This window comes from Streptomyces sp. NPDC008137, from assembly GCF_042957035.1.
GTDB lineage: Bacteria > Actinomycetota > Actinomycetes > Streptomycetales > Streptomycetaceae > Streptomyces.
Genome location: NZ_JBIBHN010000004.1, coordinates 1 through 114,360 on the forward strand (window position 1 = coordinate 1; position 114,360 = coordinate 114,360).

Annotated in this window: 97 protein-coding genes and 1 pseudogene (1 of these 98 only partly in view); 46 read left to right on the top strand and 52 right to left on the bottom strand. The window is 71.4% G+C overall.

Annotation, left to right across the window (positions count from 1 at the left end):
- Positions 1-565: 565 nt before the first annotated feature.
- Positions 566-1,249 (bottom strand): chaplin family protein, encoded by a 684-nt coding sequence (locus ACFZBT_RS08185; protein WP_391099910.1) that lies wholly within the window; start codon positions 1,247-1,249, stop codon positions 566-568.
- A gap of 274 nt (positions 1,250-1,523) precedes the next feature.
- Between ACFZBT_RS08185 and ACFZBT_RS08190 the strand changes: the two genes are divergently transcribed.
- From ACFZBT_RS08190 to ACFZBT_RS08200, 3 genes are all read left to right on the top strand, one after another.
- Positions 1,524-3,098 (top strand): alpha/beta fold hydrolase, encoded by a 1,575-nt coding sequence (locus tag ACFZBT_RS08190; protein ID WP_391099913.1) that lies wholly within the window; start codon positions 1,524-1,526, stop codon positions 3,096-3,098.
- A 77-nt stretch (positions 3,099-3,175) separates the two neighbouring features.
- Positions 3,176-4,270: a chemotaxis protein gene (locus tag ACFZBT_RS08195; protein WP_391099915.1), complete on the top strand. Its 1,095-nt coding sequence runs from the start codon at positions 3,176-3,178 to the stop codon at positions 4,268-4,270.
- Between the two features lie 271 nt (positions 4,271-4,541).
- On the top strand, positions 4,542-5,951 hold the full coding sequence (locus ACFZBT_RS08200) for a SpoIIE family protein phosphatase (RefSeq protein WP_391099918.1): 1,410 nt from the start codon (positions 4,542-4,544) through the stop codon (positions 5,949-5,951).
- A 5-nt stretch (positions 5,952-5,956) separates the two neighbouring features.
- Here ACFZBT_RS08200 and ACFZBT_RS08205 read toward each other — a convergent pair whose 3' ends face one another.
- A complete protein-coding gene (locus ACFZBT_RS08205) occupies positions 5,957-7,450 on the bottom strand; it encodes a hypothetical protein (RefSeq protein WP_391099921.1) in 1,494 nt (497 codons plus the stop codon).
- Between the two features lie 234 nt (positions 7,451-7,684).
- Between ACFZBT_RS08205 and ACFZBT_RS08210 the strand changes: the two genes are divergently transcribed.
- Positions 7,685-8,824, top strand: a complete 1,140-nt coding sequence (locus ACFZBT_RS08210) for a phosphotransferase (RefSeq protein ID WP_391099924.1) — start codon at positions 7,685-7,687, stop codon at positions 8,822-8,824.
- Positions 8,825-8,904: 80 nt separating this feature from the next.
- Here ACFZBT_RS08210 and ACFZBT_RS08215 read toward each other — a convergent pair whose 3' ends face one another.
- From ACFZBT_RS08215 to ACFZBT_RS08250, 8 genes are all read right to left on the bottom strand, one after another.
- The gene (locus ACFZBT_RS08215) at positions 8,905-9,402 is read right to left on the bottom strand and encodes a hypothetical protein (protein WP_261683344.1); all 498 of its coding nucleotides are present in this window, start codon (positions 9,400-9,402) and stop codon (positions 8,905-8,907) included.
- A 71-nt stretch (positions 9,403-9,473) separates the two neighbouring features.
- Complete coding sequence (locus ACFZBT_RS08220) at positions 9,474-10,073, bottom strand: ABATE domain-containing protein (protein ID WP_391099927.1); 600 nt, start codon at positions 10,071-10,073, stop codon at positions 9,474-9,476.
- A gap of 40 nt (positions 10,074-10,113) precedes the next feature.
- Positions 10,114-11,007, bottom strand: coding sequence for a universal stress protein (locus ACFZBT_RS08225; protein WP_391099929.1), 894 nt, complete (start codon positions 11,005-11,007; stop codon positions 10,114-10,116).
- Positions 11,008-11,169: 162 nt separating this feature from the next.
- The gene (locus ACFZBT_RS08230) at positions 11,170-11,412 is read right to left on the bottom strand and encodes a DUF397 domain-containing protein (protein WP_215123856.1); all 243 of its coding nucleotides are present in this window, start codon (positions 11,410-11,412) and stop codon (positions 11,170-11,172) included.
- 106 nt (positions 11,413-11,518) lie between these two features.
- The gene (locus tag ACFZBT_RS08235; RefSeq protein ID WP_391099932.1) at positions 11,519-12,685 is read right to left on the bottom strand and encodes a thiolase domain-containing protein; all 1,167 of its coding nucleotides are present in this window, start codon (positions 12,683-12,685) and stop codon (positions 11,519-11,521) included.
- Entirely contained in the window at positions 12,682-13,746 is a 1,065-nt protein-coding gene (locus ACFZBT_RS08240) for a thiolase domain-containing protein (protein ID WP_391099934.1), read from the bottom strand. The genes ACFZBT_RS08235 and ACFZBT_RS08240 overlap by 4 nt, the downstream gene beginning before the upstream one ends.
- Positions 13,743-14,684, bottom strand: a complete 942-nt coding sequence (locus tag ACFZBT_RS08245) for an OB-fold domain-containing protein (protein ID WP_391099936.1) — start codon at positions 14,682-14,684, stop codon at positions 13,743-13,745. The genes ACFZBT_RS08240 and ACFZBT_RS08245 overlap by 4 nt, the downstream gene beginning before the upstream one ends.
- An 18-nt stretch (positions 14,685-14,702) precedes the next feature.
- Entirely contained in the window at positions 14,703-15,503 is an 801-nt protein-coding gene (locus ACFZBT_RS08250; protein ID WP_391099939.1) for a crotonase/enoyl-CoA hydratase family protein, read from the bottom strand.
- A 176-nt stretch (positions 15,504-15,679) separates the two neighbouring features.
- Here ACFZBT_RS08250 and ACFZBT_RS08255 point away from each other — a divergent pair, with 176 nt between their 5' ends.
- Both ACFZBT_RS08255 and ACFZBT_RS08260 read left to right on the top strand, forming a co-directional pair.
- Complete coding sequence (locus ACFZBT_RS08255; protein WP_391099941.1) at positions 15,680-17,299, top strand: AMP-binding protein; 1,620 nt, start codon at positions 15,680-15,682, stop codon at positions 17,297-17,299.
- Between the two features lie 115 nt (positions 17,300-17,414).
- Positions 17,415-19,265 (top strand): sulfatase, encoded by a 1,851-nt coding sequence (locus ACFZBT_RS08260; protein ID WP_391099943.1) that lies wholly within the window; start codon positions 17,415-17,417, stop codon positions 19,263-19,265.
- A gap of 141 nt (positions 19,266-19,406) precedes the next feature.
- Here ACFZBT_RS08260 and ACFZBT_RS08265 read toward each other — a convergent pair whose 3' ends face one another.
- The gene (locus tag ACFZBT_RS08265) at positions 19,407-20,930 is read right to left on the bottom strand and encodes a fatty acyl-CoA synthetase (RefSeq protein WP_391099946.1); all 1,524 of its coding nucleotides are present in this window, start codon (positions 20,928-20,930) and stop codon (positions 19,407-19,409) included.
- A 155-nt stretch (positions 20,931-21,085) separates the two neighbouring features.
- On the opposite strand from ACFZBT_RS08265, the gene ACFZBT_RS08270 reads away from it, so the two are divergent.
- Positions 21,086-23,512, top strand: a complete 2,427-nt coding sequence (locus ACFZBT_RS08270; RefSeq protein ID WP_391099948.1) for a penicillin acylase family protein — start codon at positions 21,086-21,088, stop codon at positions 23,510-23,512.
- 70 nt (positions 23,513-23,582) lie between these two features.
- Here ACFZBT_RS08270 and ACFZBT_RS08275 read toward each other — a convergent pair whose 3' ends face one another.
- Positions 23,583-25,133 carry an AMP-binding protein gene (locus ACFZBT_RS08275; RefSeq protein WP_391099950.1) on the bottom strand — a complete coding sequence of 517 codons (1,551 nt, stop codon included), beginning with the start codon at positions 25,131-25,133 and terminating at the stop codon, positions 23,583-23,585.
- The gene (locus ACFZBT_RS08280; protein WP_391099953.1) at positions 25,130-26,242 is read right to left on the bottom strand and encodes a nitronate monooxygenase; all 1,113 of its coding nucleotides are present in this window, start codon (positions 26,240-26,242) and stop codon (positions 25,130-25,132) included. The genes ACFZBT_RS08275 and ACFZBT_RS08280 overlap by 4 nt, the downstream gene beginning before the upstream one ends.
- A 160-nt stretch (positions 26,243-26,402) precedes the next feature.
- On the opposite strand from ACFZBT_RS08280, the gene ACFZBT_RS08285 reads away from it, so the two are divergent.
- Positions 26,403-28,184: a serine hydrolase gene (locus tag ACFZBT_RS08285; RefSeq protein WP_391099955.1), complete on the top strand. Its 1,782-nt coding sequence runs from the start codon at positions 26,403-26,405 to the stop codon at positions 28,182-28,184.
- 4 nt (positions 28,185-28,188) lie between these two features.
- Here the strand turns inward: ACFZBT_RS08285 and ACFZBT_RS08290 are convergent, their stop codons facing one another.
- Positions 28,189-29,766, bottom strand: coding sequence for an FAD-dependent oxidoreductase (locus ACFZBT_RS08290; protein WP_391099957.1), 1,578 nt, complete (start codon positions 29,764-29,766; stop codon positions 28,189-28,191).
- Positions 29,767-29,920: 154 nt separating this feature from the next.
- Here ACFZBT_RS08290 and ACFZBT_RS08295 point away from each other — a divergent pair, with 154 nt between their 5' ends.
- Positions 29,921-30,466, top strand: a complete 546-nt coding sequence (locus tag ACFZBT_RS08295; RefSeq protein ID WP_391099959.1) for a GNAT family N-acetyltransferase — start codon at positions 29,921-29,923, stop codon at positions 30,464-30,466.
- Positions 30,467-30,610: 144 nt separating this feature from the next.
- Here the strand turns inward: ACFZBT_RS08295 and ACFZBT_RS08300 are convergent, their stop codons facing one another.
- Positions 30,611-32,839, bottom strand: a complete 2,229-nt coding sequence (locus ACFZBT_RS08300) for a tetratricopeptide repeat protein (RefSeq protein ID WP_391099961.1) — start codon at positions 32,837-32,839, stop codon at positions 30,611-30,613.
- A gap of 66 nt (positions 32,840-32,905) precedes the next feature.
- The gene (locus ACFZBT_RS08305; RefSeq protein WP_391099964.1) at positions 32,906-33,766 is read right to left on the bottom strand and encodes an oxygenase MpaB family protein; all 861 of its coding nucleotides are present in this window, start codon (positions 33,764-33,766) and stop codon (positions 32,906-32,908) included.
- A 205-nt stretch (positions 33,767-33,971) separates the two neighbouring features.
- On the opposite strand from ACFZBT_RS08305, the gene ACFZBT_RS08310 reads away from it, so the two are divergent.
- The 3 genes from ACFZBT_RS08310 (at position 33,972) to ACFZBT_RS08320 (ending at position 37,747) form a co-directional block, all read left to right on the top strand.
- Positions 33,972-35,489 (top strand): ABC transporter substrate-binding protein, encoded by a 1,518-nt coding sequence (locus tag ACFZBT_RS08310; protein WP_391099967.1) that lies wholly within the window; start codon positions 33,972-33,974, stop codon positions 35,487-35,489.
- Positions 35,490-35,494: 5 nt separating this feature from the next.
- Positions 35,495-37,258, top strand: coding sequence for an ABC transporter permease subunit (locus ACFZBT_RS08315; protein WP_391099969.1), 1,764 nt, complete (start codon positions 35,495-35,497; stop codon positions 37,256-37,258).
- 306 nt (positions 37,259-37,564) lie between these two features.
- A complete protein-coding gene (locus ACFZBT_RS08320) occupies positions 37,565-37,747 on the top strand; it encodes a hypothetical protein (RefSeq protein WP_391099972.1) in 183 nt (60 codons plus the stop codon).
- Between the two features lie 936 nt (positions 37,748-38,683).
- On the opposite strand, the gene ACFZBT_RS08325 is transcribed toward ACFZBT_RS08320, so the two are convergent.
- The gene (locus ACFZBT_RS08325) at positions 38,684-39,736 is read right to left on the bottom strand and encodes an acetate/propionate family kinase (RefSeq protein WP_391099975.1); all 1,053 of its coding nucleotides are present in this window, start codon (positions 39,734-39,736) and stop codon (positions 38,684-38,686) included.
- A 545-nt stretch (positions 39,737-40,281) separates the two neighbouring features.
- On the opposite strand from ACFZBT_RS08325, the gene ACFZBT_RS08330 reads away from it, so the two are divergent.
- A complete protein-coding gene (locus ACFZBT_RS08330) occupies positions 40,282-40,818 on the top strand; it encodes a phosphate-starvation-inducible PsiE family protein (protein ID WP_391099978.1) in 537 nt (178 codons plus the stop codon).
- Here ACFZBT_RS08330 and ACFZBT_RS08335 read toward each other — a convergent pair.
- Both ACFZBT_RS08335 and ACFZBT_RS08340 read right to left on the bottom strand, forming a co-directional pair.
- Complete coding sequence (locus ACFZBT_RS08335; protein WP_391099981.1) at positions 40,792-42,966, bottom strand: FUSC family protein; 2,175 nt, start codon at positions 42,964-42,966, stop codon at positions 40,792-40,794. The genes ACFZBT_RS08330 and ACFZBT_RS08335 overlap by 27 nt on opposite strands.
- A 123-nt stretch (positions 42,967-43,089) precedes the next feature.
- Positions 43,090-44,193 (bottom strand): hypothetical protein, encoded by a 1,104-nt coding sequence (locus tag ACFZBT_RS08340; protein WP_391099984.1) that lies wholly within the window; start codon positions 44,191-44,193, stop codon positions 43,090-43,092.
- A gap of 629 nt (positions 44,194-44,822) precedes the next feature.
- Here ACFZBT_RS08340 and ACFZBT_RS08345 point away from each other — a divergent pair.
- Positions 44,823-45,272: a DUF1931 family protein gene (locus ACFZBT_RS08345; RefSeq protein WP_388166067.1), complete on the top strand. Its 450-nt coding sequence runs from the start codon at positions 44,823-44,825 to the stop codon at positions 45,270-45,272.
- A gap of 149 nt (positions 45,273-45,421) precedes the next feature.
- Positions 45,422-46,615: a SpoIIE family protein phosphatase gene (locus ACFZBT_RS08350; RefSeq protein ID WP_391099986.1), complete on the top strand. Its 1,194-nt coding sequence runs from the start codon at positions 45,422-45,424 to the stop codon at positions 46,613-46,615.
- Positions 46,616-46,687: 72 nt separating this feature from the next.
- Here the strand turns inward: ACFZBT_RS08350 and ACFZBT_RS08355 are convergent, their stop codons facing one another.
- From ACFZBT_RS08355 to ACFZBT_RS08405, 11 genes are all read right to left on the bottom strand, one after another.
- Complete coding sequence (locus ACFZBT_RS08355) at positions 46,688-47,080, bottom strand: DUF2267 domain-containing protein (protein WP_358314782.1); 393 nt, start codon at positions 47,078-47,080, stop codon at positions 46,688-46,690.
- Positions 47,081-47,499: 419 nt separating this feature from the next.
- Positions 47,500-47,997, bottom strand: coding sequence for an Hsp20 family protein (locus ACFZBT_RS08360; RefSeq protein WP_391099989.1), 498 nt, complete (start codon positions 47,995-47,997; stop codon positions 47,500-47,502).
- Between the two features lie 46 nt (positions 47,998-48,043).
- Positions 48,044-49,825 carry an FAD-dependent oxidoreductase gene (locus tag ACFZBT_RS08365; RefSeq protein ID WP_391099992.1) on the bottom strand — a complete coding sequence of 594 codons (1,782 nt, stop codon included), beginning with the start codon at positions 49,823-49,825 and terminating at the stop codon, positions 48,044-48,046.
- A complete protein-coding gene (locus ACFZBT_RS08370; RefSeq protein ID WP_030896296.1) occupies positions 49,825-50,088 on the bottom strand; it encodes a UBP-type zinc finger domain-containing protein in 264 nt (87 codons plus the stop codon). The genes ACFZBT_RS08365 and ACFZBT_RS08370 overlap by 1 nt, the downstream gene beginning before the upstream one ends.
- Before the next feature lie 6 nt (positions 50,089-50,094).
- Complete coding sequence (gene trxA, locus ACFZBT_RS08375) at positions 50,095-50,553, bottom strand: thioredoxin (protein WP_388165598.1); 459 nt, start codon at positions 50,551-50,553, stop codon at positions 50,095-50,097.
- Positions 50,550-53,189 (bottom strand): ATP-dependent chaperone ClpB, encoded by a 2,640-nt coding sequence (clpB, locus tag ACFZBT_RS08380; protein ID WP_391099995.1) that lies wholly within the window; start codon positions 53,187-53,189, stop codon positions 50,550-50,552. The genes trxA and clpB overlap by 4 nt, the downstream gene beginning before the upstream one ends.
- On the bottom strand, positions 53,180-53,587 hold the full coding sequence (locus tag ACFZBT_RS08385) for a chaperone modulator CbpM (protein ID WP_358315589.1): 408 nt from the start codon (positions 53,585-53,587) through the stop codon (positions 53,180-53,182). Before ACFZBT_RS08385 ends, clpB begins: the two co-directional genes overlap by 10 nt.
- On the bottom strand, positions 53,587-54,534 hold the full coding sequence (locus ACFZBT_RS08390; protein WP_388165593.1) for a DnaJ C-terminal domain-containing protein: 948 nt from the start codon (positions 54,532-54,534) through the stop codon (positions 53,587-53,589). The genes ACFZBT_RS08385 and ACFZBT_RS08390 overlap by 1 nt, the downstream gene beginning before the upstream one ends.
- 6 nt (positions 54,535-54,540) lie before the next feature.
- Positions 54,541-55,158, bottom strand: a complete 618-nt coding sequence (gene grpE, locus ACFZBT_RS08395) for a nucleotide exchange factor GrpE (RefSeq protein WP_391099998.1) — start codon at positions 55,156-55,158, stop codon at positions 54,541-54,543.
- Positions 55,159-55,167: 9 nt separating this feature from the next.
- Positions 55,168-57,078, bottom strand: coding sequence for a molecular chaperone DnaK (dnaK, locus tag ACFZBT_RS08400; protein WP_391100000.1), 1,911 nt, complete (start codon positions 57,076-57,078; stop codon positions 55,168-55,170).
- Between the two features lie 51 nt (positions 57,079-57,129).
- Complete coding sequence (locus ACFZBT_RS08405) at positions 57,130-57,618, bottom strand: general stress protein (RefSeq protein WP_388795695.1); 489 nt, start codon at positions 57,616-57,618, stop codon at positions 57,130-57,132.
- Between the two features lie 223 nt (positions 57,619-57,841).
- On the opposite strand from ACFZBT_RS08405, the gene ACFZBT_RS08410 reads away from it, so the two are divergent.
- The gene (locus ACFZBT_RS08410; protein ID WP_391100003.1) at positions 57,842-59,614 is read left to right on the top strand and encodes a helix-turn-helix domain-containing protein; all 1,773 of its coding nucleotides are present in this window, start codon (positions 57,842-57,844) and stop codon (positions 59,612-59,614) included.
- 56 nt (positions 59,615-59,670) lie between these two features.
- Here ACFZBT_RS08410 and ACFZBT_RS08415 read toward each other — a convergent pair whose 3' ends face one another.
- Together ACFZBT_RS08415 and ACFZBT_RS08420 are read right to left on the bottom strand one after the other, a co-directional pair.
- Complete coding sequence (locus tag ACFZBT_RS08415) at positions 59,671-60,849, bottom strand: acyl-CoA dehydrogenase family protein (protein ID WP_391100005.1); 1,179 nt, start codon at positions 60,847-60,849, stop codon at positions 59,671-59,673.
- Positions 60,850-60,926: 77 nt separating this feature from the next.
- Entirely contained in the window at positions 60,927-61,301 is a 375-nt protein-coding gene (locus ACFZBT_RS08420) for a ferredoxin (protein ID WP_391100008.1), read from the bottom strand.
- Between the two features lie 103 nt (positions 61,302-61,404).
- Here ACFZBT_RS08420 and ACFZBT_RS08425 point away from each other — a divergent pair, with 103 nt between their 5' ends.
- The 8 genes and pseudogenes from ACFZBT_RS08425 to ACFZBT_RS08460 form a co-directional block, all read left to right on the top strand.
- Positions 61,405-61,770, top strand: a complete 366-nt coding sequence (locus tag ACFZBT_RS08425; protein ID WP_391100010.1) for a DUF6479 family protein — start codon at positions 61,405-61,407, stop codon at positions 61,768-61,770.
- Between the two features lie 219 nt (positions 61,771-61,989).
- On the top strand, positions 61,990-62,496 hold the full coding sequence (locus tag ACFZBT_RS08430; protein ID WP_184595762.1) for a SigE family RNA polymerase sigma factor: 507 nt from the start codon (positions 61,990-61,992) through the stop codon (positions 62,494-62,496).
- Positions 62,497-62,507: 11 nt separating this feature from the next.
- On the top strand, positions 62,508-63,029 hold the full coding sequence (locus tag ACFZBT_RS08435; protein ID WP_391100014.1) for a cellulase: 522 nt from the start codon (positions 62,508-62,510) through the stop codon (positions 63,027-63,029).
- Between the two features lie 137 nt (positions 63,030-63,166).
- Positions 63,167-64,447, top strand: a complete 1,281-nt coding sequence (locus tag ACFZBT_RS08440; protein ID WP_391100017.1) for a glycosyltransferase — start codon at positions 63,167-63,169, stop codon at positions 64,445-64,447.
- Entirely contained in the window at positions 64,444-65,706 is a 1,263-nt protein-coding gene (locus ACFZBT_RS08445; RefSeq protein ID WP_391100019.1) for a glycosyltransferase family 39 protein, read from the top strand. Before ACFZBT_RS08440 ends, ACFZBT_RS08445 begins: the two co-directional genes overlap by 4 nt.
- Positions 65,707-65,826: 120 nt before the next feature.
- On the top strand, positions 65,827-67,500 hold the full coding sequence (locus tag ACFZBT_RS08450; protein WP_391100021.1) for a purine-cytosine permease family protein: 1,674 nt from the start codon (positions 65,827-65,829) through the stop codon (positions 67,498-67,500).
- A 149-nt stretch (positions 67,501-67,649) separates the two neighbouring features.
- Entirely contained in the window at positions 67,650-68,105 is a 456-nt protein-coding gene (locus ACFZBT_RS08455; RefSeq protein WP_391100024.1) for a hypothetical protein, read from the top strand.
- A 269-nt stretch (positions 68,106-68,374) separates the two neighbouring features.
- Positions 68,375-68,623, top strand: a pseudogene (locus ACFZBT_RS08460) (cation:proton antiporter); the annotation flags it as partial.
- Between the two features lie 149 nt (positions 68,624-68,772).
- Here the strand turns inward: ACFZBT_RS08460 and ACFZBT_RS08465 are convergent.
- Positions 68,773-69,354: a hypothetical protein gene (locus ACFZBT_RS08465; protein WP_391100026.1), complete on the bottom strand. Its 582-nt coding sequence runs from the start codon at positions 69,352-69,354 to the stop codon at positions 68,773-68,775.
- Positions 69,355-69,430: 76 nt separating this feature from the next.
- The gene (locus tag ACFZBT_RS08470; RefSeq protein ID WP_391100028.1) at positions 69,431-70,531 is read right to left on the bottom strand and encodes a DNA glycosylase AlkZ-like family protein; all 1,101 of its coding nucleotides are present in this window, start codon (positions 70,529-70,531) and stop codon (positions 69,431-69,433) included.
- 310 nt (positions 70,532-70,841) lie between these two features.
- Between ACFZBT_RS08470 and ACFZBT_RS08475 the strand changes: the two genes are divergently transcribed.
- The 5 genes from ACFZBT_RS08475 (at position 70,842) to ACFZBT_RS08495 (ending at position 76,040) form a co-directional block, all read left to right on the top strand.
- Positions 70,842-72,044, top strand: coding sequence for an acyl-CoA dehydrogenase family protein (locus ACFZBT_RS08475; protein WP_391100030.1), 1,203 nt, complete (start codon positions 70,842-70,844; stop codon positions 72,042-72,044).
- A 268-nt stretch (positions 72,045-72,312) separates the two neighbouring features.
- Entirely contained in the window at positions 72,313-73,329 is a 1,017-nt protein-coding gene (locus tag ACFZBT_RS08480) for an ABC transporter substrate-binding protein (protein WP_391100033.1), read from the top strand.
- Positions 73,330-73,334: 5 nt separating this feature from the next.
- Positions 73,335-74,171, top strand: a complete 837-nt coding sequence (locus ACFZBT_RS08485) for an ATP-binding cassette domain-containing protein (protein WP_391100036.1) — start codon at positions 73,335-73,337, stop codon at positions 74,169-74,171.
- Positions 74,168-75,079 (top strand): ABC transporter permease subunit, encoded by a 912-nt coding sequence (locus tag ACFZBT_RS08490; RefSeq protein WP_391100038.1) that lies wholly within the window; start codon positions 74,168-74,170, stop codon positions 75,077-75,079. Before ACFZBT_RS08485 ends, ACFZBT_RS08490 begins: the two co-directional genes overlap by 4 nt.
- Positions 75,080-75,140: 61 nt before the next feature.
- Entirely contained in the window at positions 75,141-76,040 is a 900-nt protein-coding gene (locus tag ACFZBT_RS08495; protein WP_391100040.1) for a TauD/TfdA family dioxygenase, read from the top strand.
- Positions 76,041-76,192: 152 nt separating this feature from the next.
- On the opposite strand, the gene ACFZBT_RS08500 is transcribed toward ACFZBT_RS08495, so the two are convergent.
- Complete coding sequence (locus tag ACFZBT_RS08500) at positions 76,193-77,038, bottom strand: NAD(P)H-binding protein (RefSeq protein ID WP_391100042.1); 846 nt, start codon at positions 77,036-77,038, stop codon at positions 76,193-76,195.
- A 126-nt stretch (positions 77,039-77,164) separates the two neighbouring features.
- Between ACFZBT_RS08500 and ACFZBT_RS08505 the strand changes: the two genes are divergently transcribed.
- Entirely contained in the window at positions 77,165-77,560 is a 396-nt protein-coding gene (locus ACFZBT_RS08505; RefSeq protein ID WP_391100045.1) for a winged helix-turn-helix transcriptional regulator, read from the top strand.
- 30 nt (positions 77,561-77,590) lie between these two features.
- Here ACFZBT_RS08505 and ACFZBT_RS08510 read toward each other — a convergent pair whose 3' ends face one another.
- A complete protein-coding gene (locus ACFZBT_RS08510; RefSeq protein ID WP_391100048.1) occupies positions 77,591-79,306 on the bottom strand; it encodes a dihydroxy-acid dehydratase in 1,716 nt (571 codons plus the stop codon).
- A 183-nt stretch (positions 79,307-79,489) separates the two neighbouring features.
- Between ACFZBT_RS08510 and ACFZBT_RS08515 the strand changes: the two genes are divergently transcribed.
- The gene (locus tag ACFZBT_RS08515) at positions 79,490-80,008 is read left to right on the top strand and encodes a hypothetical protein (RefSeq protein ID WP_391100051.1); all 519 of its coding nucleotides are present in this window, start codon (positions 79,490-79,492) and stop codon (positions 80,006-80,008) included.
- A gap of 170 nt (positions 80,009-80,178) precedes the next feature.
- On the opposite strand, the gene ACFZBT_RS08520 is transcribed toward ACFZBT_RS08515, so the two are convergent.
- Positions 80,179-80,520, bottom strand: coding sequence for a helix-turn-helix domain-containing protein (locus ACFZBT_RS08520; RefSeq protein WP_391100054.1), 342 nt, complete (start codon positions 80,518-80,520; stop codon positions 80,179-80,181).
- 38 nt (positions 80,521-80,558) lie between these two features.
- Between ACFZBT_RS08520 and ACFZBT_RS08525 the strand changes: the two genes are divergently transcribed.
- Positions 80,559-80,705, top strand: coding sequence for a hypothetical protein (locus tag ACFZBT_RS08525; protein ID WP_391100056.1), 147 nt, complete (start codon positions 80,559-80,561; stop codon positions 80,703-80,705).
- A gap of 43 nt (positions 80,706-80,748) precedes the next feature.
- Here ACFZBT_RS08525 and ACFZBT_RS08530 read toward each other — a convergent pair whose 3' ends face one another.
- The gene (locus ACFZBT_RS08530; RefSeq protein ID WP_391100058.1) at positions 80,749-81,312 is read right to left on the bottom strand and encodes a snapalysin family zinc-dependent metalloprotease; all 564 of its coding nucleotides are present in this window, start codon (positions 81,310-81,312) and stop codon (positions 80,749-80,751) included.
- Between the two features lie 350 nt (positions 81,313-81,662).
- Here ACFZBT_RS08530 and rph point away from each other — a divergent pair, with 350 nt between their 5' ends.
- On the top strand, positions 81,663-84,260 hold the full coding sequence (gene rph, locus ACFZBT_RS08535) for a rifamycin-inactivating phosphotransferase (protein ID WP_391100712.1): 2,598 nt from the start codon (positions 81,663-81,665) through the stop codon (positions 84,258-84,260).
- A gap of 170 nt (positions 84,261-84,430) precedes the next feature.
- Positions 84,431-87,280, top strand: coding sequence for a hypothetical protein (locus tag ACFZBT_RS08540; RefSeq protein ID WP_391100061.1), 2,850 nt, complete (start codon positions 84,431-84,433; stop codon positions 87,278-87,280).
- A 30-nt stretch (positions 87,281-87,310) separates the two neighbouring features.
- Here the strand turns inward: ACFZBT_RS08540 and ACFZBT_RS08545 are convergent, their stop codons facing one another.
- On the bottom strand, positions 87,311-90,529 hold the full coding sequence (locus ACFZBT_RS08545) for a glycoside hydrolase N-terminal domain-containing protein (RefSeq protein ID WP_391100063.1): 3,219 nt from the start codon (positions 90,527-90,529) through the stop codon (positions 87,311-87,313).
- 142 nt (positions 90,530-90,671) lie between these two features.
- Between ACFZBT_RS08545 and ACFZBT_RS08550 the strand changes: the two genes are divergently transcribed.
- On the top strand, positions 90,672-90,794 hold the full coding sequence (locus ACFZBT_RS08550) for a hypothetical protein (protein WP_391100066.1): 123 nt from the start codon (positions 90,672-90,674) through the stop codon (positions 90,792-90,794).
- Positions 90,795-90,989: 195 nt separating this feature from the next.
- Here the strand turns inward: ACFZBT_RS08550 and gdhA are convergent, their stop codons facing one another.
- The 8 genes from gdhA to ACFZBT_RS08590 form a co-directional block, all read right to left on the bottom strand.
- Positions 90,990-92,336: an NADP-specific glutamate dehydrogenase gene (gdhA, locus tag ACFZBT_RS08555; RefSeq protein ID WP_391100068.1), complete on the bottom strand. Its 1,347-nt coding sequence runs from the start codon at positions 92,334-92,336 to the stop codon at positions 90,990-90,992.
- A gap of 174 nt (positions 92,337-92,510) precedes the next feature.
- A complete protein-coding gene (locus ACFZBT_RS08560) occupies positions 92,511-93,098 on the bottom strand; it encodes a TetR family transcriptional regulator (protein WP_391100071.1) in 588 nt (195 codons plus the stop codon).
- A gap of 35 nt (positions 93,099-93,133) precedes the next feature.
- A complete protein-coding gene (locus ACFZBT_RS08565; protein WP_391100074.1) occupies positions 93,134-94,300 on the bottom strand; it encodes an aminotransferase class I/II-fold pyridoxal phosphate-dependent enzyme in 1,167 nt (388 codons plus the stop codon).
- Positions 94,301-94,323: 23 nt separating this feature from the next.
- Positions 94,324-95,121 carry an SDR family NAD(P)-dependent oxidoreductase gene (locus tag ACFZBT_RS08570; RefSeq protein WP_391100077.1) on the bottom strand — a complete coding sequence of 266 codons (798 nt, stop codon included), beginning with the start codon at positions 95,119-95,121 and terminating at the stop codon, positions 94,324-94,326.
- Between the two features lie 86 nt (positions 95,122-95,207).
- Complete coding sequence (locus ACFZBT_RS08575; protein ID WP_391100080.1) at positions 95,208-96,212, bottom strand: biotin-dependent carboxyltransferase family protein; 1,005 nt, start codon at positions 96,210-96,212, stop codon at positions 95,208-95,210.
- Entirely contained in the window at positions 96,209-96,943 is a 735-nt protein-coding gene (locus ACFZBT_RS08580; protein WP_391100083.1) for a carboxyltransferase domain-containing protein, read from the bottom strand. Before ACFZBT_RS08580 ends, ACFZBT_RS08575 begins: the two co-directional genes overlap by 4 nt.
- Before the next feature lie 20 nt (positions 96,944-96,963).
- Complete coding sequence (locus ACFZBT_RS08585) at positions 96,964-97,770, bottom strand: 5-oxoprolinase subunit PxpA (protein WP_391100085.1); 807 nt, start codon at positions 97,768-97,770, stop codon at positions 96,964-96,966.
- 31 nt (positions 97,771-97,801) lie between these two features.
- The gene (locus tag ACFZBT_RS08590) at positions 97,802-99,178 is read right to left on the bottom strand and encodes an MFS transporter (RefSeq protein ID WP_391100088.1); all 1,377 of its coding nucleotides are present in this window, start codon (positions 99,176-99,178) and stop codon (positions 97,802-97,804) included.
- A 528-nt stretch (positions 99,179-99,706) separates the two neighbouring features.
- On the opposite strand from ACFZBT_RS08590, the gene ACFZBT_RS08595 reads away from it, so the two are divergent.
- The 6 genes from ACFZBT_RS08595 (at position 99,707) to ACFZBT_RS08620 (ending at position 104,249) form a co-directional block, all read left to right on the top strand.
- Entirely contained in the window at positions 99,707-100,345 is a 639-nt protein-coding gene (locus ACFZBT_RS08595) for an RraA family protein (protein WP_391100091.1), read from the top strand.
- Positions 100,342-101,409 carry an NAD(P)-dependent oxidoreductase gene (locus ACFZBT_RS08600; RefSeq protein ID WP_391100093.1) on the top strand — a complete coding sequence of 356 codons (1,068 nt, stop codon included), beginning with the start codon at positions 100,342-100,344 and terminating at the stop codon, positions 101,407-101,409. Before ACFZBT_RS08595 ends, ACFZBT_RS08600 begins: the two co-directional genes overlap by 4 nt.
- Before the next feature lie 24 nt (positions 101,410-101,433).
- Positions 101,434-101,886: a hypothetical protein gene (locus ACFZBT_RS08605; RefSeq protein WP_391100095.1), complete on the top strand. Its 453-nt coding sequence runs from the start codon at positions 101,434-101,436 to the stop codon at positions 101,884-101,886.
- Between the two features lie 318 nt (positions 101,887-102,204).
- Positions 102,205-103,197: a dihydroxyacetone kinase subunit DhaK gene (dhaK, locus tag ACFZBT_RS08610; RefSeq protein ID WP_391100098.1), complete on the top strand. Its 993-nt coding sequence runs from the start codon at positions 102,205-102,207 to the stop codon at positions 103,195-103,197.
- A gap of 49 nt (positions 103,198-103,246) precedes the next feature.
- The gene (gene dhaL, locus ACFZBT_RS08615) at positions 103,247-103,846 is read left to right on the top strand and encodes a dihydroxyacetone kinase subunit DhaL (RefSeq protein ID WP_391100100.1); all 600 of its coding nucleotides are present in this window, start codon (positions 103,247-103,249) and stop codon (positions 103,844-103,846) included.
- A complete protein-coding gene (locus ACFZBT_RS08620) occupies positions 103,839-104,249 on the top strand; it encodes a PTS-dependent dihydroxyacetone kinase phosphotransferase subunit DhaM (RefSeq protein ID WP_382488318.1) in 411 nt (136 codons plus the stop codon). Before dhaL ends, ACFZBT_RS08620 begins: the two co-directional genes overlap by 8 nt.
- A gap of 68 nt (positions 104,250-104,317) precedes the next feature.
- On the opposite strand, the gene ACFZBT_RS08625 is transcribed toward ACFZBT_RS08620, so the two are convergent.
- Positions 104,318-105,046 (bottom strand): glycoside hydrolase family 75 protein, encoded by a 729-nt coding sequence (locus tag ACFZBT_RS08625; protein ID WP_391100104.1) that lies wholly within the window; start codon positions 105,044-105,046, stop codon positions 104,318-104,320.
- A 413-nt stretch (positions 105,047-105,459) separates the two neighbouring features.
- On the opposite strand from ACFZBT_RS08625, the gene ACFZBT_RS08630 reads away from it, so the two are divergent.
- On the top strand, positions 105,460-106,458 hold the full coding sequence (locus ACFZBT_RS08630) for a fibronectin type III domain-containing protein (protein WP_391100107.1): 999 nt from the start codon (positions 105,460-105,462) through the stop codon (positions 106,456-106,458).
- A 174-nt stretch (positions 106,459-106,632) separates the two neighbouring features.
- Entirely contained in the window at positions 106,633-107,187 is a 555-nt protein-coding gene (locus tag ACFZBT_RS08635; RefSeq protein WP_391100110.1) for a hypothetical protein, read from the top strand.
- 66 nt (positions 107,188-107,253) lie between these two features.
- Here the strand turns inward: ACFZBT_RS08635 and ACFZBT_RS08640 are convergent, their stop codons facing one another.
- The 3 genes from ACFZBT_RS08640 to ACFZBT_RS08650 form a co-directional block, all read right to left on the bottom strand.
- The gene (locus tag ACFZBT_RS08640; protein WP_391100112.1) at positions 107,254-107,814 is read right to left on the bottom strand and encodes a helix-turn-helix transcriptional regulator; all 561 of its coding nucleotides are present in this window, start codon (positions 107,812-107,814) and stop codon (positions 107,254-107,256) included.
- Positions 107,815-107,845: 31 nt separating this feature from the next.
- Positions 107,846-109,861 (bottom strand): FAD-dependent oxidoreductase, encoded by a 2,016-nt coding sequence (locus ACFZBT_RS08645; RefSeq protein WP_391100115.1) that lies wholly within the window; start codon positions 109,859-109,861, stop codon positions 107,846-107,848.
- 108 nt (positions 109,862-109,969) lie between these two features.
- Complete coding sequence (locus ACFZBT_RS08650) at positions 109,970-110,341, bottom strand: hypothetical protein (RefSeq protein ID WP_391100117.1); 372 nt, start codon at positions 110,339-110,341, stop codon at positions 109,970-109,972.
- A gap of 240 nt (positions 110,342-110,581) precedes the next feature.
- Here ACFZBT_RS08650 and ACFZBT_RS08655 point away from each other — a divergent pair, with 240 nt between their 5' ends.
- A complete protein-coding gene (locus ACFZBT_RS08655) occupies positions 110,582-112,678 on the top strand; it encodes a SpoIIE family protein phosphatase (protein WP_391100119.1) in 2,097 nt (698 codons plus the stop codon).
- Here ACFZBT_RS08655 and ACFZBT_RS08660 read toward each other — a convergent pair.
- Positions 112,668-113,471 (bottom strand): putative protein N(5)-glutamine methyltransferase, encoded by an 804-nt coding sequence (locus ACFZBT_RS08660; protein ID WP_391100122.1) that lies wholly within the window; start codon positions 113,469-113,471, stop codon positions 112,668-112,670. The two genes, ACFZBT_RS08655 and ACFZBT_RS08660, sit on opposite strands and share 11 nt — an antisense overlap.
- Before the next feature lie 275 nt (positions 113,472-113,746).
- Between ACFZBT_RS08660 and ACFZBT_RS08665 the strand changes: the two genes are divergently transcribed.
- Positions 113,747-114,184, top strand: a complete 438-nt coding sequence (locus ACFZBT_RS08665) for a MarR family transcriptional regulator (protein ID WP_391100125.1) — start codon at positions 113,747-113,749, stop codon at positions 114,182-114,184.
- A gap of 88 nt (positions 114,185-114,272) precedes the next feature.
- Positions 114,273-114,360, top strand: partial view of a molybdopterin-dependent oxidoreductase gene (locus tag ACFZBT_RS08670; protein ID WP_391100128.1) — the 5' portion only. 518 nt of this gene lie beyond the right edge of the window; 88 of the gene's 606 nt are visible here — the first part of the coding sequence; it begins with the start codon at positions 114,273-114,275; its stop codon lies off the right edge, out of view.

The window sequence follows — 114,360 nt, forward strand, 5'->3', positions numbered from 1 at the left end:
CTGGCACGCACTCTCGCCGCACCGGGCGAACCCCCAAGTACATCCAGTACGAGGGGCTCCACCCGGCACACCGAGAGCACGCACCAGACGCCGCGAGGCCCGCCCTCCGGGCGGACGACGGGACTTTGCGGACACGACCTAAGGCGCCAACACGGCCGACCACCCTCCGCCCCCAGGGGCGGCATCGGCTACGGGGCCCGCGGGAACGCGGTGTGCGCGCCGTCGCCGTCGGGGAAACACAGCGCGCCACACCCTCCGGGCCAGGGAGCAGTGTCGCGTGCCGCCGCCCACGCTGCGCGGCGGACACCACAACCTCCGGGCCCCGAAAACCACGTCGCATCCCGCCGTCCGTAGAACCGCGAGGACTCGCGGCGTCCCGGCCGCGAGCCACCACCCGGCAGCGCAGCCTGGGTGCCCGGCTCCCGGGCCCGAGGGACTCGGTGTCGCCTGCCACCGATCGGCGGGGCCGCGAGGGCGCCGCCGCTTCCGGGCCCGGGTCGTGGCCGAGGCTGCCGCGCAGCTCGGCCACCGCCTGCGGTATCGCGTACCGACGGGATCCGCTGCCTCAGCGCCGCTGCGAGGCTTCCGCCGCCGGGCGGAACCTCCGGCGCAGTACCACTCCCCCGAGCACCAGCGCCGCGCTCGCCGCGACGGCCGGCAGGGTGTGGTCCGAGCCCGTGTGGGCGAGGGCCCCCGCGGCCTGCGGCACGGAGTGCGCGGCGGGGGCGGGGTCGGGGGCCGGGTGCGCCCGGGGCGGGACGGACGGCTTCGGGGCCGCCGGCTTCGGTGGGTAGTGAGGGCGGACCGGCCGGTCCCCGGGGGTGTTCGAGGACTCGTTGCCGGTCGCCGCGTTGCCGATGCCGACCACGTTCACGCTGTTGCCGGTGACATTGACCGGGACGTCGACCGGCAGCTGTACGCCGTTGCCGGAGACCACGCCCGGTGAATCCTTTCCGCTGCCCTCGGCGACCGCACCGCCGGGCTTGCCCGGCCGGCCCGCCCGTCCGTCGCCCTTGTTCGCGCAGCTGTTGCCCGCGGCGGGGTTCAGGGCCCCCACCACGTTCACCGTGTTCCCGCACACGTTCACCGGGACATGCACCGGCAACTGAATGGTGTTACCGGAGACCACCCCGGGCGAACCGGCCGCCGATCCGTCCGCCGCGGAGTCCGCGTACGCGGGGACGGCCATGGCCATCGCGCCCGAGGCGGCGGCGACGGCGATCACACCGTTTCGGGTAACCCGTTTCATAGGTTCCCTGCCTTCCAGACATCGTCGCGGGCACTCACCCGCACGGGATAGAACGCGGGGCGCACGATCCGAGTTATGGCTTATCGGCCTTTCACTCCATCGAGCGGCCCGGTTGTCGAACTAGCGGTAAAGCCCTTCGTATGCGGCACCGGGCAGCGCACCACACCGCACGTCGAGCGGCCCCACCCGCCCGGAGGCGCCCCTTACGGGGCCCGCTTATGGTGGGCGAGGGCGCCGGTTCCCGGTCCGCTGTGGGGCGCCCCTGGAGGCATCTATGCTGGCCAAGCTGTCCACGCACCTCTCGATCCGGCGCTGCGCGGTCTCCGGCGTGGCCGGGCTGGCCCTGCTGGGCGCGGGCCTGCCGGCGGCCGCCGACGACCCGCCGCCCGGCCTGACGCGCTTCTACGACCAGAAGATCAAGTGGTCGCCCTGCGAGGGCATGGACATGCCCAAGGACCTGCAGTGCGGCAAGGTCACCGTCCCGCTCGACTACGCCAGGCCCGGGAACGGCACTCTCGATCTAGCCCTGGCCCGCTACCGGGCCACCGGCAAGTCCCGGGGCTCGGTACTGCTGAACTTCGGCGGCCCGGGCGTCCCGGGCGTGACCCAACTCGCCCTCGGCGGGAAACACTTCATGGGTCTGACGAACGGCTACGACGTCGTCGGCTTCGACCCTCGCGGCGTCGGCCGCTCCGCACCGGTGAGCTGCGGAAACGCCTCCACCGGCACACTGGAGGAGACGGACGGGAACACCGGGGCCGCCGATCCGCAGGCGGTGCTCGAGAAGCTGCGCGAGGCGGCGGCCGAGTGCGCCGAGCACTCGGGTCCCGTCCTGCGCAACATGGGCACGGTGAACGCCGCCCGCGACCTGGACGTCATGCGCGACGCGCTCGGCGACGACAAGCTCAACTACCTGGGCTTCTCGTACGGCAGCCGGCTCGGGGCGGTGTACGCGGCCCGGTTCCCCGAGAAGGTCGGCAGGGTGGCGCTGGACGGCGTGGACACGCTGACCGAGCCGTTGTCCGAGCAGGGCATGGCGAGCGCCCGGGGGCTGCAGACCGCGCTGGAGAACTTCCTGACCTGGTGCACGGAGGACATCGCCTGCCCGTTCGGGCAGGATCCGCGAAAGGCCAGGGAACACGTCGTACAGGTGGTCAAGTCGCTCGACGAGGACCCGGTGCCGACGGACTTCGGCGAGGCGTTCTCCGGGCAGGACTTCGCGGGCGCGCTCGGGCAGGGCCTCTACAGCAGAGAGCTGTGGCCCTTGCTGCAGCGGGCGGTCGCCCAGCTGCTCGAGGAGGGCGACACGCGCGGCCTTGAGGCCTTCGCGTCCGGGGGTGTCACGCTCCCACCGCTGCGGGGCGAGCACCGCGGACTCGTCGACCCGGATGACGTACCCCTGGACAACCTGCCGGCGGCGCTGATGGCGGTCAACTGCGCGGACGATCCCGACCGCCCCGCCGCCGCGCAGGTCACCAAGGACCTCGGCCGGCTGCGCGCCCGGTACGAGCAGGCGTCACCCGTCTTCGGCCGGTACCGGCTCGCCCAGGTGCTGCTGTGCTACGGCCGCCCCAAGGGCACCGACTTCATCCGCGACGAGGTCAAGGACGTCGACACGCCGAGGATGCTGCTCGTCGGAACCCGGGGCGACCCCGCCACGCCGTACCGCTGGACGGTGGAGACGGCCGAGCGGCTCGGCTCGTCGGCCGTGGTGCTCGACAACCGGAGCGAGGGCCACACCGGCTACGGATCCTCCAAGTGCGTGCAGGGCAAGGTCGACGCCTTCCTGCTGTACGGCACTCTCCCGCCGGACGGCAGCTCCTGCGGCTCCGAGCACGACACCGAGTGAGTCGCCGCCCACTCACTCGAACCGGCGAACCGCTTGCCCCAAATGCCCCCATCGTGAATCGGCTCTATCGTGCTGTCATGGAGCACGTTCTGAGTCCCGCGACCCTTGCCGAGCTGCGGCGCCCGCGCCCTTACCCCGCGGTCTCCGTGCTGACGCCGACCCACCGGCGCGAGCCCTACAACGCCCAGGACCAGGTCCGGCTGCGCAATGTCGTGGCCGAGGCCAAGAGGCAACTGGAGGCCGATCCCGCCGTCACCCGGGAACGCCGGGCCGAGGTCGCCCGGCACCTCGACCGGGCCCTGTCCGAGGTCGATCTCACGCACGCCGAGGACGGCCTGGCGATCTTCGCGGCCCCCGGCGAGCACCAGGTGTGGTCCCTCGCCCGGTCCGTACCCGAGCGCGTGGTGCTCTCGGACACCTTCCTCACCCGGAACCTGGTCTCCGCCCAGACGGCCGGGCGGCCGTTCTGGGCGCTGTCGCTCGCCGCGGACCGCGTCACGCTGTGGAACGGCGGTGCCGACCGGGTCGTGGAGGCGCGTGTCGGCGGCTTCCCCCTGACCAGACGGGTGGAGAACTTCGACCCGGAACGGGTGCAGCGGATCGGCGACACGCCGAGCGCCTTCCGGGAGGAGCGCACCCGCCAGTTCCTGCGCGAGGCCGACATCGCGATGAGCGCCGTCCTGCGCGACCATCCGCGACGGCTGTACGTCACCGGCGAGCCGGCCGCCCTCTCGCTGATCGACGAGGCCGGCACCACCGCCAGGAGCGCGGTGCACGTTCCGCACGGCGGCCTCGCCCACGGGACCCCCGATGCCGTGTGGCAGGCCATGCGGCCGGTGATAGAGGCGGAGGCCCGCCGGAGCACGGACGCCGTGAGCCGCGCCCTCGAAACGGCCCGCGGACGGAGGGAGTTCGCCGCCGGAGTCGACGAGCTGTGGCAGAGCGCCCGGGACGGCCGCGTCCGGCTGCTGGCCGTCGAGGAGAACTACCGCGTGACGGTCCGCGACGCCGGGGACCACCTGATCCTCACCGAGAGCGGCGACCTCGACTCCCGCGAGGACATCGTGGACGAGATCGTCGAGCAGTGCCTGGAGACGGGCGCCGACGTCCGCTTCGTGCCGGACGGCGCACTCGGTGAGGCGGACGGCATCGCGGGAGTCCTGCGGTACTGAAAGCCTCGAACAGGTGGCCTTCGAACATGTGCAGTACTCGGCGCAAGCGTTACCCACGAGTCGTCAAATACCCTGTGTAATCTACGACTTGGGCATCCTGGCAGCACGCCTCACGCCTACCTCGGAGTAACTCCGTGAGACTGTGGCATATGCCAGAAGCACCACCGTATCGTGTGTTGCCAAACCCCTTACAGGGCGTCGCGGGCTGTGCGACAGTCGTAACGGTCCCTCCGTCAGCCTTGGTCGTACCGTCCCCGCATCGGAGTGCGTCATGCCGTCCCACCTCTCCGCGGACCGCCCAGCCGCCCAGCCTCCCGGACGCGGTTCGGTCGACGCGCTCATATCGCAGACGCGGCGGCTCAAGGGCGACATGGACGCGGTGCGGCGCGACGCCGAGGGGGACGGATCGGACCACCCGCGGGGTCGCTGGCAGCGCGCCCTGTACGACCTGGCCCTGCACCAGCTCAACGACCTCGACGAGCATCTCGCCCAGCTGCGGGACGGCCCGCCGCCCGCGGCGGCCCCCCTGGAACCGGCCGCGCCCCCGCCGGGCTCGCTGCTCAGCCGGGTCGGCAGCGCCGAGTGGAACCTGCTGACGGACGAGGCCAGTTGGTCCGGGGAGCTCTACCAGATCCTGGGCCGCGACCCCGAGGCTCCACCGCTCACCCTCGACGAGATGCCGTCCCTGGTCCTGGACGAGGACCGGCCGAAGCTGACGTCGATGGTCACGAACTGCCTCGTCGACGCCCGGCCCATCGACGGCGAGTTCCGCATCGCACGCCGGGACGGCGACGTCCGCACCGTACACATGATGGGCGAACCGGTGCTCGACACTGACGGCAGCACCGCCTCGATGTGGGCGGTGCTGCGGGACGTCAGCGAACTGCGCCGCAGCCAGCGGGTGGTCAGCGAGACCCGTGACTCGCTCCACCACCTGGGGCATGCCGCGCGGACCGAACACCGGCTCGCGGTCGAGTTGCAGGAGGCCGTGCTCCCGCCGTGGCGCGGCTCCCTGCGGCTCCCGCACCGGGGCACCGAGCCCCTGGACCTCGCGGCCCACCACCTGCCGGCGTCCACGAACACACTGATCGGCGGCGACTGGTACGACGCGCTCGAACTGACCGACGGCGAAACCCTCCTCAGCGTCGGCGACCTCACCGGACACGGAGTCGGTGTCACCTCGAACATGACCATGCTGCTCGGCGCCGTACGAGGCATGGCGATGGCCGGCTCCCCACCGGGACAGCTGATGGCCTGGCTGAACCAGTTACTCGACGCCACCGTGCAGCCCGCCCTCGGCAGCGCCGTCTGCTGCCGCTACCGGCCGGGGACCCGCACCCTGGTGTGGGCGCAGGCCGGACACCCCGCCCCGCTGCTGTTCCGCGACGGGACGGGGCGCGCACTGGACACACCGGACGGCGTCCTGCTCGGCGCCACCTCGGGCGCCGTCTACGGACAGGCCGAAGAGACCCTCGAAGTGGGCGACCTGCTGCTCCTGCACACCGACGGGCTGGTACCCGGGCACACCGGAGCGGCGGCGGTGAACCTCCTCCTCGGCCTGGCCCCGCGCATGACAGGGAACCGCACCGCGGAGGACTGCGTACGGACAGTCCTCCAGGAGTTCGGCGAGAGCGCGCGCGAGGACAACGCCTGTGTGCTCGTCGCCAAGGTCACGGCATAGGGAACTCAGGCCCGCGCGCTGTCGCCGCCCCTGCCCTTCGTCTTCGGCAGGGCGAGCTTGATCTCCTCCCGCAGCTCCTGGATCCTCGGGTAGCCGGCGTACTCGGCGGTGAGCCGGTACATCTCACGCAGCCGGTCCCAGGTGCGGTGGGATGAGTTGGATCCCATCGACACCAGGGCCAACCGCGCGTACCGGTCCGCCTGTTCGGGGTCGTCCGCGATGAAGCAGGCCGACGCCATCGACAGATAGTCGAAGATCTTCGACCGCTGCCGGCCGTCGACCCGCAGGGCCAGCGCCTTCTCCGCGTAGTGCTGGGCATGCGCGGACGCACCCGGCTCGAACTCGGCGAGCGTGCGGTAGGCCAGGGCCTGCATGCCGTAGAGGTCCTCCTCCTTGAAGGTCTGCATCCAGTCCGGGGGCGGTACGTCGGCCTTGTCGGAGACGAACAGGTCCTCCGCCTGCCCGAGCGTGCGGCGCATCGCCTGGCCCTTGCCCATGGCGGCCTGCGCCCAGGCCTCGACGGTGCAGAGCATCGCCCGGGTGCGGGGCAGCACGTCGTCGCCCGAGCCGGACGTGGCGAGTCTCATCAGGTCCAGGGCCTCGTCCGGCTTGCCCAGATGGACCATCTGACGGGCCGCACGGGAGAGCGCCTCGCCCGCGCGGGGCCGGTCCCCGCCCTCCCGGGCCGCGTGCGCGGCGATGACGAAGTACTTCTGGGCCGTGGGTTCCAGGCCGACGTCGTGCGACATCCAGCCCGCGAGGACGGCCAGGTTGGCGGCGACGCCCCACAGGCGCCGCTGGAGATGGGGTGGGTGACGGTAGGCGAGCATGCCGCCCACCTCGTTGAGCTGGCCCACCACGGCCTTGCGCTGGAGCCCGCCGCCGCGGGCCGCGTCCCAGGCGCGGAACACCTCGACCGAGCGCTCCAGTTCCTCGATCTCCTGCGACCCGATGGGGGCGGCCTCGTAACGGTCGAACCCGGCGGGGTCGGCGTGCAGGGGACGGTCGAGGTCGGGAGCGTCGACAGCCAGGGCAGGGTCGGTGTGCAGCCAGTCGTACATGGCGCTGCTGAGTGCGGATCCCGCGGCGAGCGCGGCGCCCGCGCCCACCAAGCCGCGTCGGTTGAGCATGAGGTCCATTCCCGTGAATTCGGTGAGGACCGCGGCAGTCCGCTCGGGCGCCCACGGCACACCGTCGGGAGGCTCCGCGCTCCCGCCGCCCTGCCGTTTCCCCGCACGCCCGTGCCGGACCAGACCGAGGTCCTCGATGGTCACGACACGGCCGAGACGCTCGGTGAACAGAACCGCCAGCACCCTCGGCACCGGATCGCGCGGGATCTCTCCCGTGTCGATCCAACGCCGCACCCGGGAGGTGTCGGTCGAGAGCTGGGGGTGGCCCATGGCCGCCGCCTGCCGGTTGACCAGCCTCGCGAGTTCGCCCTTCGACCAGCCGGCCAGGCCGAACAGGTCCGAGAGACGGGTGTTGGGTTGTCCGCTCACATCAAGCCCCCAGGTACTCGGCTGAGTTGACAGTAGCCCGGGGAGACTTGCCGGGCGACTATTCGCCAGGGTTCGCCAGGGTTCGCCAGATGGTGTGCCACCGGGCATCCGGTGTCAGGTAGGAACGCGCCACCCCGACCCGGTCGCCGCAGGGACATTCCCCAGGATGCTCCCGGGGGTCCGGGCCGGGTGGTGCGCTGTCGTCGCAGGCACACGAAGGGATCTGTCTCGCCCATGTACGCAGCATCGTCCTCCGTGTCCGCACCGCCCCGGTCGCTGCACCCGCGTCCCACGGACAGCGGCCCCTACCTCGCCCCCGCGCGGCCGGCGGCCCCCGTGCTCGGTGCGGGCAGGGCGCGGCGCGGCGCGGTTCTCGGAACCCAACCGCTCAGCGGAAGACTCGACTTGTCCGGCCCTCAGGGCGCGCAGCTGCGCACCGCCATCGCGTCGGTGCACCGTATCTGCCCGGAGTTCGCCCCGGTGCAGGTGTTGCGCCGTAGCGGCCGGTCCGTGCTCCTGGTCGGTACGACCGGTCGGAACACGGCCGTCGCCAAGTGTTTACTGGACCACTCCCCCGCCTGGTCCGAGCGGATCCACCACGAGATAGCGGCGTACCGCTCGTTCGTCCGGCACCGCCCTCCCGTGCGGGTGCCGAGACTGATCGCTGCGGACCCGGAGAACTGCACCCTGGTCATCGAGCGGATGCCCGGACGGGTGGCGGCGCTCCATCGGCATCCGTCCGAGGCGCCGCCGCGGGCGGACATCAGAGCCGCGCTGGGCGCGATCTGCCGGCTGAACGCCTGGCGGCCGCCGGCTGGGACGTTCGACGCTCCGCTCGACTACGCGGCGCGGATCTCGAGGTACCACGAGCTGGGCCTGCTCACCGACCGGGACCTGGGCGATCTGCAGAAGCTGCTGCACGGCATCGCGCAGGCGGCCGGGCGGCAGGGAATGGGCCAGTTCTGCCACGGCGACGCGCTGCTGTCGAACATCCTCCTGTCACCAGCCGGTCCAGTGCTGGTGGACTGGGAGCACGCGGGCTGGTACCTGCCGGGCTACGACCTGGCGACGCTCTGGTCGGTGCTCGGGGACGCACCGGTGGCCCGTCGCCAGATCAGCCAGATCGCCCAGTCGGCGGGCCCGGCGTCCAGGGACGCCTTCCTGGTGAACCTGATGCTGGTGCTGACCCGTGAGATCCGTACGTACGAGACGGCCGTGCAGCGTTCGATGCACGACGCGGCCCCGGCGGCACCGGGCCCGGCCCATCCTGGTGCTGCGCCGTCCGGCGAGGAGCAGCGGCTGCTGCTGCGGCGGCTGCACGACGACTGCCAGCTGGCCCGGCGGGCCGTGCGCGCGGCGGTCGGTACTCGCTGACGGGGACGAAAGGGCCGCTGTGCGCCTGGGGAGGCGCACACAGCGGCCCTTTCGTGTGTGGCTGGCGTACCGCCGCCGGTTCAGCCCTGCTGGAACAGCTCGGCCGGCAGGGGTTTGAGAAGGGCGTAGAGGTCGTCCGTGATGGGACGGTCCCAGGCGGCGATGGTCACCAGGACGTTGTCGCTGCGGTCGAACTGCACGCAGGAGATCCGGCCCTCGGAGAGCTTGACGCGGCGCACGATCAGGAGGTTGTCGCCCTGCATCACCGGCACGTCCTCGGTGCTGACGACGGTGACCTCCTCGTCGTTCTCCAGCGCCAGCAGCAGCTGGGCCACCTCGAAGGGGACCTGCCCCTCGGGGACGTCGCGCGCCGGGGAGCCCTCCGGCAGATTGCCGATGATCATCGCGGGGCCGCGGCCGCCGAACAGGTCGTAGCGCAGGAAGACACCCTGGCAGGTGCCGTCGGGAGCGGGCAGCAGTCCGGCGCCGAGGTTGCCGGGCCAGTCGCCCGGGTCCATGGCCAGTACGTCGAAGTCAGGCCCGGCGGGAGTGGCGCTGCGGCGGCGGAGGAACGACATGTCGCCCATGGTACGTGTCCCGGCCTGCGAAGTGGCGGGCGGGCGGCGGCCCGGTCGGACCGCCACCGGGCTCAAGTCGTCGCCCGGTGCCGTTGGTGGTGGCGGGCGACCCGGGCGCGGTTGCCGCAGGAGGGTTTGCACCACTCCTGGCGCGGGTGCTCCTTGAGGAAGTACCGCACGCAGCGCGGTGCGTGGCAGGCTCGCAGCCGGTCGCGGTCGGGGCTCGCGAGGAACGCGATCACGGCCTGCGCGAGGGTTGCCGTCAGGTCGTCGGCGCCGTGTACGGGCCGCTGATGGACGAGGGGTGCGGCCTCCCGGGGCCAGCGCAGGACCGGCACGGTGGGGGTGCGGGCGGCCGCCTCGTTGAGGCGCCGCACGGCCTCGGCCTCGGGCAGGAGACGGGGCGCGTCCGCAGGGCTGGGTTCGCCGGGGCGCACGGCGCGGGCGAAGAGCGCGCGGGCGGCGGCGCGCAGGTCTCGGACCTCGGCGAGCCGCGCCGTGTCGGCGGTGAACCCCTCGGTGTCCGGCAGGACCTCGGGGTGCGCCCGGACCCAGACGGTCAGGCCCGCCGGGTCGGCCAGGTCGTCGGCCACGCCGCCGTCGCCGTCGTGCCGGACGGTGAGGGCCAGGTCCAGGGCGAGCCGGGCGTCCCTGCTGATCGGTTCCCGCATGGGGCTAATGATAGGCCCGTCTCCATCCATTACAGCGAGGTCAGTCCTGTGGCGGCGCCGGCGGGACCACCGCGACGGGGCTCGCGGCGTGCAGCAGGACGGCGTGGGTGACCGAGCCCATCATGCGGGCGGGTGCCAGCAGGTGCCGGCGGTGCCGGCCCACCACGACGAGGTCCGCGTCCCGGGAGGCCGCCACTAGGTGTCCGGCCGCGTCCCCCGCCGCGGCGAGCGGCTCGGCCGGGACGTCGGGGTGCCGTTCGTGGTACGGGGCGAGGAAGCCCTCGGCGAGGACTCGGGCCTCGTCCTCGATGACGTCCTGGTCGACCACCGGCGGGGGCATCTCCCCGGGCATCATCCAGGGCTGCGCGGGCCACGGGTAGGCGGCGACCGCCTGGAGCCGCGCACCGCGCCGGGCGGCCTCGGCGAAGGCGAACTCGAGCGTGGCCTCGTCGGGGCCGTCCACCTTCAGGCCGACGACGACCCGCCGGCCGGGGCCGTCGTCCCGGACATCGCCTCCGGTCCGGGGCACCACGACGACGGGGCACTCGGCGTCACGCGCGGCTGCCATGCCGTTGGAGCCGAGCACCAGGCCGGCGAACCCGCCGCGGCCCCGGGAGCCCAGCACCAGCAGCTGAGCGGAGGCTCCCAGTTCGGGCAGGACGGCGCCGACCGCGCCCTCCGGTGCGAGGTACTCCGTGTCCGGCTGGTCGGCGCGCCCTTCCAGGCGGGTGCGGACCCGGTCGAGGACGGGATCCTCCTGTGGGTCCGCGGGCCCGGCGGCGAGGACCTCGGGCTGTGCCCAGTGGGCGTACTGGCGTACATGGACCACGCGCAGGGGCGCCGAACGCCGGCGGGCGGCGTCGACGGCCCACTCCAGGGCACGCAGGCTGCCGTCCGAACCGTCTACCGCCGCGATGACCGGCAGGGTGCTCACGGATCTCTCACCTCCGGGATACGACCGTCCCTTCCGGGCGCCAGCCTGGCTCAGGTACCGGCCCCGGGAGGATGTCTCGGGTCGCGTGTCCGGAAACGCGGGCGCGACACCCCCGGATCGGCCCTCGGATCACGGCCGCCCGGACGGGTCACCCGGCCCGCGTCACGTGAGGTCGAACTCCCCTTCCCGCGCTCCCGACACGAACGCGCCCCACTCGTCGGGCGTGAAGATCAGGGAAGGGCTTTCCGGGCGGCCACTGTTCCGCATGGCGATGAAGCCCTCCACGAAGGCGATCTGGACATCCCCCACGCCACGGCTGCTGGACTGCCAGTCGGCGTTGGTGAGGTCCAGCTCCGGCTTGTCCCAGCCCATGAGCGGGCGCTGCTGGGTGGTGGTCTCGGCCACGTCCGTGCTCCTCCCGATTCGTCGTCCGCGGCCAGCCTAGCGATCGTGTCCCATGGCCAACAGGGCACGTGAGGGGGACCTTTCAGGAGTGGTTCCGGGAGTCGTTTCAGGACTCGGGGGGCCGTGCTCCCACGAGCCACATCGAGAAGAACTGCGATCCGCCGCCGTAGGCGTGTCCGAGGACCCTGCGGGCGCCGTCCACCTGGTGTTCCCCGGCCTGTCCGCGCACCTGGAGGGCCGCCTCCGCGAAGCGGATCATGCCCGAGGCTCCGATGGGGTTGGTGGACAGGACGCCGCCCGACATGTTGACGGGCAGGTCACCGTCCAGTTCGGTCACGCCCGCCTCGGTGAGCTTCCAGCCCTCGCCCTCGTCGGCGAAGCCGAGGTTCTCCAGCCACATCGGCTCGTACCAGGAGAACGGCACGTAGATCTCGGCGCCGTCGATCTCCCGGCGGGGGTCGGTGATGCCGGCCTGCCGGTAGACGTCGGCGGCGCAGTCCTGGCCGGCCTGCGGGGAGACGAAGTCCTTGCCCGCGAAGAGGGTGGGTTCGCTGCGCATCGCGCCGCCGAGCATCCAGGCGGGCGGGCGCGGTGCCCGGGCGGCTCCTGCCCGGTCGGTGAGGATCATGGCGCAGGCGCCGTCGGAGGAGGGGCAGGTCTCCGAGTAGCGGACCGGGTCCCACAGCATGGGCGAGGCGGTCACCTTCTCCAGCGTGATGTCGTGTTCGTGCAGGTGGGCGTAGGGGTTCTTGAGCGCGTTGCGCCGGTCCTTGTAGGCGACGAGGGCGCCGATCGTCTCTGGTGCGCCGCTGCGTCGCATGTACGCGCGGATGTGCGGGGCGAAGAAGCCGCCGGCCCCGGCCAGCAGGGGCTGCTGGAAGGGGATGGGCAGGGACAGACCCCACATGGCGTTCGACTCGGACTGTTTTTCGAAGGCGAGGGTGAGGACGGTGCCGTGGACGCGGGCCGCGACGAGGTTCGCGGCGACGAGCGCGGTGGAGCCGCCGACCGACCCGGCGGTGTGGACGCGGAGCATGGGCTTTCCGACGGCTCCGAGCGAGTCGGCGAGGTAGAGCTCCGGCATCATGACGCCCTCGAAGAAGTCGGGCGCCTTGCCGATCACGACAGCGTCGATGTCGGCCCAGGTCAGCTCGGCGTCGTCGAGCGCCCGTAGCGCCGCCTCCCGGACCAGCCCGGCGATCGACAGGTCCCGGCGTGCCGCGACGTGCTTGGTCTGGCCGACGCCGACGACGGCCACGGGCTCCTTGCTCATCGGGGCTCCCCTTCGAGTACGGCGACCAGGTTCTGCTGCAGGCAGGGGCCGGAGGTGGCGTGGGCGAGGGCGCGGTCGGACTCGCCGCGGTGGATGCGGGCGGCGGCCTCTCCGAGGCGGATGAGGCCGGCGGCCATGATCGGGTTGGCGGCGAGGGCTCCGCCGGAGGGGTTGACGTGGACGTCGTCGTCGAGCCGAAGGGCCTTGCGCAGGACGATCTCCTGGGCGGTGAAGGGCGCGTGCAGCTCGGCGGTGTCGACAGGCCGTTCGAAGGCGCCGGCCCGCTCGGCGGCCAGGCGGGTGGAGGGTGAGTCGGTCAGGTCGCGCACGCCGAGGCCGTGGGCCTCGATGCGGTGGTCGACGCCCCGGATCCAGGCGGGGCGTGCGCAGAGTTCACGGGCCCTGTCTCCGGCCGCGAGGATCACGGCGGCGGCGCCATCGCCGATGGGCGGGCAGTCGCCGGTGCGCAGGGGCCGCACCAGGTACTCCCCCTGCGCCACAGACCCCTTGAGCTGCGCGTGGGGGTTGGCGGAGGCCGCCTCCCGGTTGCGGGCGGCGACGGCCGCGAAGGCGGGCTCGTCGGTGTCGCCGGCGTCGATGAGGGCCTGCGCCTGGAGAGCGGCGAGCGCCACGGAGTCGGGCCACAGGGGCGCCACGTAGTACGGGTCGAGCTGGCGGGTCAGCACGTCGCGGACCGGGCCGGGCGAGGACTTGCCGTACGAGTAGACCAGGGCGGTGTCGGCGTCGCCCGTGAGGAGCTTGGTCCAGGCCTCGTACAGGGCCCATGCGCCGTCCATCTCGACATGGGACTCGGAGATCGGCGGCCAGGCGCCGACGCCGTCGAGGGCGAGGGTGAAGGAGAAGGCGCGGCCGGCGAGGTAGTCGCTGGAGCCGGAGCAGGTGAAGTCGATGTCGGCGGTCTTCAGGCCGGTCCGGTCGAGGACCTCGTGCAGCACCGGCATGAGCATCTCCACCTCGGAGAGCTCCTCGCTGGTACGCCGGTGGGCGGTCTGGGCGAAGGCGACGACAGCGATCTCGCGGTCCCGCGGTGCGCTCGTCACAGCAGCTCCTTGTAGGTGTCGTAGTCCGCGTCCGGCTCACCCGTGGGCCGGTAGTGGTCGGGATAGCGGGCGCCGTCCGTCCACACGGGCTCGACCCGCAGCCCCATGCGGACCTCGTCGTAGGGGATGCCGCCGATGCGGCCGTGCAGCGCGAGGCCTGCGCCGTCGAGGGCGATGTGGGCGTAGACGTACGGCACCTCGATGTCCAGGTTCTTCGCCTTGATGTTGACGATGCAGAACGTGGTCACCGTGCCGCGCGGCCCGACCTCGACCTGCTCGTCCGTGGCGACCCCGCAGGTGGGGCACGCGCCCCTCGGCGGGACGTAGACCTTCCGGCAGGAGGGGCAGCGCTCTCCGACGGTGCGCCGGCCGCCGAGGGCGTCGATGTAGGCGGTCTGGGCGCGGCCGGGCGAGTAGGTGTAGTCGAGGCGGGCGGCGGCGACGATGCCGGTGACGGGGGCCTCGAACTCGCCGGTGGCGCCGGTGAGTCGGGGCGGCTCGCCGTCGTACGGCTCGAAGCAGGCGATGTCCGTGATGGCTCCGGTGCGTTCCTCGGCCCAGCGGACGCGGACGCGCATGCCGGTGTGCACGGCGTCGGGCCCCGGGGCGTCGAGTGCGTGCAGCAGGGCGGTGTCGGCGCCGTCGAGGCGGATCAGGGCCCAGGCGAAGGGGGTGGTGAGGGGCTGGCCACGGCGTGGTTCGTGGTTCCAGGCCCAGGTGGTGACCGTGCCGGCGGGGGTGACCTCGACGAGGTCGCGGATCTCCTCGGCCGTGACGGGGTCGTACTCCACCGGCGGGACGAGAACGCGGCCGTCGCTCGCCCGTACGCCCAGCACGACGCGTTCGCGCAGGCCGGTCAGGAAGGCGCTCTGTACGGGGCCGAGGGAGCGGGTGAAGGGGAACTCGACGACGAGGGGGGCTTTGAGGACTTCGGGCATGCCACAGGGCTCCTTCGGTCAGGCGCGCTTGTAGACGGGCGGTCGTTTCTCCGCGAAGGCGCGGGCGCCCTCCTTGGCGTCGGCGGTGTCGAAGACCGGCCAGCCCCGGGTGAGTTCGGCGGCGAGGCCGTGGGACTCGGTCATCTCCGCGGTCTCGTAGACGGAGGCCTTGACGGCCTCGACGGCCAGCGGGCCGCAGGAGTTGATCTGTTCGGCGATCTCCAGTGCACGCTCGAGCGCGGTGCCGTCGGGGACGACGTGGCCGACCAGGCCGATGGCGGCGGCCTCGCGTGCGCTGTAGGGGCGGCCGGTGAGGAGCATCTCCAGGGCGTGGGTGCGCGGGATCTGGCGTTGCAGCCGGACCGTGGAGCCGCCGATGGGGAACAGGCCGCGCTTCACCTCGAACAGACCGAAGGTGGCCGATTCTCCGGCGACGCGGATGTCGGTGCCCTGGAGCATCTCGGTGCCGCCCGCCACGCAGTGGCCCTCGACGGCGGCTATCACCGGCTTGCGGGGGCGGTGATGGCGCAGCATCGCCTTCCAGTGCAGGTCGGGGTCGGCCTTGAGCCGGTCGCGGTACTCCTCGCCGGCCATGCCGTTCCCGGCGAGCGCCTTGAGGTCCATGCCCGTACAGAACGAGCCGCCCGCGCCGGTGAACACGATCGAGCGGACCGAGTCGTCCGCGTCGGCCTCCAGCCAGCCGTCGTGGAGGCCGACGAGCATCGGCAGCGAGAGCGCGTTCCTGACCTCCGGCCTGTTGAGCGTGAGCACCAGTGTGGCGCCTTCGCGCCGCACGGTGAGGTGTTCCGTCCCACCCATGGCCAACTCCCCTCTCGAAGAACGAGAACAGGTTGCAGTAGGGCGTGAGGCACTTCAAGGGTTTTCTGACAGGTAGTCAGTTTTCTTCTGCGCGGACCCTTCACAGTTGGACCGCCCTTTGCTCTGATGACCGGCGAACCGTCCGATGCCAGGCACGTCCCGGGTCAGGAGGAGCGGTGGAGTACAACCTTGCCGACCTGTTCGAGTCGGTCGTCGACGTCGTCCCCGGCCGTGAGGCGCTGGTGTACGCCGACCATCCCGGTACGGGCGCGGAACGGCGTCTGACGTACGCGGAGCTGGACGCGGCGGCCAACCGCGTCGGCCACCATCTGCTCGACAGCGGGATACGGCCCGGTGAGCACCTCGGCCTCCACCTCTACAACGGGGTGGAGTATCTGCAGACGGTGCTGGGCTGCCTGAAGGCGCGGATCGTGCCGGTCAACGTCAACTACCGTTATGTGCAAGAGGAGTTGGCGTACCTCTACCGGGACGCGGATCTGGTGGCGCTGGTCTTCGACGCGGAGTTCACGGACCGGGTGGCGGCGGCACGGCCGCGGGCGGAGAAGCTGCGGCATCTGGTCCGGGTGGGTGCACCGGCGCAGGGGGCCGCCGAGGTGCCGTGCACGCAGTTCGCGGATGCCGAGGCCGCGGGGTCGCCGGCGCGCGGCTTCCCGGCGCGTTCGGCCGACGACCAGTTCATCATCTACACCGGCGGTACGACCGGAATGCCCAAGGGTGTGATGTGGCGGCAGGAGGATCTGTTCTTCGCGGGGCTCGGCGGGGGTGCCCCGACCGGTGAACCGGTGAAGAAGCCGGAGGAGCTGGCCGAACGGGTAGCGGCTGGCGGGTCCGGGATCACCTTCTTCCCCACAGCTCCGCTGATGCACGGCACCTCCACCCTCACGGCGTTCATCGGCTTCAACTTCGGGCAGCGGGTCGTGATCCACCGCAAGTTCGTGCCCGAGGAGGTGCTGCGGGCCGTGGAGAAGGAGAGGGTCAGCAGCATCTCGCTGGTGGGCGACGCGATGCTGCGGCCGCTGGTCGACGCGCTGGCCGGTCCGCTGAAGCACATCGACCGCTCGTCGCTGTTCAGCGTGTCGTCGTCCGGCGCGATCATGTCGGACACGGTGCGCCGGCAGTTCCAGGAGCTGGTGCCGAACGCCATGCTGCTGAACAACTTCGGCTCGTCGGAGTCCGGTTTCAACGGCACGGCGACCGAGGACTCGGGGCCCGAGCGTGGCTTCCGGATCCGTGTCCACGCCCGTACGCAGGTGGTGGACCCGGCCACGTACGAACCCGTGGCGCCCGGCGAGGTGGGCCGGATCGCCCAGTGCGGACATGTGCCGCTCGGCTACTACAACGACCCCGCCAAGACCGCCGGGACCTTCTTCGAGCGGGGCGGCGAGCGGTGGGTGCTGCTGGGCGACATGGCCACGGTCGACGAGGAGGGCGTGGTCACCGTCCTGGGGCGCGGCTCGCAGTGCATCAACACCGGCGGCGAGAAGGTGTACCCGGAGGAGGTCGAGCAGGCCCTCAAGTCTCACCCGGACATCTACGACGCGCTGGTGGCCGGGGTGCCGGACCCCCAGTGGGGCCACCATGTGGCGGCTGTGGTGCAGCTGCGCGAGGGGGCGGTACGGCCGTCACTGGAGGACGTCCGGCTCCATTGCCGGGACCGGCTCGCCGGCTACAAGATCCCGCGTCAGCTGGTGATCACGGAGTCGGTGCGGCGGTCGCCGAGCGGGAAGGCGGACTACCGGTGGGCGCGGGAGGTGGCGGTGGCGGCGGACGGGTGATTCTCCGGCCTGTCGTTTGAACCTAAGGTGACGTGCGGACGTACTGGTGGTGGCAGGCTCGGTTCACCGGGCTCTGTTTGCCATGCCTAGCAAGACCGCACGGAAGGACCTCCGGGTGTCGCTCTTCACTCGCTCCCGTCAGCAATCGGACCCGGCCGGGGGCGGGGCGGAACCGGATGACGACACCGGCGGTGACGCGGTCGCGGAGGAACCGGTCGGCGACGGCACCGACACAGCAGGGGACGCCCCGAAGGAGACCCCGGACGTCGACGTCGCACATGAGGCCACGCCCGAAGAGACACCGGACGCGACGAAGCCCGGCTGGTTCGGCTGGCGGCGGCGTTACCCCCGTACGGCACGCGGCGTCAGCGTGGGAACGACCGTCCTGGCCGGGGCCCTCGTACTGTTCGCGCTCCTCGTGCCCAACCAGATCGAGAAGATCGAGTTCGAATCGTTCGTCCGCATTCCCGCCGAGGGCGTGCTGCTCGCGGGCCTGCTGCTCACGCTGCCGCCGCGGGCCCGGCGGATCACGGCGGTCGTCTCAGGTGCGTTCCTCGGGCTGATCACCATCCTGAAATTCGTCGACATGGGCTTCTACCAGATCCTGGCCCGGCCCTTCGATCTGGTCCTTGACTGGATACTGATCGAGAACGGCACGGACTTCCTGAGGGAGACGTTCGGCCGTACCGGCCAGGTGCTGGCCGTGGTCGGCGTGATCGTCCTGTTCATCGCGGTGCTGGTCCTCACGACGCTCGCCGTGGTGCGGCTGACGAACCTGATGACCGGCCACCGTTCCGTCGCCGCCCGTACGACACTGATCCTCGGCACGGCCTGGATCACCGCCATGACGCTGGGCGTGCAGATCGGCAGCGTGCCGTTCGCCACCAAGGGCAACGCCGAGTTCATCGGCAACCGGGTGGACCAGGTGCAGGCGGGCCTGAAGGACGCGCGGGTCTTCCGGAAGCAGGCCGCCGTGGACGCCTTCGCCAAGACGCCGCCCGACCAGTTGCTCACGGGGCTGCGCGGCAAGGACGTACTGTTCACCTTCATCGAGAGCTACGGCCGTGTGGCGATCGACGACCCCGCGATGGCCCAGCAGACCGGCGCCGTGCTCAAGGAGGGCACGGGCAAGCTGAAGGCGGCCGGTTTCGAGTCGCGCAGCGGGTGGCTGCAGTCGCCGGTGACGGGCGCGGGAAGCTGGCTCGCCCACTCGACGTTCCTGTCCGGGCTGTGGATCAAGAACCAGCAGCGGTACCGCAACCTGACCACCAGTGACCGTATGACGCTCACCAACTACTTCGGCAAGACGAAGGCCTGGCGGACCGTCGGTGTCGTGCCCGGGGTGCGCCGGGCCTGGCCGGAGGGGAAGTACTTCGGCCTGGACCACATCTACGACTCCGAGCACCTCGGCTACCACGGCCCGTACTTCAGCTGGACGCCCGTGCCCGACCAGTTCAGCATGGAGGCCTTCCAGCGTCTGGAGCACGGCAAGAAGGACCGCGAGCCGATCATGGCGGAGATCATCCTCGCCTCCAGCCACAACCCGTGGTCGCCCATCGCGAAGATGATCGACTGGGAGGACCTCGGCGACGGGTCGGTGTTCCACCAGATCAAGAAGGAGGGCACCAACCCCACGGAAGTCTGGAAGGACCCTGAGAAGGTGCGCACCGAGTACCGCAAGGCCATCGAGTACTCGATCCGCAGCCTCACCGAGTGGCTGGAGCGCTACGGCGACGAGGACACGGTCCTCGTCTTCCTCGGCGACCACCAGCCGGTGCCGACCGTCACCGCCGGGGACACCGGCAAGGACGTGCCGATCACCATCGTCGCCAAGGACGAGAAGGTCCTGGACCGGGTCGCCGACTGGGGCTGGACCGACGGCCTCAAGCCCGCCGAGAACGCTCCCCGGTGGGGCATGGACAAGTTCCGCGACCGCTTCATGACGGCGTACGGCCCGCAGGGCTGAGGAACGCATGCCGAGCCCGTCCGGAAGCGCCGGAGACGGGCCCGGGCGGCGTCGTCCCAGCGTCCGTACAGAGCGGACGGCAGATCGGGGAGGCCTCGCGGGCTGCGGCGACGGTCGCCTCGGGAGGCACCCCTCGTGCCGCTACCCGGACGCTGCCGCCCCCGTCCCGCCTCCCAGGTCCTTCCTGAGCTCCCGCTTGAGGATCTTCCCGCTGGCGTTGCGCGGGAGTTCGTCCACGAAGAACACTCTCTTCGGCGCTTTGAAGTGCGGAAGATTCTCGCGGACGTGGTCGATCAGTTCCGCCTCCGTCACCTCGCCGCGCGGGACGACGACGGCCGTGACGGCCTCGATCCAGCGGTCGTCGGGGAGGCCGACGACCGCGGCCTCGGCGACCCCGGGGTGGGTGTACAGGGTGTCCTCGACCTGGCGTGAAGCGACCAGGACGCCGCCGGAGTTGATGACGTCCTTCACCCGGTCGACGATCGTGAAGTAGCCGTGCGCGTCGCGGACCGCGAGGTCGCCGGAGCGGAACCAGCCGTCGCGGAAGGCCTCGGCGGTCTCCTCGGGCTTGTCCCAGTAGCCCTCGCACAGTTGCGGGGAGCGGTAGACGATCTCGCCGGGGGTGCCGTCGGGTACGTCCTCGCCGTCCTCGTCGACCACGCGCGCGTCGACGAACAGCACGGTCCGGCCGCAGGAGTCCATGCGGCCCTTGTGCTCCTCGGGAGCGAGGACGGTGGCGAGGGGGCCGATCTCGCTCTGGCCGAAGCAGTTGTAGAAGGCCAGCTTCGGGAGGCGTTCCTTCAGCCGTTCCAGTACGGGGACCGGCATGATGGACGCACCGTAGTAGGCCTTGCGCAGGCCGCTCAGGTCGCGGGTGGCGAAGTCGGGGCGGTTGGCCAGGGCGATCCAGACGGTGGGCGGGGCGAACAGGCTGTCCACGCGGCCCGCTTCGACCAGGTCGAGGAGCCGGTCGCCGTCGGGTGCGTCGAGAACGAGGTTCGTCGCGCCGACCGCGAGGTAGGGCAGCAGGAAGACGTGCATCTGCGCCGAGTGGTACAGGGGCAGCGCGTGCGCGGGGCGGTCCCCCGCGCTGAGGTCGAGGGCCGAGATGGCGCTCAGGTATTCGTGCACCAGGGCCCGGTGCGTCATCATCGCGCCCTTGGGCAGTGCGGTCGTCCCGGAGGTGTACAGCAGTTGCACGAGGTCCTCGGGGCGCGGCTCGGGGCCGTCGTACAGGGGCGCCGCGGGCACACGCGCGAGCAGCGAGTCGCCGGCGTCGCGCAGGGGCAGTGTCCGTACGCCGTCGGGGAGCCGGCCGGCGAGGTCCGGGTCGGCGAGGACCAGGGAGCTGCCGGACTGGCCGACGATGTAGGCGAGGTCGTCGCCGGTGAGGTTCTGGTTGACGGGTACGTGCACCAGGCCGGCCCGGGCGCAGGCCAGGAAGGCGATCAGGTAGGCGTCGGAGTTGTGGCCGTAGGCGCCGACCCGGTCCCCGGGGGACAGGCCCTGGTCGAGGAGGACGCTCGCCGCGCGGGAGACCGCGGTGTCGAGTTCGTCGTAGGTCCAGGTGCGTTCGCCGTACTCCACCGCGATGCGCGCCGGTGTGCGCCGGGCGCTGCGCCGTAGGACTCCGTCGACCGTGCTGCCGTGTCCGGGCGTCGTCATGACAAGTGATCCTCGGTCGGCCGCCCGGGGAGGTCAAGGACCGGCCGGCTCAACCCCGCAGCCGCCAGAGGCGTCCGGTGTGATGGTACTGACGTATGAACACGGAACATTTGTACGCTCAAGTCTCCTTACCCTCAACGATGTTGGAGGGCACCATGCGCAACCGCCTGAGACGCCTCGTCCTCGGGGCCACGGCCCTGTTCACGGCCGCGTCCGCGTTACCCGCGGCCGCCGCCCCGAGCCAGGGGCGTGCGGAGCAGCATCCTTCCCGCGACGGCCTGTCCGCCGTCATCCGCTACACCGAGTACGGCATTCCGCACATCCTCGCGAAGAACTACGCGGACCTGGGCTTCGGCACGGGCTGGGCGCAGGCCGCCGACGAGGTCTGCACGCTCGCCGACGGCTTCGTGACCCTGCGGGGCGAGCGCTCCCGGTACTTCGGCGCCGGCACGGCCGCCGACGGCGCCCTCTCCGGGGCCAGGACGAACCTCGCCAGTGATGTGTACTTCCGCGGGATCCGGGAGAGCCGCACCGTGGAGAAGGCGCTCGCCCAGCCCGCTCCCGCGGGCCCGAGCCGCGAGACACGGGGCATGATGCGGGGCTGGGCGGCCGGGTACAACGCGTGGCTGAAGAAGAACAAGACCACGGATCCCGCCTGTGCGGGCGCCTCCTGGGTGCGTCCGGTCACCGAGCTCGACGTGGCCGCCCGCGGTCTCGCCATCGCCTCGATCGCGGGCGAGGGGCGCTTCGTCGACACGATCACCACCGCGCGGCCGCCGACCGGGCCCACCACCGCCCGAAGCGGCACCTCCGCTCCCCGGGCGAGCGCCAAGTCGGTGGCGAAGGCGGCGGACGACTTGTGGGGCGACCCCGGCATGGGCTCCAACGCGGTCGCCTTCCGCGGCGACACGACGGCGAACGGCCGCGGTCTGCTACTGGGCAATCCGCACTACCCCTGGGCGGGCGGGCGCCGGTTCTGGCAGTCGCAGCAGACGATCCCCGGCGAGCTGAACGTCTCCGGCGGCTCCCTGCTCGGCACCCCGGCGATCTCCATCGGGTTCAACGCACATGTGGCGTGGAGCCACACCGTCTCGACCGGCATTCCGGCCAACTTCCACCGGCTGACGCTGGATCCGGCCGATCCCACGACGTACCTCGTGGACGGCGAGCCGGAGCGGATGAGGAAGCGGACCGTGACGGTCGCGGTGAAGGACGGCGCGCCGGTGACCCGCACCCAGTGGTGGACCCGCTACGGGCCGGTCGTCACGTCGCTCAGCCCCCAGGTCCCGTTGCCGTGGACCAGCACGACGGCGTACGCCCTGTACGACCCGAACGCCTCCAACCTCCGCTTCTCCGACACCTCGCTCGGCTTCGGCAAGGCACGGAGCACGGACGAGGTCCGCGCCTCACTCGCTCGGCACCAGGGCATTCCCTGGGTGAACACGATCGCCGCCGACCGGGCCGGACACTCCCTCTACACCCAGTCCCAGGTGCTCCCCCGGATCACCGACGGGCTGGCGGAACGCTGCTCGACGGAGCTCGGCAGGACCACGTATCCCGCGTCCGGCATCGCGATCCTCGACGGCTCGCGCGGCGACTGCGCCCTCGGCGGCGATCCCGACGCCGTGGTGCCGGGCATCTTCGGCCCGGCGCGGATGCCGACGCTCGAGAACGCACCGTACGTGGAGAACTCGAACGGCACCGCGTGGATGACCAACGCCGACCGGCCGATCACCGGCTACGAGCGGGTGTTCGGCACCGTGGGCACACAGCTCGGCCTGCGCACGCGCGGCGGGATAGAGGACGTGGCGGCGATGGCGGACAAGGGCCGTCTGACCGTACGCGACCTGCAGCGGCAGCAGTTCGCCAACCGGGTGCCGGCGGGCGATCTCGCCGCCGAGGACGTGGCACGGGCGTGCGTCGCGCTGCCGGGCGGCAGGGCGACGGGCAAGGACGGCACACCCGTCGACGTGTCGGACGCCTGCGGGGTGCTGAGGGCGTGGGACCGCACCATGGACACGGGGAGCCGGGGAGCGCTGCTCTTCGACCGGTTCTGGCGGAGGCTGGAACAGGCGGTGCCGCCGGAGCAGTTGTGGAAGGTGCCGTTCTCGGCGGCCGATCCGGTGCGTACCCCGAACACGCTGAACACGGACGCTCCCGGCCTCGCCGCCGCCCTCGCCGACACGGTGACGGAGCTGCGGACCGCGGGCATCGCGCTCGACGCGCCGCTCGGCGCCCACCAGTTCGTCGTCCGCGACGGCGAGCGCCTTCCGGTGCCGGGCGGCGCGGGCCAGCTCGGTGTGTGGAACGTGATCCAGCCGACGTGGGACGCGGCCGGCGGTGGCTATACGGAGGTGCCGTTCGGCTCCAGCCATCTCCAGGCGGTGGGCTGGGACGGTGGTGGCTGCCCGGTGGCCCGCACTCTGCTGACGTACTCCCAGTCATCGAACCCGAAGTCGCCGCACTTCGCCGATCAGACGCGGCTGTTCTCCGGCGAGAAGTGGGTGGCGTCGCGCTTCTGCGAGAAGGACATCCTGTCCTCGCCGAAGCTGAAGGTGGTCCGGGTGCACGAGCGAGGCTGACCGTGCGGAACGGGGTGCCGCTCCCGGTGGGGCGGCACCCCGCTCGCGGCTCCTGCCACAGCGCCGGCCGCTACACCGGTCGGTTCCGGCCCTCCCAGTACGGCTCCCGCAGCCGGCGTTTGTACAGCTTGCCGTTGGGGTCGCGGGGCATCTCGGTGATGAAGTCGACGCTCCTGGGCCGTTTGTACCCGGCGAGCCGGTGCGCGCAGTGGTCGAGGAGGTCGGCCGCGAGGGCGGGTCCGGGCCGGTGTCCGGGGGCCGCCTCGACGACCGCCTTGACCTCCTCACCCCAGTCGTCGTGCGGGATGCCGAAGACGGCGGCGTCCGCGACGGCGGGATGGGCGAGCAGGGCCGACTCGATCTCGGCCGGGTAGATGTTGACACCGCCGGAGATGATCAGATCGATCTTCCGGTCGCGCAGGAAGAGATAGCCGTCCTCGTCGAGGTGGCCCAGATCGCCGACGGTGAAGAAGTCGCCGATGCGGTTCTTGCGGGTCTTGGCCTCGTCCTTGTGGTACGAGAAGCCTCCGGTGTTCATCTTCATGTAGACGGTGCCGAGTTCGCCGGGAGGCAGCCGGTTGCCGTCGTCGTCGAAAATCGCGAGTTCGCTGATGGGCCAGGCCTTGCCGACGGTGCCGGGCTTCTTCAGCCAGTCCTCGGCGGTGGCGAAGGCGCCGCCGCCCTCGCTGGCCGCGTAGTACTCCTCGACGCAGGGGCCCCACCAGTCGAGCATGGCCCGTTTCACGTGGTCGGGGCAGGGCGCGGCGCCGTGGATGGCGTGCCGCATGGCGGAGACGTCGTAGCGGTCCTTCTCCTCGTCGGGCAGGGCCAGCAGGCGGTGGAACTGGGTGGGGACCATATGGGTGTGGGTGCAGCGGTGGCCGTCGATGAGGCGGAGCATCTCCCCGGGCGTCCACTTGTCCATCAGGACCAGCCGGTGGCCGATGTGCAGGGACGCTCCGGCGAACTGCAGGACGGCCGTGTGGTACAGCGGCGAGCACACCAGGTGCACGTTGTCGTCGAACGGCCGGATGCCGAAGATGCCGAGGAAACCGCCCAGGTACGCCTCCTCCGGCGGCTTCCCCGGCAGCGGGCGGCGGATGCCCCGGGGGCGGCCGGTGGTGCCCGAGGTGTAGTTCATGACCCAGCCGAGGGTGCGGTCGGCGGGCGCCGACTCGGGCTGTCCGTCGAGGAGTTCGGCGTACGGCCGGAAGCCCTCGACCCTGCCGACGGCGTACCGGTGGCCGGCCGGGAGGCCGGCCTCGTCGGCGGCGTGGCGTGCCGCGTCGGCGAAGCGCTCGTGGGCGAGGAGGACCCGGGCGCCGGAGTCGGAGACGATCCACGCGATCTCCGGTCCGACCAGGTGGTGGTTGACCGGGACGAGGTAGAACCCGGCCTGGCTGGCGGCCAGATAGGCGGTGAGGAACTCGACGCCGTTGGGCAGGACCACGGCGAAGGTGTCGCCGCGGTCGAGTCCGGCGGCGCGCAGGCCGTGCACGAGCCGGTTGGCGGCGGCGTGCAGCCGTCCGGCGGTCCACTCCTCCCCGTCGGGCGCGACGAGCACGGTGCGGCCGGGGTCCTGTGCGGCCTGGGCCCAGAAGCCCACTGCGGGTGTGCTCACGACTGTCCGCTCCTTCCGGCGATGCGGTTGACGCGGTCCACGGCCTGTTCGAAGCCGCGGGTGAGGTCGTCGAAGACGGCCTGGACGCTGCGTTCGCTGTTCATCCGGCCGACGATCTGCCCGACCGGGGTGCCGAGCAGCGGTTCGACCTCGTGCTTCTGGATGCGTGAGACGGCTTCGGCGACCAGCAGGCCCTGCAACGGCATCGGCAGGGTGCCGGGTCCTGCCGGGTCGTCCCAGGCGTCGGTCCACTCGGTGCGCAACTGACGCGCGGGCTTGCCGGTCAGGGCGCGGGAGCGGACGGTGTCGCCGGAGCCGGCGGCGAGCAGTTTGCGGGTCAGGGCCGGCGAGTGGAGGTCCGCTTCCGTGGTGGTGAGCCATAGGGAGCCCAGCCACACACCCTGCGCGCCGAGGGTGAGTGCGGCGGCCACCTGCTGTCCGCTCCCGATGCCTCCGGCGGCCAGCACGGGCAACGGGGCGACGGCGTCGACGACCTCCGGTGTGAGCACCATGGAGGCGATCTCGCCGGTGTGGCCGCCGGCCTCGTAGCCCTGCGCGACGACGATGTCGATCCCGGCGTCCCGGTGCTTGCGGGCGTGCCGGGCACTGCCGGCGAGGGCGGCGACGAGCACGTCCTGGTCGTGGGCGCGTGCGATGACGTCGGCGGGCGGGGAGCCGAGGGCGTTGGCCAGCAGCCGGATCGGGTAGTCGAAGGCGACGTCGAGCTGGCTGCGGGCGACCTGCTCCATCCAGCCGGTGATGCGCCAGCCGGACGCCTCCCCCTCGGCGAGCTCGGGCACGCCGTACTTGGCGAGGGTGTCCAGGACGAACTGCCGGTGCCCCTCGGGGATCATCGCCTCGACGTCGGCTTCGGTCACGCCCTCGACCTTCTTCGCCGGCATCACGACGTCCAGGCCGTACGGCCGGCCGTCCACGTGCGCCTCGATCCAGTCCAGGTCGCGTTTGAGCTCGTCGGGGGCGGTGTAGCGGACCGCGCCGAGCACGCCGAAGCCGCCGGCCCGGCTGATGGCCGCGGCGACGGCGGGGAACGGCGTGAAGCCGAAGACGGCGTGCTCGACTCCCAGTTTCTGGCTCAGCTCCGTCTGCATGGGCGCAGGATGCCGGAGTCCTCCGGAGGACGGAAGGGGTTTTCTGATGCTCCGTCAGATTCAGGACGTGGTGGCTCATGCGCGCGGTCTTTGTGAGCAGGCGTGCGGCGGACATACTTCATGGGTCATGCGAGGCGGTTGAGGCGAAGGGGTGTGCGCGGTGACCGACAGACCGGCGAGCGATGAACTGACCCGACGTCAACTGGGCAGAGCGGGCCTGGCCCTGGGCGGTGCGCTCGCCCTCGCCGCGCTGCCCGCGGGCCCCGCCGAAGCGGCCCCGGCGGCGACCGGCCACCGCCCCACCCTGCGACACGGCTCCGCCGCTCGCGCCGGCCTGCTCTCCTCGCACCTTCGCCGGCTCGTCACCGACGCCGAGGCGTTCCTCGCTCCCTCTCCCGCGCACCCGTGGTACGCGGGCGCCGTCCTGCTCGCCGGACGCGGAGGCACCGTCGCCCTGCACCGGCCCATCGGCATGGCGGTGCGCTACCGGGCCTACGACGAGAAGACCGACACCGGTGTGGAGTTCCCGCCGGAGGAGCGGATTCCCATGGCCGAGGACACCGTCTTCGACCTGGCGTCGGTGTCGAAGCTGTTCACCTCGATCCTCGCAGTGCAGCAGATCGAGCGGGGCAGGCTGGAACTGGAGGCGAAGGTCGCCTCGTACCTGCCGGACTTCGGACGCGCGGGCAAGCAGGACATCACGATCCGTCAGCTCCTCACCCACACCTCGGGGTTCCGCGCGTGGATCCCGCTGTACAGCGCGCCGACGTACGAGGAGAAGCTCCAGCTCATCTGGAACGAGAAGCCGGTGAGCGCGCCGGGCACGGCGTATCTGTACTCGGACCTGAATCTCGTCTCGCTCCAGCTCGTGCTGGAAGGGATCACGGGCCGCTCCCTGGACACCCTCCTGCGGGAGGAGATCACCGCGCCGCTCGGCATGCGCCGCACCCGCTACAACCCGCCCGCTTCCTGGCGGCCGGGGATCGCGGCCACTGAGGACGCCCGCCCTCCGTGGTCCGGCCTGGACCGGGGCCTGGTGTGGGGCGAGGTGCACGACGAGAACGCCTTCAGCCTGGGCGGGGTCGCGGGGCACGCGGGTGTGTTCTCCGACGCGTGGGACCTCGCGGTCCTCGGCCGTACGCTGCTCAATGGCGGTGTCTACGGGCGGGCGCGGATCCTGCGGCCCGAGTCGGTGGAGCTGATGTTCACCGACTTCAACACCGCCTTCCCGGGCGACGAGCACGGCCTCGGCTTCGAGCTCTACCAGCACTGGTACATGGGCGCGATGGCCACGCCGCGCACGGCCGGGCACACCGGCTTCACGGGCACCTCGCTGGTGCTCGACCCGACGACCGACTCCTTTCTCGTCGTGCTCGGCAACTCCGTTCACCCGGTACGTGGTTGGCGGTCCGGATCGGCCCCTCGGGTCGCCGCCGCGAACAACCTGGCACGGGCCGTGCCGGTCCGGCCGGTGCGGGGGCGTAGCGCCTGGTTCTCGGGGATGGCGGTGTCGGCGACGGCGACGCTCGCTCTCCCCGCGCTGGACACGTCCGGCGGTGGGGCGCGGCTGCGCTGCGCGCTGTGGTGGGACACCGAGCCGAAGGCCGACGTCCTGGTCCTGGAGGCGACGACCGACGGCGGCACGACCTGGCAGCCGGTGCCCTTCACGACGGACCGCCGGGGCGAGGATCCCCGGCGGCATCCGTCGGGCTCGGTCACCGGCTGGTCCGGCCGCGTCTGGCACCGGCTCACCGCCGATGTCCCCGCCGCGCGGGAACTCGGCCTGCGCTGGCGGTACGCGACGGACCGGCTGTATGTCGGGCGGGGGTGCTACGTGGACGGACTGCGGGTCGAGGCGACGGGCGGCGCCCTGTTCGACGAGACCCGCCCGGCGGACGCGTCGCGCCTTCAGGCTGTGGGGTGGACGCCGTCGGCGGACTGAGGGGTCACCGGGGTTCCTCTTCCAGCACCGCCATGGCCGCGTTGTGCCCGGGCACCCCGCTCACTCCGCCGCCGCGCACCGCTCCGGCACCGCACAGCAGCACGTTCGCGTGGCCCGTCTCCACGCCCCAGCGGCCGGTGCCGTCCTGGGCCCAGGGCCAGCTCAGGTCGCGGTGGAAGATGTTGCCGCCGGGCAGGCCGAGGTCCCGCTCCAGGTCGAGCGGGGTCCTGGCCTCGACGCAGGGCCGCCCGTCCGCGTCGGTGGCCAGACAGTCGGCGAGCGGTTCGGCCAGGTGGGCGTCGAGCTGGGCGAGGGTCGACTTCAGCAGCTCCTCGCGTACGGCGTCGTTGTCCCGGGCGAACAGGCGGGCCGGGGTGTGCAGCCCGAAGAGGGTGAGTGTCTGGTAGCCCTGCTCGGCCAGGCCGGAACCTAGGATGGTCGGGTCGGTGAGCGAGTGGCAGTAGATCTCGGAGGGCGGCGCCGCGGGCAGGCCACCGGCGGCGGCCTGGGCGTGGGCAGCGGCCAATTGTCCGTAGCCCTCGGCGATGTGGAAGGTGCCGGCGAACGCCTCGCGCGGGTCCACCGTGCTGTCCCGCAGCCTCGGCAGCCGCTTGAGCAGCATGTTCACCTTCAGCTGGGCGCCCTCGGCGGGAGACGGGGGTGTGTCGCCGGTGAGTCGTGCCAGGGCCTGCGGGGAGGCGTTCACCAGGACGTGCCGGGCAGCCACGGTGCCCTCGCTGTCGGCCGTGCGGTAGGTGACCTCGGCCGTACGGCCGTCCGTGTCGATGCGCAGCGCCTCGTGGCCGGTGGCGAGGACGGCGCCCGCGGCGCGTGCCGTGTCGGCCAGGGCGTCGGTGAGGGCGCCCATGCCGCCGACCGGCACGTCCCAGTCGCCGGTGCCGCCGCCGATCACGTGGTAGAGGAAGCAGCGGTTCTGCTTCAGCGAGGGGTCGTGGGCGTCGGCGAACGTGCCGATGAGGGCGTCGGTGAGGACCACGCCGCGCACCAGGTCGTCCTCGAAGCGCTCCTCGACGGCGACTCCGATCGGTTCCTCGAAGAGCGTCCGCCAGGCCTGCTCGTCGTCGAGGCGGCCGCGGAGCTCCTCCCGCGTGGGCAGCGGCTCGGTGAGGGTCGGGAAGACCCGCTGGGCGACGCGTCCGGTCATGCCGTAGAACTCCTGCCAGGCCCGGTACTCGCGGTCCGAGCCGGTGAGCCGGGCGAAGGCCTCCCTGGTCCGCCGCTCGCCGCCGCCGACGAGGAGCCCGGTGGCCCGGCCGTCGCGCTCGGTGGGCGTGTAGGAGGAGACCGTGCGGGTGCGGACCCGGAAGTCGAGGCCCAGGTCCCGGACGATCTTCTTCGGCAGCAGGCTGACCAGATACGAGTACCGGGACAGCCTGGCGTCGACCCCGGCGAACGGCCGGGTGGACACGGCCGCGCCTCCGGTGTGGTCCAACTGCTCCAGAACCAGCACGGAGCGGCCGGCCCGGGCCAGGTAGGCGGCGGCGACCAGGCCGTTGTGGCCACCGCCGACGATGACGGCGTCGTACGTCCGGTGTGCGCGGGGTCCCTCGGGTGCGGTCATGGTTCTTCGTAACACGGGGTGATCCGGCCCGGCCAGACGACGACGGCCGGGCCCTTTGGTTCGATCCGCGCGGCGGGCTCATCGGCCGTCGGCATCCAGGGCCTGTGGCGAAAGTGGATGGTTGCGCCTCTGTGGCCTGTGTTTCCATGCCGGAGTGAACATCGAGAACTCCGGGGTGCCGGATGAGAGTCCGCGCCGTTGGGTCCGGCCGAGGGCTGATGGCGATGTCGAGGAGTGCGTACGGGCACTCGCGGAGGTCCATGCGTGCGACGGCTATCCGGTGAACTGGCCCGATCAGCCCGGCGAGTGGCTGTCACGTGGTCCTCTGCTGGGTTCCTGGGTCGCCGGACTCGAAGGCGACCTGGTGGGGCATGTCAGCTTGTCGCATGGCGGCGAAGACGATGTGGCCCCTGCGTTGTGGAGTGAGCGGAACGGGGCGACTCGGCGTGGGACCGCCGTGGTCAGCAGGCTGTTCGTCGCACCGCGGGCGAGGGGACATCGAATCGGTGCGCTGCTGATCGGCCGAGCAGTGGAGGAAGCGCGGCGGAGCGGCCTGCATCCGGTGCTCGACGTCGTGGCATCCGATACCGCGGCGGCAGCCCTGTACGAGCGGCTGGGCTGGGAGCTGATCGGCACAGTCGAGCAGCAGTGGAGTCCGGAGCAGACGGTGGCCATCCGCTGTTACGCGGCGCCATCGTGACATGGCCGGTCATGGCCACTCCTTGATCTGCCCCTGTCCGACGGCCAGGTGCGCCTTGCTGGTCAGGCCGCCGCACGAGCGCCCGCGTGTGCGCCGCCGGGGCCGGCCGTCTTCCCGGGCCGTACGGCCTGGCCGCGCCGCGCGTCACCGCCCGGCCGACGCCCGCTGCTCCCGCAGGGCCGCCACCCGGCGGTAGAGAGCCACGGCTTCGGCGCCGCGGCCCAGCTGCTGCAGGCAGTGCGCCTCGTCGTTGCGACTGGCGAGGGTGTCGGGGTGGTCCGCGCCGAGGACGCGTTCTCGGGCGGCGGCCACGCGCCGGTACTCGGTGAGCGCGTCGGCCCAGCGGGCCAGCCAGCCCAGGCCGACGGCGACTTCGCGGAGGCTGACCAGGGTGTCCGGATGGTCGGGGCCGAGCACCCGCTCGCGGAGGGCGGCGACGTCCCGGGACTCGGCGAGGGCCTCCGCCCACCGGCCCAGCCGGCCCAGGTTGACGCACCGCCCGTGGCGGGCACGCAGGGTCTCGGGGTGGGTGGGGCCCTGAACGCGGGTGCGGTCCTCGGCCAGGTCGCCGTAGAGGTCCAGGGCCTCGGCGCTGCGGCCGAGGCGGCCCAGGCTGATGCCGATCTCGTGCCGGGCGGCGAGTGTGTCGGGGTGGTCGGCGCCGAGGGCCCGGGCACGTGCCCCGGCGACCTCACGGTAGGTCTCCAGGGCCTCGGCCCAGCGACCCAACTGGCCAAGGGCGTAGGCGACTTCGTAGCGAGTGACGAGAGTGTCCGGGTGGTCCGGGCCGAGCACCCGCGCCCGGGCGGCGGCAACCTCGCGGGCCATGCGGTAGGAGTCCTCGAGGCGGCCCAGGCGACTGAGGTTGAAAGCGAGGTTGTGCCGGCAGCGCAGAGTGTCGGGGTGGTCTGGCCCCATGATGCGCTCCCGGGCGGTGAGTACCGAGGTGTACACCCGGTGGGCGTCGAAGGGGCGGCCCAACTGGCCGAGCACATAGGCCATTTCCTGCCGCGCGGCGAGCGTGTCGGGATGGTCGGCGCCGTGGCTGCGGATCCTGGCCTCGGTGACGTGCTTGTACTCGCGCAGGGCGTCCGCGGCGCGGCCGGTGCGGCTGAGGGTGAAGGCGACCTCGTAGCGGCTGGCGAGGGTGTCGGGGTGGTCGGGGCCGAGGAGGTGCTCGCGTTCGGCGGCGACCGCCCGGTGCACCTCCCCCGCTTCCGCCCAGCGGCCGAGCCGGCCGAGGCTCAGGCCCGCGTTGTGCCGGCCGGCCAGAGCGGTCAGGACGTCGGGGGGCGGGGTGGGCCGTTCCTCGGGGACGGGTTCCTCGACCGGGCCTGCGGCGGGCCGGGCGATCCATTCGCCGGAGAGTCCGGCCGCCGGGTCCGGCGGTGTGGTGCGCAGCCCGGCGCCGGCCGCCTTGTGGCCGGTGGTCATGCCCCGGGTCCAGGACGGCATGCGGCCCGCTCCCGCCAGCGCGTCGGGCGCCGGACGGGCCGCCAGCACGGTCGGCACATACGCCGGCGCGGCCCGGTGCATGCTGATCCGGCGGGCGAGCTCGCGGGCGTCGTCGGGTCTGTGCCCGGGTTCCTTGGCCAGCAGGTCCAGGACGACGCGCTCCAGGTACTCGGGCAGTTCGCGGCGGTGTTCGCGCGGCGGCCGGGGCGGGGTGTCTCGGTGGCCGACGAGGATCGCCCAGGGATCGTCGAGGTCGAACGGCGGGACGCCGGTGGCGATCTCGTAGAGCACGCACCCGAACGAGTACAGGTCACTGCGCTGGTCGACCTCGATGCCGCTGATCTGCTCCGGGGACATGTAGTGCGGGGTGCCCATGGCGATGCCGGTGCCGGTCAGCCGGGAGGTGAAGCCGATGTCGTGGCCGAGGCGGGCTATGCCGAAGTCGCAGATCTTCACGGTGCCGTCGCCGAGCCGCACGATGTTGGCGGGTTTCAGATCGCGGTGGACGATGTTCTGTTCGTGGCAGTAGGCCAGCGCGGCGGCGACCTGCTCGGCGACCTCCACGACATCGGCGACCGGCAGCGGGTGCTGCTTGTTGTCCTCCAGGAGCTGGCTGAGATTGCGGCCGTCCAGCAGTTCCATGACGAGGTAGAGGACGCCGTCGGACTCTCCGAAGTCGTGCACGACGGTGATGCCCCGGTGCTGGAGCGCGGCTGCCACCCGGGCCTCACGCCGGAACCGCTCCCGCAGTACCCGCGTGAAGGCGTGGTCGTGGTTGGGGCCCAGCGGTTTGAGGCACTTGACGGCGACGTGCCGGCCCAGGGACTCGTCCCGTGCCCGCCACACCTCGCCCATGCCGCCGCGCCCGATCAGATCGAGCAGCCGGTATCGGCCGTGGATGAGCCTGGTCTCCCCCATGTCGCGCGACGCTCCCCCCGGTAGCCGTTCGCTCGCTCCTCCCACTGGCCCACTCAGTATGGCGGCCTATCGTCCGAGTTTGTACGGTGCCGGGCGCGTGTCCGGGCCGAGCCTCGCCATGGCGCGCAGGATGTGTTTGGGCGGGAGTTGCCATCGCAGACGTGCGGGAATCCGGCGCAACAGGAGACCGGTGAGGCGCAGTTGCCGGGCGGCGGTGGCGGGTGCGGGGGCCGGTCTGCCGTACAGCTCGTGGGCGTACGGCGGCAGAGAGGCGTACGCCAGTTGTGCCACGCGCCGCCACAGCACCTCGCGCACCGGTACCAGGAGCGGGTGCGTCGGCGGGTGGAGGAGGAAGTCGTCCACTTCGCGTGCCTCGGGTCCGGCGGCCAGCTCCGGGCGCACCTTCTCGAAGTAGGCGTCCAGCTCGGCCCGGTCGGCCGGCACGGTGCCGGGGTCGAGTCCCACCAGGCGTGCGCTCTGCCGGTGTTCGGAGATGTAGCGGTCGGCCTCGGCGTCGGTGAGCCGGAACCCGGATCCGCGCAGCACGTGCAGATAGGAGTCGATCTCGGCGCAGTGGACCCACCGGAGCAGGCCGGGTTCGTCGACGCCGTAGCGCTCTCCGGTGTCCGGGTCGGTCGCCGTCAGCATGCGGTGGATCTTCCGGACGCGGGCACCCGCCCGCTCGGCCGCCTCGGTGGTGCCGTACGTCGTGGTGCCGACGAAGTGCGCGGTGCGCATCAGCCGGCCCCAGGCGTCGCGGCGGAAGTCGGAGTTCTGCATGACGCCGCGTACGGCGCGCGGGTGCAGGGCCTGGAGGTAGAGCGCCCGGATGCCGGCGATCCACATCATCGGGTCGCCGTGCATCTGCCAGGTCACCGAGTCAGGGGTGAACAGCCCCGGGTCCGCGCTCGGGTCCGCGCCGGTCATGGATTCACCTCCGCCCGGCGCCCACGATGACACAGCTCGAACAGCAGGTCGACACCGCGAGAACGCCCAGACGACTGTCCAGTCGTTGAGATTTCACCCACCCGCTTAAAGGTTTGGTAAGGCTCCCCTTATAGGCTGTCACCGCCGATCAAGCCCGCACCGGGCCGCAGCGGCATGCCCGGCCTCCCGCACGACAGGACTCGACATGCGCACCACCTCCCGCGGCCTCATAGCGGCACTCGCTCTCACCCCTCTGCTGGCCGGCTGCTTCGCACCGAGCGACAGCGGCGAGGGCGCCGGAGCCGGATCGGGTGGTCGGCTGCGGGTCGCGCTGGCCGTGCCGCCGGTGCAGGCGCTGTCCCCGTACAGCAACGACGCCACCGTGCTGAGCAAGCTGTCCGTCGCCGAGGGCCTCACCGCCCTCGACAAGAACGGCACGGCCAAGCCCGCGCTGGCGAAGTCCTGGAAGCAGGACGGCGACACCACCTGGACCTTCGAACTGCGCGAGGCCAGGTTCCAGGACGGCACCGAACTCACCGCCCGGTCTGTCGTCGACGCGCTCGGCCACGCGGGCCGCGCCAAGCCCAAGCCCCGCGTCCTGAGCGATGTCGCCCTCTCCGCCGAGGCCGAGGACGCCGACACGGTCACCCTCACCACGAAGTCCCCCGACCCGGTGCTGCCCCTGCGCCTGGCCAGCCCGGCGCTGGCGATCCTGTCGGCGAAGGCGTACGCGAAGGACGGCGCCGTCAGCCCGGTCGGCACCGGCACCGGCCCGTTCGAGATCACCCGGCTCAGCGGGAAGGCCAAGGCGACGTTCACCCGCTTCGACGGCTACTGGGGCGGCAAGGCGAAGGCACCGGGCATCGACGTCAGCTGGATCGCCGACGGCACCGCCCGCGCCAACGCCCTGCGCGGCGGCGAGGCCGACATCGCCGAGTGGATCCCCACCGCCCAGGCCAAGCTGCTCACCGAGGGCACCCGGCACGAAGTGCCCTCCGTGCGCACCGACAGCCTGATCCTCAACACCGGCAGCGGCCTGTTCACCGACGCCGGGCTGCGCGCCGCCGCCCGCGAGGCCGTCGACGGCTCCGCTCTGGTCGACTCCGTCTTCGGCGGCTACGCCGACCCGGCCAAGGGCCTGTTCGGACCCGCCGTCCCCTGGGCCGCCGACCGGCGTGTGAAGGTGACCGGCCGTGCCGAGGCCGCGACCAGCGCGCGAGTGAAGTCCAAGGCCGACGGCAGGGCCCTGCGACTGGCCACCTACACCAACCGGGCCGAGCTTCCGGAGGCCGCGACCGTGCTCCAGCAGCAGCTGGAGAAGGCCGGGTTCACGGTGAAGCAGGACGTACGCGAGTACACGCAGATGGAGGCCGACCTCCTCGCGGGCAAGTACGACGCCCTCGTCTTCTCCCGGGTGACGCTCCTCGACACCGGTGACGCGGTCGACTACCTCGCCAGCGACTTCACCAGCGAGGGCGTCTACAACATCCCCGGCCTGAAGGACGCAGACGTGGACAAGGCCATCCGGGCCGCAGCCGCCGAACGCGACACGGAGCGCCGCCAGGAGAAGATCATGAAGGCGGAGGCGGAGATCCTGCGCACCGACGCCGTGCTGCCGCTGGTCCACGAGCAGGTCGTGCAGGGCATCGCGGCCGATGTCGAGGGCGTGATCCTCGACCCGCGCGAGCGCTCCCTCGTCGATGTCGACACGCGCCTCAAGTAGCCCGCATGAGTGTCGCCCACGCCCCGGCCGCCCGCCTGTCCCCCTGGCCGGCGGCGGCCGGCCGTGTGCTCTCCGGAGTCGCGCTGCTCGGAACGGTGGCTCTGCTGCCGTGGCTGACCGGAGCGGACCCGGCCCGCACGGTACTGCGGGCCCGCTCCGCCGACCAGAACCCGACACCGGCCGAACTGGCCGTCGTACGGGAGCAGCTGGGTCTGGACGAGGGGCCGCTCGCGCATCTCGGACACTGGCTCGAAGGTCTACCGCGCGGGGACGCGGGCGTCTCGTGGGTGTCCGGGGAAGCCGTCATGCCGCAGGTGGGGACCGCCCTTTCGGTCTCCCTGACGCTGATGCTGGGCGCGTTCGCGGTCACCGCCGTGGTGGCCGCGCTGGTGTGCGCCCGGACGGTGTTCCTCGGTTCCCGGCGCCGGCTGCGTCAGGACCGGTCGGGCGCGGGGGCCGCTGTGCTGGCCGCGTTGCCGAAGTTCCTGCTCGCCTCGGTGCTGGCCACGGTGTGCGGGGTGTGGTGGGGGTGGTTCCCGTCCAGCGGCTGGGAAGGGCCGCAGTCGATGGTGCTGCCCTCGCTCGCCCTCGGTATCCCGTCGGGCGCGATGCTGGGCGGGCTGCTCGACCAGGCGCTGCCCGCCGCGTTCCACGAACCGTGGGCGCGCACGGCGTACGCCGTCGGCCTCCCGCCGGGCCACATCGCCCGCAACGCGCTGCGCCGCACCCTGCCCGGCATGCTGCCGCAACTGCTGCCGACCGTCGTGGCCCTGGTCGGCGGCGCGGTCGCCGTGGAGAAGATCTTCAACATCCCCGGGCTCGGCCGGCTGGCCCTGGAGGCCGCCGTCGCGCAGGACCTCCCGGTGCTGCAGACCGCGACCCTGGCCCTGGTCCTGCTCGGCGTGAGCGCCGGCGTCCTGATCCGGGCGCTGCGCCACGCACTCCTCGGCCGTCCCCTGCGCGACGGTGCCCTGCCGGCGCTGCACTGGCCCCCGCTCGTCCCGCCGCCCTCCCTGCGCTGGGTCACCGCGGCCTGTGCGCTGGGCCTGATCGCCCTGGTCACGGCGGGCCTCCTGCGCGACCCACTGCAGGTCGACACGACGGCACGACTGCTGTCCCCGTCCCTCGAACACCCTCTGGGCACCGATGCCTTGGGCCGGGATCTGCTGGCCCGGCTGGGTCACGGGGCGGTGCGCACGGCGGGGGTCGCCCTCGCCGTGACCACGCTCAGCGCCGTCACCGGACTCCTTCTGGGCATGGCCCCCCGGGCGAGCGCCGGTCCGACGGAGATCGTGTCGACACTGCCCGCCGTCCTCGCCGGACTGCTGATCGCGGGCGTGACCGGACCGTCGGTGTGGGGCGCGGCCTGCGCCGTCTGGGCGGTCGGCTGGAGCCCCTACGCCGCCCAGACCGCCGCCCTGCTCGAACAGGAACGCGCGAGCGGTCACATCGCCGCGTCCGTCGCGCTCGGGGCCGGGCGGATGCACCTGCTGCGCCGCCACCTGCTCCCCGCGGTGCTGCCGCCCCTCCTGCGCAACGCCCTGCTCCGCCTGCCCACCACCGTCCTGGTCCTCGCCTCCCTCGGCTTCCTCGGCCTCGGCGAACAGCCGCCCACCCCCGAGTGGGGCCGGCTCCTGTCGGAGAACCAGCCGTACGCCGAACTGGCCCCGTGGACCGTCCTGGGTCCGGCCGCCGCGCTGGTGGTGCTCTCCGTGCTGGCGGTGACCGGCAGTGCGGTGGGGCGGGCGAGAGGCACGCGCGACGGGTAGGCAGGGCGGTCCGGGGGCGGCACGGGCAGCGCGATGGCTCTTCGCCGCTGTCGCCCGGCAGCACCAGGCGGATCTGGAATCCCCCCAGGTCCGCGGCCACGCCCGGCCGCAGCGGACGATCTCGGGGCGAGCTCGGTCTTCTGTCGGAGCTACGGGCGCCCGGCCATGGGGTGGAATCGAAGCTCCCACAGGATGCCGTGGACACAGCGGGAGGGAGCGGCATGACACTGCCCGGCGGCTCCGCCCGAGGCGGCATCACCGCGGAGGGGCGGGCCGTCCTCATCGCGCTGTCCTTGGTTCCGGGCCATGACGACTCGAAGGCACGCCTCGACGAGCAGCCAGGTTCCGCGCTGCGGGGAGCCGCGCCGCGACCTCGAGCCGGTCAACGGGCTGCTCGATCCGAACGGACCGCGCTTGATCGCCTTCGGTGTGACCAGGATCGGTAGTTGGCACTACGGAACGTTCGTGACCTGCACTGATGCCAACTAGGTTCTTGGGTGCGGTGCGCGGTCAGCTCGGGGTGCGTTGCTGCCATAGCCAGCAGCCCCCCGGCGTCGGACGAGCGTCGGGAGCCGGGTGCGGATGTGCTCGTGGTGGAGGAGCGGGTCGAAGGGCTCCAGATTCGGGTGCGCGAGATGCTCAGCTACCTGGCCGCTGCCCTGCCCAGCCACACCGGTGCTGCGCCCCGGCTGCTCGCCGTGCAGTGCGCCCTACGCATGGATTCAGAGGCCTAAGTCCGGCTGGCGGCCGACGTGATGCGCAGTCTTCGTCTGGGCCGTGACCCGCTTCCGTGGAGTGAGCTGGAGCAGTCACGTTGGCTCCGCAGGACGCTTTCTGCGACCAGGGCAGCCGACGGCGCGGTGACCGCCCAGCTCCTCGACGGCGTGTTGTTTGCTCAGACTCCCGCGCGTCCGGACCGCAGGAGCGCCGCTGACTGGGCTCTCCGTAGGGCGAGCGGTGGATGTACGGCCACCGGCAACCTGTCTCTGCGGCTTACCGCTCTCTGCCTTGCGGCGCACACAGATGCCTCCGCTGGTCGAGGATGTGCCGAGTTGGAGCGGATCGCGCGTGAGTGCGGACTCGTTCCCGCGGAGCTCATCGCTGTGCTCGATCGGTTGGCCACATGTCTCATCGGCTGGCACGTTGTCTCCAGCTCGGGAGATCTGCACTGGGAACTGCTGCCGGAGGCATCGGTAACAGCGGACAGGCGGTCGATGTGGCACCAGGGTGAAACCGGAGAGCGAAGGGAAAACAGCCATCTCACGCTCGCCGGTATCGACTTACCCCTGGAAGGGCAGTCCCGCCGGTCCGAGCAGGCAATGCAGGGGCGGCGCCAGCCATCCCTCGTGGAGCTCTTCTTTCACGACGGCGGCCGCGGGTACTTCTCGTGCCGCGGTGCGAGCTCCGTTGTCCAACTGGTGACAGCTACCGTGTCCGGTCAGCAACGCCGAGCAGCCGTCGGGTCTCGGCGGCGATCTGCTGTATCTCGCCGGTTGCGACCACGAGGACCGGGACACTTCTCACCGCCTGATCGATGCGCCGGAGGCCTTCACGCATCAAATCCTCCAGTTCGGGGACGAGTAGCCCGCCTCGTACACCGAGAACAGTCAGGGCCGAGCAGATCTCCTCGCGAACCTCGGGTTGGTCCTCGCCGATCTCGCCGGTGAAGACCAGCGCGTCCAGCCGGTCCAGCGAGGCGGCCATCGAGGCGATGCCCCTGCGGCAGCTGAGTGTGAACGTCGCCAGCGCCAACGCGGCCGCGGCATCACCCTCCGCGCGGGCGCGCACCAGGTCCCGGGTGTCTCCTGAGGTACCGGAGAGACCGAGCAGACCGGAATGCCGGTGGAGTGTGTCATCCAATTCGGCCGTGCTCAGACCGTGCCGCCGCTGCAGCCACAGCAGCGCGCCGGGGTCGAGGCTGCCGCTGCGCCGGCTCATCACCAGGCCCTCCAGCGGAGTGAGGCCCATGGTGGTGTCCACGCTGTGTCCGTTCCGGACGGCGCAGGCCGAGCAGCCGCCGCCCAGGTGCACGAGCACGACCTGGAGGTTGTCGACGGGTCGGCCCAACGCCTGCGCCGTCCTTTGCAGTGCCCACGAGTAGGAGAGCCCGTGGAAGCCGTACCGGCGCAGCCCGTATTCGGCTCGCCATCGCTCCGGCACGGCGTACGTGCGCGCCTGTGCCGGCAGATCCTTGTGAAAGACAGTGTCGAAGCAGGCGACATGAGGAACGTCGGGCAGGAGTTCCCGTGCGGCATCGACCACACGCAGGGCAGGGGCCACGTGCAGCGGCGCGAGATCGGCGACGTCCGCCAGCAGAGCCCGTACGGGTGTGTCGATCAGCGTATGTCCGGTCAGGTGCGGACCGCTGTGGACGATGCGGTGACCAACCGCCGCAGGAGCGGGCACCTCGCTGAGGAAGTTCCGCAGTTCCGCCGCCGCAGCAGGCCCCGGAGGCTCCGAGGCGTCTCGAACCGCCACCCGTTCACCGTCCGCCGCGAACAGAGCGATGTGGAGGCTCGAAGAACCGGCATCGAGGACCAGTACGTGACCATCACGGCTCTCGTGGGAGCGGTCAGCTCTCATTACACACCTCCAGTGCACCTGCGTCCTCCGGCACGGTGCGCCCGCCACGGAGTGCGCTCTGCCCTCATGGTCGGCCTGGGTTGGGAAGACGCCGATGTCCCAGCCGCCGTCCTCCAGGCGGTACCGACGTTCCGGACACGCCGACCTGCTCGCTCGCCGCGAGGGGGCACCATCGGTGTCCGCCCGGCGGTGCGGCGGCGCGGTTCCTCCCGCAGGCCGGGGCGAGGTCCCGGGCCGAATCGGAGGGCAGACCCCGGGTCGGCGCCAGGACGGGCCGCAGGTTCCTGCCGTTTGTGACCGCGTCGGGATACCTGGTGGTCCCTGCTGCATGGCAGGCCTGTCGTGCTCCGCCGCTTCCCCAGGCTGCCACGACAGGGAAAGATCCGCCCGTCCACCCGTTCGCCCAGCACGCAGCGCCTGCGGGCCGGGGCACTCCTGACATGCTGACTGTGCCACCCATTCTCCCGAAGATCGAGGGCGGCCGGGTACAGGGCCTCCTGCAGCTCATCGAGGACGGCATCCACCTCGTCGTCGCGGCGCTCCTCGTACTGCTCGCGGGGATCCTGACCGTCGGGGTCGTCCATGACGTCATCCGGTCGGTTCAAGGGCCGTACCGCGAGGAGACGGTCGTTCTCTCCGCCCTGGACAGCAGCCTGGTGCTGTTCATCGTGGCCGAGTTGCTCCACACAGTCCGCCTCACCATCAGGAACCGGACCCTCGACGCGGAGCCGTTCCTCGTCGTCGGCCTGATTGCCGACATCCGCAAGGTGCTCATCGTGACGGCCGAGGCGGAGAAGTCCTTCCGGTGGAACGTCGAGGGGATCGAACTGCTCGTCCTGGCGGGGCTGATTCTCGTGATGGCGGCAGCGGTGTACGTGTGGCGGCGCTCGACACGGCCGGGAGACTACGTCCCGCTCCAGGAGGCGCGGCGCTCACGGTCGCCGGAGCCGTCACCCACCCCGGTGCGCGGGTCCTGATCCGTCACCTTCCCCAGCCACGGCCGCCCGCACCCGTTGCTCCTCGCGAGCTGAGCTGACGTCCCTTTCCAGGGGTGTGCGGCTCACTGCTGCCGCGAGGTCCTCCAGGGCCCGCTTCTGCAGCTCTGCCCCGCGCCGTAGCACCGGGCTCCGGTCCCCGGCGGCGCCCTCCCACGCGTGGAGCGCCTCCTTCACGCGCCCCCAGTCCGGATTCCTGTGCTCACGCACATCGACTGCCGCCCGCGCGGTGTCTGCCTCCAAGGCCTCGGCGAACCGCTCCGCCTCGGGGGCGAAACGACTGCCGGCCCGCGGGACGTGGCTCTCCATGAGCATCGCCGCCCGGTCAAGTCCCTGGAGCGCCTCCTGCGCCTCTTCCGCCTCGCGCGATGTCAGACCTCTGGGGCCGACCGGTTCCTGCCTTGCCTGGTCGTAGGCCGCCTGCCAGGCGGCACGTGCCTCCCTGCTCGCCAGCAAGGCCCTGCGCATGTCGGCGCGATGCTCCCGGGTCGGTTCGGCGTAGCTGCGGAGCACTGCGGCCGCGTAGCGGCCGTCGGCGGCGAGCCAGTCCGCCAGACGGCCCGGCAGCCGGGGGGTCTCCCATGCGGGAAACATCACGTACGCCAGCATCGCCAGGGCCCCGCCGAGCAGGGTGAGCACCACCCGCTCCGGCACCGTCTGCTCCCATGCCTGGCCGCCCATGCCGAGCAGGAAGACGACGTACGCGGCAGTGAAGCACTGGGAGTAGGCGTAGCCGGTACGGAGCAGCGTGTACGACAGAGCCGCCGAGACCACCGCCAGTGCGCCGAACACAGGGGCGTCCGGGCCCAGGGCCTGCACCATGCCGGTGGCGAGCGCGACCCCCGCCAGGGTCCCGGCGAGACGGCCCACCGCACGCGCGTACGTCCGGTGGAAGTCCGGCCGCATCACCATCACCGAGGCGATGGGCGCCCAGTAGCCGTGCTCCAGGGGCAGCCGGGAAGCGATCAGATAGCCGAGCGTGGCCACTGCCGCCAGGCGGACGGCATGCCGGAACACGGGCGAGTCCCGGCGCAGCTCCCGGCGAACCGCCCGGACGACGACCGGGAGCAGCCGGAACATGGTCGGGCGCACCAAGAACTGAGCGCTCGCGGGCCCGGGCGGCGCAGGCGCCTTGTCGCGCGCCCCACCGCTCCCGGCGATCTCCAACGCCTCGGCGAGCAGTTCCACGAGCCGTTCGGCAGCCTGCCGGGCGGGCCCCTCCAACACCTCGCCCTCCTCGTCGACGCGCAGGACCTCCGCGCTCGCGGGCGGCACCTCGGCGAGAGTGCCGCGGCGGATCGAACGGGCGGCCGCGTCCAGGACGTCGGCGGCCGCATCGAGCAACTCCCGTGCGCGGTCCCGCCCGGATCCCTCCGCCGGGGCGCCGACGTCCGGGTCGGCGAGCGCGGCGACGACCGGCAGAATGCGCTCGGCGAGGCCCCTCGGGCCGTGGAGGACGGGAGGCCGGGTGCGGGCCTGTGATGGCGTCACGGCGGCCGCGTCCCGGGCCGTCATCAGCGGCTCCGGGTCGAACGGCGCGGTCGGGTCGTGCCGCAGCCGGCGGGCGTAGTCAGCCACGGCGGCCAGAGCTTCGGCCAGCGCGTCACGATGCGCCCCCCAGCGGCGAATCGGGAACAGCAAGATCAGCGCGGCCTGCGCCACGCCTCCGAGCGCGATGACCCCGGCATGTTCCAGGGCCCGCCCGACGCTGGTGGGCAGGGTGATGGTCACCAGCATGCTGCCGACCGTCGTCGCTGCGACGATCCCAGCAGTCGATCCGAGGGACCACGCCATCCCCGCGGCAAAGGCCCATACGGCCAGCAGCGGGAGGAGCGTCACGAGTCGCCCCGCCGCCAGGTAGCCCACGAAGGTGCTGAGCGCCAGACCCGCGCCCGCGCCGAGCGCGATCACCTTGCGCGGACGCCAAGTGCGCTGGAAGGTGGCCGCACCCGCGGAGTAGGCACCGAGGGCGGCGGACGCGGCGTACGCAGGGGACACCAGCCACAGCGCCAACCCGATGACGATCGCCACCCCAGCAGCCGTACGCAGCGCGAGCAGGGGCTCCAGCCGCGCCTCCTCGATCGTGAGCCCGGATCGCACGACCTCCCCGAAGGTCCGCAGCCACCTCACCCGTGTGAGCCTAGCCGGAACGTCCCGCCGGGGCGCGTCGGCCCGCCGCCACCTCCTGACGGCACCGCGCCCGGACGCGCGGCCCCGGGCCGACGTCGCGCTGCCGGTTGCGCCGGTATCGGTTCACGTCGAAGGCTGGTCACCGTGGTCGTCTTGGAGGGCGTGACGACGTTCCTGTTCGCGCTTGGAGTAGGCGGCTGCCCGGATCGCGTCGTCGCTCTCCAAGCCTGATCCCAGCGCGCCGCCCACGGTGGCGACCGAAGCGACGAACCAGGACAGCGTCAAGTACTCCGTGGCGTGGAGCGGGGTTCGCGTCATGGAAGCGAACACTTGGTCGTTGAGGATGAACAGTGCCCACACCAAGTTGATGACCATCAAACCCAGGTAGCAGACGAGCACGCCGATACCCACGGTCGCGACCGTCGAGGCGTTGTAGAGCCTGGCCCTCTGCCTCGCCTCCGGTGAGCCTTCTGTTGATCGATGCCACAGCTCCCCGTCCACGATCAGCCAGCCGATCATGAGCCCGACGGACCCGACCATGGCGATCACAAGGCGTGGCGCGCTCAGGGCCCCAGCGAGGCTCCAGGTGGTGGAGTCCAGGGTGGCGATGGCCCCCGTGGCGAGGGCGGCCGCCAGGGCTTTCGACAAGCCCGTCACCAACCGCCACGGCCGGTTGGCGCGAACCATGCCGAAGAGCACTCGCAGGTAGCCGCGAGGCCCGCCGACGACGTACCGAAGACCGTCGGTCTCCCTCTCACCGAGCGGGCCCGGATGAACAGGCGCGAGACGATTGACGAAGGGCCCCAGAAACGGCCTCCTTCGCGGAGGTGCTTCAGCCCCAGTGGTGTGCGGGCCTACCAAGTCGAGCACGGCTTCTTCGACGGCCCGCCGGGCCCTCGTCTGCAGCCGCAGGCCCCCCAGTGAGGGAAGAGAGAGCAGCGCCAAGCCGTGTTCGTGATTCAGATTCACAGCGAGCCTGCGTCCGTGTGAGTGCAGCGGAAGGTCGGTGAGGGCAACGACGACGTCCCAGTTCTCCGCACTGCCACGGTCCATGATCCGGCGCATCAAAGTGGGCGGGTCCTCCGTCCCCGAGGTGAAGGGCTCACTGACCACCTCGACGTCGAACCGTCGCCCCTGGCCCGACTTGTCGGCGAGCCGAGCAGAGAGTGTCCGGGCCATGCGCTGCGCGATCTCCGTCGGCGCGTCCGGATCCGCCAGGAGAGCCACGACCGTAACGCCCTGAGACGACACTCGCATGAGGGAACCTTCCTCGTCGGCTGCCCCGCGATCCCAAGGGCCTACAGACGCCACCGAGGTAACGCCGACGCCGCGTGACACGCTGACCTCCGCCAGCAGGTGCGGGCGGTACGGCCGGATCTCTTCATCTTCCCAGCACAGGGCCCGCTCCCACGACCGGGCGCGATCGCGTCCGCCACCGCGAACACCCGCTCACGCGCCCCCCGGCACGCCCGCACGCCGCGCCACCGACCACCCAGCTTCGGTGTCTGTCCCGGAGCCGGAGTATGGCAAAGTCCTGCCACACGGGAAAGTTCCCGAACGCCTGCGAGGCACAGCGCTACGTCCTGCCCGGCGTCGGGGCGGCTGGTGGGGGGTGGAGCGCGTCAACCGGGCCTGGCTGCCGCTGGCCGGCCTCCGCCAAGCGCTCTGTGGCCCTGCCGTCGGTCCGCACGCCCATCCGACAACCCGGGCAGCCGGACGTCTGGGCCTGGCAGGGCAATACAGGGAGGCCAATTGGGCCCGACATGCGCATGCGTTCGCGCGCCCTCGTCGGCCAGGCTGACTGGGAAGCCCTGGGGCCGGGAGCCGCCCGGCTCCCGCAGCCGGAGGTTGCCGTCATGACCGTGATGTCCATTGCCAGGTTCGAGAGGTTCTTCCGTGCGGCCGCAGGGCTGGACGTCGACAAGAACGATCTCAAGCGCCACAGCGACTTCGTCGACGCCAAGCTCTACGATCTGCTCACCGTCGCCCAGGCCACGGCCAAGGCCAACGGGCGCGACATCATCCGGACCAGTGACCTGCCGATCACGAAGGGCCTGCAGGAGAGCATTCACCACTTCCGGAAGATCGACCAGGAAATAGAACTCAAGCCGATCCTGGAACAGCTCGCCACCCATCCCGCTCTGGACCGCACGCCCGATGAGGAGACCGAGGCGGCCTATCCGGACATCATCGGCGGACTCAGCCTGGCCCTTGCCCAGAGCTTCAAGATTCTCCACCCCGACCTGAAAAACCCCCAGACCCAGCACTGGGACGAGGCTCGAGCCGTCTTCGACCTCCTGCTGTGAGTGGCGACCGGAACAAGCGGTGCAGGCCACGGCCGAGCAGCGTCAGCGCGTTCTGCTCTCTCGGCTGCGCAGCGACCTGACCGGCCCCCGGCTCGGGTGTCGGAGAGCTCAGATGGTGACAGCTCGTCCTCGAAGGGATCATCGAAGGCATGGACAGGAACGTGTCCGTCGGGTCCGGGGAGCGGCTGCTGGATGAACTGGTCAGGGCTGCCCAGCTGGCATCACCTGCGGAACTGCCCGCGGTCCTGAACCGGTACACCGAGGCCATGGGCTTGGGCAGGGCCGTTGTCTATCTGGTCGACATCCAGCAGAGACTGCTGGTGCCATTCGCCGAAGGCGAGCCGGAACTGGGGCTCGACACTTCGCTGGCCGGATGGGCCTACCGCACCGACTCTCTCCGAATGGAAGAAGACCTCTCCGGAGGGCTGAAGGTGTGGTTGCCCCTGGCCGACGGGGCGGAGCGGCTGGGCGTCGTGGAGCTGAACGTGAGCACCCTGGACGGGCTCAAGCTACGGCGCTGCCGAACGACGGCGCTGCTCCTCGCACTGATCATCACGTCCAAGCGCTCCCACAGCGACACGATCGCGCAGCGTATGCGTACCAGGCCGATGCACCTGCCCACGGAGATGGTGAGGGCTTTTCTCCCTCCCCGGTCGATCGGCACCGGGCGGGTCGTGTCGACGGCGGTTCTGGAGCCTGCGTACGAACTGGGCGGGGATGCTTTCGACCATGCGTTCACCGAGGACGTTCTGCACGCCGCAGTCCTTGACGGCATGGGGCACGATCTGGCGTCCGGACTTGCCACCTCTGTCGCCATGGCAGGCTGCCGTAACGCCCGACGCAGCGGGGCAGATCTGAACGAACTCGCGGGCACCATGGACGAGGCGTTGGCGAAGTGGCTTCCGGAGCAGTTCTGCACGGGTGTCTTCGCCCAGTTGCACATGCCCACCGGTGTGCTGCGGTGGTGCAACTGCGGCCACCCGCCTCCGTTGCTCATCCGTCGACACCGCCTGCTCCACAAGGCCTTGGAGCGGCCACCGGAGCCTCCTTTGGGTCTGCCCGCCAATCTCGCCGGGACCGCCCGTCAGGTGCACGACGTCAGCCTGGAACCCGGTGACCGAATACTGCTCTACTCGGACGGCGTCGTGGAGTCACGCGACGAGGCGGGCGAGGAGTTCGGCCTGGAGCGCTTCACCGACTACATCATCCGGTCGACCGCAGCAGGGCAGAGCGCCCCGGAAGTGCTGCGCCTGCTCATCCATGCCATCCTCGAGCATCAGCACAACGAACTCAGCGACGACGCCACGATCTTGCTGTTCGAGTGGCAGCCCCCTGATCCGTGACCGCCCGCGACCTGGTACTGGGGCGGCCGGGGCGCCGCTGCGTGGGCCTTTCGTTCTGAGCGCTGCACAAGCTCAGTCCGCGAGGTCAGCCTTTCCGAACAGGACCGCGTAACTGGAGGGGAGTTGGCTGATGATCTGATTCAGTTCTCCGCCGGTCACAGCGTCGGCGACGGTGGTCAGGACCGCGCTGGCGTCCCACTGTGCCGTACGCGGCCGGGCACCCGTGCGCTCGGCGACCCGGCGGTAGAACTCTTCGATCCCGAAGCTCTGCGCCCGCTGGGGCGTTGCATGATCCAGAACCTGTCCCAGCGGGCCGGGCATCTGGGATGCGAGGTCCTTGACCTCTCCCGGGCTGATCCGTTGGGCCAGCACTTCCAGCACGGCGTTGGTGACGTCTGCGGCTTCGTCCGGGTTCTTGTATTCGCCTCGTTCGCGTACGTGGGCGAGGAATCCGTCGTATTTCATCGCTGCCTCCTTCTGCGCCGGTCATCGCTGGTCATGGGGTCGCCCGGTGCGCTGTCGAGCCCGCCGAGCGCTTTGCCATGAGGGCGACACGATGCTCTGGCGCTGCGCGCGCGGGTGCGGAGAGGAGGGAAGCAAGCGATATCCGACAGCCCAGAACGCTGAGCGTTACGCACGGGCATTCGACCGCGAGGACCAGGCGGACATGGGCCGGCGATCCCCGCTGGGTCTGCTCCCCCTTCGGCTGCTGCGCGCCTGGCCTCTGCGGAGCCGAAAGGAAGCGGGTGGCGAGCCACATGCCGACCCTCCGCCGCGGTGAGGGCTTGTGATACGAGACGTCGTTCATGAGTCACCCCGGGTGTCGAACCTCGCCGGCCCGGCCGCGGTGCCGGACGGATGTCCGGAACCGCGGCGTTCGCGTCTCAGCCGCTGCTCCCGGTGCTTTCACTCGTCTCGCTGATCTCGACGTGCCGGGGCTTTGCGACCTCGGCCTTGGGGACGGTGATGGTGAGCACCCCGTCCGACATCCGCGCGTTGATCTTTTCGGTGTCGACTTCTCCGGGCAGCCGCAGCCGGTACTCGAAGGCTCCGGTGCGGCGGGTGCTCCGTCGCAGGACGCCTTTGCGTTCCCTCTCCTTGATCTCTCCGGTGACCACCAGCTCCTGGCCGTTCGCTTCGACGTCGATGTCCTTGCTCTTGACGCCGGGGAGTTCGATCTCGATGTGGAAGGCGTCGTCGGCCTCCGTGACGTCCGCCAGGGGTGTCCACGCGACTGCGGGCGCCGCGCCTCCCACCGTGGATTCGATCAGTCCGCTCATCTCGCTGAGCAGTTGGTCGAACTCCGTCAGCGGATTGCGTGCCCAGCCAAGCGGCCTGGCCTGCATTGCGGCACCCCGCTGGTGCCGGACGGGCGTAGTCATTGCCGTCGCCTCCTTCTCCTTCTCGTGATCTCTTCTCTCTTTGAAGTCATCCGAGCCAAGCGGACTCCTTCGGGCGGGTGTGCGGGGAGCTGTCGGTGCCGCCGGGCGTGGCCGTGTGGCCCAGGTAGCGGTGCACGAAGTGGATGCTCATCGCGCCTTCGCCGACCGCGGAGGCCACGCGTTTCACCGAGCCGCTGCGGACGTCGCCGGCGGCGAAGACGCCCGGCAGGCTGGTCTCCAACGTCAGGCAGTCACGGCCCCGGCTCTGCCACAGTCCGGGGACGGAGCAGGCCTGCGCCTCCGCCCCGGTGAGGACGAAGCCGCGCGCGTCGAGGGCGAGCGCGTCGGACAGCCACTCGGTGTGGGGCTCGGCGCCGGTGAAGACGAACAGGGCGCGCACCGCGAGGTGCCGATGCTCGCCCGTACGGCGGTCGACCACGGTGACCGACTCCAGCACCTTGTCGCCGAGTGCCTCGGTCGTCTCGGTGTGCAGCAGCACGCGCACCCGCGAGTGGCGCTCGACCTGATCGATCAGATAGCGGGACATGTGTGCCTCGAGGCTTGGCCCACGGACGAGCAGATACACCTGCGGTGCGTATCCGGCCAGGAAGAGCACGGCCTGGCCCGCGGAGTTGCCTCCGCCGACGACGGCCACCGCGTCGGTGCGGCACTGCTGGGCCTCGTAGACGGTCGCCGAGTAGTGGACGCTCGTTCCCTCCAGGCGTTCGATGCCGGGCACCTGGAGGCGGCGGTAGCGAGCCCCGGTGGCCAGGACGACCGTGCGGGCGGTGATCTCGCTGCCGTCGGCGAACCCGACGGCGTAGAGCCCGCCCCGCGGTTCGAGCCGAGCCGCCTCCGCCGGGACGCTGATCCTGGCGCCGAACTTGTCGGCCTGGAGCACAGCGCGTTCAGTGAGTTCGGCGCCGGAGATGCCGGAAGGGAAGCCGAGCAGATTCTCGATGCGGGACGACGTGGCGGCCTGGCCACCGCTGGCCATGGCCTCGACGACGGTCGTGTCCAGGCCCTCCGAGGCGGCGTTCACCGCGGCGGCGAGACCGGCGGGGCCGGAGCCGACGATCAGGAGATCGCCGTGATGGTTTCCGGCGGGCAGCGACGGCAGGCCCATGAGCCGGGCCAGTTCCGCGTTGCTGGGGTTGCGCAACAGAGTGGTGTCCCGCCAGATGACGAGCGGTGTCTCCTCCGGGCCGACGCCGAAGCGGCGCAGCAGTTCCTCGGCCTCCTCGTCGGCCTCCAGATCGATCCAGCGGTACGGCAGCCGGTTGCGGGCGGCGAACTCACGCAGCCGGCGGGTGTCAGGCGAATAGCGCGAGCCGACGATGCGGAAACCGGCACCCTGCCCGACGAGCAAAGCACGCCGGCCCAGGCAAGCGCGCAGCACCACATCACCAAGGACGGAGTCCCGGGTCACCAGGTCACGCAGCTGATCCATGGACAGAGCGAGGACCTCACCGGGGGCCCTGACCACGGCGGTGTAGAAGGCTACCTGCCCATGCAGGAGGCCGAGTTCGCCGATGAAGCGGCCGGGGCCGTGCACACGCAGCAGACGTTCACCGGTCGCGCCGTAGCCCTCGACGATGGCGACCGAACCACTGAGGACGACGTAGAACGTCTCGCACGGCTCCCCCTCCCGGATCAGCACATCACCGGCGTCAACCGCGAGCCGCCGACCGTGCTGCGCCAGGCGGGACACCTGGTCATCCGGCAGGCGGGGATAGGCGCCGTAGATGTCAGCGGTCTCGAAGGGGACGCTCTCCTCCGCCTCGTCCGGCACAGGCGCTGCGCCCGGCCGCGTCTCGTCGCCGGCCATCACACGAACGCCTCGTGGGCGAAGCACCACCGCCAGTCCTCGCCGGGCTCCAGCGATGCCACGATCGGATGGCCGTCGGCGGCGGCGTGACGGCGCGCGTGCCGGTTGGGCGAGGAATCGCAGCAGCCGACGTGGCCGCAGGTCAGGCAGAGCCTGAGGTGAACCCACGGGGAGCCGAGCAGCAGACACTCCTGACACCCTTCGGGGGTCCGTGGCTGCACCGGCCGGACGAGGGCGAGGTGGGGGTCGGTTCGTACGGTCATGGCTGATCACCCTTTCCCGGCCGGTTCGCGGCCCGCGATCGACTGCTCCACCCACCGCTGAAGGGCCGGGGCAGGTGCGGCACCCGCCTGCCGGGCGATGGTCTGCCCTTTGTCGAGGACCAACAGCGTCGGTACCGCCTGGACCTCGAACCGCTGCGCCAGGCGCGGGTTCTTGTCGATGTCGACCTTGACCAGCTTGATCTTTCCCGCGAGATGGGCGGCGACCTTCTCCAGTGCGGGGCTCACCATGCGGCAGGGGCCGCACCAGGTGGCCCACAGGTCGACGACGACGGGCACGGTGGCCTGCTCGACGACCTCGGTGAAGTCGTCGTCGCCCGCGTCGGCCATCCACGGCAGCGGCTGCTTGCAGTTGGCGCACCTGGGGCGGCCCTCGGCGGCCACGGGTACCCGGTTGGTGCGCCCGCAGTGCGGGCAGGTGACGTTGGTGGCTTGCACGGTACTCATGCCGCCCTCGCTCCCTTCACGTCCTCGGGCTGGTCGTAGGTGACGACCAGCTCTCCGTGCTCGGCGTCGACGCGGACCTTCGCGCCGTCCTGGACGTCGCCGCGCAGCAGGGCGCGCCCGACCAGCGTCTCGACCTCGTGGGAGATGAAACGCCGCAGCGGCCGTGCGCCGTACACCGGGTCGTAGCCCTGGTGGGCGATCAACTCTCGTGCCGTGTCGGTGAGTTCGACGGTGATGCGGCGCTCGGCGACCCGCTTCCGCAGCTCGTCGAACTGCAGCTCCACGATCCGCTCGATCTGCCGCTCACCGAGCGGCTTGAACAGCACGATGTCGTCGACGCGGTTGAGGAACTCCGGGCGGAAGTGCCCGCGCAGCTCACCCATCACCAGGGCGCGGGCGTCCGGCTTGATCTCGCCCTCGGCGGTGGCGCCGTCGAGGAGGTGCTCGGAGCCGATGTTGGACGTCATGATGATCACGGTGTTACGGAAGTCGACGGTGCGGCCCTGGGCGTCGGTGATGCGGCCGTCGTCGAGGATCTGCAGCAGGGTGTTGAAGACATCGGTGTGCGCCTTCTCGATCTCGTCGAACAGCACGACCGAGTACGGCTTGCGGCGTACGGCCTCGGTGAGCTGTCCGCCTTCCTCGTAGCCGACGTATCCGGGCGGGGCCCCCATCAGCCGGCTGACGGTGTGCCGCTCCTGGTACTCGCTCATGTCGAGGCGGACCATGTTCTCCTCGGAGTCGAACAGGGCTCGGGCGAGGGTCTTGGCCAGCTCGGTCTTCCCGACGCCGGTGGGGCCGAGGAAGATGAACGAGCCGATGGGGCGGCGAGGGTCGCGGATGCCGGAGCGGGCGCGGATGATGGCGTCGGCGACGAGCTGAACGGCCTCGTCCTGGCCGATGACGCGCTCGCGCAGGATCTCGTCGAGGCGCAGCAGCTTCTCGCGTTCGCCCTCCTGGAGGCGGGCGACGGGGACGCCGGTCCAGGCGGCGACGATCTCGGCGATCTCCTCCTCCGTCACGACCTCGCGCAGCAGCCGGTTCTCCCCTTGCTTCGCGGCCAGTTGCTCCTCCTCTGCGGCGAGCCGGCGCTCCAGGTCCTGGAGGCGGCCGTAGCGGAGTTCGGCGGCGCGGTTGAGGTCGTAGGCGCGTTCTGCTTCCTCCGCCTCGTGGCGCACCTGCTCCAGTTCCTGGCGCAGCTCCTGCACGCGGCGGATGGCCTGCCGTTCGGCCTCCCACTGGGCGTGCTTGGCGTCGGCCTCGCCGCGCAGGTCGGCCAGTTCCCTGCGCAGCTCCTCCAGGCGCGTCTTGCTGGCGGGGTCGGTCTCCTTGGAGAGGGCGGCCTCCTCGATCTCCAGGCGGGTGACGCGGCGGGTGATCTCGTCGAGTTCGGCGGGCATCGAGTCGATCTCGGTACGCAGCCGGGCGCACGCCTCGTCCACGAGGTCGATGGCCTTGTCGGGCAGGAACCGATCGGTGATGTAGCGGTGGCTGAGGGTGGCCGCGGATACCAGCGCGGTGTCCTGGATCTTCACGCCGTGGAAGATTTCCAGGCGTTCGCGCAGTCCGCGCAGGATGGAGATGGTGTCCTCCACGCTCGGCTCCTCGACCAGGACCTGCTGGAAGCGGCGTTCGAGGGCGGCGTCCTTCTCGATGTGCTTGCGGTACTCGTCGAGGGTGGTGGCACCGATCATGTGGAGTTCGCCGCGGGCGAGCATCGGCTTGAGCATGTTGCCCGCGTCCATGGCCCCTTCGGCGGCGCCCGCGCCTACGACGGTGTGGAGTTCGTCGACGAAGAGCAGGATGTGCCCCTGGGCGGCCTTGACCTCGGACAGTACGGCCTTGAGGCGTTCCTCGAACTCGCCGCGGTACTTCGCCCCGGCCACCAGGGAGCCCATGTCGAGTGCGAACACCGTCTTGTCGCGTAGGCCCTCGGGGACGTCGCCGCGGACGATGCGCTGGGCCAGGCCCTCGACGATGGCGGTCTTGCCGACGCCGGGGTCGCCGATGAGGACCGGGTTGTTCTTGGACTTGCGGCTGAGGATCTGGGTGACGCGGCGGATCTCGGCGTCCCGGCCGATGACCGGGTCGAGTTTGCCGTCCCTGGCCTCGGCGACCAGGTCGCGGCCGTACTTCTCCAGCGCCTCGTAGGCCACTTCGGGGTTGGCCGAGGTCACGCGCTGGTTGCCACGGACCTGGGTCAGCGCGCTCAGGAACGAGTCCCGGGTGATGCCGTGCTCCTTGAGCAGCCGTCCGGCGGCGGTGGACGAGCCCTCCTCGGCCAGGGCCAGCAGGAGGTGCTCCACGGACACGTACTCGTCCTTGAGGCGTTTGGCCTCCCGCTCGGCCGCGTCCAGCAGCCGGGACAGGCGCTGGGTGACGAACACCTGGCCCGGCGCCGCGCCCGGGCCGGTCACCTTGGGCCGGCGGGAAAGCTCCTCAAGCACAGTCGCACGGAGCTCTTCGGGCCTCCTGCCCGCCTGTTGCAGCAGCCGCGGGATCAGGCCGTCCTCCTGGTCGAGGAGCGCGAGCAGCAGATGCTCACCGTCGACCTCGGTCTGGCCCATGCGGACGGCGGCGGTCTGCGCCTCCTGGAGGGCTTCCTGTGACTTCTGGGTGAGACGGTTCATGTCCATGGGGGTGAGTCACTCCTCCTGCCGCGGTCGCGCAGTGCGGCTTCGAGCAGGCTGATGCGGTCGAGCAGGTCGAGCACCAGACCGATGGATGCGTAGTTGAGGCAGAGTCCGGAGCGCAGCCGCTGGACGCGGGCGAGGATCGCCGGGGCCGCGGGGTCGAACACGAGGTGCCCCGCGGCGTCGCGTTCGGCGTCGACCAGGCCGAGGGCGACGAACCGGCGGACCAGGTCGGGATGGAGGCCCGAGCGGCGGGCCACGGTGTCCAGAGAAAGCCTGGGCACGGGGACGAGCGCGTACCGCACGGTCGTGGACCCGGCGCTCGTCCGTACGGGACGCCCGCCCGCGTCGGCCCGGGCGGCCTGACCGCCGGTCGCCGCCCATGAGGGTCGGTCGCTCATCACGTCCTCCTGGGGTCGTACGAAGAGGTGGCGGCGAGCTCCTCGAACAGCTCGCGCTCCCGGTCGCCGAGGGCAGGCGGCACCATGACGCGGAGTTCGGCGTACAGGTCGCCGTTCGCACCGCGCGGGTTCGGCATGCCCTCGCCGCGCAGCCGCAGCCGCCGGCCGCTGGAGGAGCCCGCGGGCACCGTGACCTTGGCCGTGCCGCCGCCGGGGGTGGGCACCGGCACGGTCGCACCCAGGGCCGCCTCCCAGGGGGTGACGGGGACCTGTACGTGGACGTCGCGGCCGTCCAGCCGGAACCGGGGGTGGGGCTGGATTCGCACCCGCAGGTACAGGTCGCCCGCGGGTGCGTCACCACTGCCCCGGCCGCCCTCGCCCGCCAGGCGGATGCGCTGCCCGTCGGTGACGCCGGGCGGTACGTCGACCTCGTACCGTCGCGGCTGCCCGGTGGGGCCGGCGAGCGTGACGGTGCGGCGGCCGCCCCGGTAGGCCTCCTCGACGGTGAGCGGCAGCTCGGCCTCCTGGTCGGCCCCCGGTACACCGCCGGGGGCGGCGCCTGCTCCGAAGAGCGAGCCGAGCAGGTCGTCGATGTCGACGCCCTCTGCTGCGAAGTCGTCGCCGAACCCCGTGTACCGGACGCGGGGGCCGCCCGCACCAGCAGTCCTGCGAGTGCGGAAGCCGCCGCCCGCTCCGGCCGCGACCCGTTCGTCGAAGTCCTCGGGGATCTTGCGGAAGTCCTCTCCGAAGCGGTCGTAACGGGCCCGTGTCTTGGGGTCCGAAAGGACGCTGTACGCCTCGTTGAGGTCCTTGAAGCGTTCCTCCGCCCCCGGGTCCTTGTTGACGTCCGGGTGGTACTTGCGGGCGAGTTGGCGATATGCCTGCTGGATCTCGTCCTGGCTCGCGGTCCGTGACACGCCCAGCACCTCGTAGAAGTCCTGTGCCATGACGGGTCACTCCCGCTTCGCGACAGTCACGGCGGCGGGCCTGAGCTGCCGTTCCCCGTCCCCGTAGCCCGGGCGCAGCACCTCGACGACCGTGCCCGGTGGGGCGGCGGGGTCCTGGACGACGCCGACCACCTCGTGCCGGGCGGGGTCGAAGGCGACGCCGGTTTCCGCGTGCCTCGGGTAGCCGAGCAGTTCGAGGACGTTCACCGCCTGGTCGCGGACCGCTCGGACGCCTTCCACGATCGCGCCGGGGTCGGATCCGGCATGGGTCAGGGCGAGTTCGAGGTTGTCCAGGACGGGCAGGAAGGCGGCGGCCGTGCGGGACCGCTCGACCGTCCGCTCCCGCTCCAGTTCCCTGGCGTGGCGCTTGCGGAGGTTGTCGAGGTCGGCGAGCGCACGCCGCCAGCGGTCCTCGAGTTCCTTGAGCTCGGCCGTGGGCTCGTCCTCGGACGGTGCGGAGCCGCCGGCCGCGTCGGGGCCGGGTTCCTGGTCCGTGTCAGACCCCCGCCCGGTCGGCGGGCCCGAGCTCGGAAGATCCCCTCGGGGAGGGCGTACGGCGCCCTCCGGAGCCGGGTCGGCCGAGTCCGGCACGGCCGGGTCGGATTCCCTGGGGTGGATCGGCATGGCGGTTCCTCAGTCCTTGTCGAACTCGGCGTCGATGACGTCGTCGTCACCGCCACCGCCACTCGGGCCGCCACCGGTCGCGCCGTCCTCGGTGGTGTCCTGGTCGGGACCGCCCGTGGTGGCACCGGCCTGATGCGCCACCAGCCCCGACAGCACCTGCTGGAGTTCGGAGGTCAGGGGCCGCACCCGCTCCACGCCTGCCTCCTCCTTGACCGCCGCCCGGGCGTCCGACACCAGCATCTCTGCGCGGGCCTTCTCGTGCGCGGGTGCGCCGTCGCCCAGCTCGGCGAGGCGTTTTTCGACCTGGTACGCGACGGCATCGAGTTCGTTGCGGGCATCGACGGCCTCGCGCAGGGCCTTGTCCTGGCCCTGGTTGCGCTCGGCCTCCTGGACCATGCGTTCGACTTCGCCACGGTCGAGGTTGGAGCTCTCGGTGATGGTGATGCCCTGTTCCTTGCCGGTGTCCCGGTCTCGGGCCTTGACGTTGAGAATGCCGTTGGCGTCGATGTCGAAGGTGACCTCGATCTGCGCTTCGCCGCGCGGCGCCGGGCGTATGTCGGTGAGCTGGAAGCGGCCGAGCACCCGGTTGTCGGCTGCCCGTTCGCGCTCGCCCTGCAGGACGACGATGTCGACGGCGGGCTGGTTGTCCTCGGCGGTGGAGAAGGTCTCGGTGCGGCGCACGGGGATGGTGGTGTTCCGCTCGATGATCTTCGTCATCACGCCGCCGCGTGTCTCGACACCCAAAGACAGGGGTGTGACGTCGAGCAGCAGGACGTCCTTGACCTCGCCCTTGAGCACCCCGGCCTGGATCGCGGCACCCAGGGCCACGACCTCGTCGGGGTTGACGCTCATGTTGGGTTCCTTGCCGCCGGTCAGCCGGCGCACAAGGGACTGGACGGCGGGGATGCGGGTGGAGCCGCCGACGAGGATCACCTCGTCGATGTCGCTCTCGCCGACCTTGGCGTCGGCCATGGCCTGCTGGACCGGTCCCAGGCACCGTTCCACCAGGTCACTGGTGATCTGCTCGAACGTGGACCGCATGACCGAGTCGGTGAGGTGCTTGGGGCCCGAGGCATCGGCGGTGATGAACGGCAGGCTTACCTGCGTCTGCGTCACCGAACTCAGCTCGGTCTTGGCCTTCTCCGCCGCCTCGAACAGGCGTTGCAGGGCCTGCGGATCCTTGCGCAGATCGATGCCGTTCTCCTTCTGGAAGTCGTCGGCAAGGTAATCCACCAGACGCCGGTCGAAGTCGTCACCGCCCAGGTGACTGTCGCCCGCCGTGGAACGCACCTCCACCACGCCGTCGCCCACGTCGAGGATGCTCACATCGAACGTCCCGCCGCCGAGGTCGAAGACCAGCACCGTCTCGTGCTGCTTCTTGTCCATGCCGTACGCCAGGGCGGCCGCGGTCGGCTCGTTGATGATCCGCAGCACCTCCAGTCCCGCGATCCGCCCGGCGTCCTTGGTGGCGGTGCGCTGGGCGTCGTTGAAGTAGGCGGGCACGGTGATGACCGCCTCCGTGACCCGTTCCCCGAGCTGCTTGGAGGCGTCGTCGGCGAGTTTGCGCAGCACCTGGGCGCTGATCTCCTCAGGCGCGTAGAGCTTGTCGCGCACCTTGAAGCGGGCGACGCCGCCCTCACCCTCGACGACGTCGTACGCCACTGCCCTGGCCTCGTCCGGGATCTCGTCGAAGTGCCGGCCGATGAACCGTTTGGCCGAGTAGATGGTGCCCTTGGGATTGAGGATCGCCTGGCGCCGGGCCAGCTGGCCCACCAGCCGTTCCCCGGTGTCGGTGAAGGCCACCACGGACGGCGTCGTACGGTTGCCCTCGGTGTTGGGCACGACGGAAGCTTCGCCGCCCTCCCACACGGCGATCACCGAGTTCGTGGTGCCCAGGTCGATGCCCACTGCCTTGGCCATGAGGAACTCCTCCCGTGCGGCGGCAAGCGCCGGCACTGCGGATCCGATCGTTCAGGTATGGGCGGGACGTCCGCCGGCACCGGCGGTCGGCAACCCGCCGAGCAGCCGTACCGCCTCGTCGGCGACCGCTTCGTCCACGACGACGTCGTACCGGCTGGGCTGCATCGAGCGGACGGAGGCGAAGTCCCGTCGGCCGCCCTGCAGGGCGTACAGCAGCAGGCCGAACAGCGCCCCCACGATCGCTCCGAAAATCAGGCCGTAGAGGGCGACGAGCAGGGCGGAGACGAGCGGGTCGACCCAGTCGACCAGGCCGAAGAGCCAGCCGATCAGCGCCCCGGGAAGGGCCCCGCTCGCCGCACCGTGCAGGGCGGCCCTGCCGTAGTCCATACGGCCGACGACCTGCTCGACGAGCCTGACGTCCTGTCCGATGATGGCCACCCTCTGCACGGGAAACCCCTGGTCCGAGAGGTGGTCGACGGCGCGTTCGGCTTCCTGGTACGTCTCGTACGTGGCGACGGGCCTACGAGGCTGCTCGCTCATCACCCAGTCCTTCCTGCCCGTGTGCACGGCGGCCCCCGGCACGCCCCCAGACTCGCGAACCGAGCAGCTCTGCGCCTGCACCCAGCAGGTCAAAGAACAACGGAGCCCGTCCCCCCGCGAGCACGAGAAGGACACACCGGATATCTCGGGTACTTTGGTCGGGGACGGCGTAGAGGAAGAGTCGCTGTCACCTCTCTGGGGGCTCAGGGAAGGGAGCAATCCCATGGCCGGTTTCAGGGGCCGGAGCGTGTACCGACGCCGTCCCCACCGGGAAGGCGGCCTTCCGCCGGGCCGTCTGGGACAGCACCCCACGATCTCGCGGCGCGAGGCTCGCCCGCCGCTTTCCCCCCTGGCATCCCACAAGTGGCCGGCAGTCTCTCGCGCCCTGTTCGACACTCGGGACGAAAGCGAGATCCTGAGCCTGGCCATGAGCCACGTGTCGACTGTCGGCCCGTTCAGAGCCGAGGCCGGATACCTCAGGGTGCACGGCCATATGGTCCCCAGCCCGCAGGTCGGGCCGGGTCATGTGTCAGCCGTGGACCGGACGGTGCGAGAGCTGACAGGGCGGGACGTCCCCGTGACCGTTCCCGGCCGGTCCAGGGGCCGGGCCTTGGCCCTGCACGGACCCGGGGGCCTGCACGGCTACCTTGTGGTGACGTCTCGCTCCCGGCCCACCGAAGCCCAGCACTTCCTGCTCGCCACGCTCGTACGCCTCACCGCCGCGGCCCTGTCGGTCGCCGTCGCGCACCGCAGGCAGCGGGAAGACGCCCTGGAGCTGCACCGACTGCGACGGGAACGGGCAGCCTTCCAGGGGCGGCTGATCTCTCTCGTGGTCGAGCTGAGATATCGGCGGGCCGTGCACGAGGCCCTCGCCGAGGTCGCGGCCTCGGGCGGCGGCGAGGAGGCCATCACCAGCGCACTGCATGAGCTCACCGGATTTCCCGTGCTGGTGGAGGATCGCTTCGGCCGACTGCGGTCCTGGACCGGTCCCGGCCGGCCCGACCCCTATCCGGAACCGGACCCCGCACGCCATGAGGAGATGCTCCAGGGGGTCGCCCGGAGAGGCGGGCCCGTGCGCATCAACGACCGGCTGATCTCCCTGGTACGCCCCCGCGGTGAGGTCCTCGGAGTACTGGCCCTGGTCGATCCCGAGAACGACGCCGACGAGTACACCGTGTTCGCGCTGGAGCATGCCACCACGTCACTCGCCGTGGAACTGTCGCACCTGCGCCATCTGGCGGAGGCCGAGCTGCGACTGCGCCGCGAACTGGTCGACGATCTCCTGGGGGGCACGGACGAGGCGAGCGCCTACGCCCGGTCCGAGGCGTTCGGACACGACCTGCATCAAATCCAGTACGTGGTCGTCGTGCAGTGGAGGAACCAGGCCGCGGACGACGCTTTCGCACGGACCGTGGGCCGGGCGGCTTCGGCCGTGGGCATGCCGTCGCTGGTGACTCGGCGTTCCGACCACGTGGTCCTGATCGCCGAGGGCAGCCCCCACGACCACGCCTTGTACGAGACGCTCGCCCGGGAGACCGGAACACCGGACGGGACGATCGGCGTGAGCGCCCGCTGCGACACCCCGGACGGTATCCCCGGCCGCTACCAGGAAGCACTGCGCGCCCTGGAGGTTCGCCTCCGGTCCCGAAGGCGATACGGCACGACGTTCTTCGACGATCTGGGCCTCTATCGCATCCTGGGGCCTGGAAACGAATACCAGGAGCTGGAGGCGTTCGTTCGGGAATGGCTCGGTTCCCTCGTCGACTACGACGGCCGGCACCGTACGGCTCTCGTGGAGACCCTGTCCCGGTACTTCGACTGCGGTGGCAACTACGCCGAGACCGCCGAATCCCTGGCGATCCACCGCAGCACGCTGCGCTACCGGCTCCAGCGCATCCGTGAGATCAGCGGCCATGACCTCACGAGCGTGGAGGACCGCCTCAACCTGCAGGTCGCCACCCGGGTGTGGAAGATCATGCTGGGCGGACCGGGTTGAGGAGCCCACGGCGACGGGTCCCCGGGACCGATCGAACGCAGCCCGGGCCACAACCGTCAGCGACGCACCCGCGGCATCCCCAGCCCGATCCACGAGATGATCTCCCGCTGGATCTCGTTGTTGCCGCCGCCGAAGGTGAAGATGACCGCCGAGCGGTAGCCGCGTTCCAGTTCGCCGTGCAGGACCGCGCCCGCCGAGCCCTCCTTCAGGGCTCCGGGGGCGGCGACGATCTCCATGAGCCAGGCGTAGGCGTCGCGCCGGGCCTCGGAACCGTAGACCTTGACGGCGGAGGCGTCCTGCGGGGTGAGGGTGCCCTCCTGGACGGAGTTGACCATCTGCCAGTTGAGCAGTTTGAGGGCGTCCAGCCGGGCGTGGGTGCGAGCCAGGAGGCGGCGTACCCAGGGCAGGTCCGCGACGCGGCGGCCGTCGGCGAGCTTGGTCTCCGTCGACCAGCGCTGCACGTCGTGCAGGGCGCGGATCGCCATGGTGCCGTGGGCGGCCAGGGTCACGCGCTCGTGGTTGAGCTGGTTGGTGATCAGCCGCCAGCCCTGGTTCTCGGCACCGACCCGGCGGGAGACGGGGACCCGGACGTTCTCGTAGTAACTGGCCGTGGTGTCGTGCGAGGCGAGGGTGTTGATCAGGGTGCAGGAGTAGCCGGGGGCGGTGGTCGGCACCAGCAGCATGGTGATGCCCTTGTGCGGCGGGGCATCAGGGTCGGTGCGCACGGCCAGCCACACCCAGTCGGCCGTGTCGCCGTTGGTCGTCCAGATCTTCTGGCCGTCGACGACGTACTCGTCGCCGTCCCGGACCGCACGGGTCCGCAGTGACGCGAGGTCGGTGCCCGCGCCGGGCTCGCTGTAGCCGATGGCGAAGTCGAGCTCGCCGGAGAGGATCTTCGGGAGGAAGTATGCCTTCTGCTCGTCGGTGCCGTACTGCATGATCGTCGGGCCGACGGTGTTCAGCGCCATCAGGGGCAGCGGGACGCCCGCCTGGGCGGCCTCGTCGAAGAAGATGAACTGCTCCATGGCTGTCAGGCCACGCCCGCCGTACTCCTCGGGCCAGCCCACGCCGAGCCAGCCGTCCGTGCCGAGGCGCCGGATCGTCTCGCGGTAGAACCGCTTCTGGGCGGCGGGATCGCCGTGCCGGGCGTGGGCGTGGTCCGGGACCAGTTCGGCGAAGTAGGCGCGCAGTTCGGTGCGCAGCCGCTGCTGCTCGGGCGTGTATTCGAGGTGCACGGCGCCTCCAGGCTCCCCAAGGCCGGTCCTGTCGGCGCACACCGTAGAACGTGTTTCAGAAATAGGGAATGGCGATGTCAGTTCAGGGTGGCGAGGAAGTCCGTGCACGCCCGCGCGCACGCGCGGCACGCCGTCGCCGAGTCCTCCGCCCCCGGCTGCCGGTCGAAAGCGTGGGCGGCCTCCAGGCACACGGTCCGGCACCACTCCACCTGGGCGCGGATGGTGCTCTCGTCCACCTGGTTCTGCTCGGACAGCACACGACAGGTCGCGTCGCAGACCTCCGCGCACATGATGCCCTTGCGTCGTACGAGCTCCTGGTTCTCGGTGCCGTCGGGATCCACCAGGCTCGCGCGCAGCGCGCACGCCCGCGCGCACTCTGTACACGCCTGCGCGCAGGCGAAGCGGTCCTCCAGGAACCGGAACAGCTCCTGCTGGGATGTCGTCGAAGTCACACCGCGCGGGTAGCCCCGGTCGATGCCCGTCAAACCCGGTGCCCCCAAGGGGGGCGCCCGATGTGGGCAGGTTCATGGTGAGGACCAGGGGTACCCGCGCGCCATGAATACCGCATGGATGGAGATGGCCGCGGGCCGTGGCGCCCTCGGAATCGGGCTGGTCGTGGCGGGTGTGGTGGTCGTGGCCCTGCTGCTGGGGGCCTTCGTCCTCGGAGTTCGCATCAAGCGCAGGGAGCTGCCCACACCGCGCCCCGAGGAGCAGCCGCGGCTGCCCGACGGCGGCCCGGTCCGGGAAGTCAGTGAGCGCCGGGAGCCCGAGGAGGTGCCGCGGAGCCAGGACCGCCTGACCCCGCACCGCATGAAGGCCCACGGCAACGTGAGCGACCGGAGGAGCGCGTCGCAGGAGCGCCCCCGCTGGAACGAGGGCGGCAGCGGTTCGTTCGGCAGCGGCGGCCCGGGCGGCGGGTGATCCCGGGCCGGGGGGATCCCGCGCGGCCGCGCCGTCCCCAGGCGTGCCGGCGTCGTCCCCGGACCTGCACCGGAAAGGGCTCGTGCCCAGTGCACGGGCCCTTTTCCATGCCCGAATCCGGCTGGAGTGAGGTGGATCACAGGATCCGGGTGCAGCGCGGGGCGGGGCCCAGCGTCTTTTCACAGGTGTAGGAGGCCACTGAGACGCGGGACGGTGAGGATGGAGCAGGTTCGGGCGGACGGCTTCGACGAGTTCGTGGCCGCCCGTTGGTCGGCGCTGCTCCATGTCGCGCGACTGCTCACGGGGGGCGACCGGCAACGGGCCGAGGACCTGGTGCAGGAGGCCCTGGTGAAGCTGTGGTTCGCCTGGCCGAAGGTCGCGGAGCAGGCCCCGGAGGCGTACGTCCGCACGGTGCTGGTGCGGATGGCGGCGCGCTCGGCGCGACGGCGCTGGTGGGGTGAGCGCCCGGTGGAGCAGCTGCCGGACCGGGCGGACCCGGGCGATGTGTCCTCCACCGTGGCGGAGCGCTCGCGGCTGGAGGCCGCGCTGGCCCTGCTGTCGCCGAAGCAGCGCGCGGCGGTGGTGCTGCGCTACTACGAGGACCTGCCCGAGGCCCAGGTCGCCCAGGCGCTGGGCTGCCCCGTGGGCACCGCACGGTCCCACGCGTCACGCGGAGTCGCACGGCTCCGCCAGATCCTGTCCGACGCCGTCAGGCCCGTGGGGTGAAGGGAGCAACGATGGACGACTTCGAGCGGGACCTGTCGCGGCTGATGCGCGACACCCAGCAGCACACTCCCTACGAGCCCGCGCAGCGGCAGCGGCTGCACCAGGGCATCCGGGCCCGCCGCCGGTCGCGGATGCTGTGGAAGGCGGGCGGCTCCGCCGTGGCGGTGGCCGGGCTCAGTGTCGGGCTCGCCCTGCTGCCCGGCATGCTCACGAAGGCCCAGCCCGCCGATCCCCGGCCGCGGCCCGCGACCAGCCCGACGCCCACACACGACGACGGGCCCACGACCGGCGCCCCGGATCCGAGCCCGACTCCGACCGGGTCGGAGACGTCGGTGCCCGCGACCTCACCCGGCAGCAGCACACCGACCGGGACCACCAGCACCCCGACCGGCCCTCCGCCGACCGTCACGCCCTCCGAGAGCAGCACCAGCACGGCCCTCCCCTACTCGCCCCCTCCCCCGACCCAGACGTCGGCCCCGCCGTCCGCCCTGGAGACGACACAGGAGCCCTCCGCATCGGTCAGTTCCGAGTAGCCGCCTGAGAGGCGATTCCCGCCAGGGGCTTCATCGCCCCGCACTCCCGTCACCGCACCACCGACACGGGCGCCTTCGGCATGCCCTGAACCGGCGCTCGCGTATGCCGCGCGCCAGAAAGAGACCGGTAAGCAGCCATGAGAACCGCACGGCGGCCGGCCCTGACCGACCGCCCGACCTCAGAGCTCGCCGCGTTGCCGCGCCGGGCGCCCCTGTCCGCGCACCACCCGGAGCCCGTCCTCGACGTGGTCGTACCCGTGTACAACGAGGAGAACGATCTGGAGCCGTGCGTCCGGCGTCTGCACGCGCACCTCGGCGAGACGTTCCCCTACGCGTTCCGGATCACCATCGCCGACAATGCCAGCACCGACCGGACCCCGCGGATCGCCGCCCGGCTGGCCGCCGAGCTGCCCGGCACGGACTGGATCCGGCTGGCCGAGAAGGGTCGGGGCCGCGCGCTGCACGCCGCCTGGTCGCGGTCCCGTGCCCCGGTGCTGGCCTACCTGGACGTGGATCTGTCCACCGACCTCGCGGCGCTGCTGCCGCTGGTCGCGCCGCTGATCTCGGGGCACTCGGACGTCGCCATCGGCACCCGGCTCGCGCGTGGTTCCCGGGTGGTGCGCGGGCCGAAGCGGGAGATCGTCTCCCGCTGCTACAACGGGCTGCTGCGCTCCACGCTCGCCGTGGGGTTCTCCGACGCGCAGTGCGGGTTCAAGGCGGTGCGGCGGGACGTCGCCGAGCGGCTGCTGCCGCTGGTGGAGGACCAGGGGTGGTTCTTCGACACCGAGTTGCTGGTCATCGCCGAGCGCGCGGGGCTGCGGATCCACGAGGTGCCGGTGGACTGGGTGGACGACCCCGACAGCCGGGTGCGCATCGTCTCCACGGCACTGGCCGATCTGCGGGGCATGGCGAGGCTGGGCCGGGCCCTGGCCTGCGGGCGGCTGCCGCTGAGCGCGCTGCGCCGCAGCGACGGCGACCTCGCGGGGGAACTGCCGACGGGCCTGGCCCGGCAGGCGGTGCGCTTCGCCGCCGTGGGTGTCGCCAGCACCCTGTGCTACCTGCTGCTCTACCTCGGGCTCAGACCGGTGACGGGGGCGCAGGCGGGCAACGCGCTCGCCCTGCTCGCCAGCGCGGTCGCCAACACCGCGGCCAACCGGCGGCTCACCTTCGGGGTGCGGGGGCGCGGCGGCGCGCTGCGCCACCATCTCAAGGGCCTGGCGGCGTTCCTGGTGGGCCTGGTCCTGACCAGCGGATCGCTGGCCGCCCTGCACCACACCGCGCCCGGGGCCGGCCGCGTGGTCGAGCTCATGACCCTCGTCGCCGCCAACCTGGCCGCGACACTGCTGCGTTTCCTCCTCCTCCGGGCCTGGGTGTTCCCCGCCCGCGACAACGACCGCCTTACGACAGGATCCTCATGAGCACCGTCGAGCTGAGCCGATCGCCGTCCGGCCACGAGGCTTCTGAAGTCCCCCGAAGATCCGGGGAGTTCCGCCGGCGGCTGCGCTGGGCCGCCGTGCGTTACGGTCCCGTGCTGCTGACGTACGGCGTGCTGAAGCTGGCCGGCTTCGCCGTCTTCATGTATCTGCTCGATTCCGCGGGCGACTTCCGGAAGAAGAACCCCCGTTTCGGCGGCGGCGAGCACGCCTGGGACGTCCTGGCCAGCTGGGACGGCTGGTGGTACCAGCAGATAGCCGAGCACGGATACGACCCCGCCCTGGAGCCGGTCCCGGGCGCGACGGGGCTGATCACCCTCGAAGGGAACTCGGCGGCGTTCTTCCCGCTGTACCCGGCGCTGATGCGCCTGGTCTCGGAGTGCACCGGGCTCGGGCTGTTCGGCGCGGGCATGACCGTGTCCGTGATCGCCTCGTTCGTCGCGGCGCTCGGCATCTACGCCGTGGCGCGGCGGCTGGGCGGCCACCGGGCCGGGCTGGTCGCGGCCGGGCTGTGGGCGGTCTGGCCCGGCTCGGGCACGGAGTGGTCGGGCTACTCGGAGTCCCTCTACACGGCTCTCGCCGCCTGGGCCTGCCATGCCGTCATGTCCCGCCGCTGGCTGACCGCCGGTCTGCTGACCTGTGCCGCCGGGCTCTGCCGGCCCACCGCCGCGGCGCTGGTCGCCGCCCTCGCCGTCGCCGCGCTGCTGTCCCTGCGCCGTCGCGCGGACGGTGTGCTGCGTCCGCTGGCCGCCGTGGCGATCGCACCGCTGGGACTGTTCGGCTATCTCGCCTGGGTCAACTACCGCATGGGCGACATCAACGGCTACTCCAAGCTCCAGGACGGCGCGTGGGCCCACAAGTTCGACTGGGGAGCCCACACGTTCAAGGTGCTGACGTCCCTCCCCGTCGGGCACTTCGACTATCTCTTCGCCAGGGCCTTCGAGGACGTCATCGGCGTCTGCGTCGTGCTGGCGGTGCCGGCGCTGACGGTGCTGCTGCTGCGGCTGCGCCCGCCGGCCGTGCTCGTCGTGTACACCGTGCTGTCGTACCTCATGGTGATGACGACCCAGCAGATCTTCGGCAACGTCTCGCGCTATCTGCTGCCCCTCTTCCCCCTGTTCGTCCCCCTCGCCCTCGCGATGAGCCGGCTCGGATGGCCGTCCCTGGTCACGGTCCTCGGCACGGCCGCGCTGGCCTCGGGGTCGTACGCGGGGTACGTGCTCTTCGAACTCGGAGTGCCGTAGCCGGTGTCGGTGCGTGAGATGCCTCCGAAACATTCCCTTCACGCAGGAAGTATTTAGGGGTAACGCCCGCTGCCTACCGTGCCTGCCTGTCGTCCCCAACCCGCAGCGAGGAGGCGTGGCATGAGTGCCGAGCCACGACTGGCAGAAGTCACCGATCCGGAACCGGCGCGGCAGGCGGCGCCGGGTTCCGACCAGGCCGTCAAGGAGACCCTGGAGGACTACACCCTCCGCTTCGCGCCGCGCAGTTACCGGCGCTGGACTCCGATGGTGGTGGCGACCACCGCGCTCGGCGGCATCGCCTACATGGCCGACTTCTCCATCGGCGCCGGCATCGGTCTGGCCCACGGCACCGGCAACGCGCTCCTCGCGATCGCCGTCGCCGCCGTCGTCATCTTCGTGACCGGCTTTCCGCTCGCCTACTACGGGGCCCGCTACAACATCGACCTGGACCTGATCACGCGCGGCTCCGGCTTCGGCTACTTCGGCTCGGTCCTCACCAGCGTCATCTTCGCCAGCTTCACCTTCATCTTCTTCGCCCTCGAAGGCTCGATCATGGCCCAGGGCCTGAAGCTGGGCCTCGGACTGCCGCTCTGGCTCGGCTATCTGGTCTCCACGCTCATGGTGATCCCGCTGGTGATCTACGGCATGACGGCGCTGAGCAAGCTCCAGGTGTGGACCACTCCGATCTGGCTGCTGCTGATGGTCGGTCCGCTGGTCTATCTGGTCGCCACCGACCCGGGGACCGTCGACCGCTTCCTCGCCTACGCGGGCACCGACGGGGAAGGCGGCGTCAACACCGCGTCCGTGCTGCTGGGCGCGGGTGTGTGCCTGTCGCTGATCGCGCAGATCGGCGAGCAGATCGACTATCTGCGCTTCATGCCGCCCAAGACCGAGGAGAACAAGCAGAGTTGGTGGACGGCCGTGGTGATGGCCGGCCCGGGCTGGGTGGTGCTCGGCGCGCTGAAGCAGGCCATCGGTGTGTTCCTCGCGGTCTACATCATCGCCGAGGTCGGTCCCGCCGCGGCCCCCGAGCCGATCCAGCAGTTCAAGCACGCCTTCGACGCGATGATGCCGTCCTGGATCGTCCTCCCGCTGGCCGTGGCCCTGGTCGTGATCAGCCAGATCAAGATCAATGTGACGAACGCGTACTCCGGCTCCCTCGCCTGGACCAACTCCTTCACCCGGGTCACCAGGCGCTACCCGGGCCGGATGGTCTTCGTCCTGGTCAACCTGGGCTTCGCGCTGGCCCTGATGGAGGCCGACATGTTCAGCTTCCTCAACGGCATCCTGGGCTTCTACTCGAACTGCGCGATCGCCTGGGTGGTCACCGTGGCCACCGACATCGGCATCAACAAGTACGTGCTGAAACTGTCCCCGCACGCCCCCGAGTTCCGCCGCGGCATGCTCTACGCCGTCAACCCGGTCGGTGTCGTGGCCTTCGTCGCCGCGTCCGGGCTGTCCATCGCCATGTACTTCCACGCGCTGGGCGACACGCTCCAGCCGTACTCCCCCGTCGCCGCGGCCGTCATCGCCTTCGTCCTCACGCCGCTGATGGCCGTCGTCACCCAGGGCAGGTACTACCTGCGCCGCACGGACGACGGCATCCCCGAGCCGCTTCTGGACGAGGACGGCAACCCCAGCGCCGTCGTCTACGAGTGCCATGTGTGCCGGCAGCGGTTCGAGCGGCCTGACGTGGCCGCCTGCCGGACGCACGACGCCGTGGTCTGCTCGCTCTGCCTGAGCACCGACAAGGTCGGCGACCACGTGCTCCCGGAGGCGCCCGCCGTGGCGTGACGGCCCCCGCGCCGGGTGCGCGCCGAGACGGAATTCGGCCCGCCCGTCGTTTTTCTCCCTCTCCGACGAGGCCTTTCGCGGCACCGGGCGGCATACTGATCTTGCGCTGTGCAGTGATCGGGCCAAAGGTCGGAGAGGGGAGGGCGGACATGACCAGCGAAGAACCGGGCAGAGCGGGAAGGCCCGACGAGCCGGACGGCGTTCCCTCGATCGCGGACGACGTGTGGCGGAGGTTCCTCTCGGACACCGAGGACGCCATACGGGCCTCCGCCCCCAGGGAGCCCTCCGCGAAGGAGCGCGCGGCGGGACGGCGGCTGCAACCCCCGCACTCCGTCGGCGACCTGTGGCAGCCGGAGGACCTGTGGGTCCGTGTGGCGTGGCGGGACCTGGACCGCCGTGCCAAGGCCCGGCGCGTGGGACGAGTCGTCGCCACCGCGGCCGCCGTGGCCGTGGCCCTCGGGGCCTGGTCCCAGCTGTCGACCGGCGCGGGCACGGGCGACCAGCCGGGAACGGGCACCGTACGGCAGGTGGAGGGAGCGACCGCGAGGCTGCCCTCGGCCACTCCCTTCCCTTCCGGATCGCCCTTCCCGGAGCCGCCCAGGTAGCGCACACGGGACGGGTGCCCTTCCGTCCTGTCGCCCAGGATGAGCCACAGGCTGGATCCGGTCCCTCGTCCGGGCGCGGCCCCAGCAGGCGAGTCACCGGAACGCGCACGCCGACCGAAGGGGGACAGGCATGCGGCAAGGGCGGACTGCTGCCGCTGGGCGCCGGCGAGGACGTCGCCATCGGTGCCGAGATCGGCGTCATCCTGCTGCTGCTCATGCCGGGCCCGGAGTACACGGCCGCCGACCTGGTCTCCAACCTCAGAACACCGGCGGCCCTCACCACCGCGACGAAGATCGCCACCGGCTACCGGGCCGGGATCGGGCCGATGGGCCGCTGGCGGGCCGACGGCACGCTCGTGGCCCTCGGCGAGTTCTCCATCGCCCTCGCGGGACTCGCCGTCACGGCCGGCATCGCGCCGTCCCTGGGACCGCCGGCCACGGCGTACCTCCTCGTCCTGGTCCTCCTCGGCCCGCTGACCTCCCGCCTGACCGAGCCCGTGGCGACGCGCCTGGCGGGACACTGGCGCCGGAGGAGGGCCGTGCCCGTCGCTCTCGGTGCCCACGAGAGCATCGAGGCCAGGACCCGGTCGGCCGTGCCCGACGCGCATCTACGGGTCCGGCTGTCCCACACCGCGAGCCTGACGCCCCCGTCGGGCGTTGCTCCCGGTCAGCCGGTCTTCCACCCCCGCCGCGCGTCGATCCGCTCCCATTCCGCGTCCCACTGCGCCATGCGCCGGCGGTCCAGGGACAGCCGTATCAGCCAGGCCGCCCCCAGCACCGCCCCGCCCGCCAGGGCTCCGGCCAGCGCGCCGCCCATGGTGGTGTGCAGCCAGGCCTCGCCTTCGGACACCGGTGGAGTCGTGATGTCACCGCTCTTGTTCACCCACACGGGGACCGTGCTCCCGGCGGGAGCCCGGGGCGGCACTCGCGCCTCGTCCTTGTGCGTCGAACCGTCCGGCGCGGTCCATCGCACCTCGCCCCACACCCGGTGGTCGCTCGCCGCGCGGGCCGGTGACGGACCCGGCGCGTCCTTGACGACGACCGCCGGCACCTGGTGGCTCCCGGCCCGCTGCCGTTCGACGGCCTGCTCGACCGCGCCCGCCGCCAGCAGCCCTCCGGCCAGCCCGCCCAGCAGGGCGAACACCCAGCCGGCGAGCACGACCCAGGCTTCGACGACGTCCACGCGCCGCTTGAGCGCGTTGCGTCGCCACCGCCACCACCGCATGGTCGTACGCTCTGACGCTTCCATCGGCCGACACCCCCTCGTGAGCACCGGCAGCACCCTTCCAGTGTGCGCCTGATCGGTGCCCGTGTCGGCGTGGCGCTCAGCCGGGGGACGCGGCGATCCGTACCCGGTCACTGTCGCCGCCGGAGAGGAAGGACGCCAGCGCTCGTCCCTCCTCGTCGACGGCGGTGCGCTCGGCCCGGGTGAAGCGGTCCAGCGGGGTGACCAGGACGGTGTCGGCCTCGACGCTCCAGGTCGCGGCGACCCTGCCGTCGACCAGGGCGACCCGGGCACCGGCCACCGACAGGCCGCGGTGGGCGTCGTCGATGATCCGGCTGCGGTCGTGGTAGCCGAGGATCGCGTTGTCGAAGGCCGGCAGGAACCGTACCGGGGCGGGGGTGTCGGGGTCGGGGCGCGGCGCGTCGGGGAGGTCCAGCAGTTCCCGGCCGCGCTCGTCGCGGAAGGCGACCAGTTCCTCGCGCAGGGCGGAGACGGCGGCGGGCAGTCCGGCCAGGCCGCACCAGGCGCGCAGGTCGGCCGAGGCGGCGGGGCCGAACGCGGCCAGATAGCGCCGGACCAGTGCCTGACCCACAGGGTCGGAGCCGTCGGGGTCCGGCGGGTCGATCTCGCACCCCAGCCAGGAAGAGACCAACGCATAGCGTGCTCCTCCCGACGTGCGCCACAGCCCGCGCGGCGGGAGCTGCACCGTCGGGAGCAGTCCGGCGATCAGCATCTCGCCGAGCGGCCGGGGGCCCGCCGCCGGCCAGCGGTCGACGACGGCGCGCGCGAGTTCGCCCATCGTGCGGGGTTCGCCGTCGGCCATGACGGACCGCCCGGCAGCCGCGAGTCGGCCGAGGTCCACACCGTCCAGCTCGCGGCGGTAGGTGCCGAGCACCCGCTGGCGCAGCATGGCGTCGTGGCGTGCCCGCCAGGCCACCAGATCGTCGGCGGTGACCAGGTGGACGGTGCGGCGCATGAGGTGGGTGCGCGCCACGCGCCGCCCGGTCAGCAGGTCAGACAGCGCCGTCGGCGCGAAGGCCCGCAACCGGGACCACAGCCCGATGAACGGCTCCTGCGGCTCCTGTGCCTGGAGACCGCACAGCTGCGCGACGGCGTCGAGCACCGGCAGGTCGGCGCGGTCGAGGAGCAACTGCCGCGCGAGGGTGGCGCGGTTGAGTGCCCGGGTGTTGAGAACGGTCAAGGGAGCACCTCGGCCTTCGAGTCGTGTGCCGACCCGTGGTTCGAGTGAGCCGGGCGGCTTGCCCGGTCACCGTCGCACGGGATGCGGTCAGGTCGTGACCGCATCCGGTGTCGTGCAGCTTGAGCAAGACATCTCGCTTCTCGTCAACCACGGATCGGATGCCGGACGGGAGTTGGACGGTCACGGCTGGCCGGATACCGCCGTTCCCGCGTTCCCTACTTTCCCTATAGACTTACTAGGAAAGCTTGGACGGCGCCTCGGGCCGCTGCTCAGGACGACGCATGCCCCACAAGGTGAGGAGACCTCTGCCATGGGCCCAGCCCCTGCGCCGACCGGGCCCGGACGTGCGCAATGGCTGCGCGTGGCCCGTGAGACGGCGGACGATCTGGCCACGGACGCGGTGGCCAGGGAGCAGGCAGGCAAGCCCCCGTTCGACGAGGTGTCCCGGCTGCGCGAGTCGGGCCTGCTGACGCTCCTGATACCGGCCGGACTCGGGGGCGGCGGCGAGAACTGGACCACGGTATACGCCGTGGTCCGGGAGATCGCGGCGGCCGACGCAGCGATCGGCCAACTGCTGGGCTGTCACTACTACATGTCGTTCAGCGCCCGGTTCTTCACCGATCCCGCTCCCGCCGCCGGGCTGGAGCGGCGCGCCGCAGCGGAGCAGTGGTGCTGGGGCGGTGGTCTGGCGCGGCAGGAACCGGCTCTGTCACTTGCCAGGAACGCGCAGGGGTATGTACTGAACGGCCGCCAGAGCTACGCCGCCGGCGTCCTGGTCGCCGACCGTCTCGCCGTGCGGGCGGTGCGGGCCGGCACCGGCGAGCCGCTCGCCGTCGTGGTCGATCCGGCCCTGCCGGGCGTGGTGATCGACGGCGACGCCGACCCCTTCGGGCAGCGGCTCGCGGCGGGCGGCAGCGCGGAGTTCGAGGCCGTGCCGGTCTCCGCCGACGATGTGCTGGGCTCCCTGGCCGCGGACGAGGAGGTCCTGTCGCCCCGCACGGCTCTGGTGTCGCCGGTCGGGCGTCTTCTCTCGGTGCAGCTCCGTCTCGGCATGGCCGAGGGCGTGCTCGCCGAAGCCCGTGAGTACAGCAGGACCGGCCACTCCCACTGGCACCCGGACTGGCCGATCGGCTCGCCGCGGGACCCGCAGGTGCTGACCGCCTACGGGGAGCTCACCGTGCTCACGCGCTCCGCGTCCGCGCTCGCCGACCAGGCGCGGGACGCCGTGCACGACGGGCTGGCACGCGGCGAGGATCTCGGTCACGAGGAGTACGCGGAGATCTCGGTCCTCGTGGCCATGGCCGAAGCCGCCGCGTCCAGGGCCGTGCAGGAGTCCACGGCCCGCGCCCTCGACATCATCGGTGTCCGCTCCGCGTCCGCGCGGCTGGGCTTCGACCGCTTCTGGCGCAATGCCCGGACCCACACGCTGTACGAGCCCGTCGCCCACCGGCTCCATGATGTCGGGGACTACTTCCTCAACGGCACACACCCTCCTTTCGTCCTGCCTGTGTAGCCCTCACCGGGCCGGATCGACGGCGATTGTGAACAGCGCGCTTCACTCTTGTGTCGCCCAACCGATCACCGTTGACCGGGCCTGATTTCGCTGCGACTCTCGTTCTCGTGAGCAATTCCGGGAACCACTGTCCCCGCTCCCTCTGACAGTCGACCACCACGGCCGTTGTGCCGTCCTCGTCGTCGACTGATTCCTCGCTGGTATTTCCTGCCGAGTTTCCCAAGAACGCATTCAGTCCCTCTCCCCAGCTTTCGAATGGACCTTTTCCATGGCCACGACGGCATCGACCCGACGTCAATTCCTCTCCCTGCTCGGCCTTTCGGCGGTGGCGGTGGGCTGTGGTACGACCGCCGGTGCCACCTCCGGCAAGGGCGGGACCAAGACGCTCCGCTATCAGGGCTGGGCCGGACAGGTCATCCTGCCGGAGCTGGCCGAGGACCTCGGCTTTCTGGGGGACGTGAAGCTGGACTGGGTCGGCAACACCATCAGCGGGCCGCAGGACATCCAGTCCGCGGCGACCGGCCGGATCGACTTCGGCGGCGCGTTCAACGGCGCGGTCGTCAAACTGGCCGCGAACAAGGCCCCCATCAAGGCCGTCATCAGCTACTACGGCGCCGACCAGGACGCCTACAACGGCTTCTACGTCCTCAAGGACAGCCCGCTGCGCTCGGCCCGGGACCTGCTCGGCAAGAAGGTCGGGATGAACACCCTGGGAGCCCACTCCGAGGCCATGCTCGACATCTGGCTGCAGCGGGGCGGCCTGTCGGAGTCGGACATCGGCAAGGTCGCGCCCCTCGTGGTCCCGCCGGTCAACACCGAGCAGACCCTGCGTCAGAAGCAGATCGACGTGGCCGTACTCGGCGGCCTCCTGCGCGACAAGGCCCTGGCCGCCGGAGGCATCCGCCCGCTGTTCACCGACTACCAGCTGCTCGGCGCGTTCAGCGCCGGCACCTATGTGATGACCGACCGCTTCCTGCGGCAGAACCCCGACACCGCACGGACCTTCGTCACCGGCGTCGGAAAGGCCATCGAATGGGCCCGTTCCACGCCACGCGAGGAAGTTGTCGCCAGGATGACGGACATCGTGAAGAGGCGCGGCCGCAACGAAGACCCGGCACCCCTGAAGTACTGGCGGTCCACGGGTGTCGCCGAGAAAGCGGGCCGCATCACCGGCAAGGAACTCCAGTTGTGGGTCGACTGGCTGGCCGAGCGCGGCGACATCAAGAAGGACCAGGTCACGTTGTCGGACCTCTACACCAACGAGTTCAACGCCAGCGGGAGCTGACCCTGATGCCGGAATCCACCACACCGAAGATAGAGTTCGAGAACATCACAAAGGAATTCACCGTCAGGGACCGGAAGGGGGATCGGCAGACCACCCGTTTCACCGCACTCGACGGAATCGATCTGCGGATCGCGGCCGGCGAATTCGTCGTCCTCGTCGGTCCGAGCGGCTGCGGAAAGTCGACCCTGCTGGATCTGCTCGGCGGGCTCACCCGGCCCTCCGGCGGACGCATCCTGCTGGACGGCCGGCCCGTCGACGGACCGGGCCTGGACCGCGGCATCGTGTTCCAGCAGTACGCGCTGCTGCCCTGGCGTACCGCGCGGGGCAACGTCGAGTTCGGCCTGGAGGCCACCGGCGTACCGCGACGCCAACGCGCCGCACGGGCACGGGAGTTCCTTGACCTGGTGGGTCTCAAGGGATTCGAGGACCGCCATCCCCACGAGCTGTCGGGCGGCATGCGGCAGCGCGTGGCGATCGCCCGCAGCCTCGCCTACGACCCCGATGTGCTGCTGATGGACGAGCCGTTCGCCGCGCTGGACGCCCAGACCCGCGAGTCGCTCCAGGACGAGCTGCTGCGCGTCTGGCAGCGCACCGGCAAGACCGTCGTCTTCATCACGCACGGCATCGACGAGGCCGTCTACCTGGGACAGCGTGTCGCCGTCATGACGTCCGGGCCGGGCCGCGTCAAGCAGATCGTGCCGGTCGCCCTCGGTTCCCGGGACACGACCGACGACCTGCGCTCCGGTCCGGAGTTCGCACGCCACCGGCACGAGATCTGGTCGCTGCTGCACGACGAGGTCGCCAGGGCCCAGCGGTTGGAGAAGGAGGCGGCGGGCGTATGAGTTCGGCAACCGACACGGTCACCCGGAAGAGCACGACGTCCGGCCCCACCGAGCCGGCCTCGGTCCCCTCGCCCGGGGCGCCGCCGCCGCACGCGCGCCGGGTTCCCGTCACGACGGCCCGGGTCCGTCGGGTGGTGCGCAGGCTGCCGCATCTGCTGGTGAGCGGGGCGACCAGGTCCGCGGCGATCGTGGCTCTGCTGCTGGTGTGGGAGACCGCGCCGCGCCTGGGGCTGGTCGACCGGACGTTCCTGCCGCCGGTCAGCGAGGTCGCCCGCGCCTGGTGGGAGCTGGCCGCCGACGGTTCGCTCGCCGACAACGCCCGTGCCAGCCTGGTGCGTTCGTTCAGCGGGTTCGGGCTGGCCGTGGCTGTCGCCGTGCCGCTCGGACTGCTGATCGGGTGGTACCGGCCTGTGGCCGACTTCCTCGGCCCGCTGCTGGAGGTCTTCCGCAACACCGCGGCGCTGGCGCTGCTGCCGGTGTTCGTGCTGCTGGGCATCGGCGAGACCTCGAAGATCTCGATCGTGGTGTACGCGTGCACCTGGCCGATCCTGCTCAACACCATCAGCGCGGTGCGGGGTGTCGACCCGACGCTGCTGAAGCTGGCGAAGTCGATGGACCTGTCCGCGCCCAGGCTGTTCCAGAAGGTCATCCTGCCGTCCGCGGTACCGGTCGTGTTCACCGGCATCAGGCTGGCCGGGGCGGTGTCGATCCTGGTGCTCGTCGCCGCCGAGATGATCGGCGCCAAGGCGGGGCTGGGCTATCTGATCAACGCTTCGCAGTACAACTTCGCGATCCCGCAGATGTACGCGGGCATCGTCACGATCTCCGCCATCGGAGTGGCCCTCAACCAGTTCCTGGTGGCGGTGGAGCGACGGCTCGGCTCCTGGCGGCTGCCGGCGGGCAGCTGACCGGGCGCGCCCGGCGGAACCCACCCCCTCTTCTCACAGCACCTCTGAAAGGACACCGCACATGACCACCAGCACCGGCTTCGACATCCGTAGGATCGGCGGACGCATCGGGGCGGAGATCCTCGGCGTGGACCTCTCCGGCGACCTCGACCCCGCCCTCGTCTCCGAGATCAACTCCGCGCTTCTGGAGCACAAGGCGCTCGTCTTCCGCGACCAGAACCTCGACGACGCGGGCCAGCTCCGCTTCGCCTCGCTCTTCGGCGAACTCACCACCGCGCACCCCACGGTGCCCTCCGTCGAGGGCCAGCCGCAGATCCTGCCCGTCGACGGCGACGAGGGCATCCGCGCCAACCAGTGGCACACGGACGTCACGTTCGTCCGCACACCGCCCAAGGCGTCCACGCTGCGCAGCATCGTGGTCCCGCCCTACGGCGGCAACACCCTCATCGCCAACTCGGCCGCCGCGTACCGGGATCTGCCCGAGCCGCTGCGCGAGCTGGCCGACAGGCTGTGGGCCGTCCACACCAACGACTACGACTACGCCGCCCCGAAGAGCGAGAAGGCGGCCGAGCACCGCAAGCGGTTCGTCTCCCGCAAGTACCGCACCGCGCACCCGTTCGTCCGCGTCCACCCGGAGACCGGGGAACGGGGCCTGTTCATCGGCGGGTTCGCCCAGAGCATCGTCGGTCTCGGCCCGTCCGACTCCCGTGATCTGCTGCGCCTCTTCCAGGCGTACGTGACCCGCCCGGAGAACATCGTGCGCGTCGTCTGGACGCCGGGCGACGTCGTCCTGTTCGACAACCGCATCACCCAGCACTACGCCCCGGACGACTACGGCGACCTGCCCCGCCTGCTCCACCGTGTGACCGTCGCGGGCGATGTCCCCGCCGGCATCGACGGGACACTCAGCCGGGTCGTGGAGGGAGACGACGCCTCCCACTACACCCCCTCGGTGGCCTGAGCCGCCCGCGGCCGAGGGGAGGGACATCTGTCCCTCCCCTCGGGCCGCGGCTATGGCTGCTCGGACCCGGGGTCTGTACCGAGCGGCGCGTCAGGAGGCCTCGACGTCATACGCCGACGCGTGGTCGGGAGCGCCCCCGAGGATCCCCGGCTCTACCGAAAGGCCGCGACGTGCTGCCGGGCCCACTCCGCGAACGTGCGGGGCGCGTGGCCGAGGACCCGTTCGACGTCGGGGCTGATCCGCTGCTCGGCGGGCGTGGGATCGCCGAGAATGGCCAGCGTCGTCTCGATGACGGCCTCGGGCATGAACCGGAGCATCTGCTCCCGTGCCTCCTCACGGGTCTGCTCGACGAAACGGACCGGTTCGCCCAGCGCGTCCGCGATCGACGCGGCCCGTTGCCTCGGCGTGCTGGGCTCGGGCCCGGTCAACTCGTAGGTCCGGCCGGCGTGCCCGCTGTCGCGCAACGTCACGGCGGCCGACTCGGCGATGTCGCCCGGGTCGACCGTGGGCAGGCCGACGTCGGCGAACGGCGCGGCGACGGTCCTGTGGGTGCGTACCGACTCCGCCCAGGCGAACATGTTGGAGTGGAAACCCGCCGGGCGCAGGACGGTCCAGGCGAGGCCGGACTGCCGTACGGCGTCTTCGATGGCGCGTGCCGTTCCACCGTGCGAGGCCGACTCGGGCCGCGTGGCGACTCCTTGCGAGGACAGCAGCACGACCCTCTCCACTCCCCCGGCCTTGGCGACGTCCAGGAGGTGCCGGGGATTCAGCAGGTGGGCGCTGGGCCCGCCGTTCTGCAGGAACAGCGCGTCGGCGCCGTCGAGAAGCGGGCGAAGGCTCTCGGCGTCGGCCAGGTCGGCCCTGCGATGCGGAAGGCCCTCTGGGACGTCCGCGCCGGTGATGTTCCGGGATGTCGCGGTCACGCGCTCACCGGCCGCCACCAGCGCCCGCACGAGCGAACTGCCGACGTTTCCGGTCGCCCCCGTTACTACGATCATGACCAACTCCCTCTGTCTGCAATGTGGTTGACGCTCCCGCGGCAAGGACGGGCGGTAACAGTGGGACGCTAGCACCGGAAGTAAAGTAGGTACCTACAGGAAAGTGACTGTCCGAAGGGGAAGCGCATGGCCGAAGACACCGCACCGCCCGCGTCCGACGCGACGACCGAACCGGCGCTCGCCTGCCCGGTCTCGCCGGTCGTCGACATCGTCTTCAGCCGGTGGACCACTCCGGTCCTGTGGACCCTGCACACCCACGGCCGGCAGCGCTTCGTGGAACTGCAGCGGCGTATCGCCCGCATCACTCCGAAGGTGCTGACCCAGCGTCTGCGCCAACTGGAGCGCGACGGGCTGGTCGTGCGCACGTACCACCCAGAGGTTCCCCCTCGCGTCGAGTACGAGATCAGCGAACTCGGCCGCAGCCTCGCCCCGCTCTTCGCGCATCTCTCCGAGTGGGCGGCGGGCAACCTGGACAAGGTCGACCGGGCCCGCCGCGAGTACGACGGCGACCCGGCTCGCTAGTACACGGTGATTCCCTGAGGTGACCCGGTGTCAGTGGGACTCGCGGGTCACCTCGGAGCCGCTGGAGCCCACGAGGAAGTCGAGGTCGGCGCCGGTGTCGGCCTGGAGGACGTGGTCGACGTAGAGGCGTTCCCAGCCGCGCCGGGGGTTGGCGAAGCCGGTGACGGTGGCCTTGCCGGGGCTTCTGCCGGCGAGTTCGTCCGCGGGGACGTCTACGTCGATACGGCGCGCCTCGACGTCGAGAGTGATGAAGTCGCCGGTTCGCACGAGGGCGAGCGGGCCGCCGGCGGCGGCCTCGGGCGCCACGTGCAGGACGACCGTGCCGTACGCGGTGCCGCTCATCCGGCCGTCGCAGACGCGGACCATGTCACGCACTCCCTGTTCCAGCAGTTTCTTGGGCAGGGGCATGTTCGACACCTCGGGCATGCCCGGGTAGCCCTTGGGGCCGCAGCCGCGCAGGACGAGGACGGAATCGGCCTCGACGTCGAGTTCGGGGTCGTCGATACGGGCGTGGAAGTCCTCGACGCTGTCGAAGACGACGGCCCGGCCCCGGTGCCGGAGCAGGTGCGGGGAGGCGGCGGCCGGTTTGACGAGCGCGCCGTCGGGGGCGAGGTTGCCGCGCAGGACGGCGATGCCACCCTCGGAGACCAGCGGTTCGGCACGGGTACGGATGACCTCGCCGTCCCAGATCTCGGCGTCGTCGAGGAAGTCGGCCAACGGCCTGCCGGTGACGGTCAGCGCGTCGGGATCCAGCAGGTCGCGTACCTCGCGCAGGACGGCGAGGAGACCGCCGGCGCGGTGGAAGTCCTCCATGAGGAAGCGCCCGGCCGGCTGGAGGTCCACCAGGACCGGTACCCGGGAGCCGATGCGGTCGAAGTCGTCGAGCGACAGGTCGATGCCCAGCCGGCCCGCGATGGCCAGGAGATGGACGACGGCGTTGGTGGAGCCGCCGATCGCGGCCAGCGCGACGATCGCGTTCCGGAAGGACGCCTCGGTCAGGAACGTCCCGGGCCGCCGGTCGGCGCCCACCATGTCCACCGCCAGCCGGCCCGTGTGGTGCGCGGCCTCCAGCAGACGGCTGTCGGGGGCCGGGATGCCCGCGGTACCCGGTACGACCGTGCCCAGCGCCTCCGCCACCAGCGCCATCGACGAAGCCGTGCCCATCGTGTTGCAGTGACCACGGCTGCGGATCATCGCCGACTCGGAGCGGGTGAACTGTTCCTGGGTGAGTGTGCCCGCCCGGACCTCCTCCGACAGCTTCCACACACCGGTGCCGCAGCCCAGCAAGCCACCGCGGAAGGTGCCGTTGAGCATCGGCCCGCCGGGAACCACGACGGCGGGCAGGTCCACCGAGGCCGCGGCCATCAGCAAGGACGGGATCGTCTTGTCACAGCCGCCGAGCAGGACGACGCCGTCGATGGGGTTGGCCCTGAGCATCTCCTCCGTGGCCATCGCCGCCATGTTCCGCCACAGCATGGCGGTGGGCCGCACCTGCGTCTCCCCCAGCGACACCACGGGCAGGTCCAGCGGGATGCCGCCCGCCTCGTACACGCCGTTGCGGACCGACGCCGCGACCTCGTTCAGGTGCGCGTTGCAGGGAGTCAGGTCCGAGGCGGTGTTGGCGATCGCGATCTGAGGCCGGCCGGTGAAGGCGTCGTTTGGCACTCCGCGTCGCATCCAGGCCCGGTGTATGTAGGCGTTGCGGTCCTGTCCCTCGTACCACTGCGCGCTGCGGAGCCTCTCCATGGAGCCCTTCCGATAGAGGGTACGGAGGTCTGAGTTCCGGAACGTGATGAAGCATAAGCAGCCGGTCGACGGATTCGACAGACCCCACCGGTCGCGTCAGAATCCCGTCAATGTTCGCCCGCACGGCGCCAGAACCCCGTCAGCGGGGGCCACAGAGCCCTTGCGGACGCCTACCTTCAGGGCATGGAACGGAGCTCACCGGCAGCCCCGGCCGGCGACCGCCACTGGCGTGACGGTGCGCGGCTCGCGGTGAGTTGCGCCCTGGTGTTCTGCGCCATGTGCCTGCTCGTCGACTGGGACGGCGGAAGCCTGACACTTCTCCGTGCTCTGCTCTGGGGCGTCCTGTCGGCCACGGTGTTGGGCGTCCTGCTGCCGCCGCAGGTCAGCGCGGGCCCCGGTTGGCTGACCGTTCGCACCCCTTGGCGCCGGATCGTCGTCCGCACGGACGCGCTGACGGCCGTACATCAGCACGAGGGGGTCTCGTCCCACCTGGTTCTGCGGGACGTCCACGGCCAACGCCTGGAACTCGACCCCCGGACCCTCGCGGCCAACCCCCTGCTCTGGCACGAACTCGACACGGGCGTCCGCCGCTCCCTGGAGCGTGGCACGCTGCGCCACGGCGGGGATGTCCTGGAACGGCTCGGCCACCGCATCGACGACGAGACGGGGCACGCGGTGTTCCGGGCCTCCGGCCTCTCCTGAACCTGGCGGCAGCGCGTTCGGGCGTTCGGCCGGGCGCCGGTGCACCTCCCCGGCGCGCGACAGGTGTCGCGAGCAGCTGTGCGCGGCCCCTTTCACCGCCCACGCCTGGGTGGAGGCGGACGGCAGCCCCGTCGGTGAACCCCCGGACACCGCCGTCTACCGGCCGCTGATCACGGTGGAGGCGCCGCACGGCGGGACAGGTGGTTCCGGGAGTGTCGTCGCCATTCGCTGGTCCTGGTGCCGTAAGTCTCGCGGAAGCGCCGGAAGAAGTGGGCGGGATGGGCGAAGCCCCAGGAGCGGGCGATGGCTTCCACGGCGCGACAGGCCTGTTCCGCCGCGGCCAGATCCTCGCGGGCGCCCTCGAGCCGGCGGCGGATGACCCACTTCTCGAGACTCAGACCGCCCTCCTCGCACAGCCGGTAGAGCGTGCGCACGGAGACGCCGGGCGCCCGGGCGACGCGCTGCGGCGTGAGCCGGCTCGGTGAGATGTGCGCGAGGCCCGCATCACCCACATCGGCGGCCCGACCACGCTGATGGGCATGCCGGAGACGTGACCCGGCCCGGTCCGCTGCACGATGACGGCATCCCGGGCGAAGGCCGACGGGCCGCCGAGTCGGAACTCGCGCGGGCCCCCGCCGGCATCCGCGCACCGTTCCGCCGGCTGCCCGTCGGCGGCGCACTGGAACTGACGGTGTGAGGCGCCGATCGGCCATCCTCACGTGTGGTGCGGCAGGGGGCGGTCAGTCCACGATCACCTCATCACGCGCCGCCGGGGCCGCTTGGGTGAGCGCTCCGCCGAAGTTCCCCTCGACCTCCGCCTTCTCCGCCGCGTTCGGATACGCGTTCGTGCACGCGGTGCCCGCGGTGGAGCCGGACATCAGGCTGGAGCACGGTCCGGGCTTGCGATCCGGCAGGCCCAGGATGTGCCCGAGTTCGTGGGCGGAGATACGAATCGTGTTGTAGCCCTGGTCCACGGCCTGCCGCCCGATGTAGACGGTTCCGTTGCCCAGGGTGGTGGGCAGGGCGCGCGGCCAGCCGTTGTCCGCGAGGACCCGTATGTTCGCGCGTTGCCCGGCGGCGGCCGGCCGCAGCTCGACGGCGTCGACGCTCTCGTTCCAGATGGCCGCGCCCCGGTCGACCGCGGTCCTGAACTCCGCCGAACCGCCGGCGTCGTAGAGGAGCACACGGGCGGCGCGGGAAGCCCCCTCCGCCTCAGGGGAAGCGGCCACGGCCTGGCCACCGGCCAGGGAGAAGGACACCATCAAGGCAGCGGCCAGGCCACCGGTCAGCGTACGGACGTGCATGATCGACCTCCTTGTGGGGGAAGGCAGTCGTGCTCATGACATTCCCTGGCCCACTGCCCACCGGAGACGACGATGAATCCGTCAATCGACTGAACATGGCTTTCCGGCACGGCTGTTCGGCGCACCATCGGAAGGGACCCGGCCCTCAGCCAGCCTGTACACGACGCCTCGACACCGGCGCCGACAAGAACAAAGGCAAGGAGACCGCTCTCCTTGCCACTCTCAACTTATAGCGCGCCGGGGGGCTTGCGGCAAGGCCCGGGGGGTGGCACAGAATCTTCGGCCGAGGCCCCAACCTGCGGATATGTGGGGGCCACAGCATGCGACACGACCGCCTCGGAGGCATCGCGATGATCCAGCAGTATGTGTGGGACCTCCAAGAGGTCGACGAGACGCGGGGCTCGGTCGTCGGCGGAAAGGCCGCGCACCTGGGCGTGCTGTCGCAGATCGAAGGCGTCCGCGTGCCCGCCGGCTTCTGCGTGACGACGGACGCCTTCCGGCGGATCATGGCGGAAGCTCCGTCCGTCGACGAGCAGATCGATCGGCTGGCGCGCGTGAACCCCGACGACCGGGACGCGATCCGCACCCTCAGCGCGGAGATCCGCCGAACCATCGAAGGGACCGCCGTCCCGGACGATCTCGCGGCGGCGATCACCAGCCCGCTCACCCGGCTCGGCGAGCAGGCCGCCTACGCCGTCCGGTCCAGCGCCACGGCCGAGGACCTGCCGACGGCCTCCTTCGCCGGCCAGCAGGACACGTACCTGAACGTCGTGGGACCGACGGCGATCCTCCAGCACATCAGCCGGTGCTGGGCCTCGCTGTTCACCGAGCGGGCCGTGACCTACCGTCAGCGGAACGGCATCGACCACCGAACGGTCCACATGGCCGTGGTCGTGCAGCGGATGGTCTTCCCGCGGGCGGCCGGCATCCTGTTCACGGCCGACCCCATGACGGGCCATCGAAGAGTCGCCACCGTGGACGCCGGGTTCGGCCTCGGCGAGGCCCTGGTCTCCGGCCTGGTGAACCCGGACGTCTTCAGGGTGCGGGACGGCGAAATCGTCTCCAAGGCGATCGCCGCCAAGGAGCGTGCCGTGCAGGCCCTCCCGGGCGGCGGTACGCGGGAAGTGGCGATCGACTCGCTGCGGCAGGAGCTACCGGCGCTGACGGATGCGCAGGTCGTGCGGCTCGTCGAGCTCGGGCGGCGGATCGAGGCGTACTTCGGCCGCCCGCAGGACATCGAGTGGTGCCTGGTCGACGACGAGTTCCAGATCGTCCAGAGCCGGCCGATCACCACGCTGTTCCCCGTCCCCGAGACCGGCGACCAGGAAAATCACGTGTACGTCTCCGTCGGTCATCAGCAGATGATGACCGACCCGATGAAGCCCCTGGGGCTCTCCATGTGGCAGCTGATGGCCATGGTGCCGATGCATGAGGCCGGTGGGAGGCTGTTCGTCGACGTCACCCGGCGCCTGGCCTCGCCCGCGAGCCGCGCCGGCCTCCTGGACGTCATCGGGAAGGGCGATCCGCTGACCAGGGACGCTCTGGAGACCGTCCTCGACCGCGACGACTTCGTCCCCTCGCTCCCGGACGCGGGTCCGGGCAGGCCGCCGGCCGACGGCGCGTCCGCCCCGATCGAGACCGATCCCGCTGTCGTCACCGAGCTGATCGAGCGCAGCCAGGAGTCCGTCGCCGCCCTGGAGCGGGACATCCGGACGAAGACCGGACCGGCTCTGTTCGACTTCCTGCTGGAGGCCTTCGAGGAGCACAAGCGGGTCCTCAGCGATCCGCTGAGCATGCAGGCGATCATGGCGGGGATGGAGGCCACCTGGTGGCTCAACGAGAAGCTGCTGGAGTGGCTGGGCGAGAAGAACGCCGCTGACACGCTCACGCTGTCCGCCCCCGACAACGTCACGTCGGAGATGGGTCTGGCGCTGCTCGACGTCGCGGACGTGATCCGCCCGTATCCGGAGCTGGTGACGTTCCTGCAGGGCGTCGACGACGAGGGCTTCCTGGACGAGCTGCCGAAGCTCGCGGGCGGGACCGAGGCACGCGACGCCATCGAGGTCTACCTCGACCGGTACGGCATGCGCTGCGTCGGTGAGATCGACATCACGAGGCCGCGCTGGCGCGAGCGCCCCACCACGCTCGTGCCCGTGATCCTCGACAACGTCAGGAACTTCGAGCCGGGGGCCGCCGAGCGGCGTTTCGAGGAAGGCCGGCAGAAAGCGCGGCAGAAGGAACAGGACGTGCTGTCGCGCCTGCGGGCCCTGCCGGACGGCGAGCGGAAGGCCGACGAGGCCAAGCGCATGATCGACCGGGTCAGAACCTTCATCGGGTACAGGGAGTACCCGAAGTACGGCATCGTCAGCCGCTGCTTCGTCTACAAGCGGGCCCTGTTGGCGGAGGCCGAGCGCCTCGTGCGGGCCGGTGTGCTCAGTGAGAAGGAGGACATCTTCCACCTCACGTTCCAGGAACTCCACGACGTGGTGCGCTCGCACCAGGTGGACGACCGGCTCGTCCAGCAGCGCAAGGAGGCGTTCCGGTCGTACCAGGCGCTCACCCCGCCCCGGGTGCTCACCTCGGACGGCGAGGCCCTCACCGGGGCGTACCGGCGCGACGACGTGCCGGCCGGTGCCCTGATCGGCCTGCCGGTTTCCGCCGGGACCATCGAGGGGCGGGCCCGCGTCATCCTCGACATGGCGGACGCCGATCTCGAAGCTGGCGACATCCTGGTCACTTCCTTCACGGACCCCAGCTGGTCGCCGCTGTTCGTCGGAATCGCGGGTCTGGTGACGGAGGTGGGCGGCTTGATGACCCATGGCGCGGTGATCGCCCGGGAGTACGGCCTGCCGGCCGTCGTGGGCGTGGAGCGGGCCACCCGCCTGATCCGGGACGGGCAGCGGATCCGGGTGCACGGAACCGACGGGTACATCGAGATCCTGCCCTGACCCGCCAGGGCAACTCCCCCGCGATTGGCCTGTTTTGAGGCCGCGGGCGATCATTTCCGAGCAACCCCGCGCCCCTCCTTTTTCATCTTCTCCCAAGGAACGAAAGAGGCGCCCGGGACACCAGGGACACCTGTGATGTCCGGGCGCATCCCATCCGGAGGAGAAGCACGTTGAACCATGCCCGGCGCACATGGGTCGCCGCTGCGGCCTTGTTCGCGGTGGTCGCGGGGTCGCCAGGACTGGCGCACGCCCAACCGGCCGCCATTCCCGCCCCGTCCACTCCATCCACCCCGTCCACTCCATCCGCCGACCACGGCTCCGGCCCCGGCTCCGGCCGGGGTCTGCCGGCCGGCTGGCAGCTCACCGGCAAGAGATCCGGTCAGCAGCTGACCTGGCGCTCGGACAGACCCGTCCCCATGGGCGACGCCGCCGTCGAGTTCTACTCCGGAGACCGTCTCCTGGGCCGGCCCGTGCCCGGCGAGGACGGTCACACGTTCCGTCTCGACCTCGAAGGCGTGGCGCTCGGATCGGCGCAGGACCTCCAGGTGCGGGCCGCGGGACGCCGTCTCGACGAGTCCGGCCTCAAGGCGGACGCGAAGCGCCGGTCCGCCCGGAAGCCGGTGCAGCCCGTGCAGCCGGTGAAGCCGTCGGCTCTGCAGCCGGCCAATCCCACGGACCCCGGTGTTCCCGGCCCCTACCGCACGGTCGGCGGCGAGTACACGCTGAAGTCGGTGCGACTGCCCGGCTTCCCCGCCCCGGTGGAGATGCGCGCCACCGTCACCGCACCCGCCGGTGCTCAGGGCAAGCGGCCGCTGGCCCTCTTCCTGCACGGCCGCCACGCGACCTGCTTCACCGGGGGCGCGGACGGTGAGGCGCTCGGTGCGTGGCCCTGCCCCACCGGCTCGAAGCCGATACCGAGCTACCGCGGCTATCTGCACGACCAGAAACTCCTGGCCTCCCAGGGGTATGTGACGGTGTCCATATCCGCCAACGGCATCAACGGGCAGGACCACGCGGCGCAGGACGCCGGAACCCAGGCCCGCTCCTCCCTGGTACGGCAGCACCTCGCCCGCTGGGCCGACTGGTCGGGCGCCGGACGGACCAAGGCACCCGCGATCGTGCGGAAGGCCGCGCGGGCCGATCTGTCGCGGGTCCTCCTGGTCGGTCACTCGCGCGGCGGCGAGGGCGTGAACCGGGCCGCGATGGACAGCCTCGCCAAGCCGCCCGCGGACAAGGACGGCTACCGGGGTCCGGTGCGCTGGAAGATCCGGGGCAACGTGCTCATCGGCCCCACCGTCTTCGGGCAGAACCCGGCTCCCGAGGTGCCGTCCATGACGATCCTGCCGGGCTGCGACGGTGACGTGGCCGACCTGCAGGGTGAGATCTACGTGGACGGGACACGCGGCGTCAGCCGTGGTGCCGCCCTGCACAGCGCGGTCTACATGGTCGGCGCCAACCACAACTACTTCAACACCGAGTGGACGCCGGGGCAGGCGGAGGCGCCGGCCGAGGACGACTTCTGGAGCGACGAGGAGGAGGCGCCGGACCCGGTGTGCACGCCGGGGACCGCGACCCGGCTGACGGCCGAGCGGCAGCAGGCCGCCGGTTCGACGTACATCGCCGCCGCGGCCCGGCTGTTCGTCGCGGGCGACGACCGGGTCCGGCCGCTGCTGGACGGCTCGGGCGTCCGTGCGGCGTCCGCGGGCCCCGCGCGGGTCCTGACCCACGCCGTCGGTGCCCGTCGCACCGCCGCCTTCCTGCCGGACGCCGGGGTCACGGTGGACGGCGGCCGGCTGTGCGCGCAGGTGGACCCCGACCCCGCCACCACCTGTCTGAACCCCGAGAGCCCCGGCAGGTCACCGCACTTCGCCGAGTGGGAGACGGAGCGGGAACCGGGCCGCGACGCCGTGGCGCTCGACTGGTCTGCGCCGGGTTCCGCGGTCCAGGTGCGGCCCGGGCGACCGGTCTCCCTGAGCGGGGCCGAGTCGCTGGCCCTGCGGGTCATCGTGCCTCCCAACACCACCGGCACCCGTCTGGACATCTCCGTCACGGACACGGCGGGCAGGCACGCGACGCTCGGTGCCGTCCGCCTCGACGGACTGCCCGGCTCCGACCGGACGGCCTCGTACTGGGGGCAGGAGGTACGCATGCCGCTGACCGCGGCGAAGGCCGCCGGGCTGGACCTGAAGCGGGTGAAGTCCCTGGTACTGACCCCGCGCAGCGGATCGGGGCAGGCGTGGCTGATGGACGCCTGGGGCTGGCGTCCGGGCATGGCGGCGGTACGGCCGGTCGCGCTGCCCCGCGTGGACATCGGCCTGCTGACGGCCGACGAGGGCGACTCCGGGGTCAGGACCCTCATGGTGCCGGTCCGGCTCTCCGGGCAGGGCAGTGGCCGGATCAGGCTCTTCGTCACGGACCCCGAGACCCGTGAGGTCACCTCCCGGCTGGTGACGGTGCGCCCCGGCGGCGGCAGCGTCGACGTGCCCGTCGACGTGCGCGGCAACACCCGCTTCAGCTACGGCACGACGCATCACGTGTTCGCGAAGGCCGTCCGCGGCGCCGTGGTCGGCAACCACCTCGGCGGCCTGACCGTGACGGACGACGACCCGATGCCCACGTTCGAGGCGACCCCGCTCGCGGGCCGGGTCACCGAGGGCCAGAGTCTGAAGTGGCGGATCGACCAGTCCGCGGTCGCCGACACGGATCTCTGGATCGGGGCCGCGTTCACGCCGGTCGACGGCGGCGCGGAACTGTCCAGCACCGACTTCGACCCGCGATGGTTCGAGGAGAACACCGGCGGGTCACCGAGCCCGGCCCGGCGGTTGTCCGAGGTGGAGGTGTTCTACCCGGACATCGCCGTACCCGCGGGAGAGCTGAGCACGGAGGTGACCGTACCCACCGTAGTGGACGGGGTGAGCGAGCCGGAGGAGTCACTGCGGATGCGTCTGTCCCTCTGGGAGGACGAGCGCGGCGAAGTGGAGGGCCCGGTGCTTGACGGGACGGTGGTGGACGCGCCGTAGGCCAAGTGGACGCGAGGGCCAGAGGACGCGTCACCGGGCCTTGCCCGGCTTCACCTTCTTGTCGGCGCCGTTCACCCGCACGGTGACCTTCCTCTGGTCCCGCGCCCGGTCGGCGACGACCGCGTACGACGTGACCTTCCCGTCACGCCACGCGCAGCTGACCTCGTAGCCGCCGCGGGCCCGGAGTCCGGTGAAGGAGCCCTTGGCCTTCCAGCCGTCCGGCAGGGCGGGCAGCAGGTGGATGACGCCGTCGTGGCTCTGCAGGAGCATCTCCGCCACGGCGCCCGGGATACCGAAGTTGCCGTCCATCTGGAAGGGCGGGTGGTCGCAGAACAGGTTGGGCAGGGTGTTGTAGGTGAGCAGTCCGCGCAGCATGATCCGGGCGCGATGCCCATCGCCCAGGCGGGCGAAGAGAGCCGCCCGCCAGGGCCAGGTCCATGATCGCCGGCTGTCGCCCGACACCGTCGCGGCCGTGAAGGGCACGCCCTCCTTCTCGCCGCAACGTGCCTTGAGGGAGACGAGGGCGGCGGCCGCGAACTCGGGTGTCCTCGGGGTGATCTGGCGGCCCGGGTAGACCGCGAAGAGGTGCGAGGTGTGGCGGTGGATGTCGGTGGGACTGTCGATGTCCTCCTGCCACTCCTGCAACTGCCCCCACTTGCCTACCTTGTTCGGCGCGAGGCGGGCCTGCATGTCCTTGACCTTGGCCCGGTAGGCGGGGTCCGTCTTGAGTACCGCCTCGCAGTCGACGTAGTTCTGGAACAGGTCCCAGATGATCTGCTGGTCGTACATCACGCCGTCCTCGCGCGGCCCGTGCTCGGGTGACCAGCCGTTCGGTGCGACGAGGAGCCCGTCCTCGCGTTCCTTGAGGTGTCCCTCCCAGAACTGGCAGATCTCCTTGATCATCGGGAGGGCGAGGGTGCGGAGGTAGTCCAGGTCCTGGGTGAACGCCCAGTGTTCGTAGAGGTGTTGCGCGTACCAGGCACTCGCGACGGTGTTCCACTCCCAGGCGTTGCCGCCGAAGACGCTCTGGCTGGTGCGGGCGGTCCAGCCGCGTGTGTCCTCGCCGAAGGCGTTGCGGGTCGCCACGCGGCTGGGCACGGCCACCTGCTCGATGAACCGGACGAGCGCCTCGTGGCACTCCGGCAGGTTCGTCGTCTCGGCTCCCCAGTAGTTCATCTGGACGTTGATGTTGGTGTGGTAGTCGGACGCCCACGCCGGCTGGTTGCTGTCGTTCCAGAGGCCCTGGAGGTTGGCGGGCAGGCCTCCCGGGCGCGAGGAGCTGATCAGCAGGTAGCGGCCGTAGTCGAACATCGTCTGCTCGAGTGTGGGGTCCTCGGCGCCCGCCGCGTACCGCGCCAGCCGGGCATCGGTCGGCAGAGCGACGACGCCGGCGTCGGAGGTGCCCCAGTCGACCGAGACGCGGTTCATGAAGGCGCGCGTCTCGGCTGTGTGCTTCTCGCGCAGCTTGTCGTAGGACCGGGAGGCGGCCTTGCCGAGCGCCCTGGCGATGCCCGCTTCCGGATCGGGTCCGCGCCACCCGGCGGCGGCGTCGAGCTTGTGGTCGGTGCGGGCGTCGAGGAGCAGGGTCAGGGTGGTGCAGCCGCTGAAGCGGAGCACCGGTCCGTCGGCGCGGAAGTCGCCGTCGGTGTGCACGGCCTGGACGGTGCAGGCGTGCTTGAGGCCGTTGCCCATGACACCGCTGAAGGAGAGCCGGCGGGCACCGGCGTCGGCGGCCGTCGGCGTGTCGTCCTGTGCGGACGTCAGCGATATCGCTCCGGAGAGGCCATGGGGGCGGTCCGATGCGTAGTGGAAGACCATGACGTCCGCGGAACGGCTCGCGAAGGCCTCCCGCAGGACGCGTCGTCCGGGCACGCCGAAGCGGGTGACATGCAGTCCCTGGACGAAGTCGAGGGTGCGGCGGTAGTCGGCGACGGTCCGCTGCGTGCGGGTGTCGAAGCCCCTGCCGTCCAGCGCGATCCCCGCGATCTGGAAGCCGGTGGACGACGTGCCGGGGGTCAGGGTGAGCCGGTAGACGCGGTAGGCCGTGCTGTTGCTGATCCGGAAGGTCCGGGTCTCGCCGCGGCCGGCGAAAGGCGCTCCGGGGTCCTGTGTGTCGAGGGTCGTCCAGGCGGTCCCGTCCTGCGATGCCTCGAGCCGCCATCGCCGGGGATCGTCCTGCGGACGGTCCCGGGCCGCCGTCAGCGCGTACGAGGTGACGGCGACCGCACGGGGCAGCTCGGCCTGCCAGACGACCGCTCGCGCGGGGGCTTCGATCCGCCAGACCGTGGCCGGATCGCCGTCCACCGAACTCGAGATGTCCGTGGCCCGGCCCCCGGGCCCGGCGCCTTCGCCGGAGCCCTTGGAGTGCCCGCTCGGCGACGACAGGTACAGTGCGCCACCCGCACCGAGGTCGACACCGGACAGGCCGATCTCGCTCACCTGGAAGTGGCTGACGCCTGCCTTGGGGACGAATTCGAACCGGTAGAAGCGGTAGGCCGCAGTGTCGGCACAGGTGAATTCCTTCGTCTGGAAGCGGCTTTCGAAGGGTGCTTCCAGCGTGCGTCTGTCGAGCGTGGTCCAGGTGGCGCCGTCGGCGGAACCGGAGAGCGTCCACTCCCGCGGGTCGCGCTGCGGCACGTCGTCGGCACTCGTCAGACGGTAGGACGCGACGGCGACGGGTTCGGGAAGCTCCACCTGCCACCGCACCCTCGAACCCGGCCCCTCGACGCACCACTTGGTGCCCGGGTCGCCGTCGCACGTCTTGTCGACACCCTCCGAGGGGGAGCTGTCGTACGGTCCCCCCGGGGCCGTGACCTTCGGACTCGCCCGGGGAGCGAAGGTGACGACGATGTCGCCGAAGTTCCGGTAGGAGCCGAAGCCGGTCATTCCGGTGTCGAACTCGCTGTCCGGCTTGCCCGCGAGGGCGTTGTCGTAGTCGTTGACACCGCCCCACAGACTCTGTTCGTTGAACTGGATGCGCTCCTCGCAGGGATCGGCGAAGAGCATGGCACCGAGCCGACCGTTGCCGATCGGCAGGGCCTGCGACTGCCAGTCCAGGGCGGGCACGGAGTAGGACAGCGCCTCGCGCGACAGGGTCGGCCACGGGGCGGTCGCCACTGCGTCGGCCCCGGCGGCAGCGGCCTGCCCCACGGGAGTTCCGCCGGTCAGCTGAGCGAGCAGAGGCGCGAGGGCGAGGCCGCCGCCGACCTTGAGAATGCTGCGTCGCTGCGGTTGGGATTCATTGATCACAGTGAGATCTCCCGGCCCAGTCATCGGCTCTTTCACAGGGGCATGACGGCCGCATCGACCTATGTCGAGGGCGCAAACATCGTCACCGGGAAATAGATCGGATGTCTAGAGGGCGAGCGTTGCTTTTGCCGCCCTCTATGCCGTGATCGCCGCCGTCCTGTTCCTGGGCGGCTCCGACGCCGCACAGGCGTCGGGAACGCCGGCGGCCACTCTCATCGGCCCGGCGGTGGGACTCGGAGTCGTCCGCTACCGGAGGTCGCGGTGAGGTAGCCGGACATGGCCTCCCGGCCGGTCCGCGCCAGGGGAACAAGGCCGTCGTACGCCGAATCCAAGGGATGTTCTGTCATGTCGTCACACCTCTCAGTGGGTCGACTCCTTGGACTCGGGGCGACGGGCCGATGTTCCCGGGAACCGGTCAGTCGAGCCGGGGGCGTACGTGTTCCTGACGGGGCAAGGGGGCTCAGACGACGCCCTGTGCCGTCATGGCGTCGGCGACCCGGAGGAAGCCGGTGGCGTTGGCGCCGAAGACGTAGTCGTCGGCGTCGCCGCCATAGGTCTCGGCAGTGGCACGGCACTGGGCGTGGACCTGCCGCATGATGGTCGCGAGCCGGTCCTCGGCCCGCTCGAAGGTCCAGCTGTCGCGGGCGGCGTTCTGCTGCATCTCCAGCGCGGAGGTGGCGACGCCGCCCGCGTTGGCCGCCTTGCCCGGGCCGAAGAGGGTCCCCGCGTCACGGAAGGCCTCGACCGCGCCGGGTGTGCAGGGCATGTTCGCGCCCTCGGCCACGGCGAGCACCCCGTTCTTCACGAGGGCGACGGCGTCCTGCCGGCCCAGTTCGTTCTGGGTCGCACAGGGCAGGGCGATCTCGCACGGCACGTCGAAGACCGAGCCCCGGGCGGAGAAGCGCGCGGCCGGCCGGGCTTCGGCGTAGGCGGAGATCCGGGCCCGGCGTACCTCCTTGATCTCCTTGAGCAGGCCCAGGTCGAGGCCGTTCTCGTCGACGACGTAGCCGGAGGAGTCCGAGCAGGCGACCACCATGCCGCCCAGCGCGTGCACCTTCTCGGCTGCGTACACGGCCACGTTGCCCGACCCGGAGATCACCACGCGCCGCCCGTCCAACTGCTGCCCCCGGGTGGCGAGCATCTCCTGGGCGAAGTACACCGCGCCGTAGCCGGTGGCCTCGGTACGGGCGTGCGAACCGCCCCAGCCGACCGGCTTGCCGGTCAGGACACCGGCGTCGAAGCGGTTGGTGATCCGCTTGTACTGGCCGAAGAGGTAGCCGATCTCGCGGGCGCCGACTCCGATGTCCCCGGCCGGCACGTCCGTGTGCTCGCCCACGTGGCGGTACAGCTCCGTCATGAACGCCTGGCAGAACCGCATGATCTCGCCGTCCGAGCGGCCCTTGGGGTCGAAGTCCGCGCCGCCCTTGCCACCGCCGATCGCCATGCCGGTCAGCGCGTTCTTGAAGATCTGCTCGAAGCCGAGGAACTTGACGATGCCCAGGTTGACGCTGGGATGAAAGCGCAGGCCTCCCTTGTACGGTCCGAGGGCGCTGTTGAACTCCACCCGGAAACCGCGGTTGACCCGTACCGTGCCCTGGTCGTCCACCCACGGGACGCGGAACATCAGTTGCCGCTCCGGTTCGCACAGCCGCTCCACGATGCGGGCCTCGACGTACTCCGGGTGCGCCTCGAGCACGGGCCCCATGGTGTGCAGGACTTCCTGTGCCGCCTGGTGGAACTCCGTCTCGCCGGGGTCGCGTCGGCGGAGGTTGTCGTAGACGGCTTCGAGGTGGGCGCTGACGTCCATGTGCGTGGTCTCTCTTCGCTCAGGTGCGGGCCGGGTTCGGGCCGGCCGGATGCTCGGTCGATCTCGATGACGGACACTCACCACCACGCGTGGGCGCGCCGGATTACTCACCGGGCCGCCGCTCCGGCGCGGCCCGGCGTCGGCGGGACGGGGGCCGCGGCCCCGGCTCTTCTGTCAGCCGAGCGGGGACGCGTCCGCTTCTGACCAGCCGATGAGGGCTCCGCGCAGTGCGGACACCAGGCGGGTGGCGGCCTCTTGCTCGGTGCGTCCGCTCTTGATGAGGTCCAGGATGTCGCGCGGGTCGAACAGCGCGTTCCAGAGGTAGAGGGCCTCGTCCCCGAGGTCTCCGAGGCCGAGTTCCTCGGTGGTCTGCCGCAGCGGCTCGGTGAGCGCCTCGGCCTGCGGGGCGAGGTAGCCGGTGCCTTCACGCAGACGCTCGAGATAGCCGCGGTGCGAGCGCATCTGCGCCATCGCGCCACCGTGTTCGAGGACGAGGGACACCCAGTACCGCGACACGGCCTCCAGACGCTCCATGCCCCGAGTGCTCTGCCGGGCGCTGAAGTCGGCCAGTTCGGAGCCGACTTGGGCGCGGAAGGCGTGCAGGACCTCCTCGACGGAGGAGAAGTGCCGGTAGGCCGTCGCGGTGGACACCTCGGCGTGCTTGGCGATCTCGGCGAGACTGACGGGCGTCGGCGAGTTCTCGAACAGCCGCGCGGCGGCCTTGATGAGGTGCCTGCGGTTGCGCTCGGTGTCACTGCGCATGGGGCGACTCCTCGTCGGGTTCCGGGTCTCGTTCATCACAGGGCCGCGAGTGCGTCGGCCATGCGGCGGACGCCCTCGGTGATGGACTGCGGGCTGGCAGCGTACGACAGCCGCAGGTGTCCCTCGCCCCGGGCGCCGAACTCACTGCCGGGCCGGACGGCGACGCCCTGTGCGCGCAGGGCCGCGACGACGTCCACGGCGGGCAGGTCGAGGTCGTAGCGCGGGAACTGGTAGAAGGCACCTTCCGGGGTGCTCAGGGTAAGGCCGGGGACCGCGGCCAGCTCCTTGCGCATGAGTTCGCCGCGTTCCCGGTAGGCGGCGCGCATCCGGGCGATGTCCTCGTCGCAGTGCTCGACCGCTACGAGGGCGGCGTCCTGGACAACCGTGTTGACGGAGCCGTTGAAGGTGTTGTGGACGCGCGCGGACGCCTGGATGAGGGGCGGTGGCCCCCACAGGTAGCCGACGCGCCAGCCGGTCATCGCGTAGCTCTTGGAGAAGGTCTGGCAGTAGAGGGTCCGCTCGCGCAGGCCGTCGACGGAGATGGCCGAGGTGAAGGGCCGGCCGGTGTGGTCGAGGTCGGCGTAGGCCTCGTCGGAGATGACGATGGTGGGGGTGCCCTCGAGCAGGTCGGCGAGCGCGAGGAGTTCCTCCCGGCTGTGCACGATGCCGGTCGGGTTGACGGGGTTGCAGAAGACGAAGAGCTTGGCGTCCGTGAGGGCGTCGGCGAGCCGGTCGAGGTCCCAGTGCAGGTCCGCCGCGAGCGGGACCGGGACGACGGTGCCTCCGGCCATGGCGACGAGGTCGCCGTAGAGGGAGTAGGTGGGGTCGGGGACGACCACCTTGTCGCCCGGGTCGACGATGCCGAGGATCGCGGCGGCGAGTCCGGCGGTGCCGCCCTGGGTGATCAGGATGTCCGCGGCGGACACCGGTGTCCCGGCGATGCCGGCGAGCTTCGCGGCGAGCGCCTCACGCAGGCCGGGTTCGCCGAGCAGGGGTGAGTAGTGGGTGCGTCCGGCGCGCAGTGCGGCGTGGGCGGCGTCCGTCACCCGCTGGGGCGTGTCGAAGTCGGGCTCTCCCATCGCGAGGGAGACGAGGTCGCCCCGGGACTGGGGCTGCTGGGTCCGGCGTGAGGCGGCGGCGATGCGGGCGACGGCGTCGGCGGTGCCGAACAGGGGCGGCTGTGTGGTGACGGTGGGCGGCATGCGCTCCTCCTGGTGACGGGTGGTCAGGACTGCGGCTTCGCGTCGGCGGGCGCGCCCGCCCAGCGGCTGATCTCCAGGTCGGCGGAGGTGTCGCGCTGCCGCGTGGGCGCGACGACGATCTCCTGGAGGACGACGCGCTGGGGCAGGGCGACGGCCAGCCGGATGGCCTCGGCGACGTCCTCGGGCTGCACCATGTGGGCACGCTCGTCCGGCGCCGGGGGCCGGGCGCGGTTGTCGAGGATCGGGGTGTCCGCCTCGCCGGGCAGCACGGTGATCGCGCGCAGGCCCTGGTTGCGGAACGTGTTGTGCAGGAAGGTCATGAAGTTGCGGACGCCGGCCTTGGCCGCGCCGTAGGCGGCACCGCCGAGGAGGTTCGGAGTGACCGCGGCGAGCGAGGAGACGGTCACGATGGTGCCGTTGCCGCGCTCCAGCATGTCCGGCAGGACGGCCTGGGTGAGCTGGAAGACCGCGGTGAGGTTCACGTCGAGGACGTGGCGCCACTCGTCGTGCGGGAGCCATTGCGGGTTGAGCACGGACGAGGAGCTGCCCGCGTTGTTGACCAGAACGTCGATCGGGCCGAGTTCGCGCCGCACCCGGTCGAGGACGCGTGTCACGTCGTCCGCGCTCGTGATGTCCGCGGCCAGGGCGAGTACGGTCCCGCCTTCGGCGCGGATCATGGCGGCGACGTCGTCGAGCGCCTCCTGTCTGCGGCCCAGCAGCACGACGGCGGCACCGTCGCGGGCGAGCAGCCGCGCGGTCTCCCGCCCCATCCCGCTGCCGGCCCCTGTGATGAGCGCGGTCGTGCCGGGCGACGTCGTCACTGCTCCTCCTCCGGAACGCGGAACTTCGGGAACTTCGGAACTTCGAGGGCTGTCACGAGAATCAATTCCCAAGTGATAATACTTTCTCATTTCATGGCCGACAAGGGTGCCGTGAAACCCAGCGCCCCGAACGCCTCGGCAGCGGCGCCACCGAGCGCTCGGAGCTCGGCCTCACGGCGTGCGAAGCGGCGGAGTGAGGCCTCCCGGTCGGTCCATCGGAACCGGAGCCGCCGCCCGGGTCCGGCCTGTCCGAGCAGGGACAGTGAGGCCCTGGAGGCGACGCCGATGACCGGGTAGCCCGCGGTCAGGCTGCGATGGCGCCCGAGGACGATCAGCTCGTCGGCGTGCGGGATCTGTAGCGCTCCGACGGGAACGCCGTGCGACACGATCTCGCGGTCCGTTTCCGGATGACGCACGGGTCCGTCGAGACGGAGCCCGACATGGTCGGAGCGCGGGGTGACGTTGTACGTCGCGCCCTCCACCAACTCGCGGATGCCCGGGATCGTCTGAATCCCCTGGGCGGGAACGACGTCGATGCCCCAAGGGCCGTCGTCGAACCGCGGGACGGGGACCGGGAGCCTGAACAGCGCCGGCTCGAACAGCCGGTGCCCGAATCCCCGGAAGGCCGTCTCCAGCAGGACGCGCGAACCCCGGGTGACGCCCTGCCCGAAGCCCATCCGGGGGTCAGGTGCGGCACTGCCCAGCAGGGTGTCGACGCCGAGTGTTCCGTGCACCGCCAGATAGGTGCGGATCCCCCGGCTCATGTCCCCACGGACCCGCACCTCCTGGCCTGCCGGTACGACCAGTGGCGACCAACTGTCGGCCGGGGCGCCGGAGATGGTGATCTGCGCGGGCGCCCCGGTGACAGCGAGCAGGACGTCGGACTCGGGCACGAGGGCGAGTTCGCCACCGAGGTTCTCGACCAGGGTCGCGCCCCGCTGATTGCCGACCAAGAGGTTCGCGACGGCCGCCGAGTGCTGGTCGGCCGCGCCTCCCGTGGGCACACCGCGCCGTTCCGTCCCTCGCCGACCGAGATCCTGGAAGGTGGTGATCCACCCGGTACATGTGAAGTCGAGCGCCACGGTCTTCATACGCCCTCCCCGGTCGGCGTCAGGAAGCCCGCCTCCAGAGTCAGGGCTTCATCGCGGGTGACGGGCACGAAGCGCACGATGTCTCCGGGCCCGAACGAGACGGGGTCCGGGCGCGAGATGTCGACGATGGTGTGCGGAGTGCGCCCGACCACGCGCCAGCCGGTCGGCCCGGGGAACGGCTGGATGATCGCGTTCGTCCCGGCGATCATGATCGCGCCGGGCGCCACGTCCGTACGCGGCTCGGCCCGCCGGCGCAACGGTACGGGCACCTTGAGGCCGTCCATCATCGGGGCCATCGCCGCACCGAGGAGACAGATGGTGAAGGTCGAGCCCGCGATCGCCTCGACGACATCGGGGGGCCTCATGCCCAACTCCTCGGCCACGGAGACCAGATCGGGGCCGCTTTCGTCGTCGAAGACGACCGGGATGTCGAACGACCGCACGGCCCGGGCGGCCGTACCGTCCGCAGGCGAGGGTGCCCACCGCGCCACCAGGCGGGCCGCGTACTCCACGTGCTGGAGCGAGGTCCGCAATGGGTCGAACTCGATGAGCAGGGACTCGAGACCGGAGACGACATCGAGCACGCCGGGCGGGCGGTGCGCCAGGAACCGGTCGCGGAAGGCGATGATCCCGGCTCTGCGGACGGCCTGGTCGCCATGAGGGATGGTCACCATCGCCGCCGAGTCCCCGAAGGGCTCGACGGTGATGGCTCCGTACGGTGCTGTGGTCATCTCCTGGTAGCGCTCGGCCCTCAGCCGGCGAGCGCGGCCTCCGTCTTCCGCGCCAGGACCTCGCGCAGGCCACCGACCTCGATGCCCGCCTTGTCGAGCGCGGCACGCAGCGCGATGCCGTTCGCGAGGACGGTCGGGTGGTCTCCGTGCAGCAGCAGGACGTCGGCGTCGTGGCCGAGCGGGACCACATTGCCGTCGACCGATCGCACGGTGCCCTCGCGTACGACCTGCGCTGAGCGCTCGCCGATCAGGTCCGGGTCGTGGATCAGGCCACCTTCGTGGGAGCGCGGCACCGGCATGCCGTCGTCGCCGTAGCCTCGGTCGGCGAGGAACACGTAGCCGACCGCCAGGCCGCGCTTCCGCGACTCCTCGGCGAGCAGGCCGCGCTGGCAGATCACGATGTAGTCGGTGTTGTACGCGGCGACGGCGTCCGTGATGGCCCGGGCGTGCTTGGCGTCGGTCTGGGCGATCGAGCCCATCCGGCCGTGCGGGGCGACATGGCTGATGGTGCCGCCGTGCACCCGGGCGAAGGCGTCCAGCGCGCCGAGCTGGTAGAGGACGTCGGTACGGATCTCCTCCTCGGTCGCCTCGATGAGCCGGCGGCCGAAGCCGACGAGGTCGGGGTAGCCGGGGTGGGCCCCCAGTTCGATGCCGCGCTCGACGCAGTCGGCGACGGTGCGGTCCATGATGCGCGGGTCTCCGGCGTGGAAGCCGCAGGCGATGTTCGACGAGGTGACGAGTCCGAGCAGGGCACCGTCGTCGCCGATCGTGTAGTTGCCGAAGCTCTCGCCGAGATCGGCGACGACGGCAACCGAGTTGATGGCCATGGTCTCTCTCCTGTTACAGGGGGCGGACGGTTCAGTAGGCCGCGAGGGGCCGGCCCTTGGTCTCGCGCACGAAGGCGAGGGCGATCAGGGTGATCAGCGCGGTGAGGATGGAGGCGAATGCCGGGATGAGGTTGGAGCCGGTGGACTCGATCAGCTCGGTCATCACCAGCGGGGCGCTGCCGCCGAAGATGACCGTCGAGATGCTGAACCCGATGCTGTAGGCGGAGTAGCGCACGCTGGTCGGGAACATCTCGGCCAGCATCGTGTGGATGACGGCGGCGTGCCCGGAGAAGGCCACGGCCAGGACGATGGTGCCGACGCAGGCGAGTCCGAACTCCCCGGTGGTGATGAGCCGGAACATCGGGTACGAGACGGCGGCCATGGCGACGGCGGAGCCGGCGAGCACGGGCTTGCGGCCGATCCGGTCCGACAGGCGCGCCATGAGCGGGATGGAGAGGGCGATGGCGACCAGGCTGAACGCCGTGACGGTGAGCGCCCGCAGCATCGAGAAGTTGTGCTCGCCGAGGGAGGTCTTCAGATAGGTCGGCATATAGACGAACAGCAGGTAGTAGCCGGGGCCGTTGAGCGCGGGAAGGAAGATCGTGAGGACGATGGCCTTCAGGTGGCGCGGAGAGGTCAGGGCCTCCCTGAGCGGGTTGCGCGCCACGGTCTTCTGCTCGCGCAGTGCCTGGAAGTGCGGGGTCTCCTCCAGCCGGCGGCGGATGTAGAAGCCCACGTAGCCGAGCGGAACAGCGAGCAGGAACGGCACTCGCCACGCCCAGGAGCTCATCGAATCCTCTCCGAGCGTCGTGATGAGGACGGCGGAGAAGGCGCTGCCGAACATCAGGGCGACGAAGGAGCCCACGGCGATGTAGCTCATCAGGTGATTGCGGCGGGCGTCGGGCGCGTACTCGCCGACGAAGGACATGGCGCCTGCCACCTCACCGCCGGCGGAGAAGCCCTGCAGCACACGGAGGAGCACGAGGAGGACGGGCGCCGCGACACCGATGACGTCGTGGGACGGTATGAGGCCGATGGCCGCGGTGGCTGCGGAGATCAGCACGAGCAGCGTGGCGAGAAGCCCCTTGCGGCCCAGTCTGTCGCCGAGGTATCCGCAGATCACGCTGCCGAACGGGCGGGCGACGAAGCTGACCAGGAAGCCGACGTTGGTCAGGAAGAGCCCGCCGGCCTCGGCCTCTCCCATGATGTTGATCGCGAGATAGGTGACGAGCAGGCCGTAGATGCCGTAGTCGTACCACTCGACGAAGGAGCCGATCGCGCCCGCGACGGTGGCCTTGCGGACGACCTTGCCGTTGGCGGTGACGACACCGTCCGCCGGTGCGCCGGGGGCGTCCGACGGTGTCTCGTGACGGTCTGATGGGGTGTCGAGACGATCTGACGTTGCCATACGCGTTCACTTTCGGTGTCGCGGACTCCGGGGACGGCGTCCTTGAGGATCGTGCGCTGAGCGTGGTCGCTCCAGGCGATCGCTCCAGCGGCGAGGAGCACCCGACGTGGTGGCTGAGGGGAGGCCGGCGAGCGGGGCCTCGATGGGGGGGGGGGGAGGTTCCACGGCTCGACACCGGCCGGTGATGTCGTGGCGGAGGGCCGTGGAACAGCTTGGGAACCAAGTTGCGAACGGAATCGCGAATGAGAATAGATTCGCATTCTGGTCGGGTCAAGGGTGTGCGTTGCCCTCATGTTCACCTTCCGCTTCCGCCGCGCTTCCGCGCCCGATCCGCCTGCTCCGCCTGCTCCGCCGCTGCACATACCCCCCCTTGTGCCGGGCCCTGGATGGATGCACACTGACTCCACGAAACGCGAAACCTTTCGCATTTCCAGGGCGGGACACCCTCCGCTTCCCGGCGTGGCCGCGCCGCACCCGGCTGCCCGCGACCCGGGCCCCCTCTCCCCCACTCCCCCGAAGGAACCCGCGATGCCCCAGGACAACGTGCGCGTCAGCAGTGCGTGGGAACGTGTCGACGACCATGTGCTCAAGCAGTTCCGCACCCATTCGGTGGCCAACCTCGGCGACGCCCTCGACCGGCTCAACATCGCCGACGGCGGCATCGCCCCGATATGGAAGGGCGCCAAGGCCGTCGGCACGGCGCTCCCGGTCCTCACCGTGGCGGGCGACAACAAAGCCGTCATCGCCGCGCTCGAACACATCCGCCCCGGCGACATCCTCGTCATCAACGCCTTCGGCTACGACGGTCGCGCGATCGTCGGTGACAACCTCGCCCAGCGCTTCGCGGTGCACGGGGCCGCGGGCGCGGTGATCGACGGTTTCGTACGCGACGCCGAGATCATCGAACAGCTCCGCGTCCCCGTCTTCGCCCGCGGGCTGACTCCGGCCGGTCCCTTCAAGAACGGCCCGGGGACGATCGGCGAGGCCGTCGCCATCGGCGGTGTGGTGGTGAACCCGGGCGACATCGTCGCCGCCGACGGGGACGGCGTCATTGTCATCCCGCCGCACCGCGCCGAGGGAGCACTCCGGGCCGTGGAGGAGATCGTCGCGCGCGAAGCCGCACTGGACGCCGAGGTCGAGGCGCTGCGCGACAAGGCCGCACGATGACGGGTCAGGACCAGCCCCCCAGCCGCCTCCGGGTCGCGGTCGCCGCACCGCTGTCCGAGGAGAACTGCGCGCGTATCCGGGAGTTGGAGCCGCGGATCGACCTCGTCGTCGACCAGCGTCTCCTCCCGCCTATGCGCTGGCCCGCCGACTACGCGGGAGATCCGGACTGGAGGCGCACGCCCGGGCAACAGCGCGCGTACGAGGCCGCGATCGACTCGGCCGACGCCCTGTACGGCATCCCCGACGTGGACCCCGCGGCCCTGGCACGCGCCGTCCGGGCCAACCCGCGCCTGCGCTGGGTGCACACGATGGCCGCGGGCGGCGGCGGTCAGGTCAAGGCGGCAGGACTCGACGCCGGCGAACTCCGCAGGGTCCTCTTCACGACATCGGCCGGGGTGCACGGACGCCCCCTCGCCGAGTTCGCCGTCCTCGGCGTGCTCGCCGGCGCCAAGGACCTCCCCCGCCTGCGGCGCCAGCAGCGCGACCACGCGTGGAGCGGTCGCTGGACGATGGGGCAGGTGAGCCGCCAGACCGTTCTGGTCCTCGGGCTCGGCGGGATCGGCCGGCAGGTGGCCGCGTCCGTGCACGCACTGGGCGCCACAGTCATCGGCACGAGCAGAAGGGACGTCTCGGTCCCGGGTGTCGCCACCGTGGTGCACCCCGACCGCCTCACCGAGACAGCACCCCTCGTGGACGCCGTCGTCAACACCCTCCCCGGCACCGAGGCGACCGAACACCTCCTCGGCAAGCGGTTCTTCGACGCCCTACGGCCCGGAGCCTGCCTCGTCAACGTCGGCCGCGGCAGCGTCGTCGACGAGACCGCCCTCGCCGACGCCCTCGACTCCGGCCAGGTCGGCTTCGCCGCACTGGACGTGTTCGAGGCCGAACCGCTGCCCGCCGACAGCCCGCTCTGGGACCACGAACGCGTGCTGGTCAGCCCCCACACCGCCGCCCTCGACGCGGCGGAAGACCGCCTCATCGCCGAACTCTTCGCCGCCAACGCCACCCGGCTCCTCGACGGACACGAACTCGTCAACCGGGTCGACACCGTCGAGTTCTACTGATCAGGAGGACAACCACGCACATCGATGCCGCGGCTCGATCCGGTGACGAAGGCGGCCCTGCCGGTGAGATCGCAGGGGGAACCGAGCATCGCCGCGGGACTGACGGACGTCGGGGCCACGCTGGTCCTCAACGGCCTCGATCCCGTCCGGCTGGAAGCCACGCGCGCGGCGTCGGCCGTCCGCTTCGGTGACCACCGTGTCGCGGCCCGCGCGTTCGACATCGTCGACGAGGATGTCGTGGCAGGGGCCGTCGCCTCGGTCGAGTCCGAAGTCGGCGGACTGCACACCATCTGCGGCTCCGACCCGCACTACCGCCGTGGACGCGGACGCCGTGATCGAGTCGTCGGCAGCCACCGGGGTCTGGCCTCGGCCATCCGGGACACCACCCGCGGCGGGACGGTGGTCGTGGTCGGCCTCCTGCCGATCGGTGACCAGCCGGTCCCCTCGCGCGCGCCGTCACCCGGGAACTGCGCCTGATCGGCTCGTTCCGGTGCCGGGGCACCCCGTCGTGGTCCCGCGGATCCCGAGCAACCGGGCACGCCCAAGAGCACGGCGCCCGTGACGTTCGCTGCCGCAAGGTTGATACTTTCCGGCAGCAGCGCTCCGACCGACCGCCACCGACCACGACAGGAAACTGATGGCCTGTCATCAAAGTCAGCACCAAGTCAGCATCAGTATCGCCACAGCCCGCCCCGGACCGCTGCGAACCACCAAGATCCAGAACTGGCCCGGCACATCCTGACCTGAAAAAATGAAGGTCAGAGGTACGTCTGTCAGTCTCACCAGGAGGTACCCGTGAAGATGCTGATCAACGTCCCGGAGACCGTCGTCGCGGACGCGCTGCGCGGTCTGGCGGCTGCCCACCCGGAGCTGACCGTGGACGTGGAGAACCGGGTGATCGTGCGGCGGGACGCTCCCGTGGCCGGAAAAGTGGGGCTGGTCTCGGGCGGAGGCTCGGGACACGAGCCGTTGCACGGGGGTTTCGTGGGGCCCGGCATGCTGTCGGCGGCCTGTCCGGGTGAGGTCTTCACCTCCCCGGTGCCCGACCAGATGCTGCGCGCGGCCGCCGCCGTGAACAGCGGGGCCGGGGTGCTGTTCATCGTGAAGAACTACACCGGCGACGTGCTCAACTTCGACATGGCCGCGGAGCTGGCCGAGGACGAGGGCATCCAGGTCGCGAAAGTGCTGGTCAACGATGACGTGGCGGTGACCGACAGTCTCTACACGGCCGGCCGGCGTGGCACCGGCGCGACCCTGTTCGTGGAGAAGATCGCCGGTGCCGCCGCCGACGAGGGCATGCCGCTGGAGCGAGTGGAGGCCATCGCCCGGCAGGTCAACGAGAACTCCCGCAGCTTCGGTGTCGCGCTGAGCGCCTGCAGCACACCGGCCAAGGGCAGCCCCACCTTCGACCTGCCGACCGGTGAGCTGGAGTTGGGCATCGGGATCCACGGCGAGCCCGGCCGGGAGCGGCGGGCGATGATGACCTCCGGCGAGATCGCCGAGGCCGCCGTCGAGGCCGTGGTGGAGGACCTCCAGCCGCGCAATCCCGTACTGGTCCTCGTCAACGGCATGGGTGCGACGCCCCTGCTCGAGCTGTACGGCTTCAACGCCGAGGTGCACCGTGTGCTCGCCCAGCGCGGGGTACCCGTGGCCCGGGTCCTCGTGGGCAACTACGTCACCTCCCTCGACATGGCGGGCGCCTCGCTCACCCTGTGCCAGGTCGACGAGGAACTGCTGCGGCTGTGGGACGCGCCGGTGAAGACCGCGGGTCTGCGCTGGGGCATGTGACACACAGGGGGTAGAGGATCACCACGTATCTACCAGGCAAGGAGATCCAGTGCTCGACGCCGCTTTCTTCCGCCGTTGGATGACGGCGACCGCCGCGTCCGTCGACCGTGAGGCGGAACGGCTCACCGCCCTCGATTCCCCCATCGGGGACGCCGACCACGGCAGCAACCTCCAGCGCGGGTTCACGGCCGTCGCGGCCGCCCTGGAGAAGGAGGCCCCCGGCACGCCCGGCGGGGTGCTGACGCTGGCCGGACGCCAGCTCATCTCGACGGTCGGCGGTGCCTCGGGGCCGCTGTACGGCACACTGCTGCGCCGCACCGGCAAGGCGCTCGGGGATGCCGGCGAGGTCAGCGCGGAGCAGCTGGCCGAGGCGCTGCGGACGGGGGTGGACGCGGTCATGACGCTCGGCGGTGCCGCCCCGGGCGACAAGACCATGATCGACGCGCTGGTGCCCGCGGTGGACGCGCTCGGTGACTCGTTCGCGGCGGCGCGGGCCGCCGCGGAGGAGGGCGCCGTGGCGACGACGCCCCTGCAGGCGCGCAAGGGCCGGGCGAGCTATCTGGGCGAGCGCAGCATCGGGCACCAGGACCCGGGCGCCACATCGGCGGCGCTCCTCGTCGCCGCACTCGTGGAGGCCGCCGATGAGTGACGAGCGGCTGGTGGGAATCGTGCTGGTGTCGCACAGCGCGGAGGTGGCCGCGTCGGTCGCCGCGCTGGCGAAGGGGCTCGCGGGCGGTGGTCCGGCGGTGCCCGTCGCTCCGGCGGGCGGCACCGAGGGCGGTGGGCTCGGCACCAGCGCCGAACTGATCGCCGCGGCGGCCGCGTCCGTCGATCGCGGTGCGGGCGTCGCCGTCCTCACCGACCTGGGCAGCGCGGTGCTCACCGTGAAGGCGCTGCTCGCGGAGGGCGACGAACTCCCGGAGCGGACACGGCTGGTGGACGCCCCGTTCGTGGAGGGAGCCGTGGCCGCTGTCGTCACGGCGGGCACCGGCGCCGATCTGGCGGCGGTGGAGTCGGCCGCCGCGGAGGCGTACACGTACCGGAAGGTGTGAGACCGGCCCCGGGCACGCCGGACGGCGGCGTGCCCGGGCATGGCGAGCCATGGTTGATGCCCCGTCAATCACTGGGCCCCGTCGACGAACCGTCTCGCCGCCCGCTCCCCCGTCGCCACGGCCGCCGCGTGGTCCTCGATGGGCGACACCCGGGTGTTCTTGAAGACGATGTAGGTGACGCCCGAGGCGATGCCGCCCCGGAGCGGGTGGGGACGGATGCCGAGGGCCTCGGCGGTCGCGTAGGACGCCTCCCCGATGACGCCCCGCGGGCCCGTGTCACCGACCACGGCGTACTGCACCTGGTCGCGGTAGACGACGGCCACGGCCGAACCGCCGCCCACGCCATGGTCCCGGTAGTCCCAGATGCGGCTCGGGGCGGGCACGACGACGAAGGGGAGACGTTCGGCGCTCAAGGGGCGGCCGTCGGACTGCGGGTAGGCCGTGCCGGCGGCGAAATGGGGGTCGGTGCGGCGGTTGCAGCGGGGGCCGGGGCGGCCGTCGCAGTCGATGTCCATGTCGGCCTTCCAGAAGACGGCGTCGCGGGTACCGCAGACCGGGATCTTCGCGGCGGAGCCGTTGTCCTTGCGGTACCGGCCGCGGGACACCGGAGCGCAGTCCCGTGCCCTGGCCAGCAGGTCGGCGGCGCTGACGGGGTCCCCGCGCGACACCACCGGGCGCCACACCACCGGGCGCCACACCACCGGCTGGGTGCGCGGCTGGGCCGGCGTGGCGACCGGTGCCGTCGGGACGATCAGGGCGGCACTGGCCGCGGCCAGGGTGAGCGACTGGACACGCACGATGAGTGAGCCTCTCCTGAGGGGACCTGACGGGCAATCAGCCGCATCTGTTCCCCCGGGCTGTTCGTCCGGTCACCCCTTGAGGGCCGGACGGCCCACGCCGCCAACCACCGGCAGGGGCCGGGGACCTGAGTCCGTGTGAGACCCGGGCACCCCGGCCACCCGTGCCGGCACGGGATCTGCGACGACAGCGGTCCGCGCGACAGGTCCGAACTCTCGTGCGTATGCCAGGAGTTCGGCCGTGAGTGACTTCAGCATACGTAACCCTCCCGGGTGGTCACGAACTGCGAGGGTGACGCGCGGCCGTCTCGGCACCCCGCGTCACCCTCCCCCACCACCCTCTTGAAGTGACCGCGTCAGCCGCGTCATATTGGTCCGTACCATTCCCGAGTGTCATCCCGGGAGGCAGTACCGTGCGACACGTCCTCGTCCCGTTTCCCGCTCCCGCCCGTCTCCTCCGGCGCGTCGCGCTCTGCGCGGCCCTGGCACCGGCCGCCGCTTGCGGCTGGACCGGAGCGGAGGAGAAGGACGTCGGTGGTGCGCCCGGGGCACCGACGGGCGTCACCGCGGACGCGGGCAGCGCGACGAGCGTGCACGTCATGTGGAACGTGACCGCGCGGGCCGACGCCTACGAGGTGTATCGGGGCACCACGAAGGCCGGAGAAGTACCGGGTCCGAGGCACATGGTGGACGTCACCGGGCTCCGGCCGTCCACGCTGTACGTCTTCACCGTACGGGCGCGGGACGCCGACGGGAGGCTCGGGCCGCCCAGCCGTCAGGTCCGGGCGCGGACACCCGCTGCCGTGGCGGACGACCACTCGGCGCCGACCCGCCCCTCGGGCCCCGGCGGACGGGCCGCCGGAAACCGGGCGGTCCAGCTGTCCTGGTCCGCCTCGACGGACGACCGGGACGTGGTGTCGTACGACATCCACCAGGGAGCCGCGAAGATCCACAGCGTGAGCGGGGACCAGACGGCCGCGGTGGTCACGGGGCTGCGGCCCGGCACGTCCTACGCGTTCACCGTCCGGGCCAGGGACGCGGCCGGCAACGTCTCCCCCGCCAGTACCGCCGTCCGCCTCACCACCCCGGGCACGGACGACGGCCGCGCCACGGCCCCCACCGGCTTCCGGGCGACGAGCCACCGCGAGGACGGGGCGTACCACGTCGACCTGAGCTGGGTGCCGCCCCGTGCGGACGGCGAGATCACCGAGTACCAGATCCAGCTGGACGGCCGCGCGGCCACGTCCCTCGTGTACGGCGGCAGCGCTCCGCGCGACCGGGCGACGCACAGCTTCTACGTGGGGCAGGTCTCCGGTGCCACCCACCGCGTCCGCATCCGGGCGATGCTGCCCGACGGCACCTGGGGCGGCTTCTCGGCGGAGCGGACGGTGACGACGGGCGCGCGACGGTGACGGCGGCACCACGGCGACGGGACCGGCCGACGGACCCTGTCACCTGCACGGCGGAACCCGGCGTGCGGCCGGGGCCCGGGGCGCTTTGGCTGACCCCTGAGGCAGCACGGGCGACCCCGACCCTCGGCGGCGCTAGGGATGTACCGCCAACCGTGCCGCCGGAGGGCAGTCCACATGCGCAACTCATCGCCAGTTCTCCGCTCCGGCCTGACCGTGGCAGCCGCCGCCGCTCTGTCCCTCGCCCTGGCCGCGGTGCCCGCAGTGGCGGGCCCGGGCATCTCCGTGAGCACCACGGGTAACACGGTGTCGGTCACGACCAGCGCGTGCACCCAGATCAACGGCAGCTGGGGCACCGCCTCACTGCTCACCAGCAGCCAGGGCAGCTTCGCCCAGGGGCGCCAGGTGACCCTGTCGGGGACGTCCACGAGTCAGTCCGCCGCCTGGTCGAGCGTCAGCGCGGGGACGTACACCGTCATCGTCATCTGCTCTGACGGCACGACCGCGGGCACCCAGTCCGTCGTCGTCTCCCCGACGCCCTCCCCCACGACCACGAGGTCCCCGTCCCCGTCCCCGTCGGCGTCGCCGTCCCGCGGCGTCATGGGCGGTTCCGGCGGAAGCGCCACGGACTACGGGACCGTCACGCTGGTGGCCGGCGGCACACTGGTCGGGGCCGGCCTGCTCGGGACGGCCTGGTACCTGCGCCGCCGCAACAAGCCGTACCGGTTCTGACCCGGTACGGACGGTGGCCCGCCCTCCCGAAGCGCTCCGGTCGGGCGGGCCACCGTCACACCCGGATCAGGCCGGGCTGGTCGGCTCGCCGTCCGGAAGCTCTGCGAATTCCGCAAGGGCGCTGCCGAGCCACTGGGTCCAGAAGGTCTCCAGGTCGATGCCGGCCCGCAGCACCAGATGCCGCAGCCGGTCCTCGGTGCCGTCCCGGCCGGGCGGGAAGTCACGCTGCTCGATCTCCCGGTACTCCGCCAACTGCCGTTCGTGCAACCGCAGATGGCGTCGCAGATCGGCCTCCAGGCCCGCCGTGCCGACCACGGCCGCCGCCCTCAGCCGCAGCAGCAGCGTGTCGCGGTGCGGCTTGGGGTTCTGGGAGGCGGCGGTCCAGCGGGCCAGTTCGGCGCGGCCCGCGTGCAGGACCTCGTAGCTCTTCTTCTGCCCGCGCGCCGGCTGCTCGGACGGCAGGGCCCGGATCAGACCGTCGGCCTCCAGTTTTCCCAGCTCGCGATAGATCTGCTGGTGCGTCGCGGACCAGAAGTAGCCGATCGACCGGTCGAACCGGCGGGTCAGCTCCAGGCCCGACGACGGCTTCTCGAGCAGGGCGGTGAGGATCGCGTGCGGGAGTGACATACCAGTCATCCTAGGGACGGGCCGAAGGCCCCTACAGCGCCGCCGCCAGCTCGGTGCCCTGCTTGATGGCGCGTTTGGCGTCCAGTTCCGCGGCCACGTCGGCACCGCCGATGAGGTGCGTGCTGCGCCCGGCGGCGACCAGTTCCTCGTACAGCCCGCGGCGCGGCTCCTGCCCCGTGCACAGCACGATCGTGTCGACCTCCAGCACCGTGCTCGCGCCGTCGATCGTGACATGCAGTCCGGCGTCGTCGATCCGGTCGTAGCGCACGCCCGGGACCATGGTGACGCCGCGGTGCTTGAGTTCGGCGCGGTGGATCCAGCCGGTGGTCTTGCCGAGGCCGGCGCCGACCTTGGAGGTCTTGCGCTGGAGCAGGTGGACGGTGCGCGGCGGGGCGGGCCGCTCGGGTGCGGCGAGGCCGCCGGGGGCGCGGTAGTCGAGGTCGACGCCCCACTGACGGAAGTACGTCGCCGGGTCCTCGTGGGCCTTTTCGCCGCCGTCCGTGAGGTACTCGGCGACGTCGAAGCCGATGCCGCCCGCGCCCAGGATCGCGACCCGGCCGCCGACGGGGGCGCCGTCGCGCAGCACGTCGAGGTAGCCGAGGACGCTCGGGTGGTCGACGCCGGGGATGTCGGGGGTGCGCGGACTGACGCCGGTGGCGACGACGACCTCGTCGTAGCCGTCGACGTCCGCGACCGTGACGGGCGTGTCCAGCCGTACGTCGACGCCGTGCCAGTCGAGCTGGGTGCGGAAGTAGCGGAGCGTCTCGTCGAACTCCTGCTTGCCGGGGACCTTGCGGGCGACGTTGAGCTGCCCGCCGATCTCGCTCGCGGCGTCGAAGAGGGTGACGTCGTGGCCGCGCTCGGCCGCGGAGACCGCGCAGGCGAGACCGGCCGGTCCGGCGCCGACGACCGCGACGCGTTTGCGCAGCCGGGTCGGGGAGAGCACGAGTTCCGTCTCGTGGCAGGCGCGCGGGTTGACCAGGCAGGAGGTGATCAGGCCGCTGAAGGTGTGGTCGAGGCAGGCCTGGTTGCAGCCGATGCAGGTGTTGATCGCCTCGGGCCGGCCGGCCTCCGCCTTGATGACGAAGTCCGGGTCGGCGAGCATCGGGCGGGCCATCGACACCATGTCGGCCGCGCCCTCGGCGAGCAGTTCCTCGGCGAGTTCGGGGGTGTTGATGCGGTTGGTGGTGACGAGCGGGACGGACACCTCGCCCATGAGCCGCTTGGTCACCCAGGTGTACGCGCCGCGCGGCACCGAGGTGGCGATGGTGGGGATACGGGCCTCGTGCCAGCCGATGCCCGTGTTGATGATCGTCGCCCCGGCGGCCTCGACGGCCTTGGCGAGGGTGATCACCTCGTCGAGCGTCGAGCCGCCCGGGACGAGGTCGAGCATGGACAGCCGGTAGACGACGATGAAGTCCTCGCCGACCGCCTCGCGCACCCGCCGCACGATCTCCAGCGGGAAGCGCGTGCGGTTCTCGTACGAGCCGCCCCAGCGGTCGGTGCGCTGGTTGGTGTGCCGGGCGATGAACTCGTTGATGAGGTAGCCCTCTGAGCCCATGATCTCCACACCGTCGTAGCCGGCGTGCCGGGCCAGGCGGGCGGCGCGGACGTAGTCGTCGATGGTCCGCTCGATGTCGGCGTCGCTCAGCTCGCGGGGCGGGAAGGGGCTGATCGGCGCCTGGAGCGGGCTGGGCGCGACGAGGTCCCGGTGGTAGGCGTACCGGCCGAAGTGCAGGATCTGCATCGCGATGCGTCCGCCGGCGTGGTGCACGGCCTCGGTGATGACCCGGTGCTGCTCGGCCTCCGCCTCGGTGGTGAGCTTCGCACCGCCCTCGTAGGGACGTCCCTCGTCGTTGGGCGCGATGCCGCCGGTGACGATCAGGCCCACTCCCCCGCGGGCGCGGGCGGCGTAGAAGGCGGCCATGCGTTCGAAACCGCCGTCGGCCTCCTCCAGGCCGACATGCATGGAGCCCATGAGGACCCGGTTGGGCAGGGTCGTGAAGCCCAGGTCGAGGGGGGTCAGCAGGTGCGGGTATCGGCTCATCGGGCCCTCCGTGCGCGGTGTCGTCCCCGTAGTTCTAGAGGACTACCCACGCTTTATGCAACTAGTTGCATAAGGTGATGGAGGGCACAGTCGGCTACGACCAGGGGATCACCGGCTCTCGAGGCGCACGTGCAGTTCCTTCTCCTGGTCGCCGGGGACCGTGGTCAGGTCCTGCACGGCGAACAGGGAGTCCAGCCTCATACGGAACTGTTCGATCGCCCAGTACCCGCCGTGCAGGTCGGCGTCGACGGAGGACGACAGCCGGGCCGGCCGCGTCGCGCCCTCGTGCGTGTCGGCGACGTCGAAGGTGCCGAGCCACACGGTCGGACGGGTCTCGTGCAGTTCCTCGGGCACGTCGTCGGCGCACCGGTCCGACTCGAAGCAGGCGCACAGCGTGTCGAACACGATCCGGGCGTCGTGCTTGCTGCATCCGCTGATCTCCACCGAGACGGAGTGGGGGTGCGGTCGCTCAAGGTCCATCGTGACGCTCCTCTTCTGGTCACGCTGCCGTATCCGCCCCTACCCCAGCAAAGCACCACCTTCCGGCGAGCACTACCGGCAGCGCACCGGTTCCGGTGACCGGTTTGCGGGGCGGTACGCGCCGTGTTGGGAGATGGTGGAAGGTGACGGAAGGGGCCTCGAGGAAACGGCTCCGCGCGGTAGAACATGGGGTGTCGGCACCATGGCGTGCCGCGAGGATCGGCGAAGGCGGGGCGTGGGATGAGTGCAGCCGGGTCTCCCGTGGCCGAGGGCGACGAGCCGCCGCGCGGGTCGGCGCGACCGAGCGGGCTGCTCGACGTCCTGCGCGTGGCCTCGGTGGTCCTCGACTCCGAGGGCCGCATCGTGCTGTGGAGCCCGCAGGCCGAGGAACTGTTCGGGTACGACGCGCAGGAGGCGCTCGGCGAGTACGCCGCCCGGATCATGGTCCACGAGCAGCACGTCGACCTGGTGGTCAAGCTGTTCGCGGACGTGATGGGCACCGGGCAGAGCTGGGCGGGCGCCTTCCCGATCCGGCACAAGGACGGCAGTACGCGGCTCGTGGAGTTCCGCAACATGCGGCTGCTGGACGACCAGGGGGACGTGTACGCGCTCGGGCTGTGCGCCGACCAGTCGACCGTGCACCGGCTGGAGCGGGAGGTGGCGCTGTCGACGCGGATGATCGCGCAGTCCCCGACCGGGCTGGCCGTGCTGGACACCGAGCTCAGGTACGTCTCGGTCAACGCGGCGCTGGAGGAGATCAACGGCGTACCGGCCGAGGCACACCTGGGCCGTACGGTCCGCGAGGTGGTGCCGCAGATGGACGTCGAGGCCCTGGAGGCAGCGGCGCGCCGGGTCCTGGACACCGGCAGCCCGGTCGTCGACCAGTCCACGATCGGCCGCACCCCGGCCGACCCGGACCAGGACCACGCCTGGTCGATCTCGCTGTACCGGCTGGAGAACGCCTTCGGGACCGTGCTGGGCGTGGCCGTCTCGATCGTCGACGTCACCGAGCAGTACCGGGCGGGCATCGAGGCCGAGGCCGCGCGGCGGCGTCTGGCCCTGATCGCGGACGCCTCCGGCCGGATCGGAACCTCGCTGGACCTGGACCGCACCGCCCACGAGCTCGCCGAGGTGGCCGTGCCGGAACTCGCCGACATCGCGGCCGTCGACCTGCTGGACGCGGTCGTGCGGGGCCGGCGGACCAGTCTCGGCCCCGCCGAGTCGGCCGTGATCCGCGCGCTGGCGGTCCAGGGGTACGACTCGGCCGAGGCCCTGGAGGCGGCCGACCCTCCGGGGCAGGTGGCCCGGTACGCGCCCGACCGGCTCGTCACCGAGTGCGTGCGCACGGCCCGCCCCGTGATGCTGCCGCAGGTCACGGACGAGGACCTGCCGCGGATCGCCCGTTCCCCGGAGGCCGCGCAACTGCTGAGCCGGGCCGGGGTGCACTCCTATCTGGCGGTTCCGCTGATCGCGCGCGGTGAGGTGCTGGGGGCGCTGGACCTCAAGCGCACCCGCAATCCGCTGCCGTTCGCCGAGGACGACCTGCTGCTGGCGCGCGAGCTGGCCGCCCGCGCGGCCGTGCAGATCGACAACGCCCGCTGGTACCAGAGCGCCCGGGACACCGCGCTCACCCTCCAGCGCAGTCTGCTGCCGAGTCATCCGCCGGTCACGGGCGGACTCGAGGTCGCCTCCCGCTACCAGCCGGCCGGGGCCACCAGCGAGGTCGGCGGTGACTGGTTCGACGTCATCCCGCTGGACGGCGGCACGACCGCGCTCGTCGTGGGCGACGTGATGGGCAGCGGCATCCCCGCGGCGGCGACCATGGGCCGGCTGCGTACGGCGACCAACACGCTGGCCTCCCTCGACCTCGACCCGGCCCGGCTCCTGGAGCACCTCGACAAGATCACCGAGGGCCTGGAGCAGGCCATCGCCACCTGCGTCTACGCCGTCCACGACCCGCATCTGCGACAGTGCCGGATCGCCAACGCCGGGCATCTGCCACCGGTACGCGTCCGGGCCGGCCGGCCTCCTGAACTGCTCGCCCTGCCGACCGGGGTGCCGCTCGGCGTGGGCGGCGTCCCCTTCTCCACGACCACGGTCGACCTCGAGCCGGGCGATCGCCTGGTCCTCTACACCGACGGCCTCGTCGAGACCCGCCGCGACCCGCTCGACGACCGCCTGGACACCCTCCTGTCCCTGCTGGACGGCCCCGACCGCCCCTTGGAGGAGGTCTGCGACCTGCTCCTGCGCACCCTCCACGAGCCGGACAACTTCGACGACGTGGCCCTGCTCATCGCACGGGCGACGGCCCCGGACCGATCGGCACCTACCGCCTGACCCCGATCACCACATGCGCGTACAGCTCCTCCGAGACGGCCAGGCGGGTCGTCAGGCCGCCGCGTTCGAAGACGGCGACGGCGGTCGGTGCCTGGTGCCGGCCGGTCTCCACCAGGACACAGCCGCCGGGGGCGAGCCAGCGGGGGGCCTCGGTGGCGACCCGGCGCAGGACGTCGAGACCGTCCGTGCCGCCGTCGAGGGCGACGAGCGGCTCATGGTCACGGGCCTCCGGGGGCAGCAGGCCTATCTCGCCGCTGGGCACGTACGGCACGTTGGCCGCGAGAATGTCGACGCGGCCGAGCAGTTCACCGGGCAGCGCCTCGAACAGGTCGCCCTGGTGGACGTGGCCACCGGCGGCGGCGACGTTGCCGCGCGCGCAGCCCACGGCGACGGGATCGATGTCGGCGGCGTGCAGTTCGACAGGGCCCAGCCCGGCGGCCAGCGCCGCGCCGACGGCGCCCGAGCCGCAGCACAGATCCACGACGACGGTGGCGCCGGGCGCCTGGGCGAGGGCCTGTTCCACCAGGAACTCGGTGCGGCGGCGGGGCACGAAGACACCGGGGGCGACGGTGACGCGCAGGCCCCCGAAGCCGGCCCAGCCGACGACGAGTTCGAGGGGCAGACCCTCGACGCGGCGCTCGACCATGACGGCCGCTTCGGCCGGGGTTCGTGCGGTGGAGAGGATCAACTCGGCCTCGTCCTCGGCGAAGACGCATCCCGCGGCGCGCAGGGCGTCGGCCACGGAGGCACGGGACAACGGCATGGAGGGCGGGAGGGAAGACACGGAGGGCATGGAAGACAGGAGCCTTTCGAGAGCCGAAGGGCGCTCGGGCGGTCGCCTACGGGCGGCAATCCGCGCGGCATCGAGGAGTGAGCACCCGAGCTGACACAGCGGTAATGGGTCTCACCTCCTCGTCTTCCGACGGCCGGGACGGTTCGCGGCCGGACGGCAACACTACCTGACGGACCGGCCGCCCGGTACGGGACCGGGACCTGCCGCCCGGCCGACAGGTGGTTGGGGCATGCAACCATGGAAAGGCCAGGCAGCAGCGCTATGAGGGAGGCCAGGTGAACCCGGCAGACGCCGTGGAGACCATCCAGCGGGAGATGACGGTCTTCGCCCGCCGTGCCCGTGCCGCGGCAGGGCGGATGCACCCCGAGCTGTCGCTGGTGTCGTACACGCTGCTCGGGCATCTGGAGGAGAGCGGCGGCTGCCGTGCCACCGACCTGGCCGCCCATTACGCCCTGGACAAGTCCACCGTCAGCCGCCAGGTGGCCGCCCTGGAACGCGCCGGTCTCATCGAGCGCCGCCCCGACCCGGAGGATCAGCGCGTCCTGGTGCTGCATCTGACGGGGGCCGGCCGGCGCGTCCTGGCCCGGGTCACCGAGAGCCGCCGGAGCGCCTTCCGGGAGCGGCTGGCGGACTGGCCGGCCGAGGATCTGTCGCTGTTCGCCGAGTGTCTCGTGCGCTACAACGCGGGCTCCGGGCCCGGTGGGCACGACTGAGGCGCACCGCACGTACGGTTGAATACGCAATCACTGATCATCCCGGCCCGGCGGGGCACCGTCGGCCCGGTCCGGAGGCAGCCACCCCATGCACATCACCAGAGGCTTCACCGGGCGCCCCCGCGTCGACGACCCCGGTCTGCCGCCCGGTCAGTACGACGCCGGCGACGACTGGC

Excerpts from the sequence above, each read along its gene's own strand:
- ACFZBT_RS08480 (WP_391100033.1), top strand. The coding sequence starts at position 72,313 with ATGGCCACGACGGCATCGACCCGACGTCAATTCCTCTCCCTGCTCGGC.
- ACFZBT_RS08195 (WP_391099915.1), top strand. The coding sequence starts at position 3,176 with ATGGAGCACGTTCTGAGTCCCGCGACCCTTGCCGAGCTGCGGCGCCCG.
- ACFZBT_RS08215 (WP_261683344.1), bottom strand. The coding sequence starts at position 9,402 with ATGTCGTTCCTCCGCCGCCGCAGCGCCACTCCCGCCGGGCCTGACTTC.
- clpB (WP_391099995.1), bottom strand. The coding sequence starts at position 53,189 with ATGGACATGAACCGTCTCACCCAGAAGTCACAGGAAGCCCTCCAGGAG.
- ACFZBT_RS08510 (WP_391100048.1), bottom strand. The coding sequence starts at position 79,306 with ATGGAGAGGCTCCGCAGCGCGCAGTGGTACGAGGGACAGGACCGCAAC.
- ACFZBT_RS08265 (WP_391099946.1), bottom strand. The coding sequence starts at position 20,930 with ATGACGACGCCCGGACACGGCAGCACGGTCGACGGAGTCCTACGGCGC.
- ACFZBT_RS08235 (WP_391099932.1), bottom strand. The coding sequence starts at position 12,685 with ATGAGCAAGGAGCCCGTGGCCGTCGTCGGCGTCGGCCAGACCAAGCAC.
- ACFZBT_RS08645 (WP_391100115.1), bottom strand. The coding sequence starts at position 109,861 with ATGAGCCGATACCCGCACCTGCTGACCCCCCTCGACCTGGGCTTCACG.
- ACFZBT_RS08565 (WP_391100074.1), bottom strand. The coding sequence starts at position 94,300 with ATGCCGCCCACCGTCACCACACAGCCGCCCCTGTTCGGCACCGCCGAC.
- ACFZBT_RS08655 (WP_391100119.1), top strand. The coding sequence starts at position 110,582 with ATGAGTGCAGCCGGGTCTCCCGTGGCCGAGGGCGACGAGCCGCCGCGC.
- ACFZBT_RS08250 (WP_391099939.1), bottom strand. The coding sequence starts at position 15,503 with ATGGGTGGGACGGAACACCTCACCGTGCGGCGCGAAGGCGCCACACTG.
- ACFZBT_RS08495 (WP_391100040.1), top strand. The coding sequence starts at position 75,141 with ATGACCACCAGCACCGGCTTCGACATCCGTAGGATCGGCGGACGCATC.
- ACFZBT_RS08505 (WP_391100045.1), top strand. The coding sequence starts at position 77,165 with ATGGCCGAAGACACCGCACCGCCCGCGTCCGACGCGACGACCGAACCG.
- ACFZBT_RS08640 (WP_391100112.1), bottom strand. The coding sequence starts at position 107,814 with ATGTCACTCCCGCACGCGATCCTCACCGCCCTGCTCGAGAAGCCGTCG.
- ACFZBT_RS08310 (WP_391099967.1), top strand. The coding sequence starts at position 33,972 with ATGCGCACCACCTCCCGCGGCCTCATAGCGGCACTCGCTCTCACCCCT.
- ACFZBT_RS08500 (WP_391100042.1), bottom strand. The coding sequence starts at position 77,038 with ATGATCGTAGTAACGGGGGCGACCGGAAACGTCGGCAGTTCGCTCGTG.
- ACFZBT_RS08430 (WP_184595762.1), top strand. The coding sequence starts at position 61,990 with ATGGAGCAGGTTCGGGCGGACGGCTTCGACGAGTTCGTGGCCGCCCGT.
- ACFZBT_RS08515 (WP_391100051.1), top strand. The coding sequence starts at position 79,490 with ATGGAACGGAGCTCACCGGCAGCCCCGGCCGGCGACCGCCACTGGCGT.
- ACFZBT_RS08650 (WP_391100117.1), bottom strand. The coding sequence starts at position 110,341 with ATGGACCTTGAGCGACCGCACCCCCACTCCGTCTCGGTGGAGATCAGC.
- ACFZBT_RS08635 (WP_391100110.1), top strand. The coding sequence starts at position 106,633 with ATGCGCAACTCATCGCCAGTTCTCCGCTCCGGCCTGACCGTGGCAGCC.
- ACFZBT_RS08200 (WP_391099918.1), top strand. The coding sequence starts at position 4,542 with ATGCCGTCCCACCTCTCCGCGGACCGCCCAGCCGCCCAGCCTCCCGGA.
- ACFZBT_RS08385 (WP_358315589.1), bottom strand. The coding sequence starts at position 53,587 with ATGAGCGACCGACCCTCATGGGCGGCGACCGGCGGTCAGGCCGCCCGG.
- ACFZBT_RS08405 (WP_388795695.1), bottom strand. The coding sequence starts at position 57,618 with ATGAGCGAGCAGCCTCGTAGGCCCGTCGCCACGTACGAGACGTACCAG.
- ACFZBT_RS08305 (WP_391099964.1), bottom strand. The coding sequence starts at position 33,766 with ATGACCGGCGCGGACCCGAGCGCGGACCCGGGGCTGTTCACCCCTGAC.
- ACFZBT_RS08660 (WP_391100122.1), bottom strand. The coding sequence starts at position 113,471 with ATGCCCTCCGTGTCTTCCCTCCCGCCCTCCATGCCGTTGTCCCGTGCC.
- ACFZBT_RS08455 (WP_391100024.1), top strand. The coding sequence starts at position 67,650 with ATGACCAGCGAAGAACCGGGCAGAGCGGGAAGGCCCGACGAGCCGGAC.
- ACFZBT_RS08445 (WP_391100019.1), top strand. The coding sequence starts at position 64,444 with ATGAGCACCGTCGAGCTGAGCCGATCGCCGTCCGGCCACGAGGCTTCT.
- ACFZBT_RS08300 (WP_391099961.1), bottom strand. The coding sequence starts at position 32,839 with ATGGGGGAGACCAGGCTCATCCACGGCCGATACCGGCTGCTCGATCTG.
- ACFZBT_RS08350 (WP_391099986.1), top strand. The coding sequence starts at position 45,422 with ATGGACAGGAACGTGTCCGTCGGGTCCGGGGAGCGGCTGCTGGATGAA.
- ACFZBT_RS08485 (WP_391100036.1), top strand. The coding sequence starts at position 73,335 with ATGCCGGAATCCACCACACCGAAGATAGAGTTCGAGAACATCACAAAG.
- ACFZBT_RS08280 (WP_391099953.1), bottom strand. The coding sequence starts at position 26,242 with ATGCAGACGGAGCTGAGCCAGAAACTGGGAGTCGAGCACGCCGTCTTC.
- ACFZBT_RS08345 (WP_388166067.1), top strand. The coding sequence starts at position 44,823 with ATGACCGTGATGTCCATTGCCAGGTTCGAGAGGTTCTTCCGTGCGGCC.
- ACFZBT_RS08475 (WP_391100030.1), top strand. The coding sequence starts at position 70,842 with ATGGGCCCAGCCCCTGCGCCGACCGGGCCCGGACGTGCGCAATGGCTG.
- rph (WP_391100712.1), top strand. The coding sequence starts at position 81,663 with ATGATCCAGCAGTATGTGTGGGACCTCCAAGAGGTCGACGAGACGCGG.
- trxA (WP_388165598.1), bottom strand. The coding sequence starts at position 50,553 with ATGAGTACCGTGCAAGCCACCAACGTCACCTGCCCGCACTGCGGGCGC.
- ACFZBT_RS08390 (WP_388165593.1), bottom strand. The coding sequence starts at position 54,534 with ATGGCACAGGACTTCTACGAGGTGCTGGGCGTGTCACGGACCGCGAGC.
- ACFZBT_RS08270 (WP_391099948.1), top strand. The coding sequence starts at position 21,086 with ATGCGCAACCGCCTGAGACGCCTCGTCCTCGGGGCCACGGCCCTGTTC.
- ACFZBT_RS08600 (WP_391100093.1), top strand. The coding sequence starts at position 100,342 with ATGACGGGTCAGGACCAGCCCCCCAGCCGCCTCCGGGTCGCGGTCGCC.
- ACFZBT_RS08440 (WP_391100017.1), top strand. The coding sequence starts at position 63,167 with ATGAGAACCGCACGGCGGCCGGCCCTGACCGACCGCCCGACCTCAGAG.
- ACFZBT_RS08465 (WP_391100026.1), bottom strand. The coding sequence starts at position 69,354 with ATGGAAGCGTCAGAGCGTACGACCATGCGGTGGTGGCGGTGGCGACGC.
- ACFZBT_RS08320 (WP_391099972.1), top strand. The coding sequence starts at position 37,565 with ATGACGACTCGAAGGCACGCCTCGACGAGCAGCCAGGTTCCGCGCTGC.
- ACFZBT_RS08590 (WP_391100088.1), bottom strand. The coding sequence starts at position 99,178 with ATGGCAACGTCAGATCGTCTCGACACCCCATCAGACCGTCACGAGACA.
- ACFZBT_RS08220 (WP_391099927.1), bottom strand. The coding sequence starts at position 10,073 with ATGCGGGAACCGATCAGCAGGGACGCCCGGCTCGCCCTGGACCTGGCC.
- ACFZBT_RS08190 (WP_391099913.1), top strand. The coding sequence starts at position 1,524 with ATGCTGGCCAAGCTGTCCACGCACCTCTCGATCCGGCGCTGCGCGGTC.
- ACFZBT_RS08410 (WP_391100003.1), top strand. The coding sequence starts at position 57,842 with ATGGCCGGTTTCAGGGGCCGGAGCGTGTACCGACGCCGTCCCCACCGG.
- ACFZBT_RS08355 (WP_358314782.1), bottom strand. The coding sequence starts at position 47,080 with ATGAAATACGACGGATTCCTCGCCCACGTACGCGAACGAGGCGAATAC.
- ACFZBT_RS08620 (WP_382488318.1), top strand. The coding sequence starts at position 103,839 with ATGAGTGACGAGCGGCTGGTGGGAATCGTGCTGGTGTCGCACAGCGCG.
- ACFZBT_RS08595 (WP_391100091.1), top strand. The coding sequence starts at position 99,707 with ATGCCCCAGGACAACGTGCGCGTCAGCAGTGCGTGGGAACGTGTCGAC.
- ACFZBT_RS08290 (WP_391099957.1), bottom strand. The coding sequence starts at position 29,766 with ATGACCGCACCCGAGGGACCCCGCGCACACCGGACGTACGACGCCGTC.
- ACFZBT_RS08575 (WP_391100080.1), bottom strand. The coding sequence starts at position 96,212 with ATGAAGACCGTGGCGCTCGACTTCACATGTACCGGGTGGATCACCACC.
- ACFZBT_RS08315 (WP_391099969.1), top strand. The coding sequence starts at position 35,495 with ATGAGTGTCGCCCACGCCCCGGCCGCCCGCCTGTCCCCCTGGCCGGCG.
- ACFZBT_RS08360 (WP_391099989.1), bottom strand. The coding sequence starts at position 47,997 with ATGACTACGCCCGTCCGGCACCAGCGGGGTGCCGCAATGCAGGCCAGG.
- ACFZBT_RS08490 (WP_391100038.1), top strand. The coding sequence starts at position 74,168 with ATGAGTTCGGCAACCGACACGGTCACCCGGAAGAGCACGACGTCCGGC.
- ACFZBT_RS08530 (WP_391100058.1), bottom strand. The coding sequence starts at position 81,312 with ATGCACGTCCGTACGCTGACCGGTGGCCTGGCCGCTGCCTTGATGGTG.
- ACFZBT_RS08605 (WP_391100095.1), top strand. The coding sequence starts at position 101,434 with ATGCCGCGGCTCGATCCGGTGACGAAGGCGGCCCTGCCGGTGAGATCG.
- ACFZBT_RS08365 (WP_391099992.1), bottom strand. The coding sequence starts at position 49,825 with ATGGCCGGCGACGAGACGCGGCCGGGCGCAGCGCCTGTGCCGGACGAG.
- dnaK (WP_391100000.1), bottom strand. The coding sequence starts at position 57,078 with ATGGCCAAGGCAGTGGGCATCGACCTGGGCACCACGAACTCGGTGATC.
- ACFZBT_RS08330 (WP_391099978.1), top strand. The coding sequence starts at position 40,282 with ATGCTGACTGTGCCACCCATTCTCCCGAAGATCGAGGGCGGCCGGGTA.
- ACFZBT_RS08370 (WP_030896296.1), bottom strand. The coding sequence starts at position 50,088 with ATGACCGTACGAACCGACCCCCACCTCGCCCTCGTCCGGCCGGTGCAG.
- ACFZBT_RS08245 (WP_391099936.1), bottom strand. The coding sequence starts at position 14,684 with ATGCCCGAAGTCCTCAAAGCCCCCCTCGTCGTCGAGTTCCCCTTCACC.
- ACFZBT_RS08425 (WP_391100010.1), top strand. The coding sequence starts at position 61,405 with ATGAATACCGCATGGATGGAGATGGCCGCGGGCCGTGGCGCCCTCGGA.
- ACFZBT_RS08450 (WP_391100021.1), top strand. The coding sequence starts at position 65,827 with ATGAGTGCCGAGCCACGACTGGCAGAAGTCACCGATCCGGAACCGGCG.
- ACFZBT_RS08435 (WP_391100014.1), top strand. The coding sequence starts at position 62,508 with ATGGACGACTTCGAGCGGGACCTGTCGCGGCTGATGCGCGACACCCAG.
- ACFZBT_RS08185 (WP_391099910.1), bottom strand. The coding sequence starts at position 1,249 with ATGAAACGGGTTACCCGAAACGGTGTGATCGCCGTCGCCGCCGCCTCG.
- ACFZBT_RS08585 (WP_391100085.1), bottom strand. The coding sequence starts at position 97,770 with ATGGCCATCAACTCGGTTGCCGTCGTCGCCGATCTCGGCGAGAGCTTC.
- gdhA (WP_391100068.1), bottom strand. The coding sequence starts at position 92,336 with ATGGACGTCAGCGCCCACCTCGAAGCCGTCTACGACAACCTCCGCCGA.
- ACFZBT_RS08560 (WP_391100071.1), bottom strand. The coding sequence starts at position 93,098 with ATGCGCAGTGACACCGAGCGCAACCGCAGGCACCTCATCAAGGCCGCC.
- ACFZBT_RS08210 (WP_391099924.1), top strand. The coding sequence starts at position 7,685 with ATGTACGCAGCATCGTCCTCCGTGTCCGCACCGCCCCGGTCGCTGCAC.
- grpE (WP_391099998.1), bottom strand. The coding sequence starts at position 55,158 with ATGCCGATCCACCCCAGGGAATCCGACCCGGCCGTGCCGGACTCGGCC.
- ACFZBT_RS08580 (WP_391100083.1), bottom strand. The coding sequence starts at position 96,943 with ATGACCACAGCACCGTACGGAGCCATCACCGTCGAGCCCTTCGGGGAC.